The following is a 112,188-nucleotide window of genomic DNA, read 5'->3' on the forward strand; positions in this document are numbered from 1 at the left end:
GCAGGAACGCGAGATCCGAGTAGTCGGCGCAGATCATCTCCTTGAACACCGCGAGGTCCCGGCGGTCAGAGGTACGCCAGTTGAGGCGCAGCACGCCCAACTTCTCGGGGTCTCCGACGAGTTGGTCCAGCGGAGTGATGGCGCGCTGTCCTTCGGGCGAGGCGGCGCAGGCATTCAGGGAGGGCATGCTCCGGCTCGGGCACAACGCGGCCATGTAGCAGATGTGCGCGAGGAGTTCGGGCACGGCGTTGCCGACCCTGCTGACCGAGACGCCTCCCATGCTGTGCCCTACCAGCACCACGGGCCCGCCCAGGCGGGCGGCGCGGCGTACGACGCCGGTGACGCGCCGCTCGTAGTCGTCCAGCGTGAGGGCGGCGACGGGCGAGGCCTCCGTGGCCAGGCCAGGCAGGTCCTGTGTCTGGTACGCCTTGGGCATGAACCTCTCGGTGCCGTGCAGGGGTTGGTCGACGGCGATGACGCGGTGGCCGCGGAGCGCGAGTTCCCGGCCGATCGCCGTCCAGAAGGCACCTGCGCTGTGCGTGCCGTGGACCAGGACATAGGTGCGTACGGCATTACGGCGACGGGACCCGAGGCCGTCCGCGTCCGCCGCGCTCGCGTTCGGCGCACCGAGGCCGGCGGCGAGCGCGGCACCCCCGATCCCTGCCGTGACCCGCATCACGTGCCGCCTGCCGGTGAAGTTCTCGTTGTCAGCCATACCCATGACGCTACGAGGGCCGTAGGTTTCCCGGCATGGGCCTGCACACCCGCCCGACGGTGGACCTGCCAACACCTTGAGAGGTCACCCTGAGAGGTCCATCCTCGGCATCGGAGATGTCGTTTTCCCTCCTGCTTCTGCGATTCAGTCCAGCTTCGCGAGCAGCTCGATGGCGAGCGGGGCGGAGGATGCCGGGTTCTGGCCGGTGACGAGGTTGCGGTCGACGACGATCTTCGGCGCCCACGGCTCGCCCACCTGGACCTGTACGCCGGCCTCGGTCAGCCGGTCCTGCAGCAGCCACTTGGCCTTGTCGGCGAAGCCGGACTGGGTCTCCTCGTCGTTGGTGAACGCGGCCACCCGATATCCGGCGAAGGCGTTGACGCCGTCCTGCTCGGCCGCGAGCAGTGCGGCCGGGCCGTGGCAGACCACGCCGAGCGGCTTGCCGGATCGCAGGGCAAGGGTGAGCAGCCTGCCGGAGTCGGCGTCGACCGCCAGGTCCTCCATCGGGCCGTGGCCGCCGGGGTAGTACACGGCCGCGTAGTCGTCGAGGTCCACGTCCTCCAGGCGTACGGGATGCTGCAGCTCGGTCGCCGCGGCGAGCACGCCCGCGACCCGGTCCGCGTTCTCCTGACCGCCGTTGTACTCGGACGCAAGGCTCGCCTTGTCCACCGTCGGCACGACACCGCCAGGGGTGGCGACGACGATCTCATGGCCGGCGGCCTTGAACGCCTCGTACGGGGCGACGGCCTCCTCGGCCCAGAATCCGGTGGGGTGCAGGGTGCCGTCGGCCAGGGTCCAGTGGTCGGCGCCGGTCAGCACGAAAAGGATCTTCGACATGGTGTGGGTCTCCGAGGGGGCGGCGGATGCTTCTTGGGACCCGACGGTAAGTCCGCGCTGCCATTGGAATCCAATAGGCTCGTCGATATGAGGTATAGCGAAACCAATGATCGGGAGGAGAGGCCCCAGGTCGGAGGCGGCTCTGCGATGGATCTCAACCTGCTCCGCACGTTCCTCGCTGTCTACCGCACCGGTTCCTTCACGGCCGCGGCGCGCCTGCTCGGGCTGTCCCAGCCGACGGTGACGACACAGGTGCGCGCCCTGGAGCGGCAGTTGGGCCGGGAGCTGTTCCAGCGTCAGGCACGCGGGGTCTCTCCCTCTCCGTACGCGGACGAACTGGCCTCCCGGATCGTGCAGCCGCTGGATTCGCTCGCCGCGATCGCGGGCGCGGGTGGGGCGGCCGACGACCACGCCCCGGAGCCGGTGCATCTGGCCGGTCCGCACGAGCTGCTGACGCGTTCGGTCCTGCCCGGCCTCGCGCCCCTGGTGGAGGTGGGCGTACGACTGCGTATCACCCCCGGCCTGACCGAGCCGCTCCTCGACGATCTGCGGGCCGGCCGCCACGACCTGGTGATCGCGACGTTTCGGCCGCGGGGCCGCACCCTGGCCTCCGTGCCTCTCGCGGACGAGGAGTTCGTGCTCGTCGCCTCCCCCGCCTGGGCGGAGCACGTGGGTGGGCCGGCGGGGATCGCTGCGGCCGGGCCCGCCGCGCTCCACGGCGTCGCTCTGGTCGCCTACGCCGAGGACCTGCCCATCGTCCGCCGCTACTGGCGCCATGTCTTCGGCAGGCGTCTCGTCCGTCAGCCGGCGGTCACGATGCCCGACCTGAACGCGGTCAAGGCGGCGGTCGTCGGTGGTACGGGCTTCACGGTGCTTCCCCGCTATCTGTGCACCGGTGAGCTGGCCTCGGGCGCCCTGGTCCTGCTGCACGATCCGGACGACCCGCCGATCAACACCGCCTTCCTCGTCCAGCGCCCCGGCGCCTTCGCCAACCCGCACGTAACCCTGGTCCGCGACCACCTGCTGGAGGCCGCACGGGGCTGGTAGCCGTGCGGGCCGGTACTTGTTCGCGCCCGCGCGGGCGGCACTCGCCTCGAAGAAGCTCCGGCCTGTGGTCCGCCGATAATCCGCATGCGTCGACCGGCCGGGCTCTGCGACCATTCCGGGATGTCCCACCCTCTGGAATCGCTGGTCATCCGGCACACCCACCGCATCCCCCTGCCGACCGGGCCGACCGGTCAAGGGGACGTCGCGGCGCGGCAGTTCGACGCCGTGCTGATGTCCGTGGGCTTCAAGCTCTCGGCTCCGCTGCTGGAGCATCTGTCGGGACTGTCCGAGGGCACGGTCGTCGACACCGCCGTGCGCACGCTGCGCACGGTCCGCGAAGTGGTCGGCGACCACGTCCGGCACAACGTCTACTTCATCGACTTCCCGGTCAACGTGCCCGACACGTTCGACTTCTGGATGCGGTGCATCAGCGAGGCGCTGGCCGACGACAACACGCGCGCGGGCACGCTCGACCAGTTGGAGAGCGGTGTGCTGGACCTGCTCACGCTCCCTTCCTACGGCACCTACCGGCACACGTACGCCGACATGCTCGCCGCCCACGGCGAGTTGATCGCCGCGGCGGGCGACCGCATGACCGTGCTGCACTCGGGTGGCAAGGCGGACGACGAGATCGCCGCTCTGTATCTGGCGCTGGCGGGCAGCAGCACCCCGCTGGGCGAGGACGACCTGAACGACCTGCGGACCCTCGCCGGGCACTGCGTGGACGGCCCGCAGCCCGACGCGATCTTGATCCGGGAGAACCGTGCCGTCGTCAACGAGGCCCGTCTGAAGGCCGGCGCCGGTCTCCTCCTGGACACCGTCACCGACGTGCTGCGGCTGGCCTGCGCCCTGTCGGACGGTGACGTGACCCTCCAGGCACCCACCCGGTTCAGGGGCTTGTCCCGGCCGGTGCGGCGCGCCCTGCTCGCGGGTCTGGACTCCGTCGTCGCGGCGGCCCCCGCCAAGCTCGCGGACGTGTCCGCGCGGCGCGAGGAGTGGAAGCGGCTCGGTGAGCGCCTGCACCCGCACGAGTACCCTCAGTGGCCGTACGCCGCCGAGGTGTTCGCCGTCGCCCGCGGCGAGAAGAAGGCCCGGTCCTTCGACAGCCGCGTCGAGGAACTGCTCGCCATGCACGACGTCACGGGTGCGACGCGACTGCTCACGTCCGCACCGGGCAAGCTGTTCCGCTCCCTGGACCGGCTGCTGCGCATGGCGCTGACGGAGGACGAGCGCGATTGCGTGGTGACGGCTGCCGAGGAGGTCGCCCACGAGGTGTCGGGGCGGGTCGTGCTGTCGGTGCGCGAGCACTTCCACAACCGCGCCGAGGCGACCGGCGAGCGCCGTGTCTTCGTCAACCGTCTCGGCCGCGCCTGGGTCACCGAGGACGAGCGGCCGCCCGTGCTGCCGCCGCAGCGGCGGCGCCTGATCGCCGCGCTCGATGCCGAGATCGGCCGCCGACTCCCGTCTCCGGAGTGCCTGTTGGTCGATCCGGACGTCCTCGACGTCGCGCTTCCGCTGAGCGGCAAGGCGACCGCGGCGGGCCTCGGGGTACTGCCCCGCGGCTCCGTCTCCCCCGTCGAGGGCGAGCTGCTGCGCTTCTTCGTGTACTGGAAGCAGACGCTGCAGCGCACGGACTTCGACCTGTCGGCGGTGCTGCTGGACGACCGGTACCAGACCCTCGCCTGGCTGTCCTACACGGCGCTCACCCAGCTGGAGGGCGAGCACTCCGGCGACATCACCGACGCGCCCGACGGCGCGTCGGAGTTCATCAACCTGCGCCTCGGAGCGGTACGGGGCACCTATGTCGTGCCGCAGGTCAACATCTTCTCGGGCGAGGGCTTCGAGGAGGTCGAGGAGTCCTTCTTCGGCTTCATGCTGCGCGAGACCGAGCAGCAGGGCCGGCCGTTCGAGCCTGCCACGGTGCGGATGAAGTCGGACCTGCGCGGGCCCGGTCGGGTCGCGCTGCCCCTGGCGTTCCGGCGTGACCAGGACGGGAGTTGGACCGCCAAGTGGCTGCACCTGTATCTCAGGGGCACCCCGTCGGCCAACCGGATCGAGGGGAACCGCGTGACGGTGGCGACGCTGCTGCGCGGCATCGTCGAGCGCAAGCACCTCACGGTCCGCTACGTCACCGACCTGATGACCGGTGGAGACCGCGGAGCGACGGTGACGCTGTGGGACGGCGAAACGGTCCCGGCCGGCCCCGTCACCTACATCGGCCTGGCGCGCCCCGACGGACTGCACCCCGGCTCCCGGGTCATCACCCCCGAAAACCTGCGCGACTTGATCCCCGAGTGACTGTTAGTGTTGCCGCAGGCGAGGCCATGAACGGACTTCCTTCTCCATCCTTCTGAAACTAGTCCGTTCGCTTTCCTCGCCGCTCACTTCACACAGGGCCGCTCACTTCACGCCAGGGCCGCTCGGGCCGCCGCGAGGGCCTGTTCGGCGAATCCGCGGCCGAAGAGCACGGCATGCACCAGCAGCGGGAACAGCTGGTGCAGAGCGATCCGGTCCGCCCATCCGTCCGCGAGGGGTGCCACCCGCTGGTAGCCGTCGAGTACGTGCTCCAGGTGCGGACAGCCGAAGAGGTGGAGCATCGCCAGGTCGGTCTCCCGGTGCCCGCCGTGCGCGGCCGGGTCGATCAGCCAGGCCTCCCCGTCGTCCCCCCAGAGCACGTTGCCGTTCCACAGGTCGCCGTGCAGCCGGGCGGGCGGTTCGGCGGGCCCCGCCAGTTCGGGCAGCCGCTCACACACCCGCTCGACCACGGCCGTCTCGGCGGGGCGGATCGTGCCCCGGTCGACCGCACCGCGCAGATACGGCAGCACACGCTGCTCGGCGTACCAGTGCGGCCAGTCGGCGCCGGGAACATTGCGCATCGGGGCGAGCCCGATGTACGCCTCGACCGGGCCACCGGGCGGTGGCGCGCCGAACGCCGGTGCGCCCGCGGCATGCAGAGCGGCCAGTCCACGCCCGAACCGTACCGCCGAGCCGGCCGCGGGCCTGCCCGGCGGAACCAGGTCCGTCACCAGCCAACGCGCGTCGTGCCCATGGACGTTCGGAACGGCGACCGTGCCGGCATCGGTCAGCCAGCGCAGTCCCGCCGCCTCGGCCTGTACCGCGCCGGCCGCGTCCGCCCGCTTGACGATCACGGACTGCCCGCCGTCCAGGCCGACTTCGGCGAGTGCACCGGACAACCGGCGCTCGCTGCGCACCGAACGGCCGGTGATCCGGGCCGCGGCCGCGCCGGGTCCGTCGTCGCGGTCGCTGTCCTCTGTGAAAGGGGAGCTGATGTGCACGGACACCAGCCTAGGTCCGCCCCGGCGTGACGGGAGTCAGTCCAGGTCCTCGTCGGCGCTGTCGCCGTTCGCGGCGTACGGATGGACGTATCGCTCGTCGTCGTCGAAGGGGATGAACCAGTCCTGGACGGTGCCGTTGCCGATGCCGTTGCCATTGCCGTCCACGACCGGGGCGTACAGCCACTCGTGGTCCATGTCCTCGGACACGCCTTCGGCGAAGACCTGCAGGGCCGTCTCGACCTCGTCGCTCAGCAGCTCGTAGAGATCGGCTGTCGCCTCCGCCTGGGCGACGAGGAACTTCAGCAGCAGTTCCTCGGCCAGGCAGCTCGGCCTGCCGAAGTCCGGCTGGGTGAGGCGGCCGGTCATGGTCACGGCGGTGACGGTCAGACGGCGTACGAACAGGACGGTGTACTGCAGCCCGAACTGCGGGGGCAGTTCGTCGAGGATCATGAACGGCGCGTCGGTCTCGGCGACTGTGGGGCCGTCCTCCTCAAGGCCCGCGAGGTCCGTGAACAGTTCGTCGACCAGAAGATCGATGGCGTACACGAGAGCGCCGGCGGCCACTTCCGCCGCCTCACGGCTCACGATCCGCTCCTCTTCGTCGTCGGAGTGGCCGAACGCCTCGATCGGGAAGGCCCGCAGACTCGTCGCGAGGGCGCGGAGCGTGCGCCGCATGTCCTCGGCGTCGGCCGCCTCGTCGACACGGCCGGTGCCGCCGGAGGGCTCGGCGGCGGCGTGCCGGCGTGCGCGTTCCGCGGGGTCCGCCGGCGGGGCGTCCGGGCCGTCGGCCGCGTCGAGGCTCTCCTGCAGCAGTTCGGGGTGCAGGTCCACGCCGCAGCGGGTGATCTCCCAGTCGGCGAGCGGCTCGGTCCGCTCCAGCAGCTCCGCTACCACCTCGCGCGCGGCGTCCTCGGCGAATTCCAGTGCCGGAGCGTCGATGAAGAGCTTGAGCAGGGCGCCGCCGGGGTGGACGGCGATGACGTCGTCGACCAGGTCGACTTCCATCCCGTCGGGTCCCTCGATGGCCGCGATCGAATCGAGGCCCTTGCGCAGCAGGAAGACGACGCCCTCCCGTTGAAGAACGTCGAGCTCCGGGGCGCCCTTGGGAAGGTCCATGTCCACAGTCACCGCGTATGTCACACGATCATGGTGCCCGAACGGCGGCACCTCGGGGAGAGGAACCCTGACGGAACCCTCTTTGCATGACCATGCGAGATGATGCATACTCTTCCTATGTCCAAGGTCCTCACCTCCCTTCCCGCCGGCGAACGCGTCGGCATCGCCTTCTCCGGCGGTCTCGACACCTCCGTCGCGGTCGCATGGATGCGCGACAAGGGCGCCGTCCCGTGCACCTACACCGCCGACATCGGTCAGTACGACGAGCCCGACATCGCCTCGGTGCCCGGTCGTGCGAAGACCTACGGTGCCGAGATCGCCCGCCTGGTCGACTGCCGTGCGGCACTGGTCGAGGAGGGCCTGGCGGCGCTCACCTGCGGGGCGTTCCACATCCGCTCGGGCGGGCGCGCCTACTTCAACACCACTCCCCTCGGCCGCGCCGTCACCGGCACGCTGCTGGTGCGGGCGATGCTCGAGGACGACGTCCAGATCTGGGGCGACGGCTCGACCTTCAAGGGCAACGACATCGAGCGGTTCTACCGCTACGGCCTGCTCGCCAACCCGCACCTGCGCATCTACAAGCCCTGGCTGGACGCGAACTTCGTGACCGAGCTGGGCGGCCGCAAGGAAATGTCGGAGTGGCTGCTCACGCACGGCCTGCCCTACCGCGACAGCACGGAGAAGGCGTACTCCACCGACGCCAACATCTGGGGGGCCACCCACGAGGCCAAGACCCTGGAGCACCTCGACACGGGCGTCGAGACCGTTGAGCCGATCATGGGCGTGCGGTTCTGGGACCCCGAGGTCGAGATCATCACGGAGGACGTGACGATCGGCTTCGACCAGGGCCGCCCGGTGACGATCAACGGCAAGGAGTTCGCCTCCGCCGTCGACCTGGTGATGGAGGCCAACGCCATCGGCGGCCGCCACGGCCTGGGCATGTCCGACCAGATCGAGAACCGGATCATCGAGGCCAAGAGCCGCGGCATCTACGAGGCGCCCGGCATGGCCCTGCTGCACAACGCGTACGAGCGCCTCGTCAACGCCATCCACAACGAGGACACCCTCGCCCAGTACCACAACGAGGGACGCCGCCTTGGCCGCCTCATGTACGAGGGCCGCTGGCTGGACCCGCAGGCGCTGATGATCCGTGAGTCGCTGCAGCGCTGGGTCGGCGCCGCCGTCACCGGCGAGGTGACCCTGCGGCTGCGGCGCGGTGAGGACTACTCGCTCCTCGACACCACGGGCCCGGCGTTCAGCTACCACCCGGACAAGCTGTCGATGGAGCGGACCGAGGACTCCGCCTTCGGCCCGGTGGACCGGATCGGCCAGCTCACCATGCGCAACCTGGACATCGCCGACTCCCGCGCCAAGCTTGAGCAGTACGTCGGCCTCGGCCTGATCGGCACCGGCAGCCCCACCATCGGCGCCTCGCAGGCGGCCGCGACCGGTCTGATCGGCACCATGCCGGAGCTGCCGGAGGGCGGCGCCGAGGCGATCGCCTCCCGCGGCGAGGTGTCCGAGGCGGACGCGCTGCTGGACCGCGCCGCGATGGAGTCCGGCACGGACTGAGTCCTGAGCCGCACGGCACGAAGTGATCGTCGAAGGGGATGCGCCACTTTCCGGTGGTGCGTCCCCATCGACGTTTCCGTCAGGTCAGGCACTTCGGTGTTCGGCCGTCATGCGCAGGGCTGCGAGCACGTCCTCGTCCGTCAGCTGCCCGAACTCCTCGTAGCACAGGCCCACGGATGTGAAGCCGGGCGGCCGGTGCGGGCAGAGCACCTCGTCGGCCTCCGCGCTCATCCCTTCCGCCGCCTCCGGTGAGCCGACCGGCACGGCCAGTACCAGGCGACTGGGCGACTGACGCCGTACACAGCGCAGGGCTGCGCGGGCCGTCGAACCGGTCGCCAGCCCGTCGTCCACGACGATCACGGTCCGGCCGCTCAGGTCGGGTGCGGGACGGCCCTGCCGGTAGAGGCGTTCGCGGCGGCGGAGCTCCTCGCGTTCCCTCTTCACCACGGGGGCGAGCGACGACTCGCTGAGGCCCAGGTAGTCGAGGGTGCGCCGGTCGAAGAGCGGATCCTCGTCACCCACGATCGCGCCGACGCCGAACTCCTCGTGGTCCGGAACACCGATCTTCCGTACGACCAGCACGTCGAGCGGGGCGTCGAGCACCCGCGCCACCTCGTGGGCCACGGCGACGCCTCCGCGGGGCAGCGCCAGGACGAGGGGGTCGGGCAGGGCGCCCTTCTCCTGCTGGATCCGCAGCCGCTCGGCCAGTTCCCGCCCGGCCTGCCCGCGGTCATGGAACTGCATCGCGGTCGCCACTCCTTCCCACGGAGACGGCCCCCTCCTCCGGTGCCCCGCGTACCCCTCACGCGCCGGTCGACGCCCCGGGGCTGTTGATCCCGTGGACCCGTGGACCCGTGGACCCGTAGACCCGTAGACCCCTTCAGTGGTTCGGTGCCGCCTTGCCGATGTCCGTCAGCACGGGGTGCGGGTTCTCCGTAGCAGCCAGGTCGCCGAGGCTGATCACACCGACCGGACAGCCGCCGTGCTCCACGACCGGGAGGCGGCGCACGGCGTGCCGGCGCATCAGCTCGATCGCCCGGTCGGTCGTGTCGTCGGGCGTCAGGGTCGCCACGGGCGGTGGCGTGCACACGGATCCGACGGTCGTCACGGCCGGGTCGCGGCCCTCGGCGAGAGCCCGGATCACGATGTCACGGTCGGTGAGCACGCCGAACAGATCGACGTCGTAGGCCACCAGCACGTCTCCGACGTCCTGCTCACGCATCACGCGGGCCGCGCGAGCCACCGTGGTCATGGGCTCGACGGCGGCCGCACCGGACGACATCACGTCGCGTACTTTCCGGGTCATGGTTCCTCCCAGGTCATGGATCGGCGAGCTCGGGCACGTCGCCCGCGTAGCCCGCAGCGGGCCCGGTAAACCGGCCACGGGTCATGGCTGATCCAGGGGCCAGGCGTCATCACAGTCCGGGAAGGCGGCTCAGTTCTCCGATCTTCAGCAGGCGGGCCAGGACGAGATACGCCAGAGCCAGCGCGAGTGTTCCTGCGCCCAGGGCGGCCGCGACGGCCCAGGTGCCACTGCCCAGGAGGCCGGCGCAGGCGTGTGCGGTGGCCCAGCCCACGGTCGCGGCCAGAGCGGCGGCCGACAGCAGTTTCAGATACGTCCGGCGCAGCGCTCCGTCGTCGAGGCGGGCGCCGGTCCTGTGGCGCAGCAGCCGTGCGGTGAGCGCCAGGCCGGCCAGGTAGGAGAGGGTGTAGGCGCCGGCCATGCCGGTCACGGACCAGCGGACGGGCAGCAGCACATGGCAGGCGGTGGCCAGGGCGATGTTGACCGCGGCGATCCAGACGGCCATGAAGAACGGGGTGCGGGTGTCCTCGAAGGCGTAGAAGCCGCGCAGCAGCAGGTACTGCGCGGAGAACGGGATCAGGCCGAGCCCGAACGCCTGCAGCATGTGCCCGATCGGCTGCGCGGTGGTCGGGTTGGCGGCCCCGTGGGCGAACAGCAGCACGGCGATCTGCGGGCCCAGCGCGAGGAAGAGGAAGGCCGCGGGCACGATGACGACACCGCTGACGCGCAAGGCGCGGGACAGATCGGCGCGCAGGTCCGCGACCCGGCCCTCGGCGGCGGCCCTGCTCATACGGGGCAGCAGCGCGGTCACCAGGGACACCGTGACGATCGACTGGGGCAGCATCCAGATGGTCTGCGCATAGATGTAGGCGGAGTAGCCCACGCCGGCATTCGGCAGCCGGTCGTCCGCGGCGTTGGCGTAGTTGGTGATCACGGTCAGGGCCACCTGGTTGGCCAGGACGAACAGCAGGGTCCACTTCGCCGCGTGGATGCCGGTGCCCAGACCGGTGCCGCGCCAGTCGAAGCGGGGGCGGAAGCGGAATCCGGCGGCCCGGGCGAACGGGATCAGAGCCAGGGCCTGTACGGCGATGCCCGCGGTGGTTCCGATGCCCAGAAGCCGCACCTGGGCGACGGTGATGTCCTCGACCCGGTGCGGGGCGGTCATCAGTCCCAGGTAGGCGCCGAACATGCCGACGAGGACGACGTTGTTGAGGACCGGGGTCCACATCATCGCGCCGAACTTCTCGCGGGCGTTGAGCACTTGGCCGTAGATGCCGAACAGGCCGTAGAAGAAGATCTGCGGCAGCAGGAACCGCCCGAACACCACGGTGAGTTGAAAGGCCTCGTGCCTGCCGGGGGTGTCCTGGATGTACAGGCCGACGATCTGCGGCGTGGCCCACACGGCCAGCGCGGTGCCCGCGCCGAGCACGCACACCACGAGGGTCACCAGGCGCTGCTCGTAGGCCCGGCCGCCGTCGGGATGTGTGGTCCGCGCGCGGACGAGCTGGGGCACCAGGACGGCGTTGAGAGCGCCACCGACCAGCAGTGTGTACAGGCTCGTCGGCACCGTGTTCGCCGTGTTGTAGGTACTGGCCAGCAGGCCCGTGCCCAGTGCCGCGGCCTGCAGGATCTGCCGTATCAGCCCCGTGGCGCGTGACACGACGGTGGCCAGCGCCATCAGAAGGGACGACCGGGCCGGTCCTCCCTTCGCCGCTTCCCTCCGCGGAGCGGCAAGGCGCCTCCTTGTCCGTGCGCCTGTCCGCTCGCCCGACGACGTGGTCAGCGTCGCGGGCTGTTCCCCCTGCGTCATGCGCCCAACCTATGCCGTCAAGATCCTCACGGTCCATGGCCCTGTTGCCGCAGCCGGTGCGTGCATTGCCGCATCAGGAGCCGGTCGTCGCTGAACCAGCCCTGCCAGGGCTGGTCGAGCGGCAGCCAGGCCGCGGGCTGGCCCTCTTCGGGCGTCAACTTCGTTCGCCGGTCGAGGACTTCGACAAAGGTCACGCCCACGGTGGCCGACCAGTCGGGGTGGTAGGAGCGGACCGTGACGGCCGCCGGCGGCTCAAGGAGCTCGGCCCGGACGCCGGTCTCCTCCAGCAGCTCCCGGCGCGCCGCTTCCCGCGGCGTCTCACCGGGGTCCACCTTGCCCCCGGGCGGCACCCATTCCCGCCAGCGGTGCCGCACCAGCAGGACCTGCGTCAGCGTGCTGTCGAAGACCCACACCTCGGCGGCCAACGGCGGGTTCAGCGCCGCCTGCGGGTGCAGCAGCCGCTCCAGGGCGTTGTCGTACACGGCGAGAGCCTGCCGCGCATCCCGCACCGCGGCTTCGAGGGTGCGGGGTTCAATGCGGTGCGGTGTCATCTGCCGGAGAGTACGGCGAGCCTCCGACAATCGCGCTTCCCACTACGGCCCCTTCCCGGCGGGCGTCTGGCTGCCTACCGTTCGGCTCATGGATCTGGATCACCAACAGGATGCGTCCGTACGGCATTTCGACCACTGTCCGTGGCTGTTCGCCGAGGCCGCGAGCGAGGAGCAGCGGCATGCCCAGCGGGCGCGGCAGCAGACGGTCGGCGAGGACAGCGGGATCGGCGAACGGTGCTACGTCGCCCATTCCGCGGCGGTGTTCCCGGACCGGCTGCGCCTGAGCGACGACTCGTACATCGCCGCGCACGCCCGGGAGGAACTCGAACAGTGAAGCGCGCGAGTTCGCGGAATCCTGAAGGACCCAACCGCTGAACCCGCGCGTCCTCACAGGGTTGGAAACCAAAACGAGGGCGGGTTCATCTGTGCCTGCAACGGATGCGGCGATCGTCAGATCCGGGGGAATCGACGGCGTACTACGCCGATGGCTGTCCACGGTGCGATGAGCGCGGCGGCTACGGAGACGGCGGCCAGGAGGAAGAACAGCGCTCTGTAGCCGCCGAGGGGCACGGCCAGGGCAGCGCCGGCGAACGGCGCGAGGGCTGCTGCTGTGTGGGCGGGCGCGGCGAGGAGTCCGGAGAGGCGGCCGTAGTGGGTGGTGCCCCAACGGTCGGCGATGGCGGTGGCCTGGAGGAGGGTGAGGTTGCCGCGGACCATGCCGGCCACGATCGACACGGCGATGAGCAGGCCGTACGGGCCGGGTATTGCGGCGAAGACGGCGGCGGTCAGTGAGCCGAGCGCGATGAGAATCGTGGTGCGGGCCGTGACTGTGGTGCGGCGGGCGAGCGCGGCGTACAGGGTGCGGCCGCGAGTCTGTCCGGCGCCGCCGATGCCAAGGGCCCAGGCGGCCTGGCTGGTGAGGTGTACCGCGTTCCAACAGGAGCGGGACGAGGGCAACGACGACGACGTACCCGTGCCTCGTAAGACGCGGTCGACACCACGCCGCGCTTGGTCGGGTCGCCGTCCCCACCGACCCCGACTGGCTTCCCGCGTAGCTCCGGGTGACGCAGTTGCTCGACGGCGGCGAGGAACTGGTCCATGTCCACGTGCAGCACCCACTCGCTCACACCGGTAGGTTTTACCCCATCGGGAGGCGCTTCTTGGCTTCCTCGTAGAGGTCGGACGGTAGCGGGCCCTTTTCCGCGATGGCGATGTTGCCCGCCAGGTGGGCCGGGTTCGCGGTGCCGACGATCGTGGTGGACAGGCCGGGGTGGCTGAGCGTGAAGCGGAGGATGAACTCCTGCTTGTCGATGCCTGCCTGGTCGATGAGGTCCTCGATGCCCGACGTCTCCCAGTTGCGCTGGCCGACACCCGGCTGCTGGGCGAGCGGACCGACGGTCCAGTTCTTCTCCTGCGACGCCGCGCCGCGGGCGGCCCCGCCGCGGATGAGTGTGCCGGTGCCCTTGTCCGCCGCCTCGGTAATGAGGTTCTCGTGATCGCGTTGCACGGCCGAGTAAGGGATCTGGAAAGCGTCGAAGACGTTCATCGCGAGGTGGTCGGGCAGGTTGGGCAGGATGCCCGACATGCCGATGAAGCGGACCTTGCCCTCGGCCTGTAGTTCCTTGAGCATCTCGACGGTGCGGTTCTCTTCGAGCGTGGCCCGGCTCGGTGACATGTGCACCTGGACCAGGTCGAGGCGATCGGTCCGGAGCCGGCGCAGCGACTGCTCGACGTCGGCGCGGACGTTCGCCTGGCTGTAGTCGTGCGGGTAGGGCGGCGGCGTGTCGGCGGGCGGCTCGATCGGGCAGCCGCACTTGGAGGCGAGAAAGAACTCGTCCCTGCGGTGGGCGAGGTGCGTGCCGATGAGCTCTTCGCTGCGGCCGTAGTCGGGCGAGGTGTCGATCAGGTTGATGCCGCCGTCGAGGACCGCGTTGAGCAGCCGGCCGGCGTCCTCGTCGGTCAGCCCTGGCCCTCTGCGCAGCCCGCCCAGTTCCATAGCGCCGTAGCCGAGGATGGTCACGTCCGTGTCGGTGTGCCCGAGGGCACGTGTCGTGATCGCCATGCAACTAAGGTGAAGCATCATTCATCTTTCGTCAAATGGTCCCGGAGGGCTCCATGACCTCACCCCGACCGCTGCGTGCCGACGCGGCCCGCAACCGTGCCCGGATCCTGACCGCGGCGCATGAGCAGATCACCGAGCACGGGCCCGAGGTGTCGATGGAGCAGATAGCCGCTGCTGCGGGCGTCGCGGTCGGCACCCTGTACAAGCACTTCCCGAACAAGAGCGACCTGGTCACAGCCGTGGTCGCCACCTCGTTCGAAACACTCGCCGACGACGCCGAAGAGTGCCTGCAACGCGCGAGCCAGGGTTTACCCGCCATGGCGGAGCTGACCGGCTTCCTCAGCCGCGTGATGGACACGGTCGCCCACAACCGCGCCGTCAAAGCAGCCGCGTACGCGCTCGGCGCCGACCACGCAGCCCACCCCGCCAAGCAGGAGGTGGAGACCCGCGTCACCCAGGCTCTCGGTCCACTCATCCGCACCGCACAAGCCCAGGGCGGTCTGCGCGCCGACTTCACCCTCGACGACCTGTACCTGATGCTCTCCACCCTCCCCGCCGACCAGCCACCCACCGCCCGCGCCCGATGGCTCGCCCTCCTGCTCACCGGGCTCACCGCCCGCTGACCGACCGCGGGGGTACGCCGCCGTCGCGGCCACCGCCGGGACGCCCTCTACGACCGCCCCGCCTGCCGACAGAAGGCGTACCGGGCCCGCCGACGGGCCGCCGAGCGGGTCCGCGAAGCCGTAACGGCCCCGGCCGGTGTGACGACTCGCGGAACCAGCTCCGGGGCTCTGGCCAGCACGGACGCCTAGGTCAAGATGGCGGCGACCACGACGCGCCGCCGTACGACGTCACTCGTCGTCGGCAGCGTCCTTGTCGCGCAGCGGGCGCATACCGCCGGGCAGCTCGGGCAGCTTGAACGAGTACCGGCCCAGCATGTTGATGTGCTGTCGCACGAACGGCGAGAGGCGGGCGACATCCTCGTCGCGGACGTCGAACCCGTCCGCCCGCAGCTGGTCCACCGCGGCGTCCATGTACCTCGTGTTGAAGAGGACGACGGCGTTGAGGACCAGGCCGAGCGCGCCGAGCTGGTCCTCCACACCGTCCTGGTAGCGCTGGTAGAGCTGCCCCGAGCGGCAGCGGAAGATCTTCCGGGCGAGTGCGTGGCGGCCCTCCTGGAGGTTGGCCTGCGCCTTGATCTGGCGGCGGTAGCCGGGCTCGTCGGCCAGCCGCAGGATGTGCAGGGACTTGGCGATCCGCCCGTAGTGCGCGATCGCGTCCCCCAGCGGGGTCGGCCGCCCGTCCCTCGACAGCATCCGGATCACGTCATACGCGCGCACCGCGCCAATGTCAATCCCCTCGAACTGTGGAGATCTTCTTAGCGGCCAGCTCCAAGGCGGAGTTGGCCTGGTGGTCGTGCTCGTAGTCGATCGGGCTCTGATATCCACACACGCTGTGTAGCCGACGGCCGTTGTAGAAGCCGGTGATCCAGGTCGCGATCCGCAGCCGCGCCTCGGTCCGGTGGCGCTTGCGACCAGCGCGCCTACGGCCGCTCAACGTGGATCAGCGGGCGTAGCCGCCATCGGCCATGATGGTCTGGCCAGTCACGAAGGCAGCGTCGTCGCTGGTGAGGAAGGCAATGGTGCCGGTCAAGTCTTCCGGCAGCCCGTTGCGCTTGATGGCCTGGGACTGTGCGGCCGCCGTGAGGGCTTCCTGCGGGTGGGCATTCAGGACGCCGGGTGTGATGGTCAGGGTCGCGCCGACCGCGTTGACGGTGATGCCGAACGGGGCGAGGTCGTTGGCCAGTCCGCGGCTGAAGCCGATGTTGCCCATCTTGCTCGCCATATAGTGGGACATGCTGGGCGCGTTGGTGACGATTGAGTTGGAGGTCACGTTGACGATGCGGCCCCAGCCGCTCTTCTTCACGGTCGGCAGCAGGGCCTTGACCATGAGGAACTGCGAGTCGAGGTTGACCGCGATGACGCGCCGCCAGGTGTCGTAGTCCAGCTCCTCGATGTCGAGGAAGGGGCAAATGCCGGCGTTGTTGACCAGGATGTCCGCCCGCCCGAACCGGTCGGCGACCTCCTTGCCCACGGCCGCGGTCTGGTCGGGATTGGACACGTCGCCTGTGAGACCCAGCACCGGGTGTCCTTTGTCGGCGAGCAAGGCGACGGTTTCCTCGGGGCTGTTGAGGTCGACCGCGACGACGCTCGCGCCGCGTGCGGCGAGGTCGACGGCGATGGCCTGGCCGATGCCGCGTCCGGCGCCGGTGACAACGGCCACTCGGTCCGTGTGTGTCTGGGGAACTGACATGTCAGAAACTCCTTTGTTGCGAACTTCCGGTCCCGCGCCTCGTGGCACGGTGCCCGGGACTTCTTTTCCGGCCCCGCCCGGGTGAGCGTCACGCCGCGCGGCCGGCCTTGAGGGTCCTGGCGACGTTGGCGATCCGCTTGCCCTGGTAGGCGCCAGAGACGCGGGCCGTGCTGTCGACGGGGATCTCTCCCTGGGCACCGGTCACGTGCGAGGTTCCGTAGGGGTTGCCGTCGGTGAACTTGACGGGGTTAGTGAAGCCGGGGGGGCTTTCCCCGGGCCGGGCGATGTGCAACCGGCGCTTCACAAGTGCTACCGGCCCGGCCGCTCGGGCTCCATCCGGAAGCAGACCAAGCGGGTCTTCGCGGCGGCCGTGCGCAGCTCGTCGTCGGTGGGCTGCCGGTCGCTTGGGAGGCCGAGCATCAGCCCCTTGGCGGCCTTGGGTCCTTTGCGCCGGCCGAACTCACCCAGCAGGGCGGCGACTTCCTCAGGGTCCTCGACGACCATGGGGACGGCGTCGTGGTCCTGGCCCCGGATGCGCAGCCGGACGGTGGCCCCTTGGCGCATGCTGGGGATCCAGCCGAGCTGGGAGGACATGGCGAGCACCGTGCCGGGATCCCAGTCGAAGTAGCCGATGGGGACCGTGAATTCGCGACCCGTTTTGTGCCCCTTGTACGTGAGCAGCATCAGGCGTCCGCTCAGCGGTTTGTGGAAGCGGGAGGCGAGCAGCGGCCGTACGACCTTGTTGGCGGCTCGGAAGATCTTCACCAAGGGTGGCGCGGCCGTGTTCGCCGCGGGTGTGCCGGAGGTGCTCATCTGATGCCGCCAGGGGCGGTGTGGACGATCTCGGCCTGGTCGCGCTTGGTGTAGGCGTCCCAGTAGTGCTCGGCGATGGTCTCGGGCTCGGTGCCGGGACCGCTGCCGATGAACACCCCGATCGCCACGTGCGCGGCGTGCACCCCGTGCTCGGCGAGGTCGATGCCCAGGGCCATGGCGTAGTTGCGCAGGGCCGCCGCCGCGACGCCGATGCTGCCGAACGCGCCGCCGATCGGCCGGACCGAGGAGGCACCCGTGGAGAACAGCAGGGTGCCACTGCCGCGTTCGAGCATGGCGGGCAGCACCTGACGGACCGCGGCAACCGCTCCGTACAGGTAGTAGTCGAGCTGCTTGTGGAGGTCCTGCGCCGTGGCGTCGACGGCGGCGGCGCCGGCGAACGTGGGGTCGGCGGGCGAGTACTCCAGTACGTCGACGGCCCCGAACCGGTCGGCGACCGCGGCGAGCGCCGACTGCAGCGAGTCGGGACGCGTCACGTCCGCGGCGAAGCCTGCGGCCTCGATGCCGTCCTCGGCGAGCCGTGCGGCGAGCGCGTCGAGCTTGTCCTGGGTCCGGGAGACCAGGGCGACCTGGAAACCCTCCCTTCCGAAGCGGCGGGCGATGGACAGGCCCAGGCCTGGGCCTGCCCCGATGACGGCGATGACGGGCATGGGTGGTGCTCCTGTGGTCGGACGGGTCGGATCGATGAGGGGCACCTCCCGCCACGACAGCGGTCAGGACTGAAAGTCGAGGGTAGCCTCATGTTCTTGGATCGTAGCAGAGAACATGAGGCTGCCCTCCGGTTGGTAGGCTGAGTGGCATGGCCATCGACCGTCCGTCCGCCTCCGCCGGGAACCCGGCCCCTGTCCGCCCCCTGCGGCGCGACGCGCAGCGCAATCGCGAGGTCCTGCTCACCGCGGCCCGCTCCTGCTTCGCCGAGCAGGGCCTGGAGGCATCCCTGGAGCAGGTGGCCAAGCGGGCCGGGCTGGCCATCGGCACGCTGTACCGGCACTTCCCCACCCGGCTGGACCTGGTGCAGGCGACCTTCGCCGGGAAGCTGGCCGCCTGGCGGGAGGCCGCCGAGAAGGCCGTCACCATGGATGACGCCTGGGCAGGGCTGTGCCATTTTCTGGAGACCATGTGTGAACTCCAGTCACAGGACCGGGGGTTCAACGATCTGGCCTCCATGCGGTTGCCGGAGAGCGCCTGCCTGGCGGGCGCCCAGACCCGCATCCGCGAACTCGGTGTAGACATCGTCGAGCGTGCGCAGGAGCAGGGCAGCCTGCGCCCCGACCTCACCCCCGAGGACCTTGCCTTCGTCATCTGGTCGCACAGCCGCGTCACCGAGGCCACCCACGCCATCGCCCCGGACGCCTGGCGCCGCCACCTCTACCTTCTGCTCGACGGCTTCCGAACCGACCGCGCCCACCCGCTGCCGGCACCGCCGCTCACCGGGGAGCAGCTGTACCGCGCCATGACCAGCCTCGGCGGAAACGGGGCCTGCGGCGCCTGACCGTCGGCACGCGTCGTTGCCTCAAGGCGCCGCGGGGAGCCCCTTCCCGGCGACCAGGCCGAGCCGGTACGCGTTCCGTCCCCGCGACGCAGAATTCGCGGAGGCGCTTGGTGACCTCCGCGCGCACCGGCGACACGGCGTGCGTCTCGAAGGCCACCTCGTCGGCGAAGCATTCGCACATCCAGACCACGTCCGGGTCCTCGCTGCCGACATGCATCAGGTAGAGCAGCCACGACGCCACGCTCTCGTGGCGCACCCACCCGCTACGACAAGACCGCCGAGTCCTACCAGGCAGCCGTCACCCTCGCATCGCTCCTGATGCGGGCGTGACATTTGAAGACGACTCCTAGCCGAAACGGCACTCACCAAGCCCCTCCAGACAACCTGCACATCGACGAAGCAGCGGCCCTTCCCTGGCCAGCGGTTGTGTTGTCCGCCGGCTCATAGCGGTACTACGGCCGCCTCCGACGCCCACCCGGCTCGCGCCCACTTCCCGGGGATCACCCGGTTATAGGACGCGCGGCTTCCGGCAGCACCTGTCCGCAGGCCGCCCGGCCGGGGAGGGCCTCCCCAGTTCCCGCTGTCACCGTCGCAACGTTCCATGCTCCATACGCCGGGGAGTCCTTCACGGCTGCATCTCCAGGATATTCGCCGCTTCCATGGCCTTCGCCCTGATTTCGGGGGCTCGGCATTCCCTGTCCCCACCCCAAGGGGGCGGGCCTCTAACGACGCCGCAGACTTCGCGTGATGCTACGGACCGCTGCTTTGCTCCCCCTTACAGGGCTTTCGACACTGGGCTTCGACGCCGGGCGTTTCCCCGACGCCGCCAGTCTGCTACCGGGCCTCCTGGCAGCTACCCGGACCGGACTCCCACCGGCAGGCGACAACGAGCTTACGACTCAAGATCAACTACATCACGAAGACCTCCGAGCCTGCTGGGCGCGCGAAAGATCGAGGCTAGTCACCAGCCGCCGCCTGCCGCTTCGCAGCGGCCAGCCTTGCCCCCCAGCGGTTCATCCCATCTCCGGGGGTATCGATATCGAAGCATCATCGAGCGTTCGCGTGTAGTGAAGTAGGCCGCCGGCGAGGTGCCTCCAAGGAGGTCCTTTTCCGACGGCCCCTTCCCGAACGGTACGTGCGGTTGGGTAGGCCGCCAGCGAGGTGCCTGTGACCAGGCTCTTTTCCAACGGCCCCCCACCGAACCCACCGTGCTAGATTTCCCAATTGTCGCCCAGTACCAGACCGAGTTCCGCGGGATTGCTGGCTACTATCAACTCGCTTTCAACGTTCACCGTTTAGGACGGCTGAAGTACGTGATGCAGCGCTCCCTGGTCAAGACGCTCGCGCGGAAGTATCGCGTCCGCGTCTCCCAGGATTCATCAGCGCTACCGGACCGTACTGAAGACCGACCAGGGCCCCCGTCGGGGACTCCAGGTCACCGTCGAACGCGGCGAAGGGCGAAAGCCGTTGGTGGCGCAGTGGGGCGGAGTTTCACTTCGGCACAAGATCAGGATCGGCAGTCTCGACGACCATCCGACGCAGGTGTGGAACAGCGCGCGCAATGAAGTGGTCAAGCGCCTGCTCGCCGACACCTGTGAGATGTGTGGGTCGCATGACGGTGTCGAAGTGCACCACATTCGGCACCTGAAAGACCTGAACGTCCGGGGGCGGGTCGCCAAGCCCGCCTGGGCTCAGATGATGGCCGCGCGCCGTCGAAAGACCCTGGTCGTCTGTCGCGTCTGCCACGAGGGCATTCACTACGGTGCGAGCCACTCGCGGCAGAACTCATGAGAAGAAAAGGCACTGGAGAGCCCACTGCTGGGAAATCTAGCACGGTGGGTTCGGTGGGGGGCCGTTGGAAAAGGGCCTGGTCACAGGCACCTCGCTGGCGGCCTACCCAACGGCACGGCGGGTTCGGCGAGAGGTCCGGGGATATTTATTAGAAACGGACCGGGAGCAATCCCGGCGCCGCGCCCCGGGCCTGCTCAGCGAACGGTTGCGGCGCCTTTAGCGCAGGGTAACTGCCAGTCCTGCGAGTAGCTGGTCCACGGCACTGACGGCTTGATCTCGGGCGGAGACCGGGTTGTCGGCGCTGGCGATGAAGAGCGCTGCTTCGTCAATGGCGGCGAGAAGTATGTGGGCGAGGACATCGAGGGGCTGGTCGGGCAGGGTTCCTTCGGTGACCGCGAGTTCGAGCAGGGCGTGGATCGCGCCGAGTCCGTAGCGTTCCTCGATCGCTCGCCATTCGCGCCAGCCGAGGACGGCGGGTCCGTCGATGAGCAGGATGCGCTGCACTTCGGGTTGCAGGGAGGCGTCGAGGAATCCCAGCAAGCCGTGGCGGAGGCGGGCAAGGGCGTCGTCGCTGCTACTGCTAGTGGTGTCTGCGGCGGCGAGCAGGTCTTCTTCGACCTGCTCGAAGACGGCGAGGAACAGCGCCTTCTTGCCGGCGAAGTGGTGGTAGAGCGCCCCTCGGGTACCGACGCCGGCCGCCGCGACGAGTTCCTCGGTGCTGGTGTCGAAGTAGCCCTTCTCGACGAACAGCCGCCGGGCTGCCGTGACCAGGGCGGAGCGGGTGGTCTCCGCACGTTCAGCTACCCGTGCCGCTCTCACGGTGCTGCGGGTTGCCGATGTCCGTTGACCGCTGTCCACCACCTCAGTATAGTCCACCTACAGGGTGAATGAGAGACATACAGTCTGTATGTGACCGAGAGTGCTGAAGGAGTGACGCCATGAGTGACCCGTCTCGTATCGTCCGTGAGTTCTGCGACCTGATGGCCAAGCGGGACCCGGAGCTATTGCGGCCGTTCCTCGCCGAGGACGCTGTCTACCAGAACACCGGCATGCCCGCGTCGACTGGGGCCGCGGCCGTGCTGGAGAACCTCGCCGGCCAATTCGCGGCGTTCCCCGACTCCTACGAGTACAAGACGATCAACTTGGCGGTCGACGGCGACGTCGTCCTGACCGAGCGCCTCGACATGATCCGAACCCCCGACGGTGTGCGGGGCGTGCCGGTCATGGGCGCCTTCGTTGTCCGCGACGGCATGATCACCCGGTGGACGGACTACTGGGACACCGGGCTGCCCGCGAAGATGATGACTGGTGAGGACACCAGCGTGCTGGTCCCGGCGGCCTACTGACCACTCGTCGGCCGTGGGGTGCGGGCACTGCCGTTCTTCGGGCGCCATTGTCGATCATGTGGTGAGGAGGGCGCGTTTGCGGAGGAGGTCGAAGTTCGCGCGGCCGTACATCTGCCTTTTGATCATTTTGATGCGGTTGACGTGACCTTCGACGGGACCGGACCTGCGGGGCAAGGTCCGGCCGGTGGTGACGGCGTCCACATCGCGTTCGAGGCCGGTCGCGTAGGTGCGTAGCGCGGGGAGGTCGTCGGCGCGGACCGCGGTGATCCAGTCGGTGACCGTGGCATCGGTCGGGCGGGCGAGCAGGTACGCGAACGCGCCGACGTGACGGCTGAGCGCGTCGAGTTCCAGGCAGCACGCACGAACGTCATTGAGCTGGCGCTGTTCGTCGTCGTGGAGCCGGTCGGGACGAGTCAGGATCCAGCGGCTGATCGTCCGGGTCGAGCGGGGTCGGGGTGGCGGGGGCGTGTCACGCGAAGGGCTCTGGCTCACTTTCAGGATGCTGTTGGTGATCTTCGGTTAGTCAGGGTTCGACAGAGTCGCTTGAATCGGCTGGCGGGACGGGGCCGGCGTGGTGGTGAGGTGCCTGGCGGGAAGTGTCCGCTCAGCCGGATGATGTTCGTTCCGGCGGCGGTCAGGACGTGTTGGACGTGCGTCTTGGCCATGCCTCGGTAGCGGCAGTGCCGTAGTCCGTGGGCGTGGACGGTTTCGGAGACGGTGGCTTCGCAGCCGGCCCGGACCGCATAGTGCTGCCGCCACTGGAGGGTGTCTTGTTCGTGTCGGACCCGTGTCTGGATCTCCTGCAGGGGCTGGGGCAGCAAGATGATGTGCCGAGCGCGGTCGTCGGTGGTGCCCAAACCGGCCTGCCGGGCTTCGCAGGCCCGGCAGGCCGGCTTGGGAACAGCACACGGACAGCCGTTCATGCCCGTCACCCCGGGTCACCTTCAGGGATGGCTGGTCACTCCACGGGGGCAGGTGAGGGTGCGGGCGTCCCAGTCGGGGGTGAAGTCTGCCTTGGTGAGGCCGGGGTGCTCACGAGCCCTCGGGTCGGCCCGAACCGGGCCGGTCAGTGCCACCCCGTGGGTGCGGGCGGCCCGGTCGATGGATTCAGGAGTGATGTACCGTGAACCCCTGCCGGACCAGGTCCCGGTGGATCTGTTCGAGGGCGTCGATGTCCTGCTCGGGCGCCGGCCTGGTGGTGACCTGCACAATCACGTGCGGACCATCGCCACAGGTTTCGCTCTGGTGATCGCGATAGCCGATCCACTCCTTCTTTCCCGACGCGGTCAGCTTCTGGCTGTAGTGAGCCTCGACGTCATAGGGAGAGATAATCTCCATGCTGGCCCACGGGACACTGGCCTTCTCCGGGTTGGGCCTTCCCGTGGCCTCGGGCCGCGAAGCGGCTCTGTGTGGCATGTCGCGCCTGTTCAACCGGTCCTTGGTGGACTTCGGTCCCCGCCACCGCTGCCGCCCTGCACTGTCGAACGAGTACTGCTGCACCCACACTCGCCGCAGAATTTCCACCTGCGGCAACGCCCTCAGCCGCGGCGGGACTTCAGCGCTGAAAACAGCCGACAGAAGCCGCATCCCGTCCGCGCCGACCTGCAGCACGTACTCCTCCAGCGCCGCGTTGCCCTTGGGCAGCCGATGGTAGATGGCCGGACGTCCGTACCGGTCCGCCCAATCCGCGGTAACCAATGACGCCAGCCAGACCTCATCCGCCAGAGTCAGCTGCTCCAGAGCGGCATGCAAGGTCTTGGTGACCAACTCCGCCCGGCTCAGCTTCCTAATGGCCGCGAGTACATGAGTGGTATCCGTGCGCACCGCACCACGCCGCTTGACCAGGCCCGCAGCCGCCAGGTGGTCGACCATCACGGCCAGCAGCCGATCCGCCCGGTCAGCCTGGGCCATACGGTCCCGGAACTCGCTGGGCACGCAGTGGTCGAAGCCCGGATCGTCCAGCTCGAGGCCCAGACAGTACCTCCAGTCCATCCGGCAGCGGACCGTCTCGGCGGCCTGCCGGTCCGTGAGGTTCTCCGCGTACTGCAACACCGACACCATCGCCAGCCGAGCCGGCGACAACCCCCTCCGCCCGTCAACCGGATACCAGTCGGCGAAGTGCTCATCGGTGAACAGCTCGTCCAACCGGTCACGCACCCGCATGGCCACTGTGCCCCGTGGATTGCTCGCCCGCGCCATCCGAACCGTCAACGGCGGAATCGTCCGCCCCGGACCTGAACCCATCGACATCGCGGCCACCCCTCCGACCGCTCGAACCACCCCGCCCAGAAGGGCCGGTCGGCGGCGATCCTGTCGATCGGCAGAGGTGTCCCGTCCAGGATCAGGTACGCCTTCATCGACGCGGCCCGTACTGCTTCGGCGAGTGTGGGGGCGAGGGCAGCCAGGAGATCGACGGCCTCTGTGATGTACCGGTAGACGGTGGTCGTGCCGATCCCGAAACCGGCCGCGAGCTGGGCGTAGGGCTGGACGTTGCGGAGATGGGTGAGGGTGAGCAGGGCCTGTCGGCCCGCGCTCAGGCGCCGCCATCGGGTGCCAAGAGCATGACGGTGTGTTCTCAGGCGGGCCGAGAGTAAGCGGAGGGCAGAACTGGACACGTCGACGCCGGACGGGTAAACAAGCATGCGAAGCCTCTGGTGGAGACGGTTCTCTTGGTCGAAAGCCCATCTATCAGGGGCTTCACAGACCAACTGCCCAACCCGCGCAAGAGGTTGGAAAAGGCTCATTGTGTCGCAGCGTCTTGGACGAGTGACCAATATGTGACTGAAGGGTAAGGCGGTCTCGTCGAGGCGGGGCTGAGACAGTCCGATGCCGACCGGCCCATGTCGCGCAGCCGTGGTCCCAGCCCATGAGGTCGGCGACCGCGATCAACGCCTTCGGCGGGCGGTTTCCCGCACCCATTCCCCGCCCGTCGAGGGAGGCGTCGATGCGGGTGACGCCGTTCTCGACGGCGACGCCGGTGTTGGTCACGTCCAGGGCGAGGTTGCGGTGGGCCCGGATGCCGAGTTCGGTGGCCGAGCCGGTAGGCGCGGAAGCGGTCGCGACCCCGTCTATCGTCAGCCGGCCTCCGGAGTCGGTGACCTACACGCAGTTGCGCCGCAGGACTCCATCAGCTTGACCGGGCGGGCAAGTTCGGCCGGCAGAAGAGGACCAGCTCTGCGGCACCGGTCTAAGGCCGGTATATGTTCGAAGGCGGAGTGGTCGACGCTCCGGGTCGGCCGTACCGCCCCGTTCCCCGGAAGGAGTCCCCGTGAAGTCACCGCCCGGCGACGCGACGGTCACGGTCGAGCCGGCCAGGACCGGAAGGCCGCGCGTGACCTCGAGGGCCGAGCTGGAGCGGATCGGGTTCGAGCTGTTCGCCCGTCAGGGCTTCGACGACACCACGGTGGACGACATCGCCGCGGCCGCGGGCATCGGCCGCCGTACCTTCTTCCGCTACTTCTCCTCCAAGAACGACCTGGTCTGGGGCGACTTCGAGGAACACCTGCTCAGGCTGCGCGAGCTGCTGGCGGCGACTTCCACGGACGCGCCGCTGGTCGACGCGCTCCGCGAGGCGGTCGTCGAGTTCAACAGCTTCGATCCCGTGGAGGTGCCCTGGCACCGGCAGCGCATGGAGCTCATCCTGCGGGTGCCCACGCTGCAGGCGGATTCGACCCTCCGCTATGCCTCGTGGCGGGCCGTCGTCACGGAGTTCGTCGCGGCACGCACGGGCCTGCCCCCGACGGACATGGTGCCCCGGCTGGCCGGCTACGCCCTCCTCGCGGCGGCCATGGCGGCGTACGAGCACTGGCTGAGCGAGCCCGGAACCGAACTGTCGCGTCTGCTCGGCCGGACCATCGAGCAGGTGGGCGCGGGCCTCGGCACGGTGCGGACGGCCCCTCCCCCGCCCCGCGACGCCGCCTGCTGATCTCGCCCCCGTCAGTCCGGGCCGTGCCGCATCGCACGGGCCACGAACTCCCCGATGAGGACCGCGGTGGCCGCCGGGCCACGCAGCGGAGCCGTGGGCAGGATCGAGGTGTCCGCCACCCGGAGCCCGCTCAGCCCGTACAGCCTGCCGTAGCCGTCGACGGCCGCTCGGGCGTCGTCCGCCGGGCCCATGGGGACCGTTCCGCACGTGTGCTGAGCCGTGCTGAGCCCGGCCCGGATCCAGTGGTCGAGCCGACGGTCGTCGTCGAGGGTCGTGGCGTCCGGGTCCACCAGGCCCGACGCCACCTCGCCGAAGGCCGCGGCACCGAGCAGGGCCGCGGTGACGCGGACGGCTTCACGCATACGGCGCCGGTCGCCGGCCGTGCGCAGATAGCCGTAGTCGATGTCCAGTGGGTCCGCCGCGTCCGCCGACCTCGTTCGCAGGCGGCCGCTCGTGCGGGGCGTCTGTACGGAGACCAGGAACGCCAGCGGGGCACCCGCCACGCTCGTGCGTCCGGTGGTCAGGCCGGCCATCGGGACGAGTGACTGCAGGATCTCCAGGTCGCCCGGGTGCGCGCCGTCGGACGAGGACACGTGCAGGGCACCGCCGAGCCAGGATCCCACGGGTTCGGCCAGGTCACCGCGGGGCGCCCACTCCAGCACCACCTGGGGGTGATCGCTGAACCGCGCTCCGACCGCGGGGGCGTCCAGCACGACGGGGATGCCCGCCCGCGTCAGCGCCGCACCCGGGCCGATTCCCGACCGGTGCAGCAGGTGCGCGGAGGCGAAGGCTCCCGCGCAGAGCACGACCTCGCCGGCCTCCAGTACCTCGAACCCACCGTCGTGTTCGACGACGACTGCGCTCGCCCGGCCCTCGCGGACGACGACCCGGTGAACCGGACAGTCGCCCGTCACCGTGAGGTTGGGCCGGCCGAGGGCGCCCAGGAGATGGCTGATGCCGGTGTTGACCCGCAGACCGTCCACCGTGTTCGTGGGAACCGGGCCGAAGCCCGGAACGTCCTGCGCGTTCTTGTCGGGCTCGTGCGGCAGGCCCAGTTCGCGGGCGGCGTCACAGAACGCCGCGGCGGCCGGATGCCTCAGGTCCGTGCGCCGGATCCGTACCGGTCCCCGGTCTCCGTGCACGGCGTCGGCGCCGTGGTCCAGGTCGGTCTCCAGGCCGCGAAGCAACGGCAGCATGCGGTCGTACGACCAGTCCGCCCCGCCCGCGGCCGCCCAGCGGGCGAAGTCCTCGCGCCGGGCCCGTACGAAATAGCCTCCGTTCACGGTGGTGGAACCGCCGAGTACCCGCCCCCGCGGTACCGAGTAGGGCCGGTCCGGGGTGAGGCGGACCGGGTGGTGCGAGACCGCGGCGCACTGCGCCTGCGCACCGGGGACGAGCCGGGCGTCCAGCAACTGCGGTGGGAAGTCCGACAGTTGACGCGGCACCGGTCCGGCCTCCAGCAGCAGTACCGAGCGGCCGGGGTCCTCGCTCAGCCGCGCCGCCAGCGCGGCACCGCTGGCGCCGGCCCCCACCACGACGACATCGGGGCGCCGACCAGGGCCGTTCCTCGGCATGACGCACGACCCTTCCGTTTTGACACCGGGTGCCATTAGCCTCACGGTACAGGAACCCGCGGCACCGGGACCGTCCGGTCGACCGGATCGCCGCGGCCGTCGAGGAGGTTCGCATGAGCCCGCTCCACTCCCTGCCCCCGCAGGCCGCCCCTGTTGCCGACGCCGAGTCCGGCGCCGGGGACGTTTTGGCCCCCGAGTCGCTGATCGAGGAGGACGACCTCATCGAGGAGGTCTCGATCGACGGCATGTGCGGCGTCTACTAGGCGAACGGGGACCAGCGTGCCCACCGTGAACGCCGACATGGACATCGACCGCGCCTGGGACCTGCATCCGCAGGTCTCCGTGCGGCCGGAACCCTTCGGCGCGCTGCTGTACCACTTCGGCACCCGCCGGCTGTCGTTCGTCAAGGACCTCCGCCTGCTCGCCGTCCTGCGGGCCCTGCCGCACGTGCCCACCGCCCGCGCCGCCTGCGCGCAAGCCGGTGTCGGCGCCGCCGAACTCCCCCGCTTCACCACGGCCCTGACCGCCCTGGCCCGGTCGTCCATGGTCGTCGAAAGGACCGCCCCATGACCTCACCGGCACTACCCGCCCACGGCACCCGGCTGGTCGACCTGTTCGAGTACGGCCTCGACGCGCCGATCTGCCTGACCTGGGAACTCACCTACGCCTGCAACCTGTCCTGCGCGCACTGCCTGTCCAGCTCCGGACGGCGCGACCCGCGCGAGCTGAGCACGAGCGAGGCGAAGGCCGTCATCGACGAGCTGGAGGCCATGCAGGTCTTCTACGTCAACATCGGCGGCGGCGAACCCACCGTCCGCCCCGACTTCTGGGACCTCCTGGACTACGCCACCAGCCACCACGTCGGCGTGAAGTTCTCCACCAACGGCGTCCGCATCACCCCCGAGGCGGCCCGCCGGCTGGCCCGCAACGACTACGTCGACGTACAGATCTCCCTCGACGGGGCGACCCCGGAGGTCAACGACGCGGTGCGCGGGGCCGGTTCGTACGCCACCGCGCTTCGGGCCATGGAGAACCTCGCCGCGGCCGGGATGAAGAACTTCAAGCTCTCCGTCGTGTGCACCCGGCACAACATCCCCCAGCTGGACGCCTTCAAGGCACTCGCCGACCGCTACGGCGCCCAGCTGCGGCTCACCCGGCTGCGCCCGTCCGGCCGCGGCGCCGATGTCTGGGACGACCTGCGCCCGTCCCGGGAGCAGCAGCGCCTGCTGTACGACTGGCTGCTGGCACACGGCGAGTCGGTGCTGACCGGTGACTCGTTCTTCCACCTGTCCGCCTACGGTCAGGCACTGCCCGGCCTCAACCTGTGCGGCGCCGGCCGGGTGGTGTGCCTGGTCGACCCGGTCGGGGACGTGTACGCGTGCCCCTTCGCGATCCACGACGAGTTCCTCGCCGGGAACGTGCGCGATCCCGGCGGCTTCACCGAGGTGTGGCGGGAGTCCGCGCTGTTCCGCGACCTGCGTTCGCCTCAGACCGGCGGAGCCTGCGCCTCCTGCGGGTTCTACGACACGTGCAAGGGCGGCTGCATGGCCGCCAAGTTCTTCACCGGGCTGCCGCTGGACGGCCCCGACCCCGAATGCGTCCAGGGCTACGGCGAGGATCTGCTGGCCGAACGCCCGGCGGACCGGGCCCTCCTGCCGCGCCCCTCCCAGGACCACTCCCGGCGACGGCCGGTCGACCTGCCGCTGCCGGCCCGCCGCGCGGACCTGGAACGCCCTCCCGTCAGCGACTGCGCCCAGGACCCCTTGGCCGGGCTGCGGCTCGCCCAGACTCCGTCACCCCAGCACGAGAAGAGTTGACGCATGCCCCACAACCCCTGGTTCGAGACGGTCGCCGAGGCCCAGCGCCGGGCGAAAAAACGCCTGCCCAGCAGCGTCTACGGAGCACTCGTCGCCGGCTCCGAGCGCGGCCGTACGATCGACGACAACGCCGCGGCCTTCGTCGACCTCGGCTTCGCCCCGCACGTCGTGGGCCACCATGCCGAACGCGACCTGACCACGACCGTCCTCGGCGTCGAGACGGCGTTCCCCGTGCTGATCTCTCCCACCGGTGTGCAGGCCGTGCACCCGGAAGGAGAGGTCGCCGTGGCGCGGGCCGCGGCGAACCGGGGCGTCATCATGGGGCTGAGCTCCTTCGCGAGCAAACCGGTGGAGGAGGTCGTCCAGGCCAACACCGACACCTTCTTCCAGCTGTACTGGAGCGGCACCCGGGACAGCATGGTGCAGCGTATGGACAGGGCCAGGTCCGCGGGCGCCAAAGCGCTCATCGCCACCCTCGACTGGTCCTTCTCCCACGGCCGCGACTGGGGAAGCCCGCAAATCCCCGACAAGCTCGACGTGAGGACCATGGCGAAGTTCGCTCCCGACGTGCTGCCCCGCCCCCGGTGGCTGTGGACGTATCTGCGCTCCGGCCGGCTTCCCGACCTCACGGTCCCCAACCTCCGCCCCCCGCGCGGCGAAGCACCCACCTTCTTCGGCGCCTACGGCGAGTGGATGCAGACCACCCCGCCCACCTGGGAGGACGTCGCCTGGCTCCGCAAGGAGTGGGGCGGGCCCTTCCTGCTCAAGGGCGTGACCCGGGTGGACGACGCCAAACGGGCCGTCGACGCCGGGGTGACGGCGATCTCGGTGTCCAACCACGGCGGCAACAACCTCGACACCACCCCCGCCACCGTCCGGGTGCTCCCCTCCGTCGTGGACGCCGTCGGCGATGACATCGAAGTCCTGCTCGACGGCGGCGTCCGGCGCGGCAGCGACGTGGCCAAGGCACTGGCGCTCGGCGCCCGGGCCGTCCTGATCGGGCGCGCGTACCTGTGGGGCCTGGCGGCGAACGGCCAGGCCGGTGTCGAGAACGTGCTGGACATCCTGCGCGGCGGCCTCGACTCCGCAGTGCTGGGTCTGGGCCGCTCGTCCGTCCACGAGCTGTCCCCCGACGACCTGGTGATTCCTCCCGGGTTCGCCCTGACCCTCGGCGGCACGAGTGCCCCCGCCCCGGTCGCCGGATGACGACGGCACGGCACGACCGGCTCGCGCACCGGGCCTGGCCCACCGTTTCCGCCAAGAGCCTGGTCCTGGTGCCGATCGGCTCGACCGAGCAGCACGGGCCGCATCTGCCGCTGAACACCGACAGCGTCATCGCCGAGTCCGTAGCCGGCCGTGCCGCCGAGGAACTCTCCGCCCGTCTCACCCCGCCGCCCCTGGTGGCGCCCACGCTCGCCTACGGCGCCAGCGGCGAGCACGCCGGCTTCCCCGGCACCGTCTCCCTCGGACACGAGGCCCTGCACGCCGTGATCGTCGAAACCGTGCGCTCCCTGTCGCTGTGGGCCGGGCGCGTCGTCTTCGTCAACGGCCACGGCGGCAACACCGCCACCCTGGACGCAGCCCTCGGCGCCCTGCGCGCCGAGGGGCACGCCGTCGCCTGGGCCGGGTGCGGCATCACGGGAGGCGACGCGCACGCCGGCCGGACCGAGACCTCGCTCATGCTGTATCTCGCCCCTGAGGAGGTACGGATCCTCGAGGCCGTCGCCGGCGACACCCGCCCGCTGGATGTCCTGATGCCTCTGCTGACGGCCCACGGCGTCAAAGCCGTCTCGCCGTCGGGTGTGCTCGGTAATCCGGCCGGCGCCTCGGCCGAGGAGGGCCGCCGGCATGTGCGGACCATGGTGTCCCGGCTCGTCGGCCAGATCACCGCCGCACCGACGGACGAGCGCGGCCGCCTCCTGGACCCCGCGGCACGGGACCGACCTGGCACGAAGGCGGCAGGGAGATGACGCTGCCCCTCGGATTCGTCGTGGCGCTCGATCGTGACACCCGCGTCCTGGACGGCGGCCGCACCCTCCTCGGTGGTTCCCCCCTGCGGCTGCTGCGCCTGACCCGGCGGGCACGTCCACTGCTGACCGGTCGTATGGTCCACGTACGGGACCGGGCGGGCGCCCTCCTGGCGGACCGGCTCCTGGAGGCGGGGCTGGCGCACCCGGTCGTCCGCGCCCTGCCCCTGCCCGACGACCCCCGGTACACGGTCGTCGTCCCCGTCCGCGACCGCCCGCGCGAGCTCGACCGCCTGCTGGCGAGCATCGGGCCGGACACCCCGGTGATCGTGGTCGACGACGCGTCGACTCACCGCGCTCCGGTCGAGGCGGCCGCCGCACGGCATGGCGCGCGCTTCGTCCCCCTGAGGGTCAACGTCGGTCCCGCCGGAGCCCGTAACGCAGGCCTTCGCCTGGTCGGCACGCCGTATGTGGTCTTCGTCGACTCCGACGTCGTCCTGCCCAAGGACACTGTCCCGACACTGCTGCGGCACTTCTGCGACCCGCGGGTCGCCCTGGCCGTCCCCCGCGTGACCGCTCTCGAAACACCCGGCTCCGAGACCTGGATCGGACGGTACGAGCGCACACGCTCCTCACTCGACCTGGGCAGCCGTCCCGCCCTGGTACGCCCCGGGACACCCGTCTCCTGGGCCTCCACGGCCTGCGCCGTCGCACGCGTCGACGCCCTGGGCGAGGGCTTCGACGAGCGGCTGAGAATCGGCGAGGACGTCGACATCGGCTGGCGCGCCATCAAGAGCGGGTGGCGGGTGCGCTACGAGCCCTCGGTCTATGCCGCCCACGAGCACCGCGGCCGCCTCGGGGACTGGTTTCGACGCAAGGCCGCCTACGGGACGGGAGCGCACCCGCTCGCCGAACGACACCCCGAGTTCATCGCGCCCGCGGTCCTCGCCCCCTGGAGCGGCGCCTTCGTCCTCGCCCTTGTCGCCCAGCGCCGTTGGTCGCTCCCGGTGGCCGGCGCCGTCGGCGCGACGACCGTCCTGCGCGTCTGCCGGAAACTGGACGGCACGGAGCACCCGGTACGGCTGGCCTGCTCACTGACGGCCATGGGCGCGCTCGGCGCGCTCGCCCAGACGTCCGCGCTGCTGACCCGGCACTGGTGGCCCCTCACGGTGGCCGGCTGCACGATCTCCCACCGGGCACGCCGGGCCACCGCGCTGGCCGCGGTCGCCGACGTCGCTCTGGAATACCTGCACCAGGGCGCCGCTCTGGATCCCCTGAGGTACGGCGTCGCACGCCGCCTCGACGACCTCGCCTACGGCGCCGGTGTGTGGTGGTCCGCCATCAAGGGACGCTCCACTGCGGCTCTGCGGCCTCGGCTGCGGCAGCCGCGGTGACCGTCACCGTTCCCGCCCGGCGAAAACAGTCGTCCCGTCCATTGTGACCGACGACTGGAGTCGTTACCGTAAGCATCACGGGACTTGCAACAGTAAAAGCGTTGCACGGATGCGGGAGCGCGAAGGAGCGACATGGCGCAGACGGAGCAGACCACGAGCGATGCGGATGAGCGGGATGCGCTGATCGCACAGCGATGCCCCTACAGTGACCTGGTGATGCAGGGCGGCAGCCGCGAACCGCTCGCCGGTTACGCGGAACTGGACTCCCTGCGGGACGCCGGACCGGCACACACGCTCGGCACCGGCCAGATCATCTACACCACCTACGACCTGGTGCAGGAGGTCGCCCAGCGCGCCGACGTGTTCCACAGCAAGTTCTACGATCCGGTGACCGGCAAGGAGGCGGCATTCACCCTCGTGCCGCATCAGATCGACGGCCCGGTCCACGTGAAGTGGCGAAGGCTGCTCGCCTCGTCCTTCTCACCCGGCACCGTCGCCGGCCTGGAAGGCTCCCTCCGCGCGCGCGTCAACGAAATCATCGACGGGTTCATCGACCGCGGTCACTGCGATTTCGCCAAGGAATTCGCGCTCAGGTTCCCGACCAGCATCTTCCTTGAGCACATCATCGGCCTGCCGGTCGAAGAACTGGACAAGTTCATCGCGTGGGAGACCGACATCCTGCACCCGGAGTCGACGGATCGGGCCGAAGCGTACCGGACCTCGGTCCGGGCCCAGACCGAGGTCACCGCATACCTGTCGCAGATCCTGGAGGAGCGCAGGAAGACGCCGGCCGAGGAGCGCGGCTCCGACCTCATCTCGCGCGCCATGGACTGGCAGATCGACGGTGAGCCGATCCCGCACCAGGAGCTGCTCTCCTTCTATCTCCTGCTGTTCCAGGCCGGTCTGGACACCGTCACCGCCTCGCTCGGCTACGGCTTCCACCATCTGGCGAGCCATCCGGCCGACCGGGAGCGGATCGCGGCCGACCCGTCGGTGATTCCCAACGCGATCGAGGAGTTCCTCCGCGTCTACTCGGTCGTGAACATCGTGCGGACGGCGATGACCGACACCGAAGTGGACGGCTGCCCGGTGAAGAAGGGCCAGCGGTTCATCCTCAGCCTGCCGTCCGGGAACCGCGACGAGCAGCACTTCCCGGACGCCACGACGGTCGACTTCGACCGCACCGACATCTCGCATCTGGCGTTCGGTGCGGGGCCCCACCGGTGCCTCGGGTCTCACCTCGCGCGACAGGAGCTGGTGATCGCCTACGAGGAGTGGCACAAGCGCATTCCGGTGTACGAGATCGATCCGGACATCTCGTTCGACGAATCGCGCAGCATGCTGCTGGGGCTGAACAGCCTCCCCCTGCGGTGGGACCCTGCCGCCGTCCGCAGGTAGCGGCCGGCGAGCCGAACCGCGAGGGTCCCGGTTCCCGTCCAGGCAGGGCCCGGTTGCGTCACGAGCACACTGGGGCCCGGCGGCAGGCTCGTCGCCGCCGGGCGTCGCACCACGCTGGTGACCGCGCCCGGCGAGCGGCTCTGAACCTGCCCGGCCGACACGGCGCCCAAGGCTCCGGCCCAGCCCTTGGCGACATGCATCCCACGAGGACGCGAACGGCCTGATGCGCCTGGGAGACTGTCGGCCGAGCCCTGCGGGAACCGGCCTCGACACGGCCGAACCGGCCCGGTGTCGCAGCGATCCCCGGAAGCCGTCAGGATCCGGCTTTTTTGCGAGCAGGGGCCTTACGGGCGGTCGTCGTGCTCCGCGCGGCCGTCGATCCGCGTGACGTCCTGCGAGGCCCCTGGCTCTGCTCGCTGTGGAGTACCTCGAACCCGCACATCAGGCGCGCAACGCCGAACTCGAAGTCCTCGTCGCTCGTCCCGGAGATCGGATGGCGGTCGATCAAGCCGTCCAGGACGGGAAAGTGGAACCAGTCCGTGATGCGACGCTGGCGGGCGGGGTCGGTCATCGGCGCGTTGGCCAGCCGAAGGATGCGCTCGTGGATGATCGAACCGCGGGTGTACACACCGATGGCGTTGCACACCATCATCGCGTTGTCGGGCGTGAAACCGTCCGCGACCAGCTTCGCCACCACGGACTCGAGCAGTTCCATGATGCGGCGGGTCGCCTCACGACTGTATGTGGAGGTGCGGATCAACAGCAGATCGGAGAGGACCGCATCCTCGCGGTGGATCTCGCGCTGCACGCGGAAGTGCGAGGACAGCATGTTCTGCCAGGTGTCATCCGCCCGGACCTCCGGCATCAGCCGCAGGTACTTGTCGACGGCGATGTCCGTCATCGCATTGAGCAGCTCTTCCTTCTTCCGGAAGTACCAGTAGATGCTGGTGACGCCGACACCCAGATGCTCGGCGAGGATCGGCATGCTCAGCTGGTCGAGCGAGGTGCCCCGCGCGACCTCGAAGGCACCCCCGAGGATCTCCTCGGCGTTGATCGAGTTACGCTGACGACGCTTACGCGTCCCGGCGGAATCGGCCTTGGTCACGCTGCTTCTCCTCCTTGTCACCACCCCACCGGCCCGGCCCGAGCGTAGGCCGAGCCCGCGCTCCGAACTGACTGACACGGTACCAGCCAATGCCTCCCGGCATGGCATACGGTAAGGGATTACCGTAACGCTGCCGCGACGGCTGGTCGACCGCCCCGGACCACGTCGCCGCCTGCTGGTTCTCAGCGCGGTTCTGGTGAACCGGGTCGGAACGGGCACCTCACCCGCGATCCGTTCCGCCACGCGGCGGACGCTCGACGAGTCGTCGGCGATTCCTGTGAGCAGCCGTCACCGCACCGCCTCGGCACCGGCCTTCCGCCCGGGGAACGAACAGCATCAGCCTGACCCGCGCCCGACCGACGATCTCGAGCAGCACCACGATGGTGTCGGCCCCGCGTCACGGCCCCTCCGACAGCTGCACCGCGCCGTTGTCCCTCCGATCAGCCGGTGGTAGCTTACCGAAATCATTCCCGGAACCTTTACCGGATAGAATACCGGTAGAGCACGCGCCTGGCCGCCGCAGTCCCGCAACCGACTGTATGCCGGCGCCACACCACCGGCGGAAGACGGTCGGGCCGCCGGGCCGGACACCCTTCAGCGAAACACCCACCAAAAGGCGGTCGAGATGGATCTGCTCCGACGTCGTGAAGGCTCTGCCGAGGTCATCACACTCAACCGCCCCGACCAGCGCAACGCCCTCAGCCCCGGCCTGATCGCCGAACTCTCGCGGGCGCTGCGTGACTGCCTGGACGACGACGCGGTACGCGCGGTGGTGCTGACCGGTGCCGGCGACCGGGCGTTCTGCGCCGGCATGGACCTCAAAGCGTTCGCCTCCGGTTCCGATTCCTCCGGGCCGGAGTCCGACAACACGCATTTCACGATGTTCAGCCGAGGCGAGTACCCCAAGCCCGTCATCGGTGCCGCCAACGCCACCGCCGTCGCCGGAGGGTTCGAGCTCCTGCTCAACTGCGACATCGTCGTCGCCTCCGACAAGGCCAGGTTCGGCATCCCGGAGGTCAAGCGCGGCCTGTTCGCCGCCGGCGGCGGAACCACGCTGCCCGGCCGCATCCCCCTCGCGATCGCTCTCGAACTCGGGCTGACCGGAGATCTGATCGACGCCGAGCGCGCGTGTGCGCTGGGGCTGGTCAACTGTGTCGTTCCAGCCGGAGACGTGGTCGGCGCCGCGTTGGAGTTCGCCCGCCGTATCGGCGAGAACGGCCCGCTCGGCGTCCTCGCGACGAAGAAGCTCATGCGCGTGACGCTCACCGAAGGCGTCGCCGCGGCGCGCGCGGCGCAGGAAGCCGAAAACTCCAAGGTGTTCAAGAGCGAGGACGCGCTCGAAGGGGCTCGCGCCTTCGCGGAGAAGCGCGCACCGCAGTGGAAGGGCCGGTGAGTCACCCCCGGCGGGGGTGACCCACCGCAGGACCGGACGGGTCACGGAGGCCCAGGACCCGTTGGGTCTGCGCGGTCACACGGTGCCGAGGAATCGCCCTACCTGGTCGATGAACGCGTCGTTGTCGTCGCCGGCCACCATATGGCCGGTGCCGGCGACGTCGACCGCGCGCGAGCCGGACACGAGCGACAGGAGCTCGCGCACCCCCTCCTCACTGAGCACGTCCGACTGGGCACCGCGGACCAGGAGGGTGGGAACGCCGATGGCGCGGGCCGCCTCGCGCAGCCGCTCCGGGTCGGGCTGCCGCCTGGGCCCGTCGGCGTCCCGCCGCACCAGCGCCGGGTCCCAGTGCCAGTACCAGCGGCCGTCTTCGGCCAGGCGCACGTTCTTGCGCAACCCGTCCGGACTTCTCGGACGCCGACGCTGCGGGTTGTACTCGGACACCGCGGCGGCGACGTCCTCCAGGGTGGCGAAGCCGTCGACGTGGCGGCGCATGAACCCGGAGACCCGTTCGGCGCCGTCCCGTTCCATGCGAGGGGCGACATCGACGAGCACGAGCGCGCGAGCGTCCACCAGCCCTTCCCCGACGGCCAGCAGCGAGGTCAGGCCGCCCATCGACGCGCCGATCAGCGCGGGAGGACGCGGATCGCCCTCACCGACCCGGGCTGCCACGGCGACGAGATCGGCCACGAGGACGTCCATCGAGTAGTCCCCGTCCGGCGCCCACCCACTGTCGCCGTGACCGCGGGTGTCGAGCGAGAAGGTGCGCCAGCCGCTCCTGGCAAGCGTCAGGGCCGCGCCCTTCCACGAATGGCGGGTCTGGCCCCCGCCGTGCAGGAACAGCGCGGTGCCCTTCGGCGCGTCCACCGGATATTCCTCGGCGGCCAGTTCCACGCCGGCGGCGGGGATCCGCCTGATGAGTGGCTCGGTCCAGGTCATGCGGTTGCACCCTCCCATCTCTCGGGTCACTTCCTCCGCCCGCACGTCGCCGGTCAGCGCACGCGGCACCTCTCGGCGCAGCGTGCAGTGAGGAGTTGCGCGGTCGCGCAGCCGACAAGCCTGCTTGCACGGGGATCTTCCTGACGCCGGCACCGGTCCCGCCTCCCGCGGAGGCTCCGCCGGCACCTGCCGTACGTGTGCGACTTCAGTACGCGGCGGGAACCAGGGGCGAGACGTCCTCGCCCTGGATCATCTCCCCGGCAGACTCGTGTCCCAGTAGTCGGCCCGGCGCGCGATCCGACCGTCGCACCCCTCGCACCTATTGACCCCTGTACTATATACCTTACGGTATGGGTGATGCGGCATCCCTTCCAGACGGCCCCGGCCGCTCTGCGGGACGGACGGCATCAGCAGTGCCCAAGCAATGCCCGTCGCCGAGGAGGACGATATGAGTTTGCAGGTCGGCAACCGGCTGCGCGGACAGAACTCGACGTGCGAAGTCATCGTCGTCAAGGGTTCCGCCAGCCCCGCGGTATTGATGTGCGCCGGCGCGGAGATGCGCACGACGGCCCCCGATCCCCCCGCCCCACAGGTGAGCGACGGCCCACCGATCCAGCTCGGCAAGCGGTACACGGACGACGCCAGCGGCATCGAGGTGCTGTGCACCAAGGCCGGAATCGGCCCTTTGACCTTCGGCGACAGCCAACTCACGCAGAAGGCAGCCAAGGCGCTGCCGGCGTCCGACTGAACGGACCGCACCCGCGATGAACCTCACGATGCTCCTCGACATGGTGGTCGAGGGGATGCCCGACCGGATCCTCATCGGTGACCGCACGGACGGCCTCACCGCCCGCGAACTCGCCCGACGGGCGCGCTCGGGCGCGGATCTCGTCCGGGCCGCCGATGCCGGCACCGTCGTCTACCTCGGCGGCAACGGTCCCGCGTTTCCGGTCGCCCTGTTCGCCGCGGCCTCCGCCGGCGTGCCGTTCCTGCCGGTCAACTACCGGCTGAGCGACGAGCAGCTGGACGACGTCCTCGGCCGCCAGGCCAGGCCGCTCGTGATAACCGACTCACCCGAGCGGGTCCGGGGCATGGCGGCCGTGACGCTGGAGGAGTTCGCCGGACCGACGGCCGTTGCCGCCGATCACGAAACCGAGCCCGCCGACCCGGACCCCGACTCGATCGCCGTGCTGCTGATGACGAGCGGGACGACCGCCGCCCCGAAGAGCGCGGTACTGCGGCACCGGCACCTGACGTCCTACATCTTCGGCTCCGTCGAGTTCGCGTCGGCCGAGCAGAGCGACGCGACCATCGTCAGCGTGCCGCCCTACCACATCGCCGCCGTCGCGAACCTGCTCTCCAACCTGTACGCCGGTCGCCGGATCGTGTATCTCGACCACTTCAGCGCCGCCGACTGGCTGCATCGCGTCCGGACCCAGGCCGTCACGCACGCGATGGTGGTGCCGACGATGCTCGTGCGCATCGTCAGCGAACTCGTCCACTCCGGCGTGCGGGGCCCTTCGACGCTGCGGTCGATGTCGTACGGCGGCGCGAAGATCGCCGTACCCGTGCTCGTGGAGGCGCTGCGGCTCTTTCCCGGCACCGGTTTCGTCAACGCCTACGGCCTCACCGAGACCGCCTCCTCCATCGCGGTGCTGGGACCGGACGACCACCGTACGGCCGCCGCGAGCGACGATCCCGCCGTGCGCGCGAGACTGGGGTCGGTGGGCCGTGCGCTGCCCAGCGTGGAGATCGAGGTCCATGCCCCGGACGGGCTGCCGTGCCCTCCCGGCGTGGTGGGAGACATCGTCGTACGCGGCCCGCAGGTCGCCGGTGAATACCTGGAGGCCGGCAGCCGGCTGGACAGCGCCGGCTGGTTCCCCACCCGTGACCGCGGCCATATCGACGAGGACGGCTTCATCTTCGTCGAGGGCCGGTCCGACGACACCATCATCCGCGGCGGCGAGAACATCGCCCCATCGGAGATCGAGAGCGTGCTCACCGAGCACGAATGGGTGGCGGACGTGGCCGTGGCCGGCATCCCGGACGACGAATGGGGGCAGCGCATCGGCGCGTTCGTCGTCGTCCAGCCCGGCGTGCGGCCGGACGCCGACGTCCTGCGCGAGTTCGTCCGCGGCCGACTGCGCAGCTCGAAGACCCCCGACGACATCGTCTTCCTGCCGGAACTCCCGACCACGCCGACGGGCAAGGTACTGCGCCGCAAGCTGGTCGCGGACATCGACAAGGACACCGGGGCCTCCGAGTCCACCAGGACACCCGTGCTCTAGCAGCACCCGAAGACAAGGAGTGCGCGTGGAGTTCAAGACACTCGCGATAGTCGGCCTCGGCACCATGGGGGCCGGTATCGCGCAGACGGCCGTTTCCCTCGGCTTCGACGTGGTCGGCGTCGAGCGGGACGAGCAGGCCGTAGTGGCAGGTCGGGCACGGGTCGCCGCCGGGCTGGCGAAGTTCGTCGAGAAGGGGAAGTTCACCGGGGAACAGGCAGCCCAGGCACTGGCCCGCCTGCGCACCTCCACGGACCGGGCGGACATCGCCGGAGCCGACATCGTGATCGACGCGGCGTTCGAGGACGTCGACCTCAAGCGTGAGCTCTTCCGCGACTTCGAGCGCCACGCCTCTGCCACCGCGGTCCTCGCCTCGAACACCTCGACGATCCCGCTCGTGATCATGGCGGCCGAGACGTCCGCCCCCGAGCGGGTCGTCGGCCTGCACTTCTTCAACCCGGTCCCCCTCATGGACCTGGTGGAGGTCATCCGCACCCCGGCGACGAGCGAGGAGACCGTCCGGGCCGCCGTCGATCTGTCGAAGGCCCTCGGAAAGTCCCCGGTCATCATCAAGGACGTGCCCGGCTTCATCGGCAACCTGCTCGTCGTGCCGTTCCTCCTGGACGCCATCCGCGCCTTCGAGCGCGGCGTGGCCTCGATGGAGGACATCGACTCGGTCCTCAGGCTCGGCTTCAACCACCCGATGGGACCCTTCAGGCTCAGCGACCTGATCGGCCTGGACATCGTCCAGGACATGGCCGAGCGCATGTACGAGGAGTACCGCGATCCCAAATACTGGCCCCCGCCGCTGCTCAAGCAGTACGTACGGATGGGTTGGCTGGGCCGGAAGACCAAGCGCGGTTTCTACACGTACGACTGACGGCTGACGAGGGCCGTCCGGCCGGTCTTCCCCGGCCCGCGGGGTGGCTCGGTGAGCACGGGTTCCTGCCCGGCCGGCCTGGTCAGGCACGGATCGGTGCCGGCAGCACGGGCGGCCCACTCGACGAGCGCGGACGGTGGGGTCTCGTCACGCACGAGGTAGTCGGTGAGAGGGCCTGTGCCCAAGCCGGTGCGTTCGGCCCCGTTGAGCAGCCCGGCAAGGTGGAAGGCCGTCCCCTCCGCCGACGTCACCCCGTGGCGGTGCACCAGGTGCAGCGCGGCCTGCGCCTACAGGCGCCCCATGAAGACCCTGGGTCTTCCGCGAACCATCGCCCGCAGCAGTCCGGCGGGAGCCGCCGCGCAGCCGGGCGGCAACGTGTTCTGCTCGCGGACGGCCGGCTGAACGAATTCTGGCTGTTCGTGCGAAGCACGCCCGCACCGGTGAACCGGGAACCGCGCGCGGAGTTCGTTCTGCGCTGGGGCCGCGAGCTCTACCACGCCGACTTCAGACCCAGCGTCGCTTGGGAGCTGAACTACACAAGTGCCGACTGGGGCCGGATTCTCGGCAAACGGCAACGGCTCCTCTATGCGGCCGTCCGGCATGCCGTCGACCATCCCGACCTCGATGTCGAAGACCGCCCGCGCCTGCTGCGCCTGCTGCGGCGGTGTGCGGGATTCGACGAGTACACCATCGCCCGACACGCCCGTGTTCGACTCAACGTGACGGCTGCGGACCGTCCGTGACCCGTTCCCATGTTCGGGGGCGTGGTGGGTGTCGCGGCGTTGGCGAAGGCGGCCGGGCTGACGCATGTGAACCTCGACGGAACTGTCATCCGCACCGACCACGCCGCCGCTCCGGGCCCCAACGGCGCAGACCTCTGGGGGTCCGGAAAACGCAGCACCATGGTGGAAACGCACAGGTCATCTCCACCCTGGACGGCCGGCCGAGCTGGACATGCCGACCCTGGTCGACCTCGGCTACGAAAACACCGGCGGCAGTTTCCCTCACCCCGTCAAGAAACCCGCCAGAGCGCGCTGACCGCAGAGCAACAGGCGTACAACACGGTCATCTGCGGCATCCACGGCGTCTGTGAGCGTGCCAACTCCCTGCTCAAGACGACCTTCAAGGCCCTGCGCATGGTCAGCCTCGACCCCAGCCGCATCACACAGATCGCCGCCGCAGCTCTCGTCCTGCTCCAACTCGAGCACAACCTCACCACCTGATCGCACAACGTCATGATCTGTTACTGGGAAAGGCTCAATGAGGTCTTCTCGGCAACGTGACGGTTGCGGTGTGTGACGGGGTGCGGGTGTCCGCTCGCGGCCTAGTTCTGCGGTGCCAGGGTGCGTACGACGTCGAACTAGTTGCCCTCGGGATCGGCCATGACCACCCAGTTTCGGTCTGACCCCTGGCCCACATCCGTCTTGGTGGCGCCGAGGCCGAGCAATCTGGTCACCTCATCCTCGGTGCTGCCGTCGATCGGGCTGACGTCGAGGTGAAGCCGGTTCTTCACGGTCTTGCCCTCAGGTACCTGGATGAACAGCAGGGTGGGCGGCATCTGGCGGGCCCGAACATCCTCGATGGTCGGCATCCAGGAGCCGATCTCGACCTTGCCCTCGCTCCGGTCGATCACCTTGAAGTCCAGGACCTCGCACCAGAAGGCCGCGAGCCTCTCCGGATCGTGGCAGTCAACGGCCAACTCGGTGAACCTACTTGTCATGACTCTCCCCAGGTAGTGCGGATGGGGCTCAGAGTATTGGCCACGCCGCCCGTCCGACAGATCCGCGATCTTCCTGGCTGACCAGGGCCATCAGACGGGCCTGACCCGGCATCAGATACGCGAGAAGCCCCTGGTAGGAACAGGTCTGCGAAGATCACGTTCCGGAACCCAGAGGCTTCACGCGTTGACCAGTATCACCTACACCGCAACACTCGACGTCGGCAGGGAGACCGCCGAGACTCTCGCCCAGCTCTTGCGCAAGCACCGGGAACGGCTCGGCACCCGCAGGGGGACCCGCGCTCTGGGCGTCTAGCAGGGTATCCTGGTGCTGCGGTGGTTCGTCGACGGGACCCGGCTGGCCCAACTCGCCCGGGACAACGGGGTCTCGGTGCCCACCGCGTACCGCTACGTGCACGAAGGGCTGACCGTGCTCGCCGACCACGCCCCGGATCTGTGCACCGCGCTGGAACGGGCGGCGGCCGCCGGCTACACCCATCTCAACCTGGACGGCACCGTCACCCGTACTGACCGCGTCGCCGCCCCCGGCCCCAAAGGCGCCGACCTCTGGTGGTCCGGGAAGCACAAGCACCACGGCGGCAACGTCCAGGTTGTCTCCGCCCCCGACGGCTGGCCGATCTGGGTCTCCCCGGTCCGCCCCGGCCGCGAGCATGACACCACCTGCGCCCGCACCCACGGCCTGGTCGACGCCCTCAACCGGCTCGCCTCCACCCTGGACATTCCCACCCTGACAGACCTCGGCTACGAGAACGCCGGCGACGGCTTCCGCCACCCGGTCAAGAGGCCCAACGGCAGCGAACTCGACGACGAGCAGCAGGCATTCAACTCGGTCATCCGAGGCGTCCATGCGGTCGCCGAGCGGGCCAACGCCCTGCTCAAGGTCACCTTCAAGGCCCTGCGCCGGGTCAGCCTCGACCCCAGCGGCATCACCCGGATCGCCCGAGCCGCCCTCGTCCTGCTCCAGCTGGAACACGGCCGCACCGCCTGACGAAGATCACGAACCGTCACGAGACGTTACCGAGAAGGGTTCAATGAGCCGACGGGAATCAAAGTGCACCGACAACCCACTGCCGCCGACACCAACACCGTTCCACAACAACACCGTTCCACGTCAACTCATCAGCAAGAAGAGATTCGCGCAGTGAGCGGATGTTGCGTTGAAGGCTCGTCAGCTCTGATCGCCCCGATCCTCGGCCTTCGAGTCTGCTTCGCGGATGAAGAACGCTCTAAGCTTGTGCTCTTGGCGGCGGTGGCGGGCCCGCGAACCGGACGACTTCGCTATCCAGGGTGCATTGGAATCGGTAAGTCGCGCCTGAAGGAATCATGACGCCGCCCCCCGGTCCGAGGTCGGCGACTAGCCTGGACTTTTCGGCGTAGAACTGCACAGAGCCCGCCAGTACCAGCCAGATTGAGTCGCCGGGGTGAGAGTGCAACCCGTTCTCGCCGCCTCCCGCCCGGTAGCGCGCCCGGTACAGACCCACTTCCGGCGTTCGGACAAGGGCCTCGACCCTCCTAGCCTCGGGTGCGCGCCCACCTGTGAACACCTGAAAGTCGAGATCGGTGCTGACGTCGCCGCCCAGAGCGATATCCCAGGCCTTCCGATCGGGAATGTGCCCATAGTGCTTTTCAGTGTCATCGCTCGGTTCCGGAGCAGGGGTATCTCCGGCTGTGGTGTCCATCATTACTCATAGACCCTCTCGTGGTTTGGGGCCCGGGCGGCAGCGGGCGGGGACTTCTGCAGCGGAGGCGACCTGGCCGAGTCCGACACCGGGCCCGACCCGGTCCGCTCGCATGCGATGAGTACCGCCGGGAGCACCGCCGCACTCCTGGCCCGGTTGTCCGGACGTTCATCGGCGCGGGGATCGCAGTGCCGTCCTTCGCCTCCCTGGTCCCGGCCGATCCCGACATCCGCGTCCGGCTGCCCGAGATCGCGATGGGGCTGATCCCCGGCGCGGGCGGCACGGTCCGGCTCGTCGCCGGGCCGGGCGGTGGCGCACCGCGTTCCTGGCCCGTGCTCGACGCGCCCTGGAGTGGGGCCCGGTGGACGAGATCAGGCTCCACACGGGTAGCGCGCTCATCCGGCCGGCAGGGCCCGCCGGTCGATCCACTCCAGCGGCAGGCCGAGCGTGCTCGCGGGATCCGTCCACGCCTGAGGCCCCGCACGCTCGACGACCGTCACGCCCTCGTCCTCCAACTGTCCCAGTGCGGTGTCGAGTTCGTCCACCACGAGGCACACGCCGTGCAGCCGCTCGCCGTGCCGCTCCAGGGCCTCGGCGTACCGACTGCGGCCGCTGAGGGGTGACACGAGGCGTACCGTCACGCCGCCGATGCGTAGATCGACGGAGTCCTCGTGTTGCCCGACCGGGTGTCCCGGAGCCGGTGCCATCTCCATGAGCGAGGCGAGCAGCTCCGCGCTCTTTCGGGCGTCGCGCACGGTCACCGTCAGCCAGGCGACACCCCGTACGTCGACGAGTCCCGGCCGGCCGTCGACCGTCGGCTCGCCGCCGCGTGAGTCGTCGACGAACTCGCTGTCCGTCCACTCGACCAACAGCCCCGATGTGTCCGCCGGATGCATGAAGAAATGCCGCCCCGGCACATCAGCCCCGGTGATCCGTACATTCCTGCGCCGCAGCAGCGTCTCCGCCGCCCACAGGTCGTCGATCGTCCAGGCGACCGAGTGCAGCCCGGGACCGTAGCGCGCTACGTAGCGCCCCAGCGGCCCCGAGGCGGCCGTCGCCGTGAACAGCGCGACGGGGTCCTGGCCGAGCCGCAGGAGCTGGATGTCGACACCCGACTCCTGCCAGTGGTTGCCGTCCTGGGTGTCTATCGGGAGGCCGTGCACCTGACGCGTCCGTACCTGGAGCGGCCGGGCCCCGAGCACGCGGCGCAGCCACGCGTCCATGTGCTGGCGGGGCTCGCATGCGATGCCCAGTCGATGGAAGTGCCCGGGTCGTACCACCGGAGTTCCCACGATCGGTGCAGCGTTCATCGGCCTCTCCTTGAAGCGCTGGGATCGGTTGCTGACATAGGGCGTTGATGTGACGCACGGTGGCTGTCATCACCAATCAAATACCATACCGTATTGCTTACGGTATGTTGTCCTGCAAGGATGCGGACAGTCAGCGCGAGCTCGAATGAAGGGTGGCGACAGGACAGCGATGGAGGCGACGCCACCCAGGCTGCTCTGGGGAAGCTTCATCAGGCTTTCTTGCGGTGCTGTGCTTCTTCTTCGCTCGCGGAATGGACCGACCGCACGGCACGGATCTCGCCGTCGGGATTGTCGGAGGCGTCATGGCCATGGCATCAATCGCCATCCGCCCGTTCGTGCCCCGGCGCACCCTGTTCGTCGACGACCTGCGCGCGTCGGGCACGCAGCGACTCTTCCTGTTTCTACGCGGTGGTCGTCCTCCTGGTGTGCATCGGCGGCGGCAACGTCCCGCACCGTATGGGACCGGCCAGGACCGGATGGACGGCGACGGTGCTGATCTGCCTCGGCGTCACCGGTTCCGCCGCCACTGCGGCGGTCTGGGGCATCTGCGTGAGCCTCGTGCCGCTGGGCATCGGTATCGCGCTCCAGTGCCCGGGGCTGCCGGCCCTGACGCTCAACCGTGTCTCCGACGACGAACGTCCGCGCGCCCCTTCACGTTCACGGCGTTCTTCGACATCGCGACCGGATCCGGCGGGCAGTTCGTCGGAGGCATCGCCGCCACTGTCGGCGGCTACCGGTCCGCTTTCGCGGCGGCTGCCATGTGCTCTCTGGTGACCCTGCTGATCCTGCGGTTCCTCGTGCTCGTCAGTCCGGTGGAGGAGACCCTGCCGGACCCGGAGGTCGTCGTCCTCAGAGAGGGGTTGTCGGAGAAATGAGCCGCACCATGGACCTGTCGGTGACCCTGGACTACACACAGGACGTCCTAGCCCTGCTGCCCGAGATCCGCGCGCTGGAGTCAGCGGGCGTCGACGGCATGTGGATCCAGGAGGGTTACAGTTTCGACGCCGTGTCCGCGATCGGATTCCTCGCCGCGCACACTGCGGGTATCCGGCTCGGTACGGCGATTCTCAACGTGTTCAGCCGCAGCCCCGCCCTGCTCGCGATGACGGCCGCGGGCTGCGACCACCTCAGCGGCGGCCGGTTCTCGCTCGGCCTCGGCTCGTCCGGACCCCAGGTCGTCGAGGGCTTCCACGGGGTCGGCTACGACCGGCCGCTCACCCGGATCCGCGAGACCATCGACGTCTGCCGCATGGTGTGGCGGCGCGAGCCTCTGCGCTATGAGGGCCGCACCGTCACCGTCCCGCTGACCGAGCGCGGCAGACCGCTGAAGCTCGTCAACCAGCCGGTCCGTCCCGCGATCCCGGTGTACTGGGCGGCGCTCGGCGACCGGTCGGTCACCGCGGCCGCCGAGACGGCCGACGGCTGGCTGCCCTTCTTCTTCGTGCCCGAGCGCGCCGACCGGGCCTTCGGCGACGCGCTGAGGGACGGTGCCAAACGCAGGGATCCCGTACTCGGTGCACTAGACGTGGTGGCACACGTCGACGTGGCCGTCGGCGAGGGCCTCGACGCCGACCGGCTCCTGGCCCCCGCCCGCTCCCGGATCGCGCTGTACGTGGGAGGAATGGGCTCACGGCAGTCGAACTACTACAACGCGCTGGCCCGCCGCATGGGCTGGGAGCGCGAGGCCGCCGAGATCCAGGACCACTTCCTGGCCGGGCGACGCGCCGAGGCCGCTGCCGCCGTGCCCGCTGAGTGGCTGTCCCTCGGCAACCTCGTCGGCCCCGAGTCCTGGATCGCCGAACGGCTGGCGGCCTTCGCCGAGTCGGGAGTCAGCACGCTCGACATCACGGTGATCGGCGGCGCCGGACCGGCCGAAACGGTCGAGATCCTGCGCCGTCTGATGTGAACGGCCGCAGCCGTACTGGAAGTTCCATACAGAAGGTGATGAATCCATGGTGCAGCTGACCGCGGGCGGTACGCCGCCCGCCCTGTTCGGGGTCGCCGCGCGGCTGCCCGCACGTCGGCCGTCGTCGGCGCGGCGCACGTCCGACCTCCAGGTGACCCCACATCCGACCTGGGACCAAGACCTCCTCGTGCGGGCTGCCGCGCGCGACGCCGTCGTGGATGGACACGGCCGCCTCACGGAAACGGCGTCCGCGCGCCTGAGCGCCGTACTCGACAACGGGTCCGTGCTCTCCCGGCTGACGGCGCCGCTTCCGCGATCCGTCGTCGAAGCCGTGACCGGCCACCCCACCGTCAGCGGTTTTCGCGCCGGGCTCCGGGCGCTCGCGGACGCGGGGCTGCCGCCCGACTCGCTCGACGCCGCCCTCCTCGACGACCTGCCGACGGTGCGACTGGTCTCGGGCTACGGCAGGATCGCGGAGCTGGGCGAACCACCCCGGCCGCGGCCCACGCCCCTGGTCGGCGTCTGCACGGGCTGGGCCGCGGACGGCACCGCGCACCGCCTGTCACAGACCGGCGGCCACCTCCTGAGCCGGACGCCCGAGGCCCCCGACTTCCCCGCGATGCTCGACCACCCCGCCGACTTCCATCTCGAACACCCCTCACGGTCCAGCTCCATACACAGGCGCCGCATCCTCGAAGTCGCCGCGCAAGGACAGGAGTTGGCCATCTACGAGTACTTCAGGGACAGCCACGTGGATCGTGACGGGCGCGAGGGCTCCCTGCACGAGTACGAGCTGCACGCCGTGGCCGACCGGGACTCGCTCGTGCTCTCGGCGATCACCGTGACCCCGCGGGCCCTGCCGTTCCCGGAGTGCCCGCTTGCGTCGGGCAACGTCCATGCCCTGCTGGGCACGTCCCTGCGTGCCGCGGACAGCGAGGTCAAGGCACGCCTGCCCGGCACCCTCGGCTGCACCCACCTGTCGGACGTCCTGCGCTTCCTCAGGTTCGTGGAACCGCTCGGCGCCCGTATCGCGGGAGGAGGAGACTGATGGAGCAACTGCTTCAAGAACTCAGGTCGTTCCTGGACGCGGAGGTGCCGCGGTTCCGCGAGAAGTGGGGCGACGATGCCGGCTCCTGGGAGGCACGCTGCGCCTGGCAGCGCACCACGGCGGGCGGCAAGTGGCCCGCCCCCGCGTGGAGCGAGGAGCACGGCGGCCGCGGCACCTGCGTCGCCACGCTCGCGTCGGACGACGTGCACGGCGCTCGGACGACCGTCTCGGACGACGCCGCCGGAGGGCGGCTGAGCGGGGCGAAGACGCATGTGCTGGACGCGCACATCGCTGATGTCCTGCTCGTGACGGCCGTGCGGGGCGAGCGGGTCCAGCTGTTCGCCGTGGACCCCCGCGCGGAGGGCGCCGAGCTGCGTCCGCTCACCGTGCTGGACCATACGCGCAAGCAGTTCCGGGTCGAACTGACCGATGTGAAAGGTCAGTTGCTGGACGAGGACTTCGGAGCCGGGCTCTCGCTCACGCTGTACGTTGCCGCGGTCCGGTTTCCGGGAGACCTCGGCCACGGTCCTGAGCGAGGCGGAGCTGACCGCCGACGACGTCGACCACTCATGGTCTACGACGCCTACGCGCGCATCCCCCTCTACGGGGTGGAGGACCTCGGATGCGTCGGACGGGGCGAGGCCGTCGTCTTCATCGAGAGCGGGGCCACCCGCCCCGGCGACTCCCTGCCGATGAACACCAACGGCGGCGGACTGCTGTACACGCACGCCGGCTTGTCGGCATGTTCGCCATCCAGGGCAGTGCGTCAGTTGCGCGGGGATGCCGCCGTACCCGTCGAGGGCGTGCGCACCAATCTCGTCCAGGGCATCGGGGGCCTGTTCAGCGCCGCCGGCACCCTCGTCCCGTCCCAGTTCTCAACCATCGCACCCACTACCGGATTGGCGGTACACCATGCTCGACGAATTCTCCGAGGCCGGACTGGAGTTCAAGGTCGCGGACGGCATCGCCTGGATCACGCTGAACCGCCCGCACCTGCGCAATGCCGTGCACAAATCGCTGCGTAACGCGCTGATCGCCGCGATCGCGGAGGTGCGCGACGACCCCTCCATCCGCGCGGCGGTGGTCACCGGCACGGGCCGGGCCTTCTGCTCGGGCGCCGACCTCGGAGAGGCGGACCACATCGAGATCAGGCCCGAGCGGCGGCGTGGCGCACAGGCCAACATCGCCCGCGAGGACGGCCGTCGGTACGGCTGGTGGCGGCTGATCCGCGACGTCTGGGAGAACGAGAAGCCCTTCGTCGCCGCCGTGAACGGCGCGGCCTACGGCTTCGGCTGCAACTTCGCACTCGCCTGCGACCTGGTCATAGCCGCCGAGTCGGCGAGCTTCTGCGAGGTGTTCGTGACGCGCGGGCTGCCCGTCGAAGCCGGTGGCGCGTATCTGCTCGCGCGTTCATTGAGCCCGGTCCGCGCGAAGGAGATCGCGCTGCTCGGCGAGCCGGTGAGCGGGCGGCAGGCGGAGCAGTGGGGCCTCGCCAACCGGTGCGTCCCGGACGACCAACTGCTCAGCGCCGCGGCGGACTTCGCCCACCGACTGGCCGCAGGACCGACGATCGGCCTGGGACACGTCAAGGGCCAGATCAACGACGCCTATGACTCGTCGTTCGACCAGGCCTGCAAGAACGAGGTGACCCTCCTGGGCCTGGGCATCGGGGAGGACGCCCAGGAGGCCCGGCGGGCCTTCGAGGAGCGCAGGGCACCCATGTTCCGGGGCCGATGAAAATACAGAAAACCGTACGGTAATTAGTACTGCATAGAAAGGGCCGGTGCCACGCTCCGCGACTGCGCAACAGAGGAAGCGTCGCGATGGCAGGACTCGCAGTGGGAACGCATCCGCACCGCTGGGGCGGCGCGGTCGAGATCGCGAGGCTCTCAGCAGCCCCGACGTCGAGGTCCGGGCCCGGCCGACCTCCGCCGGACGCCCGTTGCCGTCGGTCAGCGTCGAGATCCGGGACGGGGACGGCTGGCCCTGCCCGCCCTGCACCGTCGGAATGAATCACGTCAGGGGTCCCCGATCGCGGGGGAGTTCCGCGGGAGCGGACCGGTCACCGACGCCGACGACTGGCTCGCCACCCGCAAAGAGGGCATCTCGACACAGACGCCTATCTGTTCGCCCGGGGCCGTGCCGACGACACCATCATCCGGGGTGGCGAGAACATCGCCCCGGCCGAGATCGAAGCCGCGCTCCAGCGTCTCCCGGACGTCCATGACGCTGCCGTCCTCGGCATACCCGACGACGAATGGGGTTAGCGGATCAGCTGCAGCTCGGCGGTGATCACGCGGTGCCCGGCGCCCAGAGCGCCGGCGATCAGTGCCGGGCCGATGACGTCGGTGGCGTACCCGCTGCGTGGCGCGCAGACGGCTGGGAGCAGCACGTGCGTGACCTGGCAGCCGCGGCAGCGTACGCGGGTGGGCCGGACCACCAGCCCCGCACCGTCGGCCTGGTGGATGGTGCGGGGCCGGGCGAAGCCCCACAGGGCGTACGGTCATCCGCACGCACAGGCCAGCCGGCCCGCGGCCACATCCGCGCGGGCCTGTGCCACGTCCGGCACCATGATCACGGCACGGTCCTCGGCTCATCCAGGCGGCATCCCCGGCCACGCCGGCACCGGGCAGGGGGAGTTGGTGTTGCAGTCTGCCGCCTGCACAGACCACCAGGGCCGGAACTCTCAATCCGGGGCAGCGGCGACACCGTGAACACCAAGCGGGCCATCCACGGTGCGGTGGCCGGCGGCGTGGTGTGGGCGTTCACCTGTCGTCGCACACCAGCGACTCCCCCTCGCCGCACCCGATCCCCCTGGCTCCCGCCGGGAATGACGCCAAGACCGGCTCTCAGCTCCATCCAGAATGGCGCTCAACAGTCTGACCCGCCACCAGCACGACCCCGACGTGCGGGATACCCCCCTACGGTTTGCCGGCGTCCTCCGTGTCCGCGAACAAGGCGTCCGCGGCCACGGCGAGCTCTTCGACATCGGCCGACACGGGGCTCACCAGCACAGGAGGCGAGTGCCTTGTCGGCTTGCGGGATTGACTCACAGTGGTACGGTAGTGCCGTAATGCTTACGGTAATACTTACTGAAAAACTTACTGCAAACGCTCGGGGCGGGTAGCCACACAAGGTCTTGGTCGTGGAGCGGACTGCCGAGCTACCCGCCTCCGCGGGGCGAATCCCGTGGGCAGTCGCACTCGCCGGCACTCGGGGGCTCCCACGTCGCGTCACAAGTCGGTGTTACTGAGAGGAAGAACTAATGGCCACACCCACATCGGGCCGGCTCGATGTTCATCATCACGTGATTCCCCCCGCTTTCGAACGTTTCGCGGGCCCGTCTACGCAGTGGTCGGCCGCGTCCACGCTGTCGTGGATGGACGATCACCGTGTCGCCGCAGCGGTGATGTCAGTGTCGGCGCCAGGTCTCCCGTCCGCTGCCGACGAAGGCGGTCCCCGACTGACCCGGGAAATCAACGAGTTCACCGCAGAACTGGTCAAGAACCGCCCGGACCGGTTCGGACATTTCGCCAGCCTGCCCATGGCTGATCACGATCCCGCCAGCGTGCTCGATGAGGTCGGCTACGCCTTCGACACCCTGCAGGCAGACGGGGTGGTGCTGATGTCCAACGCCGTCGGCATATACCTCGGCGACCGGCTGTGGGAACCGGTTTGGGAAGAACTCGATCGTCGCCAGGCCGTGGTCTTCATCCACCCCACGGCCACCGGACTCCGACCCCTCCACGGCCTTAGCCCAGCGGTGGTCGATTTCCCGTTCGACACTGCTCGTACCGCCGTCGACCTTGTGGTTTCCGGAGTGATGCACCGCCATCGGCACGTCAAGGTCATCCTGTCCCATGCGGGCGGATTCCTGCCCTACGCGGCACAGCGCTTCGCCGGAATCATCCCGGTTCTCAGCTCGCCGAAGTCCACTCCGACGGCCCCCGACGCCATCCTGGCCGGCCTCAAACGCTTTTACTTCGACACCGCCTTGTCGACCGGCCACGACGCCCTGAAATTGCTGGCCTCGTTCGCTGAACCCGGCCACGTGCTCTACGGCAGCGACTGGCCCTACGCCGGCACTGCAGGAACCGCATACTTCAATCATCTCCTGGACACCGCCGACCTCACCCAATCCGACCGCGAGGCGATCGAACACCGCAACGCCGAACTCCTCTTCCCTCGATTCGCCACCTGACCGGAGCAGCCCAGCCCGCGGGGCTGCTCCGGTAATGGCCGGGAGCCTGGCACGCGGCGGACAACTGACTCAGGTCGGCCGTGAACGGCGGGACCGGTGTTTGAGCACGGCCGAGACATACGGCGGCATCATGGTGCCCCCAGTTGTCACAGCGCGCTCGGCCCAGTCCTGGCTAACCTTCGCCGTGATTGCGTTCGGAACGGGGCACGAGTGGCCCGTCCCCGGGCGCGAGCCCTCATTCGCGAGGCCCGGGCGAGTGCCTGGCTTCATCGGTGAACCCGAGGATCGCCCGGTCCAGCAGGTCAGCGATAAGGGTCTCCAGATATTCGGGCGACGGGTCGGTGTAATGGAGCACCAATGTGTCGGGAAATTGATCGAAGACACCGCCGACAAAGATTCGGCTGGCGCTCAGGTGCATGGGATGGCCTCGCCGTGATCGGCTGAGTGCCAGAAAGAGCGCTCGCCGAATGGACGTGGCCACATGCGCGCGCATGCCTTCCATGGCAGTGGTTGCCGGCCTCCGCTCCCGCCAGGCGCGAATCACCCCACGATATTCGCTGCTCGCCTTCAGTGTGGTGCGCACCCACTCCTTGAAGTCGTTCGTATAGTCATTCTCGTTGACACGTTCGAGGCGAAGCGCACCAGCGATCAGGTCGCGGGCACACATCTCGGCCAAGGCTTCCAGTAGCTCAACCTTGGTGTCGAAGTACTTGTAGAAGGTCCCTCGCGCGAACCCGGCCGTACGAACGATGTCGTCGATGTTGGTCTTCTGGTATCCAAACTCGGCGAAGCATTCCCCACCTGCGCGCATCAGGATGTTCACCGTTTGGACGGCTCGAGCGGTCAGGCCGGCGACCCGGTCTGAGTATGGGGTGGGCATCGGCCCCAGATCACGGGAGGCAAGTTTGCCGGTGATACGGTGGTTCTTCCATGCCCGTGGCACGGTACGATCCCCGCGTGTCACGTCCACTGGAGTCTCCGGAAAAAGCATGAGCTGCAGTGATACGGAGAAGTAGTAACGCAGCTCCTCACTCGGCAGCCGGGTACCGCTGCCGGATTCCTTGCTCGCATGGTCCGCATAGTTGAGATAAATGATCAGACTCGTCAACATGTTGGCGGCATCACGGGGATCGACTCCGTTGACGCCGCTACTCGAAAGCCAATCCGCTATCCGCGTGTTGTACGTTTCATTGAATTTTGCTACCAGGGGCCGTACCGGCGCTCCCGGAGTGTCGATATTCGACCATTCGCGGAACAAAATCTCGTACCGCTCGTATACCTCAGCCCATCGGTCGAGCCACCATCGAAGGTTGCTGAAGCCTCGCTCCGTGGCGCTGAGCGGTTCTAGGTGGCGAGCAAGGTCCAGCAGTGACGCCCCGCATTCTTCCAGAAGTTCGATGAAGATTCTTTCTTTGCTCTCGAAGTATTGGTAGAGCGTAGCGCGAGACATCCCGGCTTGGTCGGCGATATCCTGGATCGTCGTATTGTGGAATCCCTTTTCACCAAAGAGCGCCAGTGCGGTCTGCAGGACGTTTCCGACCGTGGTTGCACCGCGGTCCCCGATAGTGATGCTGTTCGGACCGTAACTAGGACGCCGTTCCATTGTCTGATTTCCTTTCCGCTGAGCGACTGTCGAGCGGACCGAGAGCCTTCGCCCTGAAGTGTATAGGGTGTCAGACCGTGGAAGTGATAAGCGGCAAGCCAGGGCACCGCTAGGCCGGACAGGCTCGACGCCACTCGTGCTCGAACAGGAACGGAGTCCATCTACACAAACAGGTGTCGCTTTCGTCCGGCCGGCAGTTCCGCCATGGCGTCCTCGTCAGTCGGCTCCCAGGATCATGGTGCCGCTCGAGCAGAACCATCCTCCTGTACCGCTTACGCAGGCCAATCGGGCATCCGCTACCTGTCGAGCACCGGCTTGTCCCCTGAGTTGGCGCACCGCTTCAACCATCAGGAAGAGCCCGCGCTGACCCGGATGCATTGCGGAGAGGCCACCTCCATCGGTGTTCGTCGGCAGCGCCCCGCCGACGCGCAGCCGGCCGTCCTGGACGAAGTCCCCGCCCTCGCCCTTCTTGCAGAAGCCCAGGTCTTCGAGATTCACCAGGAGCATGGAGGTGAAGGCGTCGTAGATCTCGCACACATCGATTTCCTGCGGCGTGACGCCGGCTCGTTCGAATGCAAGAGTGCCCGAGATCTTCGCGGGTCCGACCGTCACGTCCTCCCATTGGCTCGTCGACATATGGGAGATGGCCTCCCCCGTCCCGAGTATCCACACCGGCAGACCAGGTAGATCCTGCACGCGATCCTCAGCCACCAGGACCAACGCGGCGCCTCCGTCGGAACGGATGCAGCACTGCAGTTTTGTGAACGGGTCCGCGATGACTCTGCCGGCGAGCACCTCCTCCACCGTCAAGGGAACGCGGAACGTCGCGTCCGGATTGAGCGAGGCGTTGTAACGGGCCGAGACCGCGATCTCGGCCAGCTGCTCCGCAGTGGTGCCGTACTCGTACATATGTCGTCGCGCGGCCATGGCGTACTTACTGATGACGGTGTGGCCATACGGCGCTTCCCACTGCAACGGGCCTCGCGACCCCCAGTCCAAGGTGGCCGTGCGCAGACCGTTCTTGATGTCCGAACGGGAGGAGGAGCCGTAGGCGAGCAGGACCACATCGGCCCTGCCCAGGGAAATCGCGTCCGCAGCGTGCGCGGCCATCACCTCCCAGGCCGCACCACCCACCGCGGTCGAGTCGATCCACGTCGGCCGGATACCGAGATACTCCGCGACATCGACCGGCGGAAGGGCGCCCAGACCCGTCGATGCGAACCCGTCGATCTCGTTCGGAGCCAGTCCGGCCTCCTCGACAGCTCGTCGTGCGGCCTCGCTGATGAGCGCGTACGGGTTGGTCAGCCGGTCGTCCCCGACGCCCGAAAGACCTACTCCCGCGATCGCTACCCGTCGAGTCACGCGTCCTCCATTTCCAGCACTCGGGACAAGTGCAGGTCTCTGCTGCCCAGCTGGAGCGCCAGGACAGTTGCTCGTTTCGCGGCGAGGTGGAGGTCGTGCTCCCAGGTGTAGCCGTTTCCTCCATACAACTGGATCGCCATTCGCGCGTTGTCACTCGCCGCTCGTGCAGCTATCACGCGGGCGACGGAGGCCTGAGAGGCGACGCCCCCGTGTCCCGCTCGGAACCCTGCGGCGGCGTACAGGAGCTGGGACCTGCTCACCTCGCCGTGCATCGCCGTATCGGCGCACGCGTGCTTCGGCCTGGTCGGCACCGGTCGGCAAGGCGAAGCACATTGCGCCGTTCCGGACGGTTCGGCATCAGACGACGACCTGACGCCTCGACCGACGGCGTAGGTCGTGTGCAGCAGGTTCGTTGGCACGCTCATGGTCTGCGGCCCGCCGCGTGAAGACCGGCCGACGGTGCCCAGGCACAGTTGACTCCCCGGCCATTCTCCCCTTCGCTTTGATATACATACTGTCAGATTCGCGTTTGCGTCACAACCATACGGTCGGCGACTCATCTCGCAGGCGAGACGCCCAGCTCCCCCACGGCCGCCGCCCTGGGCGCCCATTCTTCGCACACCGCAAGCAGAAGACGGATCTGACAACAGTGTCTACGATATTGTAAGTGAGCGAGCGATGCCCCGTCTGTTCACACCGGGCGGACCGCCCATCCGGCTCGACGGTAACGGCCGCAGCACGGAGACGGGCGTCGGAACTCGGCGAGTGCTGGATGCCCTTGCCGCAAAGCCCGGAACCGGCCGCAGTCACTGGCTCGCCGACTCTCGACCCCCTCTCGGTCCTCGCGGAGCAAGTGGCAGAGATCAACGTGGCCTGTGCCGCCGCTGGTTAGCACCCGACCGAGGTGATGACTCGACTCGCCGAGTACGGCGGCGCAGGGTTCACACGTGGCTGCCGATCGAGCCGGTGAGCCGCTCGGTCGCCGGCTTCGAACGTGACCTGACCACCATCGCCTACTCGCAAGGAGCCGGACGTCCCGGGAGGCGACCCACATCGGTTCCAAGATCTGACATCCTGCCTACTGCACTGGAACTACTTCCCCACGACACTGCCGGACGACATTCGAAAGGCCGACGCAGACATGAGGGCAGGGCGTTCAGCAGGAACTCAGACGCAGGGAACATCCGAAGCTCTGCCGGCGACGGACGGACAATGGTCGCCGACGCTGTGGGAGTCACTCGTTCACCGTGCGGATCTTGATCCAGGCTCAACACTCGTGTCGGATGAGCACGGCAGGACCCTCAGCGCCGGGGCTTTCGCCGACGAGGCCGAACGCGTCGCAGCCTGGCTGTACGCACTAGGTGTTCGGGAGGGCAGCGTCGTCTCGTGGCAACTACCGACCACGATCAACGCACTCCTGGTCTCGGTAGCGCTCTCGCGCCTCGGTGCCGTCCAAAACCCTCTGGTCACAACGCTGCGCGAACCGGACGTCGAGTTCATGGTTCGGCAGTCGGGTTCCGCCCTCCTTCTGGTGCCAGAGAGCCAGCCACGGTACGACCATGCGTCGATGGCACGTCGACTCGAGGGCAGGGTGCCGGGTCTCCAAGCGCTGGTACTCGAATCAGCGCTTCCCCATGGCTCCTCCGCCCCGCTTCCCCGCGCCCGCGGGGCGGCTCCTGACGACGTGCGCTGGCTCTACTACACGTCAGGCACCACGGCGGTCCCGAAGGGAGCCCGCCACCGCGACAGCGACCTCGTCGCCGCCGCGCGAACGTTCTGCGCAGCCGTGTCGCCTGGTCCGAACGACGTCATCTCCTCCATCGCACCGGTCGCCCACATCGGGGGATTGGTGTTCTTCCTCGGCGCCGTACGGTCGGGGGCTCACCTGGTGGTCACCGAGAGCTTCGCGCCCCTCGAGACCGCTCGGCATCTTACGGCCGCCGGTACCACTCTGTGCTGTTCCGGTCTTCCATTCGTCCAGGGCTTCCTGGAGGTCCAGCGGCAGAATTCAGAGACCCGCTTCTTCCCCGACCTGAGGGCTTTCCTGATCGGAGGCGCCCCCCGCGCCAAGGCCCTGCACGAGCAGGTGATGGAGACGTTCGGAGCCAAGATCGTCTCTGGCTATGGCATGACCGAGATGCCCTTGATCAGCATGGCGACCCTCGACGACAGCCTCGCGCACCTTGCGGTCGCTGACGGCCGACCCAGTGGCGTCTGTCTCAAGATCACCACGCCAGACGGCGCCCCCGTGCCACCAGGAGAGTCGGGCGAGGTCCGCGTTCGCGGAAACTCGCTGATGGCTGGCTACGTCGACGCGAACCTCGATTCGGAGGCCTTCGACGAGGATGGCTACTTCCGCACCGGCGACCTGGCACGCATCGACGACGAAGGCTTCCTCATCGTCACCGGACGTCTCAAGGACATCATCATCAGGAACATGGAGAACATCTCGGCGCGCGAACTCGAGCTGGCCCTCACCGAGCACCCTGCCGTCCGGGAGGCCGCCGTCATCGGCCTCCCGGACGACAAGACCGGCGAACGCGTCTGCGCGGTCATCGTACCGACCGGCGAGCCGCCCTCCCTCCAGTCGCTGTGCGACTTCCTGGACGGGCGCGGCGTGAACCGGCGGAAGTTCCCGGTCCAGCTCGAGACGGCCGCCGAACTACCGGTGAACTCCCTTGGAAAGCTGATGAAGAAGGAGATCAAAGACGCAGTGCTCCACCGCACCGAGGCAATCCCGCAAGCAGGAACTGTCTGATGCGATACGAGACGATGCTGTTCGAAGTTGCCGCGAGCGTCGCCACGATCACGCCAGGGCGGTTGCAAGTTCCGGGGTCGTGCGGCTGATCGGGTTGTGACCGGTTGGGGCGCATAGCAGAGCAGGCACGGGCTTCGTGATCATTGGGGTGTCTAAGCCCGATGATCATGAGGTGGCCCGTGCCTGCTGCTGCATCCTCTCCCATCCCTGCCGTGCTGGTGAAACTGGGGCCGCTGGACACCGGCCGGATTGCCGACCTGCGCCCGTACTTCGATTCCGTGCCCGACCCGCGCGCCCGCCGGGGCCGGTGGTACTCATTCACAGCGATCCTGCTGGTGTGTGCGTGCGCGGCCGTCTCGGGAGCGAGGAGCATCGATGAACTCGCCGAGTGGGGCCAGCGTGCTTCGAACGCAGTCCTGACAGTGATCGGGATCCGCCGCCACCTGCTCAGATGGCGGCGCGCTCCGGCGTCGGCCACGATCGGCCGTGTGCTGGGGGCTGTTGACGGTGACGCCCTGGACCGGGCGGTCGGCGCCTGCCTGGCCGACCGGCACCGGGCCGCCACCCAACCCGCCCAGGCGCCGTCACCCTCCGCGTCCGGGCGCTCGCGCGCGATCGCCGTCGACGCAAAGCACTCAAGGGATCAGCCCGTCTCACCGGGACGCGCCGGCATCTGCTCTCCGCGGTCACCCACGGCACCCTCGTGCCCCTCGCCCAGGTGGAGGTCGGCGCGAAGACGAACGAAACCACGCACTTCCGGCCGCTGCTGGCACCGCTGGACCTGACCGGCGCCGTCGTCACCTTCGACGCCCTGCACTCGGTCAAGGCGAACGTCTCCTGGCTGGTGGAAACCAAGAAGGCCCACTACATCGCCGTGATCAAGACCAACCAGCCCACCGCCTACACCCAACTCGCCGCTCTGCCCTGGCAGTCCATCGCAGTCCAGCACACCGCCTCCGGGACCGGACACGGACGCCGCGAGTCCCGCTCGGTCAAGACCTGCGGTATCGCCGACGAACTCGGCGGAATCGCCTTTCCCCACGCCCGCCTGGCCATCCGCGTCCACCGCCGCCGCAAGCCCACCGGCAAGCGCGAGACCCGTGAGAGTGTCTACGCCGTCACCAGCGAACTCCTCGCACCACATCAGGGACGTCACCTTCGCCGAGGAGGCCTCCACCGTCCACGCCGGGACCGCACCACGGGCCCTGGCGACCCTCCGCAACCTCGCCATCGGCGTGCTGAAAACCCTCGGCGCCGACAACATCGCCAAGACCACCCGGGCGATACGCGACGAGCCCCACCGAGCACTCCCCATCCTGGGCATCACCAACGATCCGGACAGCTACGGAGCTTGATCAAGCCCTGCGATCACGCTCAACCGGCTCGAACGGCTTAACCGGCAGATGACCTTGGACATGACCGCTGCCTGGGCGGAGGTCCGAGGAGACAAAGACATCCACGCGGTCGTGCCGGGCGGCTGGCGGCCGAGCGTTCTGCACCGGTCTCGACCCCGATGAAGGACCGAGGTGGTTGGAGGAGCCGATCTTCAACCAGATGGACCCGGGTCAGTGGCTCGGGCCACGCGCCCAACGTCTGGAAGCGTGTTGTTGTCGCCTTTCAGGGCATGACCGCAGGCGGCCGGATGTACTTCATCAATGAGTCCGACATCGTCATCGCCTCGGAGGGGGCGACCTTCTTCGACCCGCATGCCGGCGTCGGCATCGTCTCGGCACCGGAGCCGATCGGCAGGCTGTATCGCGCCCGCCGGGCGACGTGCTTCGCTGCGCCCCCGTCGGCAACGACGAACGGATCAGGGCCAGAACGGCCATGGGTCTGGGACTGGTCAGCGAGGTGGCCGCCCGTGAGGGATCTCTGGTCCATGCCGAGACGCTGGCAGGGACAATCGCCACACGCCGGTCGGACGCGGTGCAGGGAACCATCAAGGCGATCTGGGAAGCGCTCGACGTGCCTGCCGGCGTGGCCAACCAGCACGGCATGACGTATGTCCAGCTTGGCAATGGGACCGAGCCGCCTGGTACGGCTGCAGGCCGGGCACCGTCACAGACGCTGCGCTTGGGCGAGCAAGGCGGGGGACGCGGCGCCGCCCGGTCCGGATGGCGCCGCGTCCGCCGTAGGTCAGCTTGTGGATGCCGCGGACTCCGGCACGAACAGGTCCGCGGAGCCTTCGAGAGCTGTCTCGCCCGACTGACGACGAAGCCGAAGCTCAACGGTAACGGCGCTACCTCCCTCGACCGCGGCGACCGCGACGACCTCCCCCGAGCATTCCAGGAGATCACCAGGCCAGACCAACTCTCGGAACCGGACCCCGAATCGCCGAATCCAGGCCGGCTCGAACCAATCAGAGAGGAAGGAGCCCAGGAGCGCGGCGGAGTTCATGCCCTGCGAGAACACGGTCGGGTAGCCGGCCTGCTGGGCGAAATCCTTGTCGTAGTGCATCGGATTGAGGTCTCCTGATGCTGCCGAGTAGCGCACGATCGTCTCTGACGTGATGGGGCCGTAGGTACGTGGCTCGGCACGCTGACCGACTTCCGGTGTGGCGACGTTCATGCGTGCTCCCCCTTCGGCGCTGTACCGATGTAGGTCGCGCTCATCTCCGCGACAAGCCTTCCCGACTGGTCGTGGAACTCGGTCGTCACGGTGACGAACTCCATCGTGCCGCCGCGGCGGCCCTGCTTCTGGTAACGCTCGGTGAGCTGCTCCCGGGCGGTGAGGGTGTGGCCGACCCGGGGAGGTTCCCCGTGGAAACGGAACTCCTGCCCGCCGTGCAGGAGCCGGGCCCTCGGGATGCCATGGTCGATCCGGTTCTCCTTCGTGGACCAACGGTGCGACGTCACCAGGAAGGTCGGCGGAACGACCGGGGCAGCTCCCGCGAAAGCGGGGTTTCCCGACTCCATGGCCTGGACGAACGCTCGCACCGCCCCGAGCTCTATAGGGAACTCAAATGACGGTGGCGTCAGATGCGGGGCCTCAGTCACGTGGTTTCTCCCTCATTGGTTGCCTAGTAAGTGACGATGATGCCAGAATAGCTGACATGAACGACGACCAGGCAGTGGACACCCAGGCCGATGCGGTTGACGAAGAGGCAGCGCACGCTTCGATCCGTTCGGAGCTGTCGGATGGGATCCTGACCATCACCCTCGACCGGGCCGCCAAGGGCAACGCGTTGCGACCGTCGGACCGGCGGCAGGTCATCGCGCTACTCCAGAGCGCACACGAGACCGCCGCCGTGCGGTGCGTCGTCCTGCGTGCCGCGGGGCGGCACTTCTGCACCGGTGCGGACGTCACCGGCCTCCGCCGAACAGACGCCGAGACGGTTGTCGGGGAGGTCAGCAGGCGAATCATGGGCGGCGCCCAGCAGCTGATCGCTGCCGTCTTGGACTGCGACAAGCCAGTGATCGCTGTCGTCCAGGGTGCGGCGGCGGGGATGGGAGCTCACCTGGCCCTCGCGGCGGATTTCGTGATCGCCACGGAGGAAGCGGTCTTCATCGAGTCGTTCGTTCTGCGCGGCATCACGGTCGACGCGGCCGGCGCCTACCTGCTCACTCGTCACCTCGGCATGCGCAAGGCCAAGGAACTGGCCCTGCTCGGCGACCGTCTTCCGGCCGAGGACGCGTTGCGGCTCGGACTAGTCAATTGGGTCGTGTCCGGTGACGATTTGGCATCCACGGTCTCCGCACTGGCCACCAGGTTGGCCGCAGCCCCCACCACCGCACTCGCGCTGACCAAACGCCTCTTCAACGTCGCCCTCGATCAGGATCGAGCGTCCTCCTTCGCCTTCGAGGGTCTGATGCAGGAGGCACAGAGCCACTCCATCGACTCCACGGAGGGCGTGGCCGCATTTCTGGAGAATCGCGCTCCCGTTTTCCGTGGCGTGTGAGAAAGGATCTCTCGTGACTCGTGCCGACCGCCGGGACCTGCCCACCGTAGAGCCGGACACACAGCCGTACTGGGACGCGATCCGCGATCGTGGCGTCCTACTCATCGCCCACTGCACGGACTGCGACCGGGTACACCACTACCCGCGTCCCTTCTGCCCGTTTTGCTGGAGCTGCGCCGTCGAGCCTCGTCCTGCCAGCGGCCGCGCCTCGCTGTACACGTTCTCCACGGTCTATGTCAACGACTTGCCGCCGTTCGCCGATCGCGTTCCGTACGTAGCCGCCCTCGTCGAGCTCGAGGAGGGGCCCCGGTTGATGACCACCATCGTGGACTGCGCTCCAGAGGACCTCCACATCGGGATGGCTCTGACCGTCCGGGCCGAGCCGCTCGACGAGACATTGTCGGCTCCGGTCTTCGTACCTGCCTGAGTCCGCGCTGTCCTCACCACATCACCGGCACGCCGGCGACCGCACCGGCCGTGTCACCACAAGGTGACAAGACAAGAAGGAGAATCACCACCTCATGCCTGGACTGTTGGATGGCAAGGTCGCCATCGTCACGGGAGCCGCGCACGGTATCGGCCGGGGTCATGCCCTGGAACTGGCCAAGCAAGGAGCGGCCGTCGTCGTCAACGACCTCGGGACGACGATCTCGGGCGACGGATCCGGCCGCGACGCCGACGTTGTCGTCGACATCATCCGGTCACGCGGTGGACGAGCCATCGCGGACTACGGCGATGTCGGCGACGAGGACCAGGTGGAGGCACTGGTCGATCGGGCTTGGACGGAGTACGGGCGCGTGGACATCCTCGTGAACAACGCCGGCATCGTGCGGGATCGAGCCATCTGGAACATGCCGGTCACCGATTTCGACCTGGTGATGCGCGTGCACGTCCGCGGAACGTGGCTGGCGTGCCGTTCGGTCGCCCGCCGATGGCGCACGACCGCCAAAGCCTCCACGGGTACGACGTACGGCCGCATCATCAACACGGTCTCCGGTGCCGGGCTCCTGGGTCACTTCGGTCAGTCGAACTACGCGACCGCCAAGTCGGCGATCGCAGGCCTGACGCTCACCCTCAGTCTGGAACTGGCAAGCATCGGAGTGACCGTCAATGCGATCGGGCCCGGTGGCCTTACCCGTCTCTCCGCGTCCGGCAAGGATGATGTCGTCCCCGAGCCGGACGAACGTCCCGAGGACTCCTTCGATCCCCTGGACGCCTCCCTTTGCTCCCCTGTCGTCGCGTGGCTCGCGAGCGAGCAGGCCAGCCAAATCTCCGGACAGGTCATCCGAGCAATCGGCGACAAGATCTATCTCATGGGCGGATGGACCGAGGACGCGGTCGCCTGCAGCAACGAGCAGCGCTGGGATGCCACCAGACTCGGTGAGGTATTCGGCACCGAGATCTTCGGGACACGAGCGCGTGGACTCCGGCTGGGCGGCTGACCGCGCGGTGGGAGAAGGTCCGTGACCGGAGGTGGTGCGGCCTGCTGACCACCGGTCGGTAAGACACGGCTCGTTCTCCCCCGACGGAGGTCCGGTCGACGAATTCGCTCAACCGTGGGCTTCCATGGAACAGGGCGGACAAACTGCCTACGCAGCATCAACTTCACCGATTGCAAGGCCGCTTGCTGCGACCTCGCACCCGATCCCGGCTGCGGTCAGGTGCCGGTACAGGTACGAAGCCGGTCGGCCGGTCTCGTAGGCGACCACCACCGCGCCTGGCAGGTCGCTGACCCAGTAACTCAGCTGCGAGAACGCCACGCCGGAGCGGATGTGGTCGCCGCCGGCCGCATGATGCAGGCATCGCTGGAGCATGTCGCCAACTGTGCCTGGTGCAGAAGGTCTTCGCTGGCGCAAGCTCGCGATCTGGGTCGCCGCCGCGGAACAGGCCCTGAGCATGGACGACGTGCGGGAAGGGCCGTGCCTGTTCCTGGAAACCATGTGCGAACTCCAGGCCCGCGACCGGGGCTTCAACGACTTCGCCTCGATCCGGCTGCCTGAGAACGTCTGCCTGGCCAGCCAGCAGACCCGGATCCATGACCCGGCGTGCGCATCGTCGAACGGGCGCGAGAGCAGGGCCGCCTACGACCCGACCTGGTACCCGAGGACCTCGCCTTCGTCATCTGGTCCCACAGCCGGATCATCGAGGCGCCCGACGGGATCGCCCGCACGCATGGCGCCGCCACCTGTACCTGATGCTCGACGGCTTCCGCGCCGAGCGCGCCCACCGACGCCGCACCCGAGACGTGGCGTCGGCTCGTCGCCTGCCTCATCCATCGCCTGGTAGGTGAATTGGTCGAAGAGCGCGTCGTAGGCCATCGTGTCGACCACCATTGTGTAGCAGTACTTGAAGCCGGTCCCGGACTTCGACAGCAGGTGCGGGGCCTGGCTCATCGACTGCATGCCGCCGACAGCGACGACATCATGCTCCCGGACACGGATCATCTGGCCGGCGGTGGCGATCGCCTTCACCCTGGCCACGCAACCTTGATGAGTGTCACCGCCGGCATCATCATCGCGTTACCACCCTTGACGGCGACCGTCGAGCGGTGTTCTGCCCGCATCCGGCCTGGATGACGTGCCGACGACGACGTAGTCGACCTGGTCCCCGCCTATCCTGGCCTTCTCCCGCCGGTTCACGATTCCACCCAGATCGGTGGCGGGCTCGAGCCGGACAGACCGCGGAGCAGCCGGCCCGTCGCGTGCGGGCATCCGCGACGATGACCGCTGTGGGTGCTTCGACTCTTACTACTTGCTCCTCCTGTCGATCAGCGGCCCACGCCGGCGGCAGATACCGGGGCGGTCTCGGTGGTCACGGAGGCCTTCGCCAACTCGCGCAGCGCGCTCCGATTGATCTTGTGCATCGCGTTCGCCGGCAGCTCCTGGATAACATGCAGAACGTCCGGCGCCTTGTAGTCGGCCAGGTTTCGTCGTACGAACTCCCGCAACTCATCCAAGGTGACCGTCTCACCGGGTACCGGCACCACGAAGGCAACACCAATCTCACCGATAGTCGGCGCCGGAGCAGCGACGATGCTGACATTGGCGACTTTCGGGTGGGTGACCAACAGGCTCTCCACCTCGGCGGGATAGACGTTGTAGCCGCCGCGGATGTACATGTCGCTGGAGCGGCCGGTGAGCACGAGGTTGCCGTCGGCATCGAGATAGCCGAGATCGCCCGTCAGCAGCCAGCCCTCGGAGTCGAATGCCTTCGCCGTCCGTGCCGGGTCGTTCCAGTAGCCGCGCATCACGCAGGCCCCACGGATGCGGACCATGCCGACTTCCCCCTCGTCGGCCAGCACGGAAACCTCCATGCCGACTTGGGGGCGGCCCACGGTGCGGAATTGCACCTCCGGCGGGTCCTCAGGTCGGGTGCCGGCGATGCTCGGGCTCTCCGTCATCGCATAGCGGACCACGAGCGGGCAGCCGAGGACCTCCTTGACCCGCTCCACCAACTCGGGTCGTGCGGGAGCGGTCGCGCTGAGCCCCACGCGGACGGAGCCGAGGTCGAGCTCGTCGATGCCGGGAAACTGAACAAGCTTCTCCCACTGGGTCGGTACGGCGCCGATCACCGTGACTCTCTCCTCGACGATCTGCCGCAGCATGGAGTCCACCGACCATGGCATCACGCCAATGATCACGGTCGTCAGGTGGTGGATCTGGTCCCACAGGCGCGCCATGTAGCCGGCGTGCGGGAATGGTGTGGGAACCAGTCTGCGGTCACCGGGTGTGCTCATCGGTCCGGCAGCGTCGGAGACGGCCTTGAGGTTGCGGTGGTCAAGGTAGGGGCCCTTGGGGTTCCCGGTCGTACCACTGGTCCACATGATCACGACCGGGTCCGCGGGGTTGCACTGGCCACGCGGCAGGTCGACCGCCACGCGAGCGTAGATCCCCGCCAGCTCGGAACGAAGGAGGGACCGCGGCTCGCCGGGCAGCGGCGGGGTGGCCAGCGTGCCATCACGCACCACCAGCCGTGGCAAGCATGTCTGGGCGATCGCCTCCATCTCCTGGGGCCCGAGCCGAGTGTTGAGTGCGGTGGTGACAGCACCGAGCTTCGCGATCGCCGCGAACACGACGGCGAAGTCACACGAGTTGGGCATCACGAGCGCCACGACGTCGCCCCGGCCGACACCGCGTCGGCGGAGCTCCTCCGCCACCAGATCGGAGCGGAGATGCCACTCTGCAAAGCTCATCCGATCGTCGGGACCGACGTACGCGTCGCGCTCCCCCTGTTGGGCGGCCGCCGCCGCCAACAGATGGTCGACGGTGTCGAAATCGCCGCTCACCACGAGGGTTTCATGCTGCATGAACTTCCTCTCCGAACGAAGTTATCGAGCCGCGCTCCTCCCCTCGGCACTGTAGGACGGGCGCCCGGGCGCGAGAAGCCTCGCCAGCAGTTCGGCATCCCCCCTACATGTACGAAGAATGCCGGTCGGTGCTCAACCCACATACCGAGACCCCGGTTGCTCGGACCACCGGCTCAGCCGGTCGTCTCCGACCTGCAGATCCTTGTACACGCTGTCAGATATGGCCATACTGGCTATGGCGCACGCCACTCACCGTCGAGTTCGCGGAGGCTTCAGTGCACAACGACCGGCGTACCAATCCGCGCCCTGCGCCCCCGCTGGGCCTGACCGTGCCCACTAGATCGTCTGCGCCAAATGGCGGCCACCGCGGAACGGCCCTCGTGGTCGCGGACACAGAGCTCGGCGCCGCGGCCACATCCAGCGCCTTGGCTGCCATCGGCTGGAAGTGCGTGTGCACCACCGACCTGGACCGGGCATCGTGGCTGGTCTTGGTGCGCAACTTCGGACTCCTCTTCGTCGCCGGCACCTCGGATCCGTGGGCGATCGGCACCGTGTCGCTTCTGAGGCCGCTCTCCCGGGCTCCCATGGTCGCGCTGTCGTCGCCTGGCACGCAGTCCGAGCCCACTTTGCTCAACGCCGGAGCAGACCTGGTGTTGGAGCAGGGCTACTCCGGCGATCTGTTGCGAGCCGGCACCGACGCGCTCCTGCGCCGAGCCATCCCGAACCAGGCCGAGCTGCGGTTCCTGGAGAGCCCGGGCCTCCGGGTCGACCTGCTGGCTCGCAGAGTCACGGTTGACGGCCAGCAGGTCAGCCTTACCCCCACCGAGTTCGACCTGCTTCGCGTGCTGATGGGCCAGCCCTTCGTCGCGATCCGGCACCACGAGATCCTCAAGGAGGTCTGGGACTGGAAGCACACAGACGACCGCAACGCCCTGCGCCTGCAGATCAACCGACTGCGCAAGAAGCTGGAGGCCTCCGGTGAGCGTCGCTACATCCGCGCGGCGCGCGGCATCGGGTACAGCTTCGACCAGCCCGTCACGGAACTGGCCGCCCATCAGAAGAAGGGCACCGGTGTGGAGGACAGCAACTACGTGGCGACCTGGGAAGATCGTCTGAGCACGCTCATCCAGTCGCTCTTCGCCACCCACAGCCGGCTTGAGGCATGCCGGGCCCTCGTTGACCTCGCGGCCGACGACAGCCTGTGTGACGGTGCGGCCGTGTTCGCCCGGCGCCCGGGCTCGAACTTGCTGGATCTGGTCGCGCAGGCCGGGATGCCGGAGGAGTGGCAGACCTCGGTAGCGGCAGGCGTGCCGCTAGACGGCGGATACCTCTCGGCCGACACCTTCAACACCCGGGCGATCCGGCGAGTCGTCGACATCACAAAGTTCAAGCGCCGTTATCCGGCGACGGTAAAGCTGACGCGCTTGGCCGAAACCGAAGTACCCTCGATCCTCTCGATTCCCCTGGCCGATGCCCATGGCACCTGGGGCCAGGTCGGCTTCGTCAGACGCTCCGACAGCCCCTTCACGCCTTTGCAGTGCATAGTGCTGGAGGCAGCCGGAGCCGTTCTCAGCGGCCTGTTTCCACGCCACCTGGGCGAGCCGGACGGCACGCTCGCCGCCATCTGACGCTGTCACCGGGATCATTGGACCCAGTGATCCACGGGTCACGCCAGGAAGAAGTCGGCAGTCCCGGTGATCACGACTCGCCGGTGTGCTGCCTCGCTGCAGTTCTACGGTGGCCAGGCCGCCCTCGGCCCCTCCTCGACGGCAACGACGGTTCCCGAGCAGTTGAGGGTGTCGCCGTAGAAGACCTGAGAGCGGAACCGAACGCCGAAGCGGTGCACGGTCGCGGCACCGAGTAGGCCGGTTGCGTAAGTCGCCGGCAAGGCGCCTGGAGCATCCCGTGGGCGATCACCGTCGGATACCCGGCGCTGCGGGCGAAGTCCTTGTGGTGTAGAGATCCAGACCTGAGCGGACGAGGGCGTCCACAGCAGCGCGACGATGCCTTGGACATGATCGACGCCTTCGTCCACTGGGGCGTACTGATCCTCAGGCATGGCCGGTGACCGTCAGCAGCAGGTCGCGGGGGTCGGGCAACTCGTCGCCGCGCCAGGTCACCATGCCGTCGGGGCGCACCAGCACCCACGGTCGATCGTAGGCTGCGGCGACGGCCGGCTCACTGACTCGGACGACCGTGAGCGGAACGCCGAGACCCGCTGCGGCTGCCTCCGCGCGACCGATGTCGGCCGACGCGGGCTCGTCGCCGAGAACGAGCAACGTGAAGGCGTCACGGTCGAGCAGGTCGATGGTGGCGGTGCCATCGGCGAACCGCACGAACGGGGCACGGTGCCCCGGGCGAGCGGTCTGCACGTAGACGCTGGCATCGTCCGGAGTCGGAGGCGTCCCGTCACCGACGACGATCGGCGACTCGTCGTACCGATAGCCCATCGCCACCCCGAAGGAGTGCCACTCGGGCTGCAGGCGGGCGTTCATCTGGTCCCCCAGCGCCCGGCGCTGCTTCTCCCCCTCGGGCGAGTCCTCGAAGAGCCGGTCCCACTTGGCTTCCTCGACCCACGCGCCGTAGTTGCGACTGGAGAAGTTGCCGTTGCGGATCGCCACCGGCCGACGCTCGGCGTTGTAGGCGTCGATCAGCGATCTGCCACCCCAGCCCTCGATGAGCGCCTGGAGCATCCACGCCAGGTCGCTGACGTCGCCGAGACCGGTATTGAGGCCGTGTCCGCCGGTGGGCGAAGTGGTATGGGCGGCGTCACCGGCAAGGAACAGCCGTCCTTGCGCGAAGCGCTCGGCCGTGTAGTGGCTGCGGCGCCACGGCATCACGCGGTGCAGAATCCAGTCGCCCTCGTCGGTGCCAAGGGCACGGCGCATGGCTGCGTCGTAGTCGTTGCTGTCGGGCTGCTGGCGCTCGGTGAAGCCGACGAGCGTCATCCGCCATAGCTTCCGGCCGTCGACCGATGTGATGTTGGCCCAGGTCTTCCCGTCCTCGCCGACAAACATGAAGCGCTCGGCCCGGCCGTGAGGGTGCAGGTCCTCGAGCGCCTCGAACTCGATCATCGCGCTCACCGAGTAGTCGAGATCGTTGCCCTCGAAGGCGATGCCCGCTGCGCGGCGGACGGTGCTGCCGGCGCCGTCGCATCCGACGATGTACTTCGAGCGGACCGTTAGGTGCTCGCCGTCGGGGCCCTCGACGACCGACGTGACGCCCTCGGCGTCCTCGGACATCGAGCGCCAGACAGCGCCGTAGAGGACCTGCGTCATGCCGAGTTCGAGGACCTTGCCGGCCATCAGCGGGTCGAAAACGTACTGCGGGCAGCGCGCGGGGATCTCCCTCGTCTCGGGAAACGGTATGCGATCCTTCGCCGAGGGCAGCGGGTCGCGGCCGAGCACGAAGCCGTTGAGCGAGGTGACGTAGAGCGTGTCCCGAGGGTAGTCGAGCGGGAACCCGGCGTTGATGATGTCGTCGGCGACGCCCATCTTCCGGAAGTACTCGACGGTCCGCTCGTTGAAGGTCCCTGCCTTGGCGAGTAGCTCGAGTCCGGTCCCGGCGTCGGCCTCGACGAGGACGCACGGGACGCCCCGGAGCCCGAGGTCGTAGGCGAGGGTGAGGCCGACGGGCCCCCCGCCGACGATTATCACGGCGGTGTCGATGCGCTTGCTCATGACGGCTCCTCGCTAGATGATCGCGTCGGTCCGCAGCGCCTCGACCTCGTCGTCGCTGAGGCCCAGCAGGTCGCGGTAGACGGCGGTGTTGTGTTCGCCGAGCTCCGGACCGAGGGCCCGGACGCATCGGGAATTCGCCGAGCACTTCGTGTTTGAGCCGGACGATCGACTCACGTGCCTTGAAGTGCGGGTCCTCCAGCATGTCCTTGGCGCGGTAGATGAGTCCGGCGGGGACACCAGCCTCGTGGAGCGCGTCGAGGAGGTGACCGGATTCCTGCGGACTGCTCCAAGCGGAGATGATCCGGTCCAGCTCCTCGGAGTTGGCACCGCGCGCGTCATGGGTGGCGAACCTCGGGTCCGCGGCAAGCTCGGGCTGGCCCATCACCTCGGTAAGCCGCTGAAAGACCGTGTCGCGGTTGCCGGCCAGCACCGACCCTTCGAGCGCCGGGTAGACGTTGCTCGGCGCGACGCCCGGGAGGATCGAGCCAGTCCGCTCGCGCTGGTAGCCGCCGACCTCCCAGTCGGGAACGAGCGCCTCCATCATCGCAAACACGGACTCGTAGAGGGATGCGTCGACGACCTGCCCGCGGCCGGTGTTCTGCCGGTGGTGGAGCGCGACGAGCGTGCCAAGGGCCGCGAAGGTGCCAGCGAGTTCGTCCCCGATCGAGACGCTCACTCGGGCCGGTGGCGTCACCGGGTCGCCGGTCACGTACCGGAATCCGCCCATTGCCTCGCCAACGACGCCGAAGCCGGCGCGGGGTGCGTAGGGGCCCGTTTGGCCGTATCCCGTCACGCGGGTGACGACGAGGCCACGGTTGACCTTCCAGAGCTCCTCGGGGCTCAGGCCCCACCGCTCCAGGGTGCCGGGCCGGAAGTTCTCGACGAGCACATCCGCCTGCGCGACGAGTTTGCGCACGATCTCCTGGCCTTGGGCGCTGCGCAGGTTGAGCGTGATGGACTTCTTGTTGCGCCCGATGATCGGCCAGTGCAGCGACAAGCCCTGAGGCTTGACCCGACCCCAGCCGCGCATCGCGTCGCCCTCGCCAGGTGCCTCGACTTTGATCACCTCGGCACCAAAGTCGCCAAGGAGCGCGGACCTGGGCCGGTACGCCGACTCCGATCGATTCGGCCAGGGAGATCTCCACCGCGCCGCCGTCGTACGCCTCTCCCGCGAGGCGGGCGACCAGCTCGGGGTCGGCCTCGCCCTCGAAAGGGCAGCCGAACGCGGCTGCGATCGCGACGGAAAGCGGAACGGCGCCGTTGGCCTCGGCGACGATCTGGCGCCAGCGCCCGACCATCTGCCCGATGGTGGCGCCCTGGTTGCGCTGGCTGAGGGTCTCGCTCGCGACAAGAACGACGTTCACCTCGTCCATTCCGGTCTCGATGGCGCGCGTGAGTCCACGGGGGTTGAGGACCAGGCCGCTGTAACTAACACCGGGCACCCGCTCAGTTCGCGCCATGGCCTCCTCGGCGGCCGCCATCTGCGGAACTGCCTTGGAGCTGACGAAGCTCACCGACTCGACCCGGCGAAGACCCGCCGCGGTGCTGCGGCGAATCAACTCGGCCTTGTCCTCCGGTGACAGCGGCGCCTTCTCGTTCTGGAGCCCATCGCGAGGTCCGACCTCGACGATCTCGACGCGCATCCCCCGCCCCTCTCGCTGTGTCACCGACGGTTCGCGTGCGGCCATGTCTCGAACCTGTAATCGTCAAGCCGTGACGTCGATGACGACGCGACCCTGGACCTGGCCCTGCAGGATCTGCGGCGCCAGTGACGGAAGCGCCGACATCGGCTCAACCCGGGACAACGATGCGAGCACATCGGGCTTGAGGTCGCGCGCCAAACGGCTCCAAGCAGCCTTACGCTTCGCCTGGGGGGCCATCACGGAGTCGACGCCGAGCAGCGCAACCCCGCGCAAGATGTGGGGCAGCACGGTCGCGCCGACTAGGTCACTGCCACCGGCCAGCCCGCAGGCGGCAGCGGCGCCGCCGTAAACGGTCTGCGACAGCGCGTTGACGAGGGTGACACCGCCGACGGTGTCGACTACCCCGGACCAGCACTCCTTCTGCAGCGGGCGCCCGGGCTCGAGGAGCTTGTTGCGGTCCACGATCGTCCCGGCTCCCAGCTCCGTGAGGAACTCGTGCGCGGAGGGGCGCCCGGTCGAGGCCGCCACGGGCACTCCGACCGCGGTAAGGAGTGCGACCGCGACCGACCCTACGCCTCCGGCCGCGCCGGTGACGAGCACATCGCCACCGGCCAGTGCGCCCCAGGCATCCAGTGCGTCGACGCACAGGGCTGAGGTGTAGCCGGCTGTGCCGATCGCCATCGCATCAAGGGTGCTGAACGGCTCGGGGATCTCGACGAGCCACTCGCTCTTGACCCGCTGATAGCGGGTGTAGCCACCGGACTCGGTCTCCGACATGCCCCAGCCGTTGACGACGACCTTGGCGCCGACCCTCCACTGGGCATTTGTGGTCTCCACGATGGTGCCGGCCAGGTCGGCGCCGGCGATCAGGGGCGTGCGCCGCGCAATCTTCTGGGCGCCGGAGACGTTGAGGCCGTCCTTGAAGTTGAGCGAGGAGTACTCGACCTCGATCAGGGTGTCGTAGTCGGGCAGGTCGGCGAGGCTGAGCCGGCGGAAGTCGCACACCCGCTTCCCGTCGGTCTCGTCGACGACCAGTGCGGTGAAGGGTTCGTTCATTGCGGCGCCTTTCAGCGAAGTCGGGTGGGGGACGGAGGACTGAGGCCGAGCAGGCCGCGCTTGGCGACGAACTCGAGGGTCAGCTCGGTTGTCTGCTTGAGCAGTTCGGGGGTGCCCGCGTAGTAGTGGTCGGCTCCCTTGACGACCTTGTACTCCTTGTCGGTGCTGGCGACCGCCTCGAAGACCTCATGGACGTGGGCCGCCGGGGCGCAGTCGTCGGCGCTGTTCTCGATGGTGAGGAACGGCACCGTGACGTCCTCGGCACACACCTCGGCCCTGGCGCGGGTGTCGTCGATGGACCACTGCGACAGCCACGAGCGCAGCGTGCAGAACCGCGCGACGCCGACCGGTCCGGTGTTGACCGTCTCGGGATCACCGGAGTAACACCACTCCGGCCGACGGTCGTTGGGCTCCAGGGTCGGGTCGAGCCAGCGCGGGTCGGCCTCGGTCCGGTGGACGACGAAGGCACCCTCGATCTCCTTGCCGCCGCGGTTCTCGAGCATCTCGAGGCGCTCACGCACGGTCGCCGTGATACGGCGCATCCGGGACAGCTGGGCGGCACGGTACTCCGCGACGAAGTCTGCGCTGTAGGGCCGACTGGCCAGGTTCTCGGGCCGGTAGAGGTCCAGGTGCGGGTCGCGGTCCTCGGGGTTGAGCTCATCGCGCACCGAGGCGTCGAGGGACTCCAGCAGCACCCGCGCCCGGGAGGCGTGCGCGGCCTGGAAGACCACAGCGTCGGCGGGTATGAGCCCGGCACCGACGACATCGACCGGGTCGCCGTACGGCGTATCCACGATCGTGGGATTCTCGGCCTGCGACTGGTAGAGCATCGACAAGGAGCCACCACCGCTCCACCCGACGAGCACCACCTTCTCGTAGCCGAGCTGTTCCTTGGCGTAGCGGATCCAGGCGCCGAAGTCGAGCAGCGTCTTCTCGAAGATCAGGGCCGCGTCGTTCTTGAAATATCGGGTGCGTCCGCACAGCACGTGCACACCGGACTCGGCCAGGCTCCGCGGCACGGGCAGCGCGTCCATCGGGGTGACCGGATGCATGAAGAAGAAGACGGTCTTCGAGGTGCCGGTGCGCGGCTTGAGCAACACGCCCTCGACATGGACCATGCCCTGGCTGCCGGCGTAGCCGTACACCTCGTTGAAGGAGCGATGCTCGGGGTAGTCGAGAGCGATGTACTGGTACTGCAAGTCCCCTTGGAGAACGTCGAGGATCACTGGTCTTCCTTCATGCTCGTCGGAGTCGGCAGCCAGCTCCCGGTGAACTGGGAGTCGCGGGCCGCCTTGAGTCCGGTCACGCCCTCCGTGGCCAGAATGTCGGCGAAGCGCCGGCCATCAGGAGCTTCGGCGTAGCGGGCGTTCGAGACGGTCACCACGTCGCGGGTACGCCCGGCCGCGCGGCCGTCGGTACGCCCCATGGCATCCGCGGTGGCGTTGACCGCGGCCTTGTTGAGGATCGCCGCTTCCCGGGGCGTCGCCGCGATCCGTGCGGCGAGGTCACCCGCCCGGACCGACAGCGCGTCGGGTGCGACCACGGCCAGGACGAGCCCGATCCGTTCGGCCACGGAGGCGTCGATCAGCTCTCCGGTGAGGATCAGGAACTTCGCCCACGCCGGCCCGATCAGCGGCACCAGCTCAGTGGCGCCCGGGTGGCCGATACGGCCCTCCACGAGACCGAAGCGGGCGTCCTCGGCCGCGACGACGAGGTCGAACTGGGCAAGCAAGCCCAGGCCCGCCCCCAGGCACAGGCCGTGCACGGCCGCGACGATCGGCCTGCGGACGGCTCGGATGCCGGCGTGGAACCGGTCGACCTCCGCAACCATCTCCGTGACGTCGTACGGTCTGTCGGTCGGCGGCGCCCCGGTCAGGTCACCGCCGGCACAGAACGCCCGGCCCTCCGCGCTCACGAGGATCGCCCCGACGGACGCGTCGGCGTCGGCACGCTGCAGGGCGGCAAGGATCTCGGCCCGGCTGCCGTCCGGGCCGAAGCCCAGGACGTTGAGCTTGTCGGGCCGGTTGAGGCGGACGTGCGCGACCCCGTCCTCGACGTGATACGCGACATGGGCGTAGCCGGAGTCGCTCTCAGAGCTGGCCAGGGCACTCACCGCCCGCCTTCCCTCTTGATCTTCGCGGCGTCGTCCTTGCCATAGCCCAGCTCGACGAGGACGTCCACGGTGTGCTCGCCCAGCTGCGGCGCGTGCCGGCGGAGGCCCGGAGGCGTCTTGGACCAGCCGACCGGACCGCGCACCGTGCGCAGCGGGCCCTCCGTGGGGTGCTCCGTCGTCTGGAAGAAGCCGACCGCGTTCAGGTGCGGGTCGTCGAAAATCGATTCCAGGGTGTGCAGCGGCGTGGCCGGGATATCGGCCTTCTCGAACACCCCCAGCCACTCAGCGGTGGTCCTCGCGGCCAGCTGCTCGCGCACGAAGGCGTACGTGTGATCGGCGTGGGTGGTGCGAACGCCGAAGTCGGCGAAGTACGGGTCATCTAGAAGGTCCGGCCGCCCGACGAGCTCTCCGAAGGACCGCCAGTGGTTGTCGGTGTAGATGATCGCGCATACGTAGCCGTCAGCCGTCTGGTAGGGGCGCCGTTCGGCGGTGAGTGTGCGCGGGTATCCGGGCGGACCCATGGGCGGCTCGAAGGCCATGCCGCCCATGTGGTCGCCGAGCACGAACTGGGCCATCGACTCGAACATCGGCACTTCGATGTGCTGGGCCTCCCCGCTCCGCTCGCGGTGGAACAGGGCGGTCACGATGGCGTGCGCAGCGTACAGACCCGTACCGCGGTCGTTGAACGAAGTGGGCACATAGCCGGGCTCCGGCGAGCCCGTGCGGGCCAGCAGGGAGGGCACGGCGGTGAGGCCCTGGATGAGGTCCTCGTACGCTGGTCGGCCGGCATAGGGGCCGCCCTCGCCGAAACCGACGAGACTGACCGAGATGAGTTTGGGGTTGAGCTCGGCGAGGTCCTCGGGCCCCAGGCCGAGCCGGGCCATCGCCTGCGGGCGCACCGAATACATGAACACGTCGGCGCCGGCGAGGAGGTCGCGCATCGCCTCCATGTGCCGCTCGATCTTGAGGTCGAGCACGACACTGCGCTTGTTCCGGTTGAGCTGCAGGAATGTGCAGCCCATCTCGGGGTTCTGCATCGGCGGAATACTCCGTGTCGTGTCACCAGCCGGTGACTCGACCTTGATGACGTCAGCACCGTGGTCGCCGAGTAGCTGGCTCGCCATCGGCCCCATCACCGTGGCGCTCATGTCGACGACGCGGATACCTGCCAGTGCAGACTCCACCTGCTCCTCCAAATTCATGCCGCTCCCAGGCGGGACGTCCTCAGCCTAGGTGCGAATAGATGTCGATTGGGTGTCCGAGAGAGCGGTCCCGAAGTGGCATCCATTCGACAGGCACATCGGCCTACGGTTCCCCTTATGACAATGGCTCACGGTCACCGGACACTCGGCTCGGTGCTCAAGGAATTCGCCCACCTGCAGCCCAACGCGCCCTTCCTCGCTTACGAGCGAGGTCCCGGGCTGGTCGAGACCACCACGTGGGGGCAGATGGCCGCGCGGGCGCTTTCCTCCGCCGAGCTGCTGTCCTCGCACGGCGTGCGGGCCGGCGACAAGGTAGGCGTCCACCTGACGAATTGTCCCGAATTCTACGACGTGTGGTTCGGCGCCGCGCTCCTTGGCGCAGCCATCGTGCCCACCAATCCACTGCTCACCGCCGACGAACTGCGCTACGTGGTCGACCACGCGGGATGCGAAGTCGTCGTGACCCAGGCCGACTTGGCCGACACAACCCGCGCCGCCGGCGCCCGGACGATCATCGACGTCGAGCACGCGTGGCACGTCAGCGACACCTTCGCCGACTGGGACTCAGTCGACCTCCGTCGCACCGACGGCGGCACGCTCGCGGCCATCATGTACACCTCCGGCACTACCAGCCGCCCAAAGGGTGTCATGGTGACCCACGCGGCGTACCTGAACGCCGGAGACGTCGTCGCCGGTCACTTGCGGCTGCGTCGTTACGACCGCAACCTCATCGTCCTGCCCCTCTTCCACGGCAACGCGCAGTACTACTCGACCATGTCGGCCTTCGTCTCCGGAGCCTCTGTGGCGCTCACCCCCCGGTTCAGTGCCAGCCGATGGTCGGAGCAGGCGCTGGCCACCGGAGCGACGGTCGCCAGCCTTTTCGCCGCTCCGATCCGGATGCTGCTCGCTCAGTCGGTCTCCAATGCCGACCACATGCACCAGCTGCGCGTCGTGATCTTCGCGCAGAACGTCTCCGCGGCCCAGGTCACGGAGTTCCAGAAGCGGTTCGGGGTCGATCTGCTTCAGCTCTACGGCATGACCGAGACGGTCTTCCCGCCCTTGATGAACCCGCTGCTCGGCACGCGGAACTCCCAGGCGATGGGCAGGCCAGTCGCCGGCGCACGCATTCGTCTCGTGGACGACCAGGGCAACGACGTCCCGCTCGGCACTCCCGGGCAGTTGCTCGTCGGCGCCAATCCCGGATTCGACGTGATGACCGGCTACCTCGCCAACCCGGAGGCCACCGCGTCGACGCTCGTCGACGGATGGCTGCACACCGGAGACGTGGCCGCCACGGACTCCGACGGGTTCGTCATCTTCGTGGACCGGGCGAAGGACATGATCAAGCGGGCCGGCGAGAACGTCGCCTGCAGCGAGGTCGAGGCGGTGATCGGTCAGCACCCCGCCGTCTTCGAGTCCGCCGCTGTCGGCGTTCCCGACGAGATGCGCGACGAGGCGCTGGTCGCGTTCGTCGTGCTCTGCAAGGGCGCAGAGGCGACCCCGGACGAGATCCTCGACTTCTGCCGCGAGCGGCTCGCGAAGTTCAAGGTCCCCGACAGCGTCAAACTGGTCCGCGAACTGCCGCGCACGCCCGTCGGCAAGATCCAGAAGCACCGGCTGAAGGGGAGCCTGCCGGCCTGACGGGCCGCACGGCTGAGGCAAGCAGAAGAGGGGCCCGCGGTGGCCCCTCTTCATTGGGCTTCTTCAGCGTTGCCGCTCCAGAGTGAGGATGGCCTTGGCGATTGACGTCATCCGGTTGGGGCTGCATCGGGATCTTCGGAAGATCCGCCAGGACTTCAATCGTGCGATGCCGCGTTCGACCGGTGCCCGTGCTGCGGACAGCGCGCGGTTGAGGGTCTTCTCGGTGAGGGTGAGTTCCTGCAGGGTTTGCGCTTGATGCCTGTGGTCAGCCAGGGCCGGCACCCTGGTAGGCGAGGTCGGCCAGGATGGGGACGCCTTGGCGCTCGCAGATGCGGATGATGCGGTGGGTACGGGCAGCGGTCAGGTCGTGAGCCCGGCCCGGCAACGCGGGCGAGAGCCACAACAATTGGCCGTCCGGATCGGTGACCACCTGCACGTTCACCCCGTGCTGGCGGTGCTTGATGCCCCCTATGTTCGTCAAGCTGCGGCCATCAGAGTCGCTGAAGGATCAGACCGCTGGTGGCGCGTGATCATGTCGGCACGGATCAGTTGTATACCTCGCGGGCTACGTAGCGTTTGAGGCAGCGCATGACCTCACGTTTTCCCTTGCCTTCGGCGGTGCGTCGCTCAAGGTAGAGGCGGGTACGCTCGTCTTGTCTCATGCGCGTGACCACGATGCGGTGCAGTGCGGCGTTGGCCTGCCTGTCTCCGCCGCGATTGAGCCGACGGCGTTGTGCTTTTCCCTGAGGACTTCTCGACGGGACTGACACCGCACAGGGCGGCGAAGGATGCCTCGCTGCCCAGCCGTTCCGGATTGTCGCCTGCAGTGATCAGCAGGGCCGCCGCGCTGTCGGGTCCCATCCCGAGCTGCTCCAACAGGCTGGGCGCGGTAGCCCTGATCGCTATGGTCATCCGCCTTTCGAGCTCGGTGGCTTCGTGTCGAAGCTGCACGACGCACTGTGCCAGCAGCCGCAGCGTGAAGACCGCCGTGTCGGCTGCCGGGTTGCCCTCGCGGGTGTCGGCCAGTTCTGCGCACCGGCGGAGCAGCCGCGAATTCGAGAGCGGCTCCAGCTCCTCGCGCAGGGCGGACAGAGCGTTGACCAGCACGGACTTGAGCTGGTTGAGCGCTTGAGTGCGGGCTTTGACCGCGGAGTTCTTCGCCAGCCGGAGCATCCGCAAGGCTTCCACTTGCCCGTCGCCGCTCTTCGGTAGCGCCCGTGCGATGCCGGACAGCGCGGCCCGGGCGGCAGCCTCGGCATCGACGGCGTCGGTCTTGCCGCGGCGGCGCCGGGTGGATCGGTCGGGCTGGTTCACCTCCACCACCGCAACCTGCTGGGCCGCGAGGTAGCGGGCCAGGCCCGCACCGTGGGAGCCAGTGCACTCCACCCCGGCCCGCAGCACCGTCCCGCACTGGCGTGCCCAGTCGAGGAGCTGGCGGTAGCCGGCCCGGTGGCCGGGAACTCCCCGCTGCTCAGCAGCCTGCGAAGGTGGTCAAGGACGGCCGCGACGTGTACGTCTTTGTGGGTGTCGACGCCGAGCACCACCACGCGCGGCTCGGCCGCGGCCTCGACAGCATGAACAGCAGGAAAGGCAGCAGACTTGCCGAGGGTGGCCACCGTGCTCCTGTTCGACGACTTACCGAAAGTCAGCGCCGGTCGGTGGAGCGGTCAGAACTGTGACGGTGCCTTCGAGGCCATGGCCCCTATCGGGACACGCTCCGCCCGGCCCGGTGCCGGTGCGTGTCACTCCGGCCGGGCTGACAGATCAAACACAAGGCACAAGCGGCCAGTGAGAGTACGAGTCAAGCCGTGGCCGGAACGACACACCGCCATCCTCACAGTGGGAGTAGTCGGCCCGTCCGTCGCCGGCTCGGTCGCACTCGGCGAGCGTGCCGTCCAGCAGGACGAAGTCCGCATCGGCCTCGCGCATGACCTTCAGCAGACCCGGCGCGCGTTCGGCGAGCAGGTGGACGATCGTGCTGGTGTAGGCGTGGGCGGTGGACTCGCTGATCCCGAACCCGGCAGGGATCTTCGCCAGGGTGGTGTGCGCGCAGGTACACCAGTGCCACCATCGCGCGCTGGGACGGGCGGAGCTTGCAGCGCCGGTCACCCTCACGGGTGACGATGAGCATCGTCACCCACTCCACAAGGGCATGGGGCAGGTCGAGTGCGGCAGGATTGACCAACGAGGCCCCCGAGCAGCGTGGTTGAGACGTCAGACATCTCGATCAACAGCCCGGGGGCCTCGCTCGTTGCGCTTCGTGGACCGTCACCTGATCGGAGGCCAAGCCGAAGAAGCTCATTCGGCGGATCTCAGGCCGGGGTGTTGCCGTGCGATTCGTTCCGGTAGACCTGAATGAACTTCATCACCGCCTCGGCGACGTCCTCGTTCCGCTCCGCCGCCTTGTGCTTGACCTCGATCCAGGCCTTCAGCTCCCGCTGGGCCACGGCAGCGTTGTCGTTCCACTTGGGGTCGAGGGGCGTGGTGATCTCCAGGCGCAGGTCGTTGACCGGGTCACGGAAGTAGACGCTGTAGACGATCCCGTGGTCGATCGGTCCGACCGTGGAGATGCCGTTGGCGTTCAGCCACTCCTTCCAGGCTTCGACGCGCTCCTTGCTGTCGACCTGCAGCGCCAGATGGTCGAAGATGTCGTACGCGGGGTGGCCCTTGGGGTTGGCCTTGGGCAAGCCCGGCGCCTCGAAGAAGGCGATCGTCGAGCCGTCGCCTTGGCGGAAGAAGATGTGGAAGTAGGGGAAGTCATCGCCGGTGCTGGGCACCTTGTCGCCGATCACGCTGTCGACCAACGGCATTCCCATGATCTTCTCGTAGAACTCCACCGTCGCCTCGACGTCGTGGGTCACGTACGCCTGGTGGCTGAGCATGTCGGGCTGGCCCGGGTGTTGAAGGCTAGTGTCGGGCATCACATGGCCCTTTCTCCGGAGAATGTCCTTGCGACTCCACACTCACACCCTGGACGTGTCACAAGGATGTCACTTGCCCGAGGCTTGAGCGATCCGGTTGCCACCTGCAGCAGGTCGTGAGCCAGCTGCCGGTCTGGGGCGGCCTGACCACCAGCAGCGAAAGCGGCGAGAACCAAGGAATCCCGAGTGAGCATCCGGACAGCGAGGTCCGGCGGACCATCGCGCCCTCCACGCCTCACCCGGCGACGACCCGGATCACGCGACCAAGGTGCGTCTGAGAAAAAGCACCAGTTGGGGTTCTCAATACCCAACCACTGGTCGTTCGGGGTGCCGGGGCGTCCGAAGTGCTGGGCGATGCGGGCGCCGGCCATGAACAGGGCGGTGGCTGTGGAGGCGATCTGCGGGCCGTTGTCCGAGACCGCGAGTATCACCGGTACCCGTTCGTCGTTGTCCGACACGACGCCGTGCGCGAGTTCGTCAAGCAGCGCCTCGTCGAGCAGGTGCTCCTTGCCCTCGGCGACGAGGGCGCGGGGTGAACGACCTCGGCCTGTGTGGAGGACTCCTGCGCGGAGACCACGGTCGCGAGCCACTTGCTGGACACCACGCTGATAACTGCGACCGCGCAGCGTTTGCTCGCCCCGAAGTGCATGAAGTCGTAGATCCATATCATGCCGGGAACGAGGTTGGCCCACTCCGGGAACGGCCGCTCCTCGCGGCGCCCCCGCGTGGCCTCGAAGGGTGCCTACGGTGTTCCGCGCGTGCACGCCGAGCTGCGGCGACTGGGCCGGACGGTCAACCGCAAGCGGGTGGAGCGGGTCGTGCGCGAACGCGGCATCGTCGGCGTCACGCGTAGAAGACGCCGTTCGCTGACCCGTCCCGACAAGCAGGCACGGCCGGATCTGATCGGCCGTGACTTCACCGCCGCCCGGCCCGGCACCCTCCTGGGCGGGGACATCACGTACCTGCCCACCCAGGAGGGCTGGCTGGACCTGGCCACCCGCGAGGTCATCGGCTACGCGATAGCCGACCACCACCGCGCCGAGTCGAGGGCCGCCCCGGCGACTTCATCGGCGACCGACCCGTCAGCTCCGTCATCCAACCCGCTGGTCGTCCCACAACACACCTCTCTAATCAGGAGTGTTGCTACGACTGGTTGAACCTGGCGAGTACACCTCGGCTCAATTCCGCATGGAAATACGCGCGTTGGGGCTTCGCCAGAGCACCGGACAAACAGGTTCCTGTTTCGATAACGCCGCAGCGGAGAGCTTCTGGGCCGTACTCAAGGAAGAGATCGCACGCGGATCTGGCCCGACCGAGCGACCGCCCGTGCCGAGGTGTTCGCGTTCATCGAGCCCTTCTACAACCGGCGCCGCCTACGCATACACGCTGTCTTCGGGTACCTCACACCCCACGAGACACGTCAGCGGTTCCGGAACGACCAGACGCTCGCAGCGTAGAAGAAGGGTGTCCAGGGTCGCGGGGAAACTTCACGGCCGCAAGGACTCGGACTGGATCAGCATCGTCTGCGCGAGACGATCGATGTCCCGGGCCGTTCGCCGATCCACCTCGGACGCCGCGTCGATCGCAAGCTTGGCCAGACCGAGCGCCTCGGCCGGCAACGCAGCCAGCTTGCGTGCGAACTCGTCAACATCGCGGTCGAAGGTCTCGGACGGGTACACGGCATGCACCAGTCCGATGTCCGTCGCAGCGGAGGCATCCACCAAGGCGTCCGTCATGACCAGCCACTTGGCCCAGTGGGTTCCGAGCAACCGCGTCAGCCGGCTTATCCCGCCGGAGCCTGGAATCATCGCCAGCTTTGCTACTTCCGGCAGACGGAAACTGGCTGCCTCCGACGCCAGCCGGAAGTCACACGACACCGCCATTTCGACGCCGATGCCCATGCAGGGCCCGTTGGCAGCCAGGATCACCGGCTTCTCGACCATCTCCAGCCGGTCGAACAGGTCGTGCCGAGCGTCTGCCCGGTACCTGCGCCGAAAGTCGTATCCGCTCCGCGAGGCGTCGCCGCCTGGATCCACCGTCGCGCCGACCGTCAAGATGTCGATACCGGCGGTGAAGTACCGGCCGCGGCCGCGGATGACCAGGACTCTGAGGTCTGCGCGCTGTTCGAGCTGAATGACGGCAGCGTCGAGCGCATCGAACATCGCCGGCGTGATGGCGTTCAGCTTGGCGTCACGACAGAACGTCACATTAATGATTCTTTCGGACTCCGAAACCTCGACGTCCGACAATGAGCTGTCATCCACCACTGCCTGTGCTCCTTCGTACGGGTGCCCTGCACCACTGGGGTCTCAGGTACTTCACACGTGCACGGACGGGGAGGATCGAGCTCGATCGTCCCTGGCCGGCGCTGCGACGAGCGCCGGACGCATCGCAGTTTGGCGTCCTCAGGAATCGTCTGCTCCTCCTCCAGGTCTCCCAACGAGTATGCCGTAAGTCTTACGGTATAACTATCGGGAAGGGCTGTCGCCACCCCAGAACTCCCTCGTGGGCGCACAGTTTTCTCCCGGCCTGACCGAACGGGCCCTCGTCATCAGCGAGGCCGCAGCGGCTGAGCACACGCTCGCTGCTGCTCGCATCAGGCGATACACCGAGCGCGCGTCCTTCGCGGGCTCAACGCAGGAGAGTCGACCCACGAGATTTTTCGGGATTGGGCGCGCCCGCATACCGACGCGACGAACTGGTTCGGCACTCGCGCCGTAGCCGTGGCTGACCTTATGGTCGGCGGGCCTCCTGAGCAGCGATCCACGACTGGAGAAGTGTCGGTGCCGATCGGGGGTCGAGTCCCGTCAGGTCCCGCCACCGGCCCAAGCGGTAAGTGAGCGTGTTCGCGTGCATGTTGAGCGCCTTCGCCGTGGCCGCCAACGAGAGCGAGTTCTCCCAGTGAGCGATGACGGCATCGGCGAGGTGGGGGTGCTCGCGAGCGACCGCGACGAGGTCGGCCACGAGGGGCACGAGGCGGTCGCGGTGCGCCGCGACACACGCGAGAACCCAGTTGTCCGAGAAGTCACTGACCCGCCGCGGCGCGGTGGCAGCGTCCAACGCCAGCCGTGCGTCTTCAAGACTCGCGGCGGCGCCGTCCAGTCCCTGGCGGAGCATCCCGATGCCCCACCGGCCCTCCCGATGACTTTCCGCGTAGGCGCGAACAGCGGTCGACGATGATTCGTCGGCGAGTACGACGAGGTGAGCTCCTCGCGCGGCACAGATGATCTGGGCACCGAGTCCGGTGATGCTGCGTTGCAGCTCGAAGGACACCTCGGCGTTAGATCGTGGCGGCGCCCACACGAGCACCTGCCAGCTCGCGGTGGCCGGCATGCGCAGCGTCTCCGCGATGGCGCGGACTTCGTCGTCGACCACACCATTGGTGAGCCTCTCGACGAGGCGGTGGATCAGGGTGATTCTGTGCCCTTGGAGGCTCTGCGTCACCTCGGAGTGGGCCGCTGTGAGTGCTGACGAGAGCACGTGCAGCGAATCCATCATCCGGCTGGCGAGCCGTGGCAGCTCGGGGGCGCTCGCTTCGTCGGAAGCGCGCACGAGAGCATTCCAGACCTCGCTGTCACCGATGTGATAGGCGTCGATCAGGCTTGAGATCTGTACGTGCTGCCGCGCGCGAGCCCTCGCTAGCCGTGCGGCGGACTCAAGGTCCGCAGTTTCAGGTGGTCGGTCGTACCGCACCGCCTCGAGGCGACGGCGGAGCTGCTCGTGAACAGCCTCCCAGTGCTCGTTTTCCGCGACAACAAGGTATTCGGGCAGCTCGTGTCGGATCCGTCTAACCGCCTTGGAGACCACCGCGTCCAGGTCGTCCCGCACTCGGGAGCACAGCGCCTGCACCTCCGCCCGGGAACCGGAGTCAAAATGGGGAATCTCACCAACCTGCATGCCGAAACAATACGGGCTTCGTGGGTTCTGCCGTAGCTTCCGCCGAGTGGCGTTCTCGACAATATGGGTGAGATCCCGAAGTGCGGCAGGTTTGCCGCTGTCTCCCGCGCTGCTTGTCGGGCAGCGCCGGAGCCTGAGCAGTCAGGAACTGACATGACGGTCGCCATGCACGATCGCGCCGCGCCGGACCCGGCGGCGTACCGACTCGAAGACCGCTACGAGGTCGGGGGCGGACGCTCACTACTGACCGGCGTGCAGGCGATCGCGCGAGCCCTGATCGAGCTCCGCGCGCGCGACGCGGCTCGCGGTCGAGATGTCGCAGTCTTCGTCTCCGGGTACCAGGGCTCCCCGCTAGGCGGCCTCGACAGTCTGCTCGAGTCCATCCCGCGCCTGCGTGAGAACCACCGCATCCACCTCACCCCCGGGGTCAACGAGGAACTGGCGGCGACGTCGGTCTGGGGTACGCAGCTGCCGCTCCCCGACGACAAGAGGACGGTCGATGGGGTCGTGGGTGTCTGGTACGGGAAGGGGCCAGGCCTTGACCGCGCCTCTGACGCCATCCGTCACGCCAATATGTACGGAACTGACCCCGGCGGCGGGGTGGTGGCCTTCGTGGGTGACGACCCGTCGTCGAAGTCTTCCACGCTCCCGTACGCCAGCGACGCGACCCTGGCGGCGTTGAACATGCCGTTCTTCACCCCCCGCAACGCCGAGGAGGTCATCCTGCACACGCTCGCGGCTGTCGAGCTGTCACGGTTCTCAGGATGCTGGGTCGGAGTCAAGGTGTTGAGCGACGTCGCAGATGGCATGTGGACCGTTGCACGGGACTTCCAGTCACTGGAGTTCGAGCGACCGCTTGTCGAATGGGAGGGACGTCCTTGGACTTACGCCCAGCGACCGGTGCGCACCCCATCCGAGAGTCTTCGGGTTGAATCGGACCTCGTCGGGCCACGTTGGGCTGCGGCCGAGTCGTTCCTGGCGGCCAACGACCTGGACACCGTGCGGCCCGCAACCGCCCCCGCAGTCCTCGGCATCATGGGCAGTGGGACGGCAATCGACGCCGCCGTGCAGGCCTTCCGTGACCTTGGTGTCGACCATGAGGCGCTGTCCCGCGGGGGAATCCGCCTGATGGACGTTGCCGCACCGTACCCACTCGCCCGAGAGCGGGTCGCGGCATTCGCCGACGGCCTCGAGAAGATCCTGGTGGTCGAGGAAAAGAGTCCGGTGATCGAGCGGCAGATCAAGGATCTCCTGTACGCGCACCCTGACCGCCCGGCGATTGTCGGGAAGCGGGACGAGTCGGGAGCTGTGCTGGTTCCTGCCGACGGAGAGCTCGTCGCCGAGCGGCTGTACGGACCTGTGCGTCGCTTCGTCGGCGACAGGGTCCAGTTCACCTCGAGGCCGGCGCGTCGTGTCACCCTCGACCTTCTCAGCGTGCAGCGCACTCCCTATTTCTGCTCGGGCTGTCCGCACAACACCTCGACCGTGGTCCCTGACGGCTCCGTGGCAGGAGGCGGAATCGGCTGCCACACCCTCGCGTCGGTGTCCTCACGACAGGACTCGGCAATCACGGGATGGACCCAGATGGGTGGCGAGGGCGCCCAGTGGATCGGTCAAGCGGCATGGAGCTCGCACCGTCACATCTTCCAGAATGTCGGGGACGGTACCTTCTTCCACTCGGGCCAGCTCGCTGTACAGGCGGCCATCGCCGCCGGCGTCAACATCACGTACAAGGTTCTGTACAACTCAGCCGTCGCCATGACCGGCGCCCAGGACCCGCAGGCAGCACTACCAGTGCCGGCGCTCTCCCGGAAACTCCTCGCCGAAGGGGTAACCCGAATTGTCGTGTGTGCCGACGAGCCGGAGCGCTACCGGAGGATCCGCATGCCTCGCGGCTCGGTCGTGTGGCCGCGTGAGCGACTCGACGAGGCGCAGCGCCTCCTCCGGGACGTCGAGGGCGTAACGGTCCTGGTCTACGACCAGCAGTGCGCCGCAAACGCCCGCCGGATGCGAAAGCGAGGCAAACTCGAGCCGCGTCCGACCCGCGTCGTGATCAACCCTGAGGTCTGTGAGGGGTGCGGGGACTGCGGGGTCAAGAGCAACTGTCTCTCCGTGCAGCCCGTCGAGACCGAGCTCGGCCGCAAGACCAGCATTGAACAGACCAGCTGCAACTCCGACTACAGCTGCCTGCGCGGAGACTGTCCGAGCTTCGTCACCGTGACGGATGCGCCGACCCCCACCAAGAGGCGATCGAAGCGGACAGTTCCTACGGCGCCGAAGGTGCCGGACCTGGACGTCGAGTTGACTGACTCGAACGTTTTCATGGCTGGGATCGGTGGGACCGGGATCGTTACCGTCAGCCAGGTGATCGCCACAGCGGCGATGAGCGCGGGCTACGAGGTCAGGGGCTTGGACCAGACCGGCTTGAGCCAGAAGGCCGGACCGGTCGTGTCGCACCTCCGTCTGGTGGTGGACGCCGACGCCCCCGCGAACCGCGTCAGCGAGCAGGCGGCCGACCTCTATCTGGCCTTCGACCTGCTCGTGGCGGCCGACGCGAAGAACGCAGCGCGCACCGGAACCGAGAAGACCATGGTGATCGCCTCCACCAGTGCGACGCCTACAGGTGACATGGTCGCCGACGCGTCCATCACCTACCCAGACACCGATCTGCTGCTCGAACGCCTCCGCGGCGGCTCGAAGCGGGTCGTCGACTTCGACGCGCTGGCCCTGGCCGAGGGGCTCTTCGGTTCGATCCAGACAGCGAACCTGTTGCTGGTCGGGGCCGCGTACCAGGCAGGCAGCCTGCCGATCCCGGCCCAGGCCATCGAGGCCGCCATCACCCTCAATGGCGTGGCTGTGGACACCAACATCGCCGCGTTCCGGTGGGGACGTGCGATCGTCGCTGATCCTGGGTCGCTGCCGACTCGTGCGGAGACCGCGAAGAAAGACCCCTCGTCCCGGACCCAGGAAGCTCTCGAGGCGTCGGGGATCGAGGGCGAGACCCTTCGGATCACCACAGACCGGGCGACCCGGCTCGAGTCCTACCAGGGCACTGCCCTAGCCCGCTCGTACGTCGGCGTCGTCGCGCGGGCGTGGAGCGCCGAACGGGCGGTGGGAGTCGCCACGGCCTTCAGCGAGCAGGTCGCGCGCAACTTCTACAAGCTCGCCGCCTACAAGGACGAGTACGAAGTCGCGCGGCTCCTGACGGCGCCGGACGCGCTGGCCGCCGTTCATGCCGAGGCTGGGCCTGGGAAACTCCGGTTCAACCTGCACCCTCCGACCCTGCGCGCCCTCGGCTTGGGCAAGAAGATCCAGCTCGGTCCCTGGTTCCACCCAGTGATGCGGCTGCTCGCGACACTCAAGTTCGTCCGGGGCCACTGGTTCGACCCTTTCGGTCACACCGCTGTACGACGACTTGAGAGGAGGCTGGTGAGCGAATACGCGGCAGTGGTGCAGGAGTTGACCACGTCGCTCTCGCCGACCACCTACGAGATCTCGACCCGGATCGCGGCCCTGCCGGACACGGTGCGGGGTTATGAGGACGTCAAGGTCAAGAACGCCGAGGCCTACGAGTTCGAGCTCCGCGCACTCCGAGCCGAGCGGCAGGGGCTGGCCTCGTGACCGCGCGAGATCTCACCAGCCACGATGCGAACTCGTCCGTGCTCGAGGCCATGAGCGATGCCGACAGCCCTCACGAGCAGGTCATCTACTGCAACGACCCGGAGTCGGGGCTGAGGGCGATCATCGCCATCCACTCGCTCGCGTTGGGGCCTGCGGTCGGGGGCTGTCGCTTCCTGCCGTACGACGACGAAGCGAGTGCGCTGGCCGACGTCCTCCGGCTATCGCGTGGGATGACCTACAAGGCGGCCGCTGCCGGGCTCGACACGGGCGGGGCCAAGGCCGTCATAATCGGCGACCCCAGTCGCGACAAGACCCCGAAGTTGCTCGAGGCGTTCGGCAGGTTCGTCGACCGCCTCGGAGGCAGCTACTCCACCGCGGGCGACGTCGGCACCGACTCCGACGACATGGACATCATCGGCCGCGCCACCCGCCACGTCGCCTTCCGCAACACCGGCCGCGGTGGATCCGGTGACAGCGGCAGCAACACAGCGCTCGGGGTCTTCCAGGGCATTCTCGCCGCGGCTGACCACCGGTGGGGTTCGCCCGAGCTCCGTGGCCGACACGTCGGCGTCGAGGGGCTGGGAAAGGTCGGCTTCCAGCTGGCCGTGATGCTGCACGAGGCGGGCGCCAAGGTGACGGCAGCGGACCCGTCCGAGTTGGCCCGCGCCAAGGCGACATCGGCTGTTCCCGATCTGCCGATCGTCGAGTCCGTCCGTGAGCTGCGGACGGACGTGTACGCACCCTGCGGACTGGGCGGCACCCTCGACCACGACCTCGCCAGGCGAATCGAGGCCGAGATCGTCTGCGGAGGCGCGAACAGCCAGTTGGCCTCGTCTGACGTGGCGGAGGTCCTTCTCCGGGCCGGAGTGACCTGGGTCCCTGACTTCGTCGCGAACGTGGGTGGACTGATCCAGGCGGTGGCTGAGCTGCGTGGGGAGATTCCTGCTTCGGCGCGGGAGCGCGTGCTCGGAGTCCGAGCAACGGTGCTCGACATCCTGGAGGACGCCGGCGCAGCCGGGTCCACCACGCTCCATGCCGCCGAGGTCAGGGTTGAGCGACGTCTCGCTGCTGCCCGCTCTCGCCGGAGCGCCGTCTAATGCGCCGGATCGGCGTCGTCGGAGGGGGCCTGATGGGCGCGGGCATCGCCGAGGTGGGCGCTCGCGCCGGACTCGACGTGATTCTCGTCGAGTCCACCACGCAAGCGGCGACGTCCGCGCGGTCTCGCATCGATACCTCGCTTCAACGTGCCGAGGCGAAGGGCAAGCTGGGCCAGGGCGAGACGGCGCACCAGGTGCTGGATCGGATCTGCCGTGGCCACGGATCTCGGCGCCCTGGAGGATCGTGATCTCGTTGTCGAGGCCATCACAGAGGACGAACGGGCCGAGACCGTCCTTTTCGGTAAGCCGGACAGGATCGTCTCGACGCCTGACGCAATCCTCGCGTCGAACACATCGTCGATACCGATCATGAAACTGGGCGTCGCGACTCAGCGGCCTGAGCACGTAGTCGGCATCCACTTCTTCAATCCGGTCCCAGTGCTGCCGCTCGTCGAACTCGTCCCCTCACTGCTCACCGCGCCCGACACCGTGCGGCGATCCCGAGCCTTCGTCGAGGACCAGCTCGGCAAGCAAGCGATCGACTGTCAGGACCGCGCAGGCTTCGTCGTGAACGCGCTGTTGACCCCCTTCATCCTCTCCGCCATCCGGATGTGCGAGTCGGGCTTCGCGCCGCCCCGAGGACATCGACCGAGGACTCGTCCTCGGGGCGGCGCACCCACAGGGCCCGCTGGCGCTCGCGGACCTCATTGGGTTGGACACGACGAAGGCCGTGGCCGACTTGCTCTACGACGAGTTCAAGGAGCCGCTTTACGCGGCGCCGCCGCTGCTTCAGCGGATGGTGGACGCCGGCCTCCTCGGACGTAAGGCGGGACGAGGCTTCTACAGCTACGAAGGGAGTCCGCGATGAAGCGTGTGAACACCGCCTGCGATGTGAGCGACGTACAGTCCGACGCGGCGGGACGCGAACCCACCATTGGGCCGCTGACTCCAGAGGAGTGGCGTGCGGCGATCCTCAGCACGGTTGAGACGGACTGAGCCGTGGACAGTTCACTGACATCGTTCACCTTGTCCGAGGAGCACCCGGCGGCGGCCCCGGACCCGGCGGGGATCGGGTATCCGCCCCAGAACCTCGGCCAGAGAGGTGAACTGCTGCGGACCCGGGCAGGCGGAGTCGATGTCCTCGCAGTGGCGCTGCAGGACACCGATCAGGGAGGATGGCACGCGAACGCGACCCCTGTTCGTGATCAAAGGCTTCGACACCCTTGATCATCAGGGGTCGCGTCTCTCGTTACCGAACCGGGCGAACCGCACGCAGCGGCGCGTACGCAGGCGATCAGCTCATCTCGCCCGCTGAGAACGCATCAGCCCTGGGCCGCGACCAAGACCTCGGACAGCAGGGTGACCTGCGGGACGCCCAGGCGCTCGGCCAGCAGCGCGGGCACCACACCCATCGTGCCGTCGGTGGAAGCCATGCCCGAGACGACCAGGTCGAAGCCGGCCTTCTCGATCGCCTTCGCCAGCACCAGCGAGGTACCGATCGCATCCGTGCCGTGCAGGCCGTCGTCCTCGACGTGGACGGCCCTGTCCGCGCCCATCGACAGCGCCTTGCGCAACGCGTCCTTGGCGTCCTCGGGGCCGACGGTCAGGACGGTGACCTCGGCGTCTGCTGCTTCCTGCCGCCGGCCTTCGGCGATCCGCAGCGCCTGCTCGACCGCGTACTCGTCCAGCTCGGAGAGCAGACCCTCCACGCCGTCCCGGTCGACGGTCAGGTCATCGGCGAAGGGCCGGTCGCCGTGGCGTCGGGCACGTACTTCACCGTGACAACGATCCTCAGACTCACTCGTGTTTCTCCTCACATGGCGGTTCAGGACGCGCTCGGCGCCTGCGGGCGATAGAAGAGCGCGAGCAGGGTCCCCGTCCCGAGGACCGCGGCGCCGAGCGCGACGCCGGTGCCCGGCCAGCCGGTCAGCTCGATGCCGGCGGCCGTGTCCACCGCGTACTCGCCGGGCCCCCAGGCCGCGAGTGCCAGCGACAGCACGGCGAGGACCAGGACGTACTCGTAGCCGTCCTTGAAGACGAAGAAGCCGTTGCGGCGGTGCGCGAGCAGACCCGCGACCAGCATCACCGAGATGACGGCGGCGCCGGCGAGCGAGGTGAACAGCCCGGCGGCCAGCAGGACGCCCGCGCCGATCTCGGTGAGCACGCTCAGGTGCGCCTGCAGGCGTGGTCGGCGCAGCCCGAGTCCGCCGAACCAGCGCGCGGTGCCCTCGATCCCGCCTCCGCCGCGCCAGTGGTTCCAGCCGTGTACGGCCATCACCGCGCCCACAGTGAGCCGTACCAGCAGCAGAGCGGCGTCACCCGCCTCACCCATGTCGTTCCTCCTCGCAGGGCAGGGCCCGCACGATGCGCCGGACCACGTCCGCGGCCGACAGGGTGGTGGCGAGGGAGGGTTCTGCTGTGGTCATGTTCCGTTATGTCCTTCCCGAGGACCTCAGGTGCGTTGTTCGGCCTTCAGCGCCCGTGCCGGACCTGGTTGAAGGGGACGTCGCGGTCGGCGGCGTACTCGCGGGGCATTCCGAGGATCCGTTCGCTGATGATGTTGCGTGCCATCTCGGTGCTGCCGCCGCCGAGCTGCTCGGCCTGGCGGAACAGGAAGGACACGCCCACCTCGCGGGTGTCGGGCCCGTCGGGGGCGGACATCGCGGCGGCCGGGCCGGCGAGTTCGAGTGCGATCTCTGCCTGGCGGGTGGCGCTCTCGCCGTGGAAGAGGCGGATGAGCGAGCCGGCGGCGGGAGGCATCTTCTGCGTGCGCATGCCCGCGGTGACCCGGTCGACGAGATGCCCGTGGATGACGCCGAGGGCGTGCGCCTCGGCGATCAGCTCCCGCGCGTAGGGGTCGTCCGCCCGGCCGGTTCGGCGGACCAGGTCGATGAGCGGATCGGTCTCCGTGCCGCGCCGCCCTTCGGCCCGCGCGCCGCTGAAGTACGGTGAGCCGCCGCCGACGGCGTTGCGCTCGTGGAACAGCTGGCGCGAGGCGACCGCCCAGCCGCCGCCCACCTCGCCGACCACCGCGGAGGCCGGGACGACGACGTCGTCGAAGAACTCCTGGCAGAACTCGTCGCCGCCGTTGACCTGCTTGATGCGTTCGATGTGCACACCAGGCTGATGCACCTTCATCAGGAACATCGTCAGTCCCCGGTGCTTGGGCGCGTCCCAGTCGGTGCGGGCCAAGCACAGCGCGTAGTCGGCGGCGTAGGCGCCCGAGCTCCAGATCTTCGAGCCGTTGAGGACGAACACGTCGCCGTCGCGCTCGGCGCGGGTCGTCCCTCCGGCGAGGTCGGAGCCGCCGCCCGGTTCGGACAGGAACTGCACGAGCACCTCGTCACCGCGGATCGCGGCGGCCAGGTGCTCACGCCTCTGCTCCTCGCTGCCCATGTCGAGGATGGTCGGGCCGCAGATGGTGAACGTCGGCACATTCAGCAGCATCGGCATCTCGTAGTCGGTGACCTCCTCGTTGAAGGCGCGCTGGTGCGCGGGGGTGAGGCCGAGACCGCCGTACTCCTCGGGGTAGCAGATTCCGGCGAAGCCACCCTCGTACAGCGTGCGTTGCAGGACACGGGCCCGCTGCCAGGCGCTCTGGTCGCTCGACACGTTCCTTTGCGCACGTTCGTCGGCGGGCAGGTCGGCCAGGCGCCGCAGGTTCGCCGGGATCCACTCGCGGGCCCGCAGGCGGAAGCTGTCGACGCTCTCCATGCCGGTAGCGTCGGACACGGCCGTCGTCGTCGCGGTCATCTCGAATCTCCTCAGACGTTCAGCAGATCGGCGATACGGCGGCGGTGCGCGGACGGCGTGCCCCACATGAGCCGGTTCACCGTCGCCCGGCGCAGGTAGATGTGGATGTCGTGCTCCCAGGTGACTCCCAGGCCGCCGTGCAACTGGACGCAGTCCTGGATGATGTCGGTGGCCCGCTGGCCGAGGTAGGACTTCGCGACGCTGACCAGCTCACCGGCGTCGGCCCGGCGCTCCTGCACCGCGCGGGCGGCGGCGGCCATCGTCGCCTGGCCGGACTCCGACCACAGCGTCATGTCCGCCATCCGGTGCTTGAGCTCCTGATAGGAGGCGAGCGGCCGGCCGAAGGAGTAGCGGTCGAACATCCACTGCCGGGTGAACTCCAGCACGCGCTCGACGACACCGACGAGTTCGGCGCACTGCAGCACGACGGCGAGCTGGAACTGGCGCTCGACGGCGGCCGCGGCACCGCCGGCCGCTCCCACGAGCGCGGTGGCCGGGACGCGTACGCCGGTGTAGTCGACGCGTGCGAAGCCGCGCACCATGTCGAGGCTCTCCAGCGGGAGGACGGACACGCCGTCCGCGTCGCGCTCGACGACGAACTGGCTCAGGCCCTCGGGGGTACGGGCGAGTACGAGGAACGCGTCCGCGTCGCCGCCGTGCTCGACGCCGTCGTGCGTGCCGTCGAGGACGTACCCGTCCCCGTCGGGCCGTGCCTCGATCGCGCCCGCTTCGGGGTCCCAGCCCCCTCCCGGCGCACAGCAGGCCCAGGCGGCGACCGTCGAGCCGTCGAGCAGCCTGCCGAGGAGTCCGGCGTGCCGGTCCGCTCCGGCCGCTTCGGCGAGGGCGGCGGCGACGACGTTGACCGCGGCGAGCGGTCCGGGCGCGCACCCGCGTCCGAACTGCTCGGCGATGAGCGTCGCGTCGACGACCCCCTCGCCGGATACGCTGCCGCCGCCCGTCTCCTCCGGCACGACGAGCGACGTCCACCCCAGTTCCGCCCCGCGCTGCCAGGTGACCCGGTCGAACGTGCGGCCCTCGTCGTGCAACGCGCGGATCACACCGAGCGGGGCGGACTTCTCCAGGTAGTCCGCTGTCGCCGTCTGCAACAAGCGCTGGTCGGCGGTCAGTTCGAATCTCATGACGGCACCTTGCCCTCCCGACGATGCACTGCGAAGCCGACGGCCATGGCGCCGGGGCTGCCTTGACCGGCAGTCTACACGCCATTACGGTAATGCATACAGTAAAAGCAATGTGCGGCCGGGCGCAGGGCTGACGGGTCGGCACGTCACCCAGCACGGGAGCGTCGCAGATGCCCGACTCGCCGCATTTCGACTCCTCCCAGCAGGTCACGGACCGGCTGCGGGGCACCGGTCATGCCCCGAGTCCGCGCATCGCGGGTGTCGTACACCTGGCCGAACGCCTCGGCAAGCCGGTCCTCGTCGAGGGTCCGGCCGGCACGGGCACGACGCAGCCGACCAAGAGCGTCGCCGAGTCCTGCGGGCCGCGGCTGATACCGCTGCAGTGCTACGAGGGCCTCGACGAGGCGAAGGCGCTGCACGAGTGGGACTACCGCAAGCAGCTCCTGCACATCGCGCGGGCCGGGACCGCGGGCGGGGACGCGTGGAGAGCGAGTTGTTCCACGAGCGCTTCCTGCTCACCCGTCCGCTGCTGGAGGCGATCCGCTCCGAGGAACCGGTCATGCTCCTCGTCGACGAGGTCGACCGGCTCGACATCGAGACCGAGGCACTGCTGCTGGAGGTGCTGTCGGAGTATCAGGTGTCCCCCCGAGCTGGGGACACTGCGGGCGCGTACCACTCCCCTGGTCTTCCTCACCTCGAACAACAACCGTGAGCTCTCCGAGGCGCTCAAGCACCGCTGTCTCTACCTGCACATCGGCTATCCGACCGCGGAGCACGAGCGGGACATCGTGCTGGCGCAGGTCCCCGGCATCGAGGCGGTCCTCGCCGGCAGGGTCGGCCAACTGGTGCGGTCGCTGCGCTCGCTGGAACTGCGGAAGAAGCCGTCCGTGGCGAAGACCCTGGACTGGGCGCGCACCCTCGTCCTGCTCGGCGCCGACGACGTCACGACCGAACTGCTCGCCGACACCCTTCCGGTACTTCTCAAGAACGAGAGCGACATCGCTCTCGCCCTGAAGGAGTTCGGCGAGTGACACCCCGCCCCACGGGGTCAGTCCCCGTCGAGGAAGCGGAGTACGGAGTCGACGCATCCGATGTCACGCGGAATCGCGAAGTGGTCGACACCCTTCAGGACGACCCGCGAGCAGCGTGGTAGCGCTGCGGCGACCTGCTCGGCCGGGCCGCCGCGGTCGGCGCCACCCTCCACGACCAGGCAGCGAGTGGTGATCGCCGCGAGATCGGCCGTTCCGGCGCGTGGCTGACTCGACCGGGCGAACGCGGCGACCGAGGCCCGGTCGTTGCCCGCCACGTCGACGAGACGGCGGATCAGGCGCGGCACGCCGACGGCCTCGACGAGGTGACCGACCTGATCGAGCGGTCCGCGAACGTGCTGGAGGTGGCGAGCGAGATCAACCGGCTCGGGCTCGGCGTCTGGCTGGACGGCCGCTCGGACTACGGCAACGCCATCGAGACCTTCAGCCGGGATCACGCCGGTGAGCTGCGCGCCCGCACCACGGTCCTGGTCCTGGGCGACGCCCGCTCCAACTACCACGCACCGCGCGCCGACGCGCTCGGCAGGATCGCCGGCCGCTGCGGGCACCTGTTCTGGCTCAACCCCGAGCCACGGGCCGCCTGGGACAGCGGCGACTCCGTGATCGGTCGGTACGCCGGGTACTGCGACGAGGTGGTGGAGTGCCGCAGCCTGCGGCAGCTGCGCGCCTTCGTCGAGCGCCTCGCCTGAGCCACCCCATGCCGTCCACACCACAGACCGAAGAGAGGTGACCCGCATGGCAGATGACGTGCTGGGCCTGCTCCGGCCGGCGTACCCCGCCAGCAAGGCCTTCCTGCCGAACGGGCACCGTAACCCCACAGGAGCAGTGCAGTCATGACGGACACCACGAAACCAGCGCAGGCCGCGGTGAGTCACATCTCCGGCGAGATGCTGGCGGCCGTCGGCCGCACCCTGTCCCGCCGCGTCTCCTTCCCCGTCTCCGAGTCGGACATCCGCCGCTGGGCGCTGGCCGTCTACTACCCCGACGCCCCGCCCGAGCGCTTCATCGAGGCGGAGACCGCCGCGAAGCCGCGCCACGGCGGGATCACCGCACCGGAGGACTTCAACCCCTTCGCCTGGCTGGCGGCGCTGCAGAGCGCGGCTCCGTCCGGCGGGAAGGAGAACGATCCCGGCTCCCTCGAGCGCATGCTCGGTATCACTCCGCCGCCGTTGGAGTTCCAGCTGAACGGGGGCCTGGAGGCCGACTACGGCGTGCCGATGCGGCCGGGTGACGTGATCACCTCGGAGAACCGGCTGATGTCGTACGCCGAGCGCCCCGGCCGGCTCGGTCTGATGCTGTTCACCGTCACCGAGGACACCTGGACGAACCAGGACGGCAAGCTCGTCAAGCGCAGCCGTACGACTCTCATCCGCTACTGACCGCGTCGAGGAATCATGACCACCATACTCAGTCCGGCCGTCGGCGACAGTCTGCCGGAGTTCACCCGCACGACCGATTTCGCCCACTGGAACCGTTACGCGGCCGTGAACGACGAGTTCGTCCCGATCCACATGGACGAGGAGGCCGGGCGGGCCGCCGGCTACTCGGGGGCCTTCGGGATGGGCAATCTGCAGTGGGCCTACCTGCACAACCTGGTGCGCGACTGGCTCGGCGGCGCCGGCCGAATCGTGTCGCTGCGCTGCCGGTTCCGGGCCGTCAACACACGCGGCATGACCGTCTGCGCACGCGGCAGGGTCACCGCGGTGCGCGTCGAGGACGGCGTGCGCCTGGTCGACCTCGACGTGTGGACCGAGGACCAGGACGGCAACCAGATCGCTCCCGGGAAGGCCGTCGTCGAGCTCGAGTGACGTCGTCACATGGCGGGCCCGTCCCCGGTGACCGGGGACGGGCCCGCCATGTGACGCTCCCGGCCCGGTCAGCGCACCAGTGGGTCGCGGGGCAGGCCGAGTATGCGTTCGGCGATGACGTTGCGGGTGATCTCCGAGGTGCCGCCGGCGATCGTCAGGCACCGGTCGAACAGGTACTCCACGGCGATCTCCGGTTCGTCCCCGGTGACGGCGGCCGTGCCGCACAGCCGCAGCGCCAGCTCGCTCACGCGCTGGGCGTGCTCGGCCGACAGCAGCTTGGTCACGTTGCCTTCCGCGCCCGGCCCCGCCCCGGTGACGGCACGCGTCGCCTGCCGCAGGTTGATCACCCGCATCGCCTGCTCCTCGACGATGAGCCGGGCGATCGCCCGCCGGCTTTCGGCATCGAGCGCGCCGTGCCGCAGCGCGAGGTCGGTCAGTTCGAAGGCCGACAGGCGCTCGGGCGACCCGCCGCCGATCGTCACCCGCTCGTTGCCGAGAGTCGCCCGGGCGACCTTCCAGCCGCCGCCCGGCTCACCGACGATGTCGGCGTCGGGGACGAACACGTCGTCGAAGAAGACCTCGTTGAACAGCGCGTCCCCGGTGATCTCGCGCAGCGGCCGGATCTCGACGCCGGGCGCGGTGAGGTCGACGACCATCGCCGTGATACCCCGGTGCTTGGGCGCCTTTGAGTCGGTCCGTACCGTCGCGAGGCCCCGGTTGCAGTCCTGCGCGCCGCTGGTCCACACCTTCTGGCCGGTCACCCGCCAGCCGCCCTCGACGCGTTCGGCGCGGGTTCGCACGGCGGCCGCGTCGGAGCCGGCGTCCGGTTCGCTGAACAGCTGGCACCACCGCAGTTCGCCGAGCAGGCTCGGGGTGATCCACCGCTCGATCTGTTCCTGGTCCGCGGTCTGGGTGAGCGTCAGCAGCACCCATCCGCCGATGCCCAGCGAGGGCATCTCGATCCCGGCCAGCTCCTCCTCCAGGACGAGCTGCTCGATCGCGCCCGCCCCGCGTCCGAACGGCTCGGCCCAGTGCGGCACCAGGTATCCCGAGGACACGAGCAGCGCCCGGCGTTCTTCCTCCGGAGCGGCGCGGTACCGGTCGAGGAAGGCAAGGGCCTCGGCACGATAGGCGTCGGCCTCCTCGGGCAGTTCGACCGCGAACTGCCGCCGTACGCCGGCGTGGGTGGCTTCGTAGACGTCGTCCTCGGCCGAGCCCAGGGCGGCCACCACGGCCCGGAGCGCCGCCGCGCGCCTGAGGTGGAGGTGGGCGTCGTGCTCCCAGGTGAAGCCGATGCCGCCGAAGATCTGGACGGCCTTGTGCGCGCACTCCTGGTAGCTGCGCAGGGCCAGGCCGGCCGCCGCCGCGGCCGCCAGCTCCGCTTCGGCCGGGGCGGCCGCTCCTCGGGCCGCGTCCCAGGCGAGCGCGGTGGCCAGCTCGACGGCGACCAGCATGTCGGCCAGGTGGTGTTTGACGGCCTGGAAGCTGCCGATGGTCCGGCCGAACTGCTCTCGTACCCGGGCGTATTCCAGCGCGAGGTCCAGGCAGCCCCGCGCCCCGCCGGCGGCCTCGGCGGCGGCCAGCGTCCGGAACACCGCGGCCGCCGGGCCGAGGGCGCCGGCGAGGACATGGCCGTCGGCCGGGACCAGCCCGGTGACGGAGACCTTGGCGAGCCCCAGCGACGGATCCAGGCCCTTCACCGGGACCACGTCGACCGCCGCGTCGGTGGTGGGGGCCATCAGCAGGTCGTCGCCGGCCGCGAGGAGCAGCACGTCGGCCCATCGCCCGGCGAGCACCGTCAGCTCGCCGCTGTACGCGCCGTCGTCGTCGCGGGTCAGTCCGGCTGTGAGCCCGAGTCCGGCGACGGCCGAGCCGTTGCCCAGCCGGGTGACGAACTCGTGCAGCGAGTCGCCCCCGGTCGCGGACAGGACTGCGGAGGCGGTGGCGGTGGCCAGCAGCGGGCCGGGCGTGATCGCGTGACCCAGTTCGTCGACGACGACGGCGAGTTCGGGAAGGCCGAAGCCGGAGCCGCCCGCCTGCTCCGGCAGGTGAAGGCTCAGCCAGCCCAGGTCGCCGATCCGCTTCCACGTCTCGGGTACGGCGGGAGCGTCCGCGTCCAGCGCGGCGCGCGCGCCGCTCCTGACCCGCTGATCGGCGGCGAAGGAGCGGACGACGGCCGCGAGCGCCTGGTGTTCCTCGGTGATGGCAAGCCCCATCGGGCGACTCCTCGATGCTGGGACCGGCCGACCCACCGTCGGCCACTCCTTATACCGTATGACTTACAGTAGGGAATTTCGAGGTGACCGTTCAGCCGATTCAGACCTCGATGAGGACCGCGCCGCCCTGGCCGCCACCGGCGCACATGGTCGCGAGCCCGAGACCGCCGCCGCGCCGCCGCAGCTCGTGCACGAGCGTGACGACCATGCGGGCACCGGACGCGGCCACCGGGTGGCCGAGGCTGCACCCGCTGCCGCTGAAGTTCACCCGCTCCTCGTCCAGCCCGAACTCCTTGCAGGCGGCGATCGGGACGGCGGCGAACGCCTCGTTGATCTCCCACAGCGTCACATCGGCGTACGTCAGTCCGGCTCGCCGCAGCACCTTGTCGGCCGCGCGCAGCGCCCCGAAGCCCATCAGCGCCGGGTCGACCCCGGCCGCGCCCCAGGCGAGGATCTTCGCCAGTGGCGTGAGCCCCTCGTCAAAGGCCACTTCCGCGCCGGTCACGGCCACCGCGGCGGCGGCGTCGTTGATGCCGCTGGAGTTGCCCGCGGTGATGGAGAAGCCCGGGATCTCGGGGTGCAGCACCTTCAGCGAGGCCAGCCTCGCCAACGAGGTGTCGCGCCGGGGGTGCTCGTCCACGGCGAACTCGACCGGGGCGCCGCCCGGGCCGTCCAACTTGAGCGGCACGATCTCGTCGGCGAACTTGCCGGCGTCGATCGCCGCGACCGCGCGCTGGTGCGACCGGCAGGCCCAGGCGTCCTGTTCCTCGCGGGTGATGCCGACGGCCTTGGCGGTGTTCCAGCCGACCGAGATCGACATGTCAAAGTTGGGCGCCTCGGGCGAGTTCGGGTGCGACGCGGGATACCAGTCGGCGTACTCGTCGGCCGTGCCGGCGACCCGCTGCCTGAGCCGCGGCGCCATCGAGGTCGCCTGCACACCACCGGCCACGAGCGCCGACTCCATGCCGGACTGCACCGACGCGGCCGCCAGGCCGATGGAGGTGAGACTGCCGGCGCAGTGCCGGTTGAGCGCGACGCCGGGCACGTCCAGCATGCCGTTCACGACGGCGGCGTAGCGCGCCAGGTCACCGCCTCCGTACTGACTCTCCGCGAGCAGGATGTCGTCGAACCGCTGGGGTTCGAGCCCCGATCGGCGCACCGTCTCCTCGACGATCGCCGAGGCGAGGGTCTCGCCGTCGGTGTTGGCGAGAGTGCCCTTGCGGGCGGTGCCGATGGCAGTGCGTACTGCGCTGACGATGACTGGAGCGGACACGTGCACCTCTCTGGGGTGATGGCCTCGGGTCCGCGGCGCCCTGATGGCCGACGCGAAACAGTAGTCAATACTGTTGCTGCAACAGTACAGTACTTCCGGTGAATCGAACCCTGCTGTTTCCAGTCGGGGCATCGACCCGCCGCCGCCCGACGGAACGCCGCCGGGGCGCGTCTTCCCCAGGAGGAATCGTGGATCTTTCCGGATCGTCCGCACTCGTGACCGGCGGCGCCGGCGGCTTCGGCGAGGCGACCACCCGCCGCCTGGTGGAGGCCGGCGTGAAGGTGGTGGTGGCCGACCGCGCCGAGGACAAGGGCAAGGCCCTGGCCGCCGAACTCGGCGACGCCGTGGTCTTCGTGCCCACCGACGTCACCAAGGACGAGTCGGTGGACCAGGCGGTCGCCGCCGCGACCGAGCTGGGGCCGCTGCGCACGGCCGTCATCGTCCACGGCGGTCCGGCGGCCGGGCGCCGGATGGTCGGCCGGGACGGCATCCCGTACTCGGCCGACATCTTCGCCCGGACGATGGACATCTTCCTCACCGGCACCTACCGCGTGATGAGCAAGGCCGCCGCGGCGATGACCCACAACGAACCGCTCGACTCCGGCCAGCGCGGCGTCGTCGTCTCCACCGCGAGCATCGCCGGCTTCGAGGGCCTGGCGGGGCAGAGCGACTACTCCGCGGCCAAGGGTGGCGTCATCGGGCTCACCCTCACCGCGGCACGGGACCTCGTCCCCGCGGGGGTGCGCGTCATGTGCATCGCCCCCGGCACTTTCTTCACGCCCGCCTACGGCATGACCGAAGAGGAGGCACAGGCCAAATGGGGGCCGGGGGTGCCCAACCCCAAGCGCATGGGACACGCCGACGAATACGCCCGGCTCGCCGTGCACATCGCCGAGAACGACTATCTCAACGGCACCGTGATCCGCATCGACGGCGCGCTGCGGTTCAACCTCTGACCCAGCGATTCAACCTCTGACCCACGCCCGGTCGGCCCGGCGGGTCAGGTCTGCTCGCCCTGCTCGGCGAGCGCCACCTCGAAGCCGCACAGCAACCGGGCGGCCGAGAAGGCGAAGTCCTCGTCCGTGGTGCCGGCGAGCGGATGCCGGTCGAGCAGACTCGCCAGGACCGGCATCGAGGACCAGTCGGTCATGCGCTGTTGCCGCTGGTCCAGGGTGGGCGTGTTCGACCGGCGCAGGAGGCGGTCGTGGATGATGTGGCCCCGCGTGTACACCGAGAAGGCGTTGTACGCCAGCATGGCGGCGTCAGGGGTGAACCCGGCGTCGACGAGCTTGCCGACCATGGCCTCGATCAGCTCCATCGTCCGCCGCGTCGCCTCGGCGCCGTAGCTGGACGTCCGGGTCAGCAGCAGGTCGGAGAGAACCTCGTCCTCCCGGTGGACGGTGCGCTGCGCGGTGAAATGCTCAAGCATGGCCCGCTGCCAGCTGTCCTCGGTACGTACCGCGGGCATCCGGGTGAGGAACCGGTCGACCGCGACGTCCGTCATCGCGCCGAGCAGGTCGGACTTCTTTCGGAAGTACCAGTAGAGGCTGGTCACACCGATGCCCAGATGCTCGGCGAGAGACGGCATGCTCAGTTGGTCCAGGGAGCGCCGACGAGCGACCGCGAAGGCGCCCTCCACTATTTCGTCGGCACTGATCGACCCGCGCTTGCGACGGTGCCGGGTCGTCTGCCGCTTTTCGTTCGGCACGATTCGATCCTCACCGGGAGTCTGAGCGCGAGGCGCTCGAGAGGGCGACCAGAGACCTCGACGAGGATACGGCATGGCTTACTGTATGACACGCTAGCAATGCGTTCCCCCTACCGACAGGCCTACCGACAGGGAGACCGGGCATGACCGAGTCACCGCCCCTGCTGCCCGCTCCGGACGAGCTGACCAGCTTCTTCTGGGAAGCCGCCCGCCGCCATGAGCTGATGATCCAGCGCTGCTCGGCCTGCGGCACCTACCAGCATCCGCCCGAGCCGGTGTGCCACTCCTGCCTTTCCTTCGACCTCGGCGGAGCCGAGGTGTCCGGCCGCGGGACCGTCTACAGCTACACGACGGCGACGCAGGCGTTCCACCCCTCCTTCGCCGACAAGCTCCCGTTGTGCATCGCCGTGGTCGAACTCGACGACCGACCGGGGCTGAAGCTCCTGACCAACATCGTCGATCTCCCGGCCGACGGCGTGAACGTGGGTGATCCGGTCGAGGTGTGCTTCCGCGCCCTCAGCGACGAGATCGACCTGCCCGTCTTCCGTCTGGTACGGGCCTGACCGACAACCACCCCCAAAGGACTCCCGTGCCCAAGAAACAGCGCGTCGCGATCGTCGGCGTCGGCTACTCGACGGTGGGCCGTGACACCGGCCTGTCGCTGGACACCCTCACCGCCCAGGCGTCCATCGCCGCGATGGAGGATGCCGGTGTCAAGCCGGCCGACATCGACGGCGTCGTCGTGCACAGCTTTCCGCACCAGTACGTGTCGGCGACACACACCGCGGCGATGCTGGGCATCCCCGACCTGGCGTTCTACTCCGGGTCGGTCGACGGCGCCGCCTACTCGATGGCCGCGCAGCACGCCATCGCCGCCATCGCCTCCGGCAGCGCCGAGACGGTCCTGACCCTGCGCACCGTGCATCGCGCGGGCGCGGCGGGTGGCAGTTCGCTGGTCCCGGGCATGGAACGCGGCGCGCCCGGGCCTTTCCAGTTCACCATGCCCTACGGCTCCTTCACCGGCTCCCACTGGGCCGGGCTGTACATGCAGCGGCACATGGCGATGTACGGCACCAAGGAAGAGGACTTCGGCGCCTTCGCCGTCGCCCAGCGCGAGTACGCGATCGCCAACCCGTCCGAGTCCTTCTTCACCGAACCGCTCACCATCGACGACTACCTGAGCGCGCGCTACATCGCCGCGCCCCTGCGGTTGCTGGACTGCGACTACCCGGTCGACTCAAGCTCGGCACTCATTTTCACCACCGAGGAGCGGGCGCGCGACCTGCGCCAGAAGCCGGTGTTCTTCGAGTCCTGGGCGATGGGCACCACCCAGGAGAGCGACTTCAGCCTGGTCGAGGACATGACGCAGTCGTCCCCGTTCCGGGCCGCCCGGCGCATGTGGTCGCGCACGGACCTGAAGCCGTCGGACGTGGGCGTGGCGGGGCTGTACGACGGCTTCTCCTTCATCGCACTGCAGTGGCTGGAGGCGCTCGGCTTCTGCGGCATCGGCGAGAGCGGTCCGTTCGTGTCGTCCGGGCACACCCGGGCCGACGGGGTCATCCCGACCAACACCGACGGCGGCGCCTGCAACATCGGACGCCGGCACGGCGCGAACTACTTCATCGAGGTCACCCGTCAACTGCGCGGTACGGCGGGTGAGCGCGCGCTGCCGGGCCGGCCGACGGCCGGCGTGGTGAGCAACGCCGTCGGCCCGTTCTCCGGCTGCGCCCTCATCACCGCCGAGTGACGCGCCTTTGCGTACCCGGACAATGTCGGGCCCGTGCGGAGGGACTCCGCACGGGCCCGCCGCATACGCGGGATCACTCCTCGAACGGATCGCCCTCCAGTACGTCCGTGGTGAACAAGTACGGCGCGTTGAAGGTGTCCTGCGGGTCGGCGGCGAGCAGGCCGGGGCGCGGGCGGGAGGTCCTGATGCCCTTGCCGTTCAGCCACTTCTGAGCCGAGTCCAGGTCGTTGACCCGGAAGGTGATCGAGTAGATCATGTTGCCCCACTGAGCGACGTGCCTGCCCAGCGGCGAGTGAGGCCCGAGCGGTTCGGCGAGCTGGAGCAGGCAGTCGCCGAGGTGGACGGTCGCGAACTTGTACTGCCCGCCGTCGTCGACGCCCTCGGCGATCGGCACGGCCTGCATGACGTCGACGTAGGTCTTCACCGCCGATTCGAGGTCCTTCACCCCGAGGGTCACGTACAGCATGCGCTTGATGCCGAGCGGGTGGCTGGTCTCCCAGAACTTGCGCTGTGAGGACCAGGTTCCGAGCTCGCGCGGGTCGTCCGGCATGTGGACCTTGCACAGCTCGACCATGAGGCCCGCGGTGTCGCGTGGGCTCGGGTAGAAGTACTGCGTGTCGGGGTCCATCTCCTCAATCTGGCCGCCGCCCGGCCTGCCGATGTAAAGGCCCTTCCCGATCATCCGGTTGCCCAGCCCGACCAGGTCGTCCACCAGGTAGCCGACCGAGTGCAGGTGCTGACCGAACTTGGTGTAGAACTTCCCGACCGGCTTGGTCGCATCGACCGGCGTGTTGGGTGCCATCGTCTCGATGCACAGGTCGCTGATCATGATCAGTCCGGCCCACCTGTCCTCCGGCGGGAGGAAGTTGGGCTCGTCGACGCCCATGTAGACCAGGCCGCCGAACACGTCCTCGTAGAACTGGTTGAGCTTCGTGACGTCATCGGTCATGTGGACCGCGTGGATCATCATGCCGATGCCGAAGTCACCGGTCTTCTTCGCCTGCTTCCGCACGACCGTCCCTCCGACGGGTAACCCTTCCGTATTGCTTATCGTAAGGCTTACAGTCTCATCTTGCGCAGCGCCCGGACATGCCGGCGCGGCACATCGGACCGAGGGGTCAGTCGACCGGGACGAGGAACTGCAGGTCGGGTGGCGCGGTGGTCGTGTCCATCGCCGGGGACATGTCGAACCGGCCGTTGTCGAAGGCCGCGGCCAGCGCCTGCGCCGCGCTCGCCGCATCGGCGTCACTCAGCTCGTAGCAGCACAGGTACCGCCGGGGTCCGGACTCCTCACCGGTGCCCAGGACCGCATAGCGGCGCACGGCCGTGACGGCCGGGACGGCCTCGCGCACCTGCGGGACATGCGTGTTGACGTACCAGTCGTTGAACTCGTCCTCCGCCTCGGGGCCCGCCGGGCTGCTCCAGGCCAGGAACATCGCAGTGCTCATCCCACCATTCCTTTCACGGTGTGCCGGGTCGTGCGCCGTCCGCCCGGACTCACTCCGGGCGGCACATCATCGAGGGCCTTCGCAGGTGGCTGCGGGCGAGCCTGTCCATGCGTGCGTCCCGCTCGCCGGGGTGCGCCTCGCGCAGGGCCACGAGGACCGCGGACCGGACCGCGCCCACGTCACCGTCCGGGAGCACGTCGTCGACCACCCCGAGCCGTGCGAGTTCCACGGCGGTCAGCCGGAACGACCGCGCCAGCTCCGCCGCCCGGGACGCGTCGCGAAAGAGGACCGCGGCTCCCGGCTCCGGACCGATGACGGAGAACACCGATCCCTCCAGCAGGAACAGGCGGTCGGTGTACGCGAAGGCCATGGCTCCTCCGCTGCCGCCCTCCCCGACGCACACGGCCACCGTGGGCACGGTCAGGCCGGACATCGCCAGCAGCGTCCGGGCGATCTCACCGGCCACACCGTCGGCCTCGGCCGCCGGTCCGGGCTCGGCGCCGGGAGTGTCGATCAAGGTGAGCACCGGCAGCCGCAACCGTTCGGCGAGGTCGAACGCGCGCTGGGCCAGGCGGAATCCGGCCGGGAGTACGCGCGCGGCCGCGTCAGGTCGGCTGTGCCGGTCCATCGCCACGACGACGAGGCGTTCGCCCGCCATGACGGCCAGGCCGGCCCGGACGGCCGGGTCGCCTCCCCGCAGCTCCACCCAGCCCTCGGTCAGCAGGGCACTCCACTCCAGCCCCGAGGGGCGGCGGGGATCCCGCGCGTGCAGGACGGCGGCCCAGGGGTCGCGGGGCATCGGCTTGCGGGGAGCCGGCAGCGGACGCCCGGGCGGGAGTCGCAGCGCCGGCCCGGGACCGTACAGCGCGTCGCCCAGCCACACCCAGTGGGCCTCGGGTCCGACGAGTGCGTCGACCCGCCCCTGCGTGTAGGCGGCCTGCGCGGTGTGCGAGTCGGCGGGCGGGAAGGAGCCGGTCACCTGCGCGACCACCCGGGGACCGGCGAATCCGATCGTGGCCCCGGGCTCGGCGGCGAGGACGTCGGCGAGGGAGGCCCAGGACGCGTAGACGCCGCCGGTCGTGTGCGGCCGCAGCACCGCGGCGAACGGCAGGCCGGCGCGGCGAAGGCGCCCGACAGCGCCGGCCGTGCGCGCCATCTGGGTCAGCGAGACCAGGCCCTCCTGCAGCCGCGCACCGCCGCTGGCCACGAACGCGGCGACCGGCAGCCGCTCCTCTCGGGCTCGGTCGAAAGCGCGCACGATGCGTTCACCGGCGGCCACACCCATCGTGCCGCCGTGCCGGTCGAACCGGCACTCGATCACCACGAGGGGACCACGGGGATGCTCGGCGACACCCGTACGGACGGACTCGTCCTGCGGGGCCGGAGCGTCGTAGCCGGGGAAACGGAGCGGGTTCGCCGAGGCGAGATCGGCATCCCACTCGTGCGTCAGCGAAGGCATGGACAGGCCCACGTGATTGCGCTCGACGGTCATGGAGTTCCCATCGAAGGGGTGCCATCGAGCGTGAGGCTCGGGCGAACAGATTGATGGTCCACCAACCATCTCAATTCCCGAGCCGCCCGACAACGCGGCAAACGTCACACCCGCGACATCGGAAAATGCTGGTCACACGCACTGACAAGGCATCCCGAAAGGTATACCGTAAAGCCCATCCGACTTCCATCTGGAGGCCCGCTCCATGACTGCCGAGAACTCCGCCCGGTCGACCTCCGCGGCCACGCTGTACATCGACGGAACGTGGCGGGCAGCCGCCTTGGGCCGGGAGTTCGACGTGTTCAACCCCGCCGACGGGTCCGTGCTGGGCGCGGCCTCGGACGGATCGGCGTCCGAGGCGCGGAGCGCGGTCGACTCCGCCGCGGCGGCGTTCGCCTCGTGGTCGCGCACGACCGCCTACGAGCGGGCGGCGTACCTAGAGCGCGCGCACGCGTTGATGCTGGAGCGCGCGGAGGACCTCGCCGTCCTCATGACCAAGGAGCAGGGCAAGCCGCTGAAGGCGGCCCGCAACGAGGTGCGCTACGCCGCGGACTTCCTGAGCTGGTACGCCGAGGAGGCCAAGCGGGTCTATGGCGCGACCATCCCGAGTTCGCGGGCCGGCCACCGCTTCATGACGATGCGTCAGCCGGTCGGCGTGGTCGCCGCGATCACTCCATGGAACTATCCGGTCTCCATGATCACACGCAAGGTGGCACCGGCGATCGCCGCGGGGTGCACGATCGTGCTCAAGCCGGCGGAGCAGACCCCGCTGTGCGCCGTCGCGGTCTTCCAGGTGCTGCACGACGCAGGCCTGCCCGCGGGTGTCGTCAACCTGGTCACCACGAGCGACCCGGCGCCGGTCGGCGACGCCCTGCTGGACAGCCCGGCCGTCCGCAAGCTGACGTTCACCGGGTCGACCGAGGTCGGCATGATGCTGGGCGCCAAGGCCGCGCAGACCGTCAAGCGGGTGTCGCTCGAACTCGGCGGTCACGCCCCGTTCCTGGTCTTCGGCGACGCCGACCCGCGGCGCGCCGCGAAGGGCCTCGGCCTGGTGAAATTCCTCAACACCGGTCAGGCGTGCATCTGCCCCAACCGGGTGTTCGTCCAGCGGGAGTTGGTCGACGACTTCCTCGACGTCCTCGTCCAGCGGGTGAGCGCGATGAAGGCCGGCAACGGGCTCGACCAGGACGTCAGCATCGGCCCGCTGATCGACGAGGCCGCCATGACGAAGATGCGGCGGCAGGTGGCAGACGCCGTCGGGCACGGAGCGAAGGTGCTGACCGGCGGCGAACGGCTCACCGACCCGCGCCTGCCGGGCGGCCGGTTCTTCGCCCCCACCATCCTGACCGACGTGACACCACGGATGGACATCTACCACGAGGAGACCTTCGGCCCGATCGCCCCGGTCATCGCCTTCGACGACGAGGACGAGGCCATCGCCATGGCCAATGACACGGCCTACGGTCTCGCGGCGTACGTCTACACCGAGAACCTCTCCCGCGCCTTGCGGGTCACCGAGGCGCTGCGCTTCGGCATCGTGGGGATCAACGACATCAACCCGACGAGCGCCGCCGCGCCGTTCGGCGGCACGAAGCACAGCGGGCTGGGTCGCGAGGGCGGACCGCAGGGCATCGACGAGTACCTCGACACCAAGCTGGTCGGCATCACGCTGTGACTCCTCGCGGACGTGCCTTTCCGGTGCGTGCACGGCGCACCCGTCGGCCCGCGCCGCTCTTCAAGTACGGCGCAGCCGCGGGCGTCAGACGCAGCCCCGCCCGGCCACCGACACTGTCCCCTCACATGTCGGTGGCCGGGCGGGGCGGTGCTGTGCCTCAGGCGTGGGAGCGCGGGAAGTTGTACAGACGGCGGGCGTTGAGTTCCACCATCAGGCGGACCTCGTCGTCCGGAACGTCGAGCATGACGTTCTCGAGCAACTTGCGGGTCTGGGGCCAGTTGCTGTCGGAGTGCGGGTAGTCGCTCTCGAACATGATGTTCTCCACGCCGATCAGATGGCGTGTGAACACACCGGCCCGGTCGGAGATGAAGCACCCGTAGACGTGGTCCTTGAACAGTTCCGAGGGACGGACGTCCTTGTTGACGTCGTTGTACCAGCGGTGCCGCTCCCACACCACGTCGATGCGCTCAAGCATGTACGGCATCCAGCCGATCCCGCCCTCGGACAGCGCGACCTTGAGGTTCGGGTGCTTGTGGAAGACGGGCGAGAGCAGCAGTTCCGCGGTCGCGGACATCGAGTTGAGGCCGAACAGCGAGATGCCCACGGTGAAGTTCGTGCTCATCGCCTCCGGTGAGGCCTGCGGGCTACCGCCCGACCCGAAGTGCAGCGAGAGCGGCAGGTCGTGGGCGGCGGCGGCCGCGAGCACCGGGTCCCAGTGGTCGCTGTGCCATGACGGCAGATCCCGCCGGTCGGGCAGTTCCGGGAAGGTCACGCTCTTGGCACCCTTGGCCGCTGTCCGCTCGATCTCGGCCACGCTCTGCTCGACGTTCCAGTACGGCACCATCACCAGCGGAATCTGACGTTCGGGATAGGCCGCGCACCACTCGTCCAGGATGAAGTCGTTGTAGGCCCGGACGCACGCGGCCGCGAGGTCGAGATCCTTCGACTTCGCAAATCCGCTGCCGGCGAATCCGCCCATGTTCGGGAAGCACATCTGGGCCCAGACGCCCTCGAGGTCCATGTCCCGGATGCGGTCGTGGATGTCGTGGCAGCCCGGAAGCATGTCGTCGTAGCTGCGCGGATCGAGCCCGAAGTCCTTGGGATCCTTGCCGGCCACCGCGTTGAGGGCCAGTGTGCCGGCGAGCGCGCCCTCATAGATCCATACGTCGCTGCCGTCCGGCCGGTGCTCGATCCGGGGGCCGGCCTCCCGGTATTTCTTGGGCAGGCGGTCGGTCCAGACGTTCGGGTGCTCGATGACGTGGTCGTCCACGGAGACGATCTGGGCATCAGGTGGCAGCATGCGGTCCTCCACATTCCAGTCAGCAAGGTGTCACCCACCTCGCCTGAACTCCGCGATCACACGCGGAGGCGGCTCAGTCGGTGTCGGTGATCTCGATGCGCGCTCCCCCGGCGTCGACCGGGGCGAGGAGGAGACTGTGCCGGCCGAACTGCTCGAACCGCACATCCCTTCCCACCAGGAACGTCCGCGCCGCGAGCAGATCCCGCACCGTGAAGGTCAGGCAGAAGATCCGCTCCCCGCGCTCGACGAGATGGCCGCCGGCGAGGTCCGCCCGCGAGCCGGTCGCCGAGCCGACGAACTCGACGGCATGGTCGTCGAACCGCACTCCGTGCCCGGCCATGTTCAGGTGCCGTCGCTCGACGACGTACGCCTCCCGGCCCACCAGCGCGGCGAGATCGGCGGCGGCCTTCTCCGGCTGTGCCGCGACCACCTTGACGGTCGCGCCGCCCACGAGCCCGAGGGCATGTTCGTCCGACCAGAAGGCGGGTTCGCGGTCCACGAGGTCGCGGTCATGGCTCTCGGCGCGGCGGTCAGTGAGCCCGATCGCCAGGCCGTGCATGTCCTTTGGGCGCACGAAGGCGCGGCCGTCGGCGTCTTCGCCGACCCGGACGCCGTGCTCTCGCAGCGCCGTGACGGCATCGCCCAGGGAGGACACCTGCCACTGCAGCGAATCCCAGCCGTTGCCGTCGGACCGGAGTGCGACGGCCCCGCCCGGCGCGGTCGGGGCGAACGTCTCGACACCGGTGCGATGGATCAGGACCAGGGCATGCCTGCTGCCCGCCGGCCCGTCCCCCCACCGCCGGAGAACCCGTGCGCCGAAAACGTCCTGCTGCAGAGTCAGCTCCGCGTCCAAGGACCGCGTGAACAGGTTCACCTGCCCGAGACGTTCGACCGCGAGAGGGGCCCGCATAGTGGCCCTCCGTCCTCATCGACGATACCGATAGCCCTACTGTAACTACCTCGCCACATCGGGGCAAGGACGTGGGAGCCCGCTGCGCCAACACGCCCGGACTTCGGCCGACAGCACTGCGCACCACCACTGGAGGGAGCTTCCCGTAATTGATACGGTATGGTGCACCACAGCCCCTTCGAAGCCCGGAACGGTTCAGGTTCCGCTCGACGTCGTCGCCGGAAAGGTCCGAGCCGTGGCCCAGACTCCCCCGCCCCGAATCGCCGTCATAGGCGCCGGCCCGTCAGGGTTCTACGCGACCGATCACCTCGTGCGCGCGGGCATGGCCGTCGATCTCTTCGACTGCCTGCCGACCCCCTACGGGCTGGTGCGAGCCGGCGTCGCACCCGACCATCCCAAGATCAAGTCTGTGGCCCGCGTCTTCGAGCGCACGGCCGCGCATCCCGCTGTCCGCTTCTTCGGCGGCGTCGAGTTCGGCGAGGCGATCACCCGCGCCGAGGTGCTCGAACGGTTCACGGCGGTCGTGTACGCGATGGGCACCGAACTCGACGCACGGCTGGGCATCCCCGGCGAGGACCTGTCCGGATCGCATCCGGCCACGCACTTCGTCTGCTGGTACAACGGCCACCCGGCCCACGCGCACCGGAGGTTCCACCTGGGCGGCTCCCATGCCGTGGTCGTGGGGAACGGCAATGTCGCGCTCGACGTGGCACGTATGCTCGTACTGCCCGAGGAGACCCTTCGCACAACCGACGCCTCTGACCGGGCGATCGACGCGCTCGCCTCCTCATCGCTGCGCCGGGTGAGCGTGCTCGGCCGGCGCGGCCCGGTCCAGTCCGCCTTCAGCACACCGGAGTTGCTGGAGCTGGGCCGGCTCGACGGCGTGGATGTCGTCGTCGATCCGGCCGAGCTCCAGCTCGACCCGCACAGTGCCCGGGAGCTGGCCGCTCACGGGGCCGACTCACCGGCGGCACGGCGGCTGGCGCTGCTCACCGAGTTCTCCCGGCGCCCGGCCTCGCCGGGCAGCCGGCGCATCGAACTCCGCTTCCTGCGCTCGCCCGTCGAACTCCTGGGTGATCCTGCGGGCGAGCGCGTGAGCGCGGTCCGCACCGCGCACAACGTACTGGAAGCCGATCTGGACGGGCGCGTCGTCGCGCGGCCGACCCACCGGCACGAGGTGCTGCCCTGTGACCTCGTCATACGCGCGGTCGGTTATCGCGCGCGCCCGGTC

General features: G+C 68.9%; 108 protein-coding genes and 14 pseudogenes (2 of these 122 running past the window's edge). 55 read left to right on the forward strand and 67 right to left on the reverse strand.

The genetic code is table 11. The features are described 5' to 3' along the window. Both OG870_RS04980 and OG870_RS04985 read right to left on the reverse strand, forming a co-directional pair. Positions 1-715, reverse strand: the 5' portion of a protein-coding gene (locus OG870_RS04980; protein ID WP_266592243.1) for an alpha/beta hydrolase. 275 nt of this gene lie to the left of the window's left edge; the window shows 715 of its 990 coding nt (coding positions 1-715); the start codon lies at positions 713-715; its stop codon lies off the left edge, out of view. Between the two features lie 144 nt (positions 716-859). Further along, positions 860-1,552, reverse strand: a complete 693-nt coding sequence (locus OG870_RS04985; RefSeq protein WP_266531085.1) for a type 1 glutamine amidotransferase domain-containing protein — start codon at positions 1,550-1,552, stop codon at positions 860-862. A 147-nt stretch (positions 1,553-1,699) separates the two neighbouring features. Here OG870_RS04985 and OG870_RS04990 point away from each other — a divergent pair, with 147 nt between their 5' ends. Further along, positions 1,700-2,599, forward strand: a complete 900-nt coding sequence (locus tag OG870_RS04990; protein ID WP_266531087.1) for a LysR family transcriptional regulator — start codon at positions 1,700-1,702, stop codon at positions 2,597-2,599. A 120-nt stretch (positions 2,600-2,719) separates the two neighbouring features. Then, positions 2,720-4,897: a hypothetical protein gene (locus OG870_RS04995; protein WP_327690653.1), complete on the forward strand. Its 2,178-nt coding sequence runs from the start codon at positions 2,720-2,722 to the stop codon at positions 4,895-4,897. A 107-nt stretch (positions 4,898-5,004) separates the two neighbouring features. Here the strand turns inward: OG870_RS04995 and OG870_RS05000 are convergent, their stop codons facing one another. After that, positions 5,005-5,889 (reverse strand): fructosamine kinase family protein, encoded by an 885-nt coding sequence (locus OG870_RS05000; RefSeq protein ID WP_327692292.1) that lies wholly within the window; start codon positions 5,887-5,889, stop codon positions 5,005-5,007. 42 nt (positions 5,890-5,931) lie between these two features. Beyond that, a complete protein-coding gene (locus OG870_RS05005) occupies positions 5,932-7,035 on the reverse strand; it encodes a hypothetical protein (RefSeq protein ID WP_266845666.1) in 1,104 nt (367 codons plus the stop codon). Positions 7,036-7,128: 93 nt separating this feature from the next. On the opposite strand from OG870_RS05005, the gene argG reads away from it, so the two are divergent. Beyond that, complete coding sequence (argG, locus tag OG870_RS05010) at positions 7,129-8,583, forward strand: argininosuccinate synthase (protein WP_266592237.1); 1,455 nt, start codon at positions 7,129-7,131, stop codon at positions 8,581-8,583. Positions 8,584-8,667: 84 nt separating this feature from the next. Here argG and OG870_RS05015 read toward each other — a convergent pair whose 3' ends face one another. From OG870_RS05015 to OG870_RS05030, 4 genes are all read right to left on the reverse strand, one after another. Beyond that, positions 8,668-9,327, reverse strand: coding sequence for a phosphoribosyltransferase (locus OG870_RS05015; protein WP_266592235.1), 660 nt, complete (start codon positions 9,325-9,327; stop codon positions 8,668-8,670). A 136-nt stretch (positions 9,328-9,463) separates the two neighbouring features. Further along, positions 9,464-9,889 carry a CBS domain-containing protein gene (locus OG870_RS05020; RefSeq protein ID WP_266531096.1) on the reverse strand — a complete coding sequence of 142 codons (426 nt, stop codon included), beginning with the start codon at positions 9,887-9,889 and terminating at the stop codon, positions 9,464-9,466. A 109-nt stretch (positions 9,890-9,998) separates the two neighbouring features. Next, positions 9,999-11,696 (reverse strand): murein biosynthesis integral membrane protein MurJ, encoded by a 1,698-nt coding sequence (murJ, locus tag OG870_RS05025; protein WP_327690654.1) that lies wholly within the window; start codon positions 11,694-11,696, stop codon positions 9,999-10,001. A gap of 26 nt (positions 11,697-11,722) precedes the next feature. After that, on the reverse strand, positions 11,723-12,247 hold the full coding sequence (locus OG870_RS05030; protein ID WP_266592231.1) for an NUDIX hydrolase: 525 nt from the start codon (positions 12,245-12,247) through the stop codon (positions 11,723-11,725). A gap of 88 nt (positions 12,248-12,335) precedes the next feature. On the opposite strand from OG870_RS05030, the gene OG870_RS05035 reads away from it, so the two are divergent. Beyond that, positions 12,336-12,581 (forward strand): hypothetical protein, encoded by a 246-nt coding sequence (locus tag OG870_RS05035; RefSeq protein ID WP_266592229.1) that lies wholly within the window; start codon positions 12,336-12,338, stop codon positions 12,579-12,581. 116 nt (positions 12,582-12,697) lie between these two features. Here OG870_RS05035 and OG870_RS05040 read toward each other — a convergent pair. The 3 genes and pseudogenes from OG870_RS05040 to OG870_RS05050 all read right to left on the reverse strand — a co-directional run. Continuing rightward, positions 12,698-13,217, reverse strand: a pseudogene (locus tag OG870_RS05040) (MFS transporter); the annotation flags it as partial. Between the two features lie 13 nt (positions 13,218-13,230). Next, a pseudogene (locus OG870_RS05045) lies at positions 13,231-13,347 on the reverse strand (Y-family DNA polymerase); the annotation flags it as partial. Positions 13,348-13,385: 38 nt separating this feature from the next. Then, on the reverse strand, positions 13,386-14,309 hold the full coding sequence (locus OG870_RS05050) for an aldo/keto reductase (protein WP_266592227.1): 924 nt from the start codon (positions 14,307-14,309) through the stop codon (positions 13,386-13,388). A 53-nt stretch (positions 14,310-14,362) separates the two neighbouring features. Between OG870_RS05050 and OG870_RS05055 the strand changes: the two genes are divergently transcribed. Beyond that, positions 14,363-14,932, forward strand: a complete 570-nt coding sequence (locus tag OG870_RS05055; RefSeq protein ID WP_266592225.1) for a TetR/AcrR family transcriptional regulator — start codon at positions 14,363-14,365, stop codon at positions 14,930-14,932. 228 nt (positions 14,933-15,160) lie between these two features. Here the strand turns inward: OG870_RS05055 and OG870_RS05060 are convergent. The 5 genes and pseudogenes from OG870_RS05060 to OG870_RS05085 all read right to left on the reverse strand — a co-directional run. After that, positions 15,161-15,655 (reverse strand): annotated as a pseudogene (locus OG870_RS05060) (Tn3 family transposase); the annotation flags it as partial. Between the two features lie 4 nt (positions 15,656-15,659). Beyond that, positions 15,660-15,866 (reverse strand): hypothetical protein, encoded by a 207-nt coding sequence (locus OG870_RS05065; RefSeq protein ID WP_266592223.1) that lies wholly within the window; start codon positions 15,864-15,866, stop codon positions 15,660-15,662. A 6-nt stretch (positions 15,867-15,872) separates the two neighbouring features. Further along, positions 15,873-16,622 carry an SDR family NAD(P)-dependent oxidoreductase gene (locus OG870_RS05070; protein WP_327690655.1) on the reverse strand — a complete coding sequence of 250 codons (750 nt, stop codon included), beginning with the start codon at positions 16,620-16,622 and terminating at the stop codon, positions 15,873-15,875. A gap of 309 nt (positions 16,623-16,931) precedes the next feature. After that, a complete protein-coding gene (locus OG870_RS05080) occupies positions 16,932-17,435 on the reverse strand; it encodes a hypothetical protein (protein ID WP_266592219.1) in 504 nt (167 codons plus the stop codon). Continuing rightward, positions 17,432-18,103: an SDR family NAD(P)-dependent oxidoreductase gene (locus OG870_RS05085; protein ID WP_266592217.1), complete on the reverse strand. Its 672-nt coding sequence runs from the start codon at positions 18,101-18,103 to the stop codon at positions 17,432-17,434. Before OG870_RS05085 ends, OG870_RS05080 begins: the two co-directional genes overlap by 4 nt. Positions 18,104-18,252: 149 nt before the next feature. Between OG870_RS05085 and OG870_RS05090 the strand changes: the two genes are divergently transcribed. From OG870_RS05090 to OG870_RS05095, 3 genes are all read left to right on the forward strand, one after another. Continuing rightward, positions 18,253-18,945: a TetR/AcrR family transcriptional regulator gene (locus OG870_RS05090; protein WP_327690656.1), complete on the forward strand. Its 693-nt coding sequence runs from the start codon at positions 18,253-18,255 to the stop codon at positions 18,943-18,945. 1,208 nt (positions 18,946-20,153) lie between these two features. After that, positions 20,154-20,510: a group II intron reverse transcriptase/maturase gene (locus OG870_RS48065; RefSeq protein WP_443063425.1), complete on the forward strand. Its 357-nt coding sequence runs from the start codon at positions 20,154-20,156 to the stop codon at positions 20,508-20,510. Then, entirely contained in the window at positions 20,416-20,736 is a 321-nt protein-coding gene (locus tag OG870_RS05095; protein ID WP_327692293.1) for an HNH endonuclease, read from the forward strand. The genes OG870_RS48065 and OG870_RS05095 overlap by 95 nt, the downstream gene beginning before the upstream one ends. Positions 20,737-20,952: 216 nt before the next feature. Here the strand turns inward: OG870_RS05095 and OG870_RS05100 are convergent, their stop codons facing one another. Continuing rightward, positions 20,953-21,555, reverse strand: a complete 603-nt coding sequence (locus OG870_RS05100; protein WP_266586880.1) for a TetR/AcrR family transcriptional regulator — start codon at positions 21,553-21,555, stop codon at positions 20,953-20,955. A gap of 119 nt (positions 21,556-21,674) precedes the next feature. Between OG870_RS05100 and OG870_RS05105 the strand changes: the two genes are divergently transcribed. Then, positions 21,675-22,082, forward strand: a complete 408-nt coding sequence (locus OG870_RS05105; RefSeq protein WP_266586874.1) for a nuclear transport factor 2 family protein — start codon at positions 21,675-21,677, stop codon at positions 22,080-22,082. Positions 22,083-22,136: 54 nt separating this feature from the next. Here the strand turns inward: OG870_RS05105 and OG870_RS05110 are convergent, their stop codons facing one another. The 5 genes and pseudogenes from OG870_RS05110 to OG870_RS48075 form a co-directional block, all read right to left on the reverse strand. Continuing rightward, on the reverse strand, positions 22,137-22,574 hold the full coding sequence (locus tag OG870_RS05110; protein WP_327690657.1) for a transposase: 438 nt from the start codon (positions 22,572-22,574) through the stop codon (positions 22,137-22,139). Between the two features lie 136 nt (positions 22,575-22,710). Beyond that, positions 22,711-23,005 (reverse strand): annotated as a pseudogene (locus OG870_RS48070) (transposase); the annotation flags it as partial. Between the two features lie 184 nt (positions 23,006-23,189). Beyond that, positions 23,190-24,227 carry a transposase gene (locus tag OG870_RS05115; protein ID WP_266586870.1) on the reverse strand — a complete coding sequence of 346 codons (1,038 nt, stop codon included), beginning with the start codon at positions 24,225-24,227 and terminating at the stop codon, positions 23,190-23,192. Positions 24,228-24,361: 134 nt separating this feature from the next. Then, positions 24,362-24,724 (reverse strand): annotated as a pseudogene (locus OG870_RS05120) (helix-turn-helix domain-containing protein); the annotation flags it as partial. Between the two features lie 55 nt (positions 24,725-24,779). Beyond that, positions 24,780-25,070 (reverse strand): hypothetical protein, encoded by a 291-nt coding sequence (locus tag OG870_RS48075; protein ID WP_371649096.1) that lies wholly within the window; start codon positions 25,068-25,070, stop codon positions 24,780-24,782. A gap of 280 nt (positions 25,071-25,350) precedes the next feature. Here OG870_RS48075 and mftR point away from each other — a divergent pair, with 280 nt between their 5' ends. Then, positions 25,351-26,007 (forward strand): mycofactocin system transcriptional regulator, encoded by a 657-nt coding sequence (gene mftR / locus OG870_RS05130; RefSeq protein ID WP_266586868.1) that lies wholly within the window; start codon positions 25,351-25,353, stop codon positions 26,005-26,007. 11 nt (positions 26,008-26,018) lie between these two features. On the opposite strand, the gene mftG is transcribed toward mftR, so the two are convergent. Continuing rightward, positions 26,019-27,581, reverse strand: coding sequence for a mycofactocin dehydrogenase MftG (gene mftG / locus OG870_RS05135; protein ID WP_266586866.1), 1,563 nt, complete (start codon positions 27,579-27,581; stop codon positions 26,019-26,021). A gap of 113 nt (positions 27,582-27,694) precedes the next feature. Between mftG and mftA the strand changes: the two genes are divergently transcribed. From mftA to OG870_RS05170, 7 genes are all read left to right on the forward strand, one after another. Next, the gene (gene mftA / locus OG870_RS05140) at positions 27,695-27,844 is read left to right on the forward strand and encodes a mycofactocin precursor MftA (RefSeq protein ID WP_266586864.1); all 150 of its coding nucleotides are present in this window, start codon (positions 27,695-27,697) and stop codon (positions 27,842-27,844) included. 16 nt (positions 27,845-27,860) lie between these two features. Beyond that, complete coding sequence (gene mftB / locus OG870_RS05145) at positions 27,861-28,151, forward strand: mycofactocin biosynthesis chaperone MftB (RefSeq protein ID WP_266586862.1); 291 nt, start codon at positions 27,861-27,863, stop codon at positions 28,149-28,151. Then, positions 28,148-29,398 (forward strand): mycofactocin radical SAM maturase, encoded by a 1,251-nt coding sequence (mftC, locus tag OG870_RS05150; protein ID WP_266586860.1) that lies wholly within the window; start codon positions 28,148-28,150, stop codon positions 29,396-29,398. Before mftB ends, mftC begins: the two co-directional genes overlap by 4 nt. 3 nt (positions 29,399-29,401) lie before the next feature. Continuing rightward, positions 29,402-30,604 (forward strand): pre-mycofactocin synthase MftD, encoded by a 1,203-nt coding sequence (gene mftD / locus OG870_RS05155; RefSeq protein WP_266531798.1) that lies wholly within the window; start codon positions 29,402-29,404, stop codon positions 30,602-30,604. Then, positions 30,601-31,368 (forward strand): mycofactocin biosynthesis peptidyl-dipeptidase MftE, encoded by a 768-nt coding sequence (mftE, locus tag OG870_RS05160; RefSeq protein ID WP_266586858.1) that lies wholly within the window; start codon positions 30,601-30,603, stop codon positions 31,366-31,368. Before mftD ends, mftE begins: the two co-directional genes overlap by 4 nt. Beyond that, positions 31,365-32,759 carry a mycofactocin biosynthesis glycosyltransferase MftF gene (gene mftF, locus OG870_RS05165; protein WP_327690658.1) on the forward strand — a complete coding sequence of 465 codons (1,395 nt, stop codon included), beginning with the start codon at positions 31,365-31,367 and terminating at the stop codon, positions 32,757-32,759. The genes mftE and mftF overlap by 4 nt, the downstream gene beginning before the upstream one ends. A gap of 132 nt (positions 32,760-32,891) precedes the next feature. Beyond that, on the forward strand, positions 32,892-34,157 hold the full coding sequence (locus OG870_RS05170; RefSeq protein WP_266586854.1) for a cytochrome P450: 1,266 nt from the start codon (positions 32,892-32,894) through the stop codon (positions 34,155-34,157). 313 nt (positions 34,158-34,470) lie between these two features. On the opposite strand, the gene OG870_RS05175 is transcribed toward OG870_RS05170, so the two are convergent. After that, positions 34,471-35,505, reverse strand: a complete 1,035-nt coding sequence (locus tag OG870_RS05175; protein WP_266586852.1) for a TetR/AcrR family transcriptional regulator — start codon at positions 35,503-35,505, stop codon at positions 34,471-34,473. A gap of 382 nt (positions 35,506-35,887) precedes the next feature. On the opposite strand from OG870_RS05175, the gene OG870_RS05180 reads away from it, so the two are divergent. After that, positions 35,888-36,655: an enoyl-CoA hydratase-related protein gene (locus OG870_RS05180; protein WP_266586850.1), complete on the forward strand. Its 768-nt coding sequence runs from the start codon at positions 35,888-35,890 to the stop codon at positions 36,653-36,655. A gap of 75 nt (positions 36,656-36,730) precedes the next feature. Here OG870_RS05180 and OG870_RS05185 read toward each other — a convergent pair whose 3' ends face one another. Then, the gene (locus tag OG870_RS05185; protein WP_266586849.1) at positions 36,731-37,594 is read right to left on the reverse strand and encodes an alpha/beta fold hydrolase; all 864 of its coding nucleotides are present in this window, start codon (positions 37,592-37,594) and stop codon (positions 36,731-36,733) included. A 424-nt stretch (positions 37,595-38,018) separates the two neighbouring features. On the opposite strand from OG870_RS05185, the gene OG870_RS05190 reads away from it, so the two are divergent. The 3 genes from OG870_RS05190 to OG870_RS05200 are packed head-to-tail and all read left to right on the forward strand — an operon-like array spanning position 38,019 to position 40,759. Further along, the gene (locus OG870_RS05190; RefSeq protein ID WP_266586847.1) at positions 38,019-38,342 is read left to right on the forward strand and encodes a hypothetical protein; all 324 of its coding nucleotides are present in this window, start codon (positions 38,019-38,021) and stop codon (positions 38,340-38,342) included. A gap of 16 nt (positions 38,343-38,358) precedes the next feature. Continuing rightward, a complete protein-coding gene (locus tag OG870_RS05195) occupies positions 38,359-39,882 on the forward strand; it encodes a class I adenylate-forming enzyme family protein (RefSeq protein WP_266586845.1) in 1,524 nt (507 codons plus the stop codon). Between the two features lie 25 nt (positions 39,883-39,907). Further along, positions 39,908-40,759 (forward strand): 3-hydroxyacyl-CoA dehydrogenase family protein, encoded by an 852-nt coding sequence (locus tag OG870_RS05200; RefSeq protein WP_266586843.1) that lies wholly within the window; start codon positions 39,908-39,910, stop codon positions 40,757-40,759. Here OG870_RS05200 and OG870_RS05205 read toward each other — a convergent pair. Then, a complete protein-coding gene (locus OG870_RS05205; RefSeq protein WP_266586841.1) occupies positions 40,744-41,010 on the reverse strand; it encodes a hypothetical protein in 267 nt (88 codons plus the stop codon). The genes OG870_RS05200 and OG870_RS05205 overlap by 16 nt on opposite strands. Before the next feature lie 3 nt (positions 41,011-41,013). Between OG870_RS05205 and OG870_RS05210 the strand changes: the two genes are divergently transcribed. Together OG870_RS05210 and OG870_RS05215 are read left to right on the forward strand one after the other, a co-directional pair. Continuing rightward, positions 41,014-41,502 carry a hypothetical protein gene (locus tag OG870_RS05210; RefSeq protein ID WP_327690659.1) on the forward strand — a complete coding sequence of 163 codons (489 nt, stop codon included), beginning with the start codon at positions 41,014-41,016 and terminating at the stop codon, positions 41,500-41,502. A gap of 21 nt (positions 41,503-41,523) precedes the next feature. Continuing rightward, complete coding sequence (locus OG870_RS05215; RefSeq protein ID WP_266586839.1) at positions 41,524-41,982, forward strand: transposase family protein; 459 nt, start codon at positions 41,524-41,526, stop codon at positions 41,980-41,982. A 137-nt stretch (positions 41,983-42,119) separates the two neighbouring features. On the opposite strand, the gene OG870_RS05220 is transcribed toward OG870_RS05215, so the two are convergent. Next, on the reverse strand, positions 42,120-42,479 hold the full coding sequence (locus tag OG870_RS05220) for a VOC family protein (protein WP_266586837.1): 360 nt from the start codon (positions 42,477-42,479) through the stop codon (positions 42,120-42,122). 184 nt (positions 42,480-42,663) lie between these two features. Between OG870_RS05220 and OG870_RS05225 the strand changes: the two are divergent. Further along, positions 42,664-43,485, forward strand: a pseudogene (locus tag OG870_RS05225) (HARBI1 family protein). Between the two features lie 1,086 nt (positions 43,486-44,571). Here the strand turns inward: OG870_RS05225 and OG870_RS05230 are convergent. Then, entirely contained in the window at positions 44,572-45,486 is a 915-nt protein-coding gene (locus OG870_RS05230) for a VOC family protein (protein ID WP_326670838.1), read from the reverse strand. Between the two features lie 224 nt (positions 45,487-45,710). Between OG870_RS05230 and OG870_RS05235 the strand changes: the two genes are divergently transcribed. Genes OG870_RS05235 through OG870_RS05255 form a run of 5 tightly spaced genes read left to right on the forward strand, consistent with a single transcriptional unit; the run spans position 45,711 to position 50,177 of the window. Next, the gene (locus OG870_RS05235) at positions 45,711-46,361 is read left to right on the forward strand and encodes a hypothetical protein (RefSeq protein WP_266586833.1); all 651 of its coding nucleotides are present in this window, start codon (positions 45,711-45,713) and stop codon (positions 46,359-46,361) included. After that, positions 46,358-47,392 carry an LLM class F420-dependent oxidoreductase gene (locus tag OG870_RS05240; RefSeq protein ID WP_323179403.1) on the forward strand — a complete coding sequence of 345 codons (1,035 nt, stop codon included), beginning with the start codon at positions 46,358-46,360 and terminating at the stop codon, positions 47,390-47,392. Before OG870_RS05235 ends, OG870_RS05240 begins: the two co-directional genes overlap by 4 nt. Positions 47,393-47,438: 46 nt before the next feature. Continuing rightward, a complete protein-coding gene (locus OG870_RS05245; protein ID WP_327690660.1) occupies positions 47,439-48,440 on the forward strand; it encodes a DUF2889 domain-containing protein in 1,002 nt (333 codons plus the stop codon). After that, positions 48,440-49,465: a thiolase C-terminal domain-containing protein gene (locus OG870_RS05250; protein WP_266586829.1), complete on the forward strand. Its 1,026-nt coding sequence runs from the start codon at positions 48,440-48,442 to the stop codon at positions 49,463-49,465. The genes OG870_RS05245 and OG870_RS05250 overlap by 1 nt, the downstream gene beginning before the upstream one ends. Further along, a complete protein-coding gene (locus OG870_RS05255) occupies positions 49,353-50,177 on the forward strand; it encodes an enoyl-CoA hydratase/isomerase family protein (protein WP_266586827.1) in 825 nt (274 codons plus the stop codon). The genes OG870_RS05250 and OG870_RS05255 overlap by 113 nt, the downstream gene beginning before the upstream one ends. 281 nt (positions 50,178-50,458) lie before the next feature. On the opposite strand, the gene OG870_RS05260 is transcribed toward OG870_RS05255, so the two are convergent. After that, a complete protein-coding gene (locus OG870_RS05260) occupies positions 50,459-50,665 on the reverse strand; it encodes a hypothetical protein (protein WP_266586825.1) in 207 nt (68 codons plus the stop codon). Between OG870_RS05260 and OG870_RS05265 the strand changes: the two genes are divergently transcribed. After that, positions 50,630-50,707, forward strand: coding sequence for an AMP-binding enzyme (locus tag OG870_RS05265; protein WP_323179432.1), 78 nt, complete (start codon positions 50,630-50,632; stop codon positions 50,705-50,707). The genes OG870_RS05260 and OG870_RS05265 overlap by 36 nt on opposite strands. On the opposite strand, the gene OG870_RS05270 is transcribed toward OG870_RS05265, so the two are convergent. Continuing rightward, entirely contained in the window at positions 50,704-50,934 is a 231-nt protein-coding gene (locus OG870_RS05270; protein WP_327692294.1) for a DUF6431 domain-containing protein, read from the reverse strand. The two genes, OG870_RS05265 and OG870_RS05270, sit on opposite strands and share 4 nt — an antisense overlap. Positions 50,935-51,361: 427 nt before the next feature. After that, complete coding sequence (locus tag OG870_RS05275) at positions 51,362-51,493, reverse strand: hypothetical protein (RefSeq protein WP_266586823.1); 132 nt, start codon at positions 51,491-51,493, stop codon at positions 51,362-51,364. A 212-nt stretch (positions 51,494-51,705) separates the two neighbouring features. Between OG870_RS05275 and OG870_RS05280 the strand changes: the two genes are divergently transcribed. Continuing rightward, positions 51,706-52,641 (forward strand): amidohydrolase family protein, encoded by a 936-nt coding sequence (locus OG870_RS05280; RefSeq protein ID WP_327690661.1) that lies wholly within the window; start codon positions 51,706-51,708, stop codon positions 52,639-52,641. A gap of 235 nt (positions 52,642-52,876) precedes the next feature. On the opposite strand, the gene OG870_RS05285 is transcribed toward OG870_RS05280, so the two are convergent. The 3 genes from OG870_RS05285 to OG870_RS48080 all read right to left on the reverse strand — a co-directional run bounded on the left by OG870_RS05285 (position 52,877) and on the right by OG870_RS48080 (position 56,217). Further along, positions 52,877-54,244, reverse strand: a complete 1,368-nt coding sequence (locus OG870_RS05285) for a TetR/AcrR family transcriptional regulator (RefSeq protein ID WP_266586819.1) — start codon at positions 54,242-54,244, stop codon at positions 52,877-52,879. A gap of 216 nt (positions 54,245-54,460) precedes the next feature. After that, the gene (locus OG870_RS05290; protein ID WP_327690662.1) at positions 54,461-55,606 is read right to left on the reverse strand and encodes an acetyl-CoA acetyltransferase; all 1,146 of its coding nucleotides are present in this window, start codon (positions 55,604-55,606) and stop codon (positions 54,461-54,463) included. After that, a complete protein-coding gene (locus OG870_RS48080; RefSeq protein WP_443063426.1) occupies positions 55,603-56,217 on the reverse strand; it encodes an acyl-CoA dehydrogenase family protein in 615 nt (204 codons plus the stop codon). Before OG870_RS48080 ends, OG870_RS05290 begins: the two co-directional genes overlap by 4 nt. Positions 56,218-56,747: 530 nt before the next feature. On the opposite strand from OG870_RS48080, the gene OG870_RS05295 reads away from it, so the two are divergent. The 4 genes and pseudogenes from OG870_RS05295 (at position 56,748) to OG870_RS05310 (ending at position 59,719) form a co-directional block, all read left to right on the forward strand. Further along, a complete protein-coding gene (locus OG870_RS05295; protein ID WP_327690663.1) occupies positions 56,748-58,364 on the forward strand; it encodes a class I adenylate-forming enzyme family protein in 1,617 nt (538 codons plus the stop codon). 167 nt (positions 58,365-58,531) lie between these two features. Continuing rightward, positions 58,532-59,149, forward strand: a complete 618-nt coding sequence (locus OG870_RS05300; RefSeq protein WP_327690664.1) for a transposase family protein — start codon at positions 58,532-58,534, stop codon at positions 59,147-59,149. Then, positions 59,038-59,454, forward strand: a pseudogene (locus tag OG870_RS05305) (transposase); the annotation flags it as partial. The gene OG870_RS05300 and the pseudogene OG870_RS05305, both read left to right, overlap by 112 nt. A 16-nt stretch (positions 59,455-59,470) precedes the next feature. After that, on the forward strand, positions 59,471-59,719 hold the full coding sequence (locus OG870_RS05310; RefSeq protein WP_266531831.1) for a hypothetical protein: 249 nt from the start codon (positions 59,471-59,473) through the stop codon (positions 59,717-59,719). A gap of 262 nt (positions 59,720-59,981) precedes the next feature. Here the strand turns inward: OG870_RS05310 and OG870_RS05315 are convergent, their stop codons facing one another. From OG870_RS05315 to OG870_RS05325, 3 genes are all read right to left on the reverse strand, one after another. Continuing rightward, on the reverse strand, positions 59,982-60,245 hold the full coding sequence (locus tag OG870_RS05315; RefSeq protein ID WP_327690665.1) for a hypothetical protein: 264 nt from the start codon (positions 60,243-60,245) through the stop codon (positions 59,982-59,984). Positions 60,246-60,500: 255 nt separating this feature from the next. Beyond that, the gene (locus tag OG870_RS05320) at positions 60,501-60,932 is read right to left on the reverse strand and encodes a MaoC/PaaZ C-terminal domain-containing protein (protein WP_266531832.1); all 432 of its coding nucleotides are present in this window, start codon (positions 60,930-60,932) and stop codon (positions 60,501-60,503) included. Beyond that, on the reverse strand, positions 60,929-61,360 hold the full coding sequence (locus tag OG870_RS05325; protein ID WP_266531833.1) for an FAS1-like dehydratase domain-containing protein: 432 nt from the start codon (positions 61,358-61,360) through the stop codon (positions 60,929-60,931). Before OG870_RS05325 ends, OG870_RS05320 begins: the two co-directional genes overlap by 4 nt. Between OG870_RS05325 and OG870_RS05330 the strand changes: the two genes are divergently transcribed. The 3 genes from OG870_RS05330 to OG870_RS05340 all read left to right on the forward strand — a co-directional run bounded on the left by OG870_RS05330 (position 61,327) and on the right by OG870_RS05340 (position 63,704). Next, positions 61,327-62,262, forward strand: a complete 936-nt coding sequence (locus OG870_RS05330) for an enoyl-CoA hydratase/isomerase family protein (protein WP_327690666.1) — start codon at positions 61,327-61,329, stop codon at positions 62,260-62,262. The two genes, OG870_RS05325 and OG870_RS05330, sit on opposite strands and share 34 nt — an antisense overlap. 13 nt (positions 62,263-62,275) lie before the next feature. Next, positions 62,276-62,689, forward strand: coding sequence for a Zn-ribbon domain-containing OB-fold protein (locus tag OG870_RS05335; RefSeq protein ID WP_327690667.1), 414 nt, complete (start codon positions 62,276-62,278; stop codon positions 62,687-62,689). 94 nt (positions 62,690-62,783) lie between these two features. Further along, positions 62,784-63,704: an SDR family NAD(P)-dependent oxidoreductase gene (locus OG870_RS05340; protein ID WP_327690668.1), complete on the forward strand. Its 921-nt coding sequence runs from the start codon at positions 62,784-62,786 to the stop codon at positions 63,702-63,704. 147 nt (positions 63,705-63,851) lie between these two features. Here OG870_RS05340 and OG870_RS05345 read toward each other — a convergent pair whose 3' ends face one another. From OG870_RS05345 to OG870_RS05355, 3 genes are all read right to left on the reverse strand, one after another. After that, positions 63,852-64,076: a hypothetical protein gene (locus tag OG870_RS05345; RefSeq protein WP_327690669.1), complete on the reverse strand. Its 225-nt coding sequence runs from the start codon at positions 64,074-64,076 to the stop codon at positions 63,852-63,854. A gap of 267 nt (positions 64,077-64,343) precedes the next feature. Then, positions 64,344-64,742 carry a hypothetical protein gene (locus OG870_RS05350; protein WP_327690670.1) on the reverse strand — a complete coding sequence of 133 codons (399 nt, stop codon included), beginning with the start codon at positions 64,740-64,742 and terminating at the stop codon, positions 64,344-64,346. 287 nt (positions 64,743-65,029) lie between these two features. After that, entirely contained in the window at positions 65,030-66,568 is a 1,539-nt protein-coding gene (locus tag OG870_RS05355) for a class I adenylate-forming enzyme family protein (RefSeq protein WP_327690671.1), read from the reverse strand. A gap of 380 nt (positions 66,569-66,948) precedes the next feature. On the opposite strand from OG870_RS05355, the gene OG870_RS05360 reads away from it, so the two are divergent. Beyond that, positions 66,949-68,196, forward strand: coding sequence for a winged helix-turn-helix domain-containing protein (locus OG870_RS05360; RefSeq protein ID WP_266586797.1), 1,248 nt, complete (start codon positions 66,949-66,951; stop codon positions 68,194-68,196). Between the two features lie 423 nt (positions 68,197-68,619). On the opposite strand, the gene OG870_RS05365 is transcribed toward OG870_RS05360, so the two are convergent. The 8 genes and pseudogenes from OG870_RS05365 to OG870_RS05395 all read right to left on the reverse strand — a co-directional run bounded on the left by OG870_RS05365 (position 68,620) and on the right by OG870_RS05395 (position 76,244). Next, on the reverse strand, positions 68,620-70,248 hold the full coding sequence (locus OG870_RS05365; protein ID WP_266586795.1) for an FAD-dependent monooxygenase: 1,629 nt from the start codon (positions 70,246-70,248) through the stop codon (positions 68,620-68,622). Positions 70,249-70,260: 12 nt separating this feature from the next. Beyond that, positions 70,261-70,422, reverse strand: a complete 162-nt coding sequence (locus OG870_RS05370; RefSeq protein ID WP_266586793.1) for a hypothetical protein — start codon at positions 70,420-70,422, stop codon at positions 70,261-70,263. Beyond that, a pseudogene (locus tag OG870_RS48085) lies at positions 70,373-71,314 on the reverse strand (CaiB/BaiF CoA transferase family protein); the annotation flags it as partial. The pseudogene OG870_RS48085 and the gene OG870_RS05370, both read right to left, overlap by 50 nt. A gap of 85 nt (positions 71,315-71,399) precedes the next feature. Then, positions 71,400-71,936: pseudogene (locus OG870_RS48090) on the reverse strand (hydroxymethylglutaryl-CoA lyase); the annotation flags it as partial. A gap of 18 nt (positions 71,937-71,954) precedes the next feature. Continuing rightward, on the reverse strand, positions 71,955-72,947 hold the full coding sequence (locus OG870_RS05380) for an MDR family oxidoreductase (protein ID WP_327690673.1): 993 nt from the start codon (positions 72,945-72,947) through the stop codon (positions 71,955-71,957). Between the two features lie 11 nt (positions 72,948-72,958). Then, positions 72,959-74,173, reverse strand: a complete 1,215-nt coding sequence (locus OG870_RS05385; RefSeq protein WP_327690674.1) for a hypothetical protein — start codon at positions 74,171-74,173, stop codon at positions 72,959-72,961. Further along, entirely contained in the window at positions 74,170-75,060 is an 891-nt protein-coding gene (locus OG870_RS05390; RefSeq protein WP_266531849.1) for an enoyl-CoA hydratase/isomerase family protein, read from the reverse strand. Before OG870_RS05390 ends, OG870_RS05385 begins: the two co-directional genes overlap by 4 nt. Beyond that, positions 75,057-76,244, reverse strand: coding sequence for a CaiB/BaiF CoA transferase family protein (locus OG870_RS05395; protein ID WP_266531850.1), 1,188 nt, complete (start codon positions 76,242-76,244; stop codon positions 75,057-75,059). Before OG870_RS05395 ends, OG870_RS05390 begins: the two co-directional genes overlap by 4 nt. Positions 76,245-76,379: 135 nt before the next feature. On the opposite strand from OG870_RS05395, the gene OG870_RS05400 reads away from it, so the two are divergent. Beyond that, entirely contained in the window at positions 76,380-77,903 is a 1,524-nt protein-coding gene (locus OG870_RS05400; RefSeq protein ID WP_269646746.1) for an AMP-binding protein, read from the forward strand. A gap of 63 nt (positions 77,904-77,966) precedes the next feature. On the opposite strand, the pseudogene OG870_RS05405 reads toward OG870_RS05400, so the two are convergent. Together OG870_RS05405 and OG870_RS48095 are read right to left on the reverse strand one after the other, a co-directional pair. Continuing rightward, positions 77,967-78,363: pseudogene (locus OG870_RS05405) on the reverse strand (transposase family protein); the annotation flags it as partial. Between the two features lie 85 nt (positions 78,364-78,448). Next, positions 78,449-79,450 (reverse strand): annotated as a pseudogene (locus OG870_RS48095) (IS110 family transposase). Here OG870_RS48095 and OG870_RS05420 point away from each other — a divergent pair. After that, the gene (locus tag OG870_RS05420) at positions 79,391-79,582 is read left to right on the forward strand and encodes a hypothetical protein (protein WP_266588673.1); all 192 of its coding nucleotides are present in this window, start codon (positions 79,391-79,393) and stop codon (positions 79,580-79,582) included. The pseudogene OG870_RS48095 and the gene OG870_RS05420 overlap by 60 nt on opposite strands. 160 nt (positions 79,583-79,742) lie before the next feature. On the opposite strand, the pseudogene OG870_RS05425 reads toward OG870_RS05420, so the two are convergent. Both OG870_RS05425 and OG870_RS05430 read right to left on the reverse strand, forming a co-directional pair. Next, a pseudogene (locus tag OG870_RS05425) lies at positions 79,743-80,034 on the reverse strand (helix-turn-helix domain-containing protein); the annotation flags it as partial. A 181-nt stretch (positions 80,035-80,215) separates the two neighbouring features. Then, complete coding sequence (locus tag OG870_RS05430; protein WP_266586785.1) at positions 80,216-80,824, reverse strand: VOC family protein; 609 nt, start codon at positions 80,822-80,824, stop codon at positions 80,216-80,218. 344 nt (positions 80,825-81,168) lie between these two features. Here OG870_RS05430 and OG870_RS05435 point away from each other — a divergent pair, with 344 nt between their 5' ends. Together OG870_RS05435 and OG870_RS05440 are read left to right on the forward strand one after the other, a co-directional pair. Next, positions 81,169-81,360: a hypothetical protein gene (locus OG870_RS05435; protein WP_266586779.1), complete on the forward strand. Its 192-nt coding sequence runs from the start codon at positions 81,169-81,171 to the stop codon at positions 81,358-81,360. 132 nt (positions 81,361-81,492) lie between these two features. Next, positions 81,493-81,981 carry an IS3 family transposase gene (locus OG870_RS05440; RefSeq protein ID WP_269646747.1) on the forward strand — a complete coding sequence of 163 codons (489 nt, stop codon included), beginning with the start codon at positions 81,493-81,495 and terminating at the stop codon, positions 81,979-81,981. Between the two features lie 330 nt (positions 81,982-82,311). Here the strand turns inward: OG870_RS05440 and OG870_RS05445 are convergent, their stop codons facing one another. Both OG870_RS05445 and OG870_RS05450 read right to left on the reverse strand, forming a co-directional pair. Further along, on the reverse strand, positions 82,312-83,091 hold the full coding sequence (locus OG870_RS05445; protein WP_266586769.1) for an enoyl-CoA hydratase/isomerase family protein: 780 nt from the start codon (positions 83,089-83,091) through the stop codon (positions 82,312-82,314). A 466-nt stretch (positions 83,092-83,557) separates the two neighbouring features. After that, positions 83,558-84,721 (reverse strand): PucR family transcriptional regulator, encoded by a 1,164-nt coding sequence (locus OG870_RS05450; RefSeq protein ID WP_266531586.1) that lies wholly within the window; start codon positions 84,719-84,721, stop codon positions 83,558-83,560. A gap of 153 nt (positions 84,722-84,874) precedes the next feature. Between OG870_RS05450 and OG870_RS05455 the strand changes: the two genes are divergently transcribed. The 3 genes and pseudogenes from OG870_RS05455 to OG870_RS05465 all read left to right on the forward strand — a co-directional run bounded on the left by OG870_RS05455 (position 84,875) and on the right by OG870_RS05465 (position 90,307). After that, positions 84,875-88,342: an indolepyruvate ferredoxin oxidoreductase family protein gene (locus OG870_RS05455; protein WP_269646748.1), complete on the forward strand. Its 3,468-nt coding sequence runs from the start codon at positions 84,875-84,877 to the stop codon at positions 88,340-88,342. A 50-nt stretch (positions 88,343-88,392) separates the two neighbouring features. After that, positions 88,393-89,439, forward strand: a complete 1,047-nt coding sequence (locus tag OG870_RS05460; protein ID WP_327690675.1) for a Glu/Leu/Phe/Val dehydrogenase dimerization domain-containing protein — start codon at positions 88,393-88,395, stop codon at positions 89,437-89,439. Next, a pseudogene (locus OG870_RS05465) lies at positions 89,439-90,307 on the forward strand (3-hydroxybutyryl-CoA dehydrogenase). Before OG870_RS05460 ends, OG870_RS05465 begins: the two are co-directional and overlap by 1 nt. A 469-nt stretch (positions 90,308-90,776) precedes the next feature. Here the strand turns inward: OG870_RS05465 and OG870_RS05470 are convergent. From OG870_RS05470 to OG870_RS05485, 4 genes and pseudogenes are all read right to left on the reverse strand, one after another. Next, positions 90,777-91,240, reverse strand: a pseudogene (locus OG870_RS05470) (electron transfer flavoprotein subunit beta/FixA family protein); the annotation flags it as partial. A gap of 24 nt (positions 91,241-91,264) precedes the next feature. After that, the gene (locus OG870_RS05475; protein ID WP_266586762.1) at positions 91,265-91,771 is read right to left on the reverse strand and encodes a DoxX family protein; all 507 of its coding nucleotides are present in this window, start codon (positions 91,769-91,771) and stop codon (positions 91,265-91,267) included. Positions 91,772-91,911: 140 nt separating this feature from the next. Then, positions 91,912-93,192 (reverse strand): acyl-CoA dehydrogenase family protein, encoded by a 1,281-nt coding sequence (locus OG870_RS05480; RefSeq protein WP_266586760.1) that lies wholly within the window; start codon positions 93,190-93,192, stop codon positions 91,912-91,914. 11 nt (positions 93,193-93,203) lie between these two features. After that, entirely contained in the window at positions 93,204-94,331 is a 1,128-nt protein-coding gene (locus tag OG870_RS05485) for an acyl-CoA dehydrogenase family protein (protein ID WP_266586758.1), read from the reverse strand. A 170-nt stretch (positions 94,332-94,501) separates the two neighbouring features. Between OG870_RS05485 and OG870_RS05490 the strand changes: the two genes are divergently transcribed. Continuing rightward, a complete protein-coding gene (locus OG870_RS05490; protein ID WP_443063427.1) occupies positions 94,502-95,362 on the forward strand; it encodes an AAA family ATPase in 861 nt (286 codons plus the stop codon). Positions 95,363-95,379: 17 nt separating this feature from the next. Here OG870_RS05490 and OG870_RS05495 read toward each other — a convergent pair whose 3' ends face one another. Beyond that, positions 95,380-95,667 carry an alpha/beta fold hydrolase gene (locus OG870_RS05495; protein WP_327690676.1) on the reverse strand — a complete coding sequence of 96 codons (288 nt, stop codon included), beginning with the start codon at positions 95,665-95,667 and terminating at the stop codon, positions 95,380-95,382. Positions 95,668-95,685: 18 nt separating this feature from the next. Between OG870_RS05495 and OG870_RS05500 the strand changes: the two genes are divergently transcribed. The 3 genes from OG870_RS05500 to OG870_RS05510 all read left to right on the forward strand — a co-directional run bounded on the left by OG870_RS05500 (position 95,686) and on the right by OG870_RS05510 (position 97,188). Next, a complete protein-coding gene (locus OG870_RS05500) occupies positions 95,686-96,069 on the forward strand; it encodes a VWA domain-containing protein (protein ID WP_327690677.1) in 384 nt (127 codons plus the stop codon). A gap of 144 nt (positions 96,070-96,213) precedes the next feature. After that, positions 96,214-96,759 carry an FAS1-like dehydratase domain-containing protein gene (locus tag OG870_RS05505; protein ID WP_327690678.1) on the forward strand — a complete coding sequence of 182 codons (546 nt, stop codon included), beginning with the start codon at positions 96,214-96,216 and terminating at the stop codon, positions 96,757-96,759. 15 nt (positions 96,760-96,774) lie between these two features. Beyond that, on the forward strand, positions 96,775-97,188 hold the full coding sequence (locus OG870_RS05510) for a MaoC/PaaZ C-terminal domain-containing protein (protein WP_327690679.1): 414 nt from the start codon (positions 96,775-96,777) through the stop codon (positions 97,186-97,188). A 68-nt stretch (positions 97,189-97,256) separates the two neighbouring features. Here the strand turns inward: OG870_RS05510 and OG870_RS05515 are convergent, their stop codons facing one another. Both OG870_RS05515 and OG870_RS05520 read right to left on the reverse strand, forming a co-directional pair. After that, positions 97,257-99,404 (reverse strand): acyl-CoA dehydrogenase, encoded by a 2,148-nt coding sequence (locus OG870_RS05515; protein ID WP_327690680.1) that lies wholly within the window; start codon positions 99,402-99,404, stop codon positions 97,257-97,259. A gap of 100 nt (positions 99,405-99,504) precedes the next feature. Next, on the reverse strand, positions 99,505-100,677 hold the full coding sequence (locus tag OG870_RS05520) for a thiolase family protein (RefSeq protein WP_266531574.1): 1,173 nt from the start codon (positions 100,675-100,677) through the stop codon (positions 99,505-99,507). 188 nt (positions 100,678-100,865) lie between these two features. Here OG870_RS05520 and OG870_RS05525 point away from each other — a divergent pair, with 188 nt between their 5' ends. After that, the gene (locus OG870_RS05525; protein ID WP_266531572.1) at positions 100,866-101,633 is read left to right on the forward strand and encodes an SDR family NAD(P)-dependent oxidoreductase; all 768 of its coding nucleotides are present in this window, start codon (positions 100,866-100,868) and stop codon (positions 101,631-101,633) included. A gap of 44 nt (positions 101,634-101,677) precedes the next feature. On the opposite strand, the gene OG870_RS05530 is transcribed toward OG870_RS05525, so the two are convergent. Then, positions 101,678-102,385: a TetR/AcrR family transcriptional regulator gene (locus OG870_RS05530; protein WP_266586744.1), complete on the reverse strand. Its 708-nt coding sequence runs from the start codon at positions 102,383-102,385 to the stop codon at positions 101,678-101,680. A gap of 143 nt (positions 102,386-102,528) precedes the next feature. Between OG870_RS05530 and OG870_RS05535 the strand changes: the two genes are divergently transcribed. After that, positions 102,529-102,948 carry a Zn-ribbon domain-containing OB-fold protein gene (locus tag OG870_RS05535; protein ID WP_266586742.1) on the forward strand — a complete coding sequence of 140 codons (420 nt, stop codon included), beginning with the start codon at positions 102,529-102,531 and terminating at the stop codon, positions 102,946-102,948. A gap of 26 nt (positions 102,949-102,974) precedes the next feature. After that, positions 102,975-104,132: a thiolase family protein gene (locus OG870_RS05540; protein WP_266531566.1), complete on the forward strand. Its 1,158-nt coding sequence runs from the start codon at positions 102,975-102,977 to the stop codon at positions 104,130-104,132. Between the two features lie 73 nt (positions 104,133-104,205). Here the strand turns inward: OG870_RS05540 and OG870_RS05545 are convergent, their stop codons facing one another. The 3 genes from OG870_RS05545 to OG870_RS05555 form a co-directional block, all read right to left on the reverse strand. Continuing rightward, complete coding sequence (locus OG870_RS05545) at positions 104,206-105,144, reverse strand: VOC family protein (protein WP_327690681.1); 939 nt, start codon at positions 105,142-105,144, stop codon at positions 104,206-104,208. Positions 105,145-105,250: 106 nt separating this feature from the next. Next, a complete protein-coding gene (locus OG870_RS05550; protein ID WP_266586738.1) occupies positions 105,251-105,580 on the reverse strand; it encodes a DUF4286 family protein in 330 nt (109 codons plus the stop codon). 49 nt (positions 105,581-105,629) lie between these two features. Beyond that, the gene (locus OG870_RS05555; RefSeq protein ID WP_266586736.1) at positions 105,630-107,072 is read right to left on the reverse strand and encodes a carboxyl transferase domain-containing protein; all 1,443 of its coding nucleotides are present in this window, start codon (positions 107,070-107,072) and stop codon (positions 105,630-105,632) included. A 205-nt stretch (positions 107,073-107,277) separates the two neighbouring features. Here OG870_RS05555 and OG870_RS05560 point away from each other — a divergent pair, with 205 nt between their 5' ends. After that, the gene (locus tag OG870_RS05560; protein WP_266586734.1) at positions 107,278-108,747 is read left to right on the forward strand and encodes an NAD-dependent succinate-semialdehyde dehydrogenase; all 1,470 of its coding nucleotides are present in this window, start codon (positions 107,278-107,280) and stop codon (positions 108,745-108,747) included. 157 nt (positions 108,748-108,904) lie between these two features. On the opposite strand, the gene OG870_RS05565 is transcribed toward OG870_RS05560, so the two are convergent. Both OG870_RS05565 and OG870_RS05570 read right to left on the reverse strand, forming a co-directional pair. Then, positions 108,905-110,047, reverse strand: coding sequence for an amidohydrolase family protein (locus OG870_RS05565; protein ID WP_327690682.1), 1,143 nt, complete (start codon positions 110,045-110,047; stop codon positions 108,905-108,907). A gap of 73 nt (positions 110,048-110,120) precedes the next feature. Next, entirely contained in the window at positions 110,121-110,957 is an 837-nt protein-coding gene (locus tag OG870_RS05570) for a hypothetical protein (RefSeq protein WP_266586730.1), read from the reverse strand. A 235-nt stretch (positions 110,958-111,192) separates the two neighbouring features. On the opposite strand from OG870_RS05570, the gene OG870_RS05575 reads away from it, so the two are divergent. After that, on the forward strand, positions 111,193-112,188 hold the 5' portion of the coding sequence (locus OG870_RS05575) for an FAD-dependent oxidoreductase (RefSeq protein WP_269652471.1). The gene runs 435 nt beyond the window's last position; 996 of the gene's 1,431 nt are visible here — the first part of the coding sequence; it begins with the start codon at positions 111,193-111,195; its stop codon lies off the right edge, out of view.

Origin of the sequence: Streptomyces sp. NBC_00461 (assembly GCF_036013935.1) — a bacterium.
In the GTDB taxonomy this organism is placed as follows: Bacteria; Actinomycetota; Actinomycetes; order Streptomycetales; family Streptomycetaceae; genus Streptomyces.

Coding starts and splice junctions, on each gene's coding strand:
- OG870_RS04985 (WP_266531085.1), bottom strand. CDS start 1,552: ATGTCGAAGATCCTTTTCGTGCTGACCGGCGCCGACCACTGGACCCTG.
- OG870_RS04990 (WP_266531087.1), top strand. CDS start 1,700: ATGGATCTCAACCTGCTCCGCACGTTCCTCGCTGTCTACCGCACCGGT.
- OG870_RS04995 (WP_327690653.1), top strand. CDS start 2,720: ATGTCCCACCCTCTGGAATCGCTGGTCATCCGGCACACCCACCGCATC.
- argG (WP_266592237.1), top strand. CDS start 7,129: ATGTCCAAGGTCCTCACCTCCCTTCCCGCCGGCGAACGCGTCGGCATC.
- OG870_RS05015 (WP_266592235.1), bottom strand. CDS start 9,327: ATGCAGTTCCATGACCGCGGGCAGGCCGGGCGGGAACTGGCCGAGCGG.
- OG870_RS05020 (WP_266531096.1), bottom strand. CDS start 9,889: ATGACCCGGAAAGTACGCGACGTGATGTCGTCCGGTGCGGCCGCCGTC.
- murJ (WP_327690654.1), bottom strand. CDS start 11,696: ATGACGCAGGGGGAACAGCCCGCGACGCTGACCACGTCGTCGGGCGAG.
- OG870_RS05030 (WP_266592231.1), bottom strand. CDS start 12,247: ATGACACCGCACCGCATTGAACCCCGCACCCTCGAAGCCGCGGTGCGG.
- OG870_RS05035 (WP_266592229.1), top strand. CDS start 12,336: ATGGATCTGGATCACCAACAGGATGCGTCCGTACGGCATTTCGACCAC.
- OG870_RS05050 (WP_266592227.1), bottom strand. CDS start 14,309: ATGGCGATCACGACACGTGCCCTCGGGCACACCGACACGGACGTGACC.
- OG870_RS05055 (WP_266592225.1), top strand. CDS start 14,363: ATGACCTCACCCCGACCGCTGCGTGCCGACGCGGCCCGCAACCGTGCC.
- OG870_RS05070 (WP_327690655.1), bottom strand. CDS start 16,622: ATGTCAGTTCCCCAGACACACACGGACCGAGTGGCCGTTGTCACCGGC.
- OG870_RS05080 (WP_266592219.1), bottom strand. CDS start 17,435: ATGAGCACCTCCGGCACACCCGCGGCGAACACGGCCGCGCCACCCTTG.
- OG870_RS05085 (WP_266592217.1), bottom strand. CDS start 18,103: ATGCCCGTCATCGCCGTCATCGGGGCAGGCCCAGGCCTGGGCCTGTCC.
- OG870_RS05090 (WP_327690656.1), top strand. CDS start 18,253: ATGGCCATCGACCGTCCGTCCGCCTCCGCCGGGAACCCGGCCCCTGTC.
- OG870_RS05105 (WP_266586874.1), top strand. CDS start 21,675: ATGAGTGACCCGTCTCGTATCGTCCGTGAGTTCTGCGACCTGATGGCC.
- mftG (WP_266586866.1), bottom strand. CDS start 27,581: ATGCCGAGGAACGGCCCTGGTCGGCGCCCCGATGTCGTCGTGGTGGGG.
- mftA (WP_266586864.1), top strand. CDS start 27,695: ATGAGCCCGCTCCACTCCCTGCCCCCGCAGGCCGCCCCTGTTGCCGAC.
- mftC (WP_266586860.1), top strand. CDS start 28,148: ATGACCTCACCGGCACTACCCGCCCACGGCACCCGGCTGGTCGACCTG.
- mftD (WP_266531798.1), top strand. CDS start 29,402: ATGCCCCACAACCCCTGGTTCGAGACGGTCGCCGAGGCCCAGCGCCGG.
- mftE (WP_266586858.1), top strand. CDS start 30,601: ATGACGACGGCACGGCACGACCGGCTCGCGCACCGGGCCTGGCCCACC.
- mftF (WP_327690658.1), top strand. CDS start 31,365: ATGACGCTGCCCCTCGGATTCGTCGTGGCGCTCGATCGTGACACCCGC.
- OG870_RS05170 (WP_266586854.1), top strand. CDS start 32,892: ATGGCGCAGACGGAGCAGACCACGAGCGATGCGGATGAGCGGGATGCG.
- OG870_RS05180 (WP_266586850.1), top strand. CDS start 35,888: ATGGATCTGCTCCGACGTCGTGAAGGCTCTGCCGAGGTCATCACACTC.
- OG870_RS05185 (WP_266586849.1), bottom strand. CDS start 37,594: ATGACCTGGACCGAGCCACTCATCAGGCGGATCCCCGCCGCCGGCGTG.
- OG870_RS05190 (WP_266586847.1), top strand. CDS start 38,019: ATGCCCGTCGCCGAGGAGGACGATATGAGTTTGCAGGTCGGCAACCGG.
- OG870_RS05195 (WP_266586845.1), top strand. CDS start 38,359: ATGAACCTCACGATGCTCCTCGACATGGTGGTCGAGGGGATGCCCGAC.
- OG870_RS05220 (WP_266586837.1), bottom strand. CDS start 42,479: ATGACAAGTAGGTTCACCGAGTTGGCCGTTGACTGCCACGATCCGGAG.
- OG870_RS05230 (WP_326670838.1), bottom strand. CDS start 45,486: ATGAACGCTGCACCGATCGTGGGAACTCCGGTGGTACGACCCGGGCAC.
- OG870_RS05240 (WP_323179403.1), top strand. CDS start 46,358: ATGAGCCGCACCATGGACCTGTCGGTGACCCTGGACTACACACAGGAC.
- OG870_RS05245 (WP_327690660.1), top strand. CDS start 47,439: ATGGTGCAGCTGACCGCGGGCGGTACGCCGCCCGCCCTGTTCGGGGTC.
- OG870_RS05250 (WP_266586829.1), top strand. CDS start 48,440: ATGGAGCAACTGCTTCAAGAACTCAGGTCGTTCCTGGACGCGGAGGTG.
- OG870_RS05255 (WP_266586827.1), top strand. CDS start 49,353: ATGCTCGACGAATTCTCCGAGGCCGGACTGGAGTTCAAGGTCGCGGAC.
- OG870_RS05260 (WP_266586825.1), bottom strand. CDS start 50,665: ATGGACGTCCGGGAGACGCTGGAGCGCGGCTTCGATCTCGGCCGGGGC.
- OG870_RS05280 (WP_327690661.1), top strand. CDS start 51,706: ATGGCCACACCCACATCGGGCCGGCTCGATGTTCATCATCACGTGATT.
- OG870_RS05285 (WP_266586819.1), bottom strand. CDS start 54,244: ATGGAACGGCGTCCTAGTTACGGTCCGAACAGCATCACTATCGGGGAC.
- OG870_RS48080 (WP_443063426.1), bottom strand. CDS start 56,217: ATGGGCGCCCAGGGCGGCGGCCGTGGGGGAGCTGGGCGTCTCGCCTGC.
- OG870_RS05295 (WP_327690663.1), top strand. CDS start 56,748: ATGAGGGCAGGGCGTTCAGCAGGAACTCAGACGCAGGGAACATCCGAA.
- OG870_RS05300 (WP_327690664.1), top strand. CDS start 58,532: ATGAGGTGGCCCGTGCCTGCTGCTGCATCCTCTCCCATCCCTGCCGTG.
- OG870_RS05315 (WP_327690665.1), bottom strand. CDS start 60,245: ATGGACCAGAGATCCCTCACGGGCGGCCACCTCGCTGACCAGTCCCAG.
- OG870_RS05320 (WP_266531832.1), bottom strand. CDS start 60,932: ATGAACGTCGCCACACCGGAAGTCGGTCAGCGTGCCGAGCCACGTACC.
- OG870_RS05330 (WP_327690666.1), top strand. CDS start 61,327: ATGACGGTGGCGTCAGATGCGGGGCCTCAGTCACGTGGTTTCTCCCTC.
- OG870_RS05340 (WP_327690668.1), top strand. CDS start 62,784: ATGCCTGGACTGTTGGATGGCAAGGTCGCCATCGTCACGGGAGCCGCG.
- OG870_RS05345 (WP_327690669.1), bottom strand. CDS start 64,076: ATGCTCCAGCGATGCCTGCATCATGCGGCCGGCGGCGACCACATCCGC.
- OG870_RS05355 (WP_327690671.1), bottom strand. CDS start 66,568: ATGCAGCATGAAACCCTCGTGGTGAGCGGCGATTTCGACACCGTCGAC.
- OG870_RS05365 (WP_266586795.1), bottom strand. CDS start 70,248: ATGAGCAAGCGCATCGACACCGCCGTGATAATCGTCGGCGGGGGGCCC.
- OG870_RS05380 (WP_327690673.1), bottom strand. CDS start 72,947: ATGAACGAACCCTTCACCGCACTGGTCGTCGACGAGACCGACGGGAAG.
- OG870_RS05400 (WP_269646746.1), top strand. CDS start 76,380: ATGACAATGGCTCACGGTCACCGGACACTCGGCTCGGTGCTCAAGGAA.
- OG870_RS05430 (WP_266586785.1), bottom strand. CDS start 80,824: ATGCCCGACACTAGCCTTCAACACCCGGGCCAGCCCGACATGCTCAGC.
- OG870_RS05440 (WP_269646747.1), top strand. CDS start 81,493: ATGCCGGGAACGAGGTTGGCCCACTCCGGGAACGGCCGCTCCTCGCGG.
- OG870_RS05450 (WP_266531586.1), bottom strand. CDS start 84,721: ATGCAGGTTGGTGAGATTCCCCATTTTGACTCCGGTTCCCGGGCGGAG.
- OG870_RS05455 (WP_269646748.1), top strand. CDS start 84,875: ATGACGGTCGCCATGCACGATCGCGCCGCGCCGGACCCGGCGGCGTAC.
- OG870_RS05460 (WP_327690675.1), top strand. CDS start 88,393: ATGAGCGATGCCGACAGCCCTCACGAGCAGGTCATCTACTGCAACGAC.
- OG870_RS05475 (WP_266586762.1), bottom strand. CDS start 91,771: ATGGGTGAGGCGGGTGACGCCGCTCTGCTGCTGGTACGGCTCACTGTG.
- OG870_RS05480 (WP_266586760.1), bottom strand. CDS start 93,192: ATGACCGCGACGACGACGGCCGTGTCCGACGCTACCGGCATGGAGAGC.
- OG870_RS05485 (WP_266586758.1), bottom strand. CDS start 94,331: ATGAGATTCGAACTGACCGCCGACCAGCGCTTGTTGCAGACGGCGACA.
- OG870_RS05490 (WP_443063427.1), top strand. CDS start 94,502: ATGCCCGACTCGCCGCATTTCGACTCCTCCCAGCAGGTCACGGACCGG.
- OG870_RS05505 (WP_327690678.1), top strand. CDS start 96,214: ATGACGGACACCACGAAACCAGCGCAGGCCGCGGTGAGTCACATCTCC.
- OG870_RS05510 (WP_327690679.1), top strand. CDS start 96,775: ATGACCACCATACTCAGTCCGGCCGTCGGCGACAGTCTGCCGGAGTTC.
- OG870_RS05515 (WP_327690680.1), bottom strand. CDS start 99,404: ATGGGGCTTGCCATCACCGAGGAACACCAGGCGCTCGCGGCCGTCGTC.
- OG870_RS05535 (WP_266586742.1), top strand. CDS start 102,529: ATGACCGAGTCACCGCCCCTGCTGCCCGCTCCGGACGAGCTGACCAGC.
- OG870_RS05550 (WP_266586738.1), bottom strand. CDS start 105,580: ATGAGCACTGCGATGTTCCTGGCCTGGAGCAGCCCGGCGGGCCCCGAG.
- OG870_RS05555 (WP_266586736.1), bottom strand. CDS start 107,072: ATGACCGTCGAGCGCAATCACGTGGGCCTGTCCATGCCTTCGCTGACG.
- OG870_RS05560 (WP_266586734.1), top strand. CDS start 107,278: ATGACTGCCGAGAACTCCGCCCGGTCGACCTCCGCGGCCACGCTGTAC.
- OG870_RS05565 (WP_327690682.1), bottom strand. CDS start 110,047: ATGCTGCCACCTGATGCCCAGATCGTCTCCGTGGACGACCACGTCATC.
- OG870_RS05570 (WP_266586730.1), bottom strand. CDS start 110,957: ATGCGGGCCCCTCTCGCGGTCGAACGTCTCGGGCAGGTGAACCTGTTC.